At 44.3% G+C, this 115,343-nt stretch carries 97 protein-coding genes, 4 tRNA genes, 1 other RNA gene and 1 riboswitch (1 of these 103 running past the window's edge); of the genes, 71 read left to right on the top strand and 31 right to left on the bottom strand.

Annotated features, from left to right (window positions below; all coding sequences use genetic code 11):
- The 9 genes from alaS to RJ41_RS16230 all read left to right on the top strand — a co-directional run.
- Positions 1-2,508 carry the 3' portion of an alanine--tRNA ligase gene (alaS, locus tag RJ41_RS16270; protein WP_039223010.1) on the top strand. It extends 90 nt beyond the left edge of the window, so only the last 2,508 of its 2,598 coding nucleotides appear in the window; the start codon falls outside the window, past its left edge; it ends in the stop codon at positions 2,506-2,508.
- Positions 2,509-2,642: 134 nt separating this feature from the next.
- Positions 2,643-2,834: a carbon storage regulator CsrA gene (gene csrA / locus RJ41_RS16265; RefSeq protein WP_012517705.1), complete on the top strand. Its 192-nt coding sequence runs from the start codon at positions 2,643-2,645 to the stop codon at positions 2,832-2,834.
- A gap of 565 nt (positions 2,835-3,399) precedes the next feature.
- A tRNA-Ser gene (locus tag RJ41_RS16260) sits at positions 3,400-3,491 on the top strand.
- 37 nt (positions 3,492-3,528) lie between these two features.
- Positions 3,529-3,605, top strand: a tRNA-Arg gene (locus tag RJ41_RS16255).
- Positions 3,606-3,658: 53 nt separating this feature from the next.
- Positions 3,659-3,735: transfer RNA gene (locus tag RJ41_RS16250), tRNA-Arg, on the top strand.
- Between the two features lie 141 nt (positions 3,736-3,876).
- On the top strand, positions 3,877-4,353 hold the full coding sequence (locus RJ41_RS16245; RefSeq protein WP_039223004.1) for an acyl-CoA thioesterase: 477 nt from the start codon (positions 3,877-3,879) through the stop codon (positions 4,351-4,353).
- Positions 4,354-4,572: 219 nt separating this feature from the next.
- A complete protein-coding gene (locus RJ41_RS16240) occupies positions 4,573-4,860 on the top strand; it encodes an OadG family protein (RefSeq protein WP_039223002.1) in 288 nt (95 codons plus the stop codon).
- A gap of 19 nt (positions 4,861-4,879) precedes the next feature.
- Complete coding sequence (gene oadA, locus RJ41_RS16235; protein WP_039223000.1) at positions 4,880-6,700, top strand: sodium-extruding oxaloacetate decarboxylase subunit alpha; 1,821 nt, start codon at positions 4,880-4,882, stop codon at positions 6,698-6,700.
- A gap of 3 nt (positions 6,701-6,703) precedes the next feature.
- On the top strand, positions 6,704-7,834 hold the full coding sequence (locus RJ41_RS16230; RefSeq protein WP_014948675.1) for a sodium ion-translocating decarboxylase subunit beta: 1,131 nt from the start codon (positions 6,704-6,706) through the stop codon (positions 7,832-7,834).
- A 176-nt stretch (positions 7,835-8,010) separates the two neighbouring features.
- On the opposite strand, the gene RJ41_RS16225 is transcribed toward RJ41_RS16230, so the two are convergent.
- The 6 genes from RJ41_RS16225 to pspF are packed head-to-tail and all read right to left on the bottom strand — an operon-like array spanning position 8,011 to position 14,547.
- Entirely contained in the window at positions 8,011-8,814 is an 804-nt protein-coding gene (locus RJ41_RS16225; RefSeq protein WP_039222998.1) for an ATP-binding cassette domain-containing protein, read from the bottom strand.
- Positions 8,814-9,809 (bottom strand): peptide ABC transporter ATP-binding protein, encoded by a 996-nt coding sequence (locus RJ41_RS16220; protein WP_039222995.1) that lies wholly within the window; start codon positions 9,807-9,809, stop codon positions 8,814-8,816. Before RJ41_RS16220 ends, RJ41_RS16225 begins: the two co-directional genes overlap by 1 nt.
- Before the next feature lies 1 nt (position 9,810).
- Positions 9,811-10,704 (bottom strand): ABC transporter permease subunit, encoded by an 894-nt coding sequence (locus tag RJ41_RS16215; RefSeq protein WP_039222993.1) that lies wholly within the window; start codon positions 10,702-10,704, stop codon positions 9,811-9,813.
- The gene (locus tag RJ41_RS16210; protein ID WP_039222991.1) at positions 10,691-11,722 is read right to left on the bottom strand and encodes an ABC transporter permease; all 1,032 of its coding nucleotides are present in this window, start codon (positions 11,720-11,722) and stop codon (positions 10,691-10,693) included. Before RJ41_RS16210 ends, RJ41_RS16215 begins: the two co-directional genes overlap by 14 nt.
- Positions 11,719-13,422, bottom strand: a complete 1,704-nt coding sequence (locus RJ41_RS16205; protein ID WP_039222990.1) for an ABC transporter substrate-binding protein — start codon at positions 13,420-13,422, stop codon at positions 11,719-11,721. The genes RJ41_RS16210 and RJ41_RS16205 overlap by 4 nt, the downstream gene beginning before the upstream one ends.
- A gap of 3 nt (positions 13,423-13,425) precedes the next feature.
- Positions 13,426-14,547 (bottom strand): phage shock protein operon transcriptional activator, encoded by a 1,122-nt coding sequence (gene pspF / locus RJ41_RS16200; protein WP_039222987.1) that lies wholly within the window; start codon positions 14,545-14,547, stop codon positions 13,426-13,428.
- A gap of 220 nt (positions 14,548-14,767) precedes the next feature.
- On the opposite strand from pspF, the gene pspA reads away from it, so the two are divergent.
- From pspA to maiA, 7 genes are all read left to right on the top strand, one after another.
- A complete protein-coding gene (pspA, locus tag RJ41_RS16195; protein ID WP_039222986.1) occupies positions 14,768-15,451 on the top strand; it encodes a phage shock protein PspA in 684 nt (227 codons plus the stop codon).
- Positions 15,452-15,526: 75 nt separating this feature from the next.
- On the top strand, positions 15,527-15,766 hold the full coding sequence (pspB, locus tag RJ41_RS16190; RefSeq protein ID WP_039222985.1) for an envelope stress response membrane protein PspB: 240 nt from the start codon (positions 15,527-15,529) through the stop codon (positions 15,764-15,766).
- On the top strand, positions 15,763-16,209 hold the full coding sequence (gene pspC / locus RJ41_RS16185; RefSeq protein WP_039222982.1) for an envelope stress response membrane protein PspC: 447 nt from the start codon (positions 15,763-15,765) through the stop codon (positions 16,207-16,209). Before pspB ends, pspC begins: the two co-directional genes overlap by 4 nt.
- Positions 16,210-16,411: 202 nt before the next feature.
- Positions 16,412-17,212 (top strand): phenylalanine 4-monooxygenase, encoded by an 801-nt coding sequence (phhA, locus tag RJ41_RS16180; RefSeq protein ID WP_014948685.1) that lies wholly within the window; start codon positions 16,412-16,414, stop codon positions 17,210-17,212.
- Positions 17,213-17,427: 215 nt separating this feature from the next.
- On the top strand, positions 17,428-18,984 hold the full coding sequence (gene tyrR / locus RJ41_RS16175) for a transcriptional regulator TyrR (protein ID WP_039222980.1): 1,557 nt from the start codon (positions 17,428-17,430) through the stop codon (positions 18,982-18,984).
- A 364-nt stretch (positions 18,985-19,348) separates the two neighbouring features.
- Complete coding sequence (locus RJ41_RS16170) at positions 19,349-20,359, top strand: fumarylacetoacetate hydrolase family protein (protein WP_039222978.1); 1,011 nt, start codon at positions 19,349-19,351, stop codon at positions 20,357-20,359.
- 168 nt (positions 20,360-20,527) lie between these two features.
- On the top strand, positions 20,528-21,181 hold the full coding sequence (maiA, locus tag RJ41_RS16165) for a maleylacetoacetate isomerase (protein WP_039222976.1): 654 nt from the start codon (positions 20,528-20,530) through the stop codon (positions 21,179-21,181).
- A gap of 42 nt (positions 21,182-21,223) precedes the next feature.
- On the opposite strand, the gene RJ41_RS16160 is transcribed toward maiA, so the two are convergent.
- Positions 21,224-21,691 (bottom strand): Lrp/AsnC family transcriptional regulator, encoded by a 468-nt coding sequence (locus RJ41_RS16160; RefSeq protein WP_014948689.1) that lies wholly within the window; start codon positions 21,689-21,691, stop codon positions 21,224-21,226.
- 319 nt (positions 21,692-22,010) lie between these two features.
- Here RJ41_RS16160 and RJ41_RS16150 point away from each other — a divergent pair, with 319 nt between their 5' ends.
- A complete protein-coding gene (locus RJ41_RS16150) occupies positions 22,011-23,069 on the top strand; it encodes a Glu/Leu/Phe/Val dehydrogenase dimerization domain-containing protein (protein ID WP_039222970.1) in 1,059 nt (352 codons plus the stop codon).
- A gap of 86 nt (positions 23,070-23,155) precedes the next feature.
- An RNA gene (gene ffs / locus RJ41_RS18985) (signal recognition particle sRNA small type) lies at positions 23,156-23,252 on the top strand.
- A gap of 14 nt (positions 23,253-23,266) precedes the next feature.
- Here the strand turns inward: ffs and RJ41_RS16145 are convergent.
- The gene (locus RJ41_RS16145) at positions 23,267-23,560 is read right to left on the bottom strand and encodes a late competence development ComFB family protein (protein ID WP_039222968.1); all 294 of its coding nucleotides are present in this window, start codon (positions 23,558-23,560) and stop codon (positions 23,267-23,269) included.
- 270 nt (positions 23,561-23,830) lie between these two features.
- Between RJ41_RS16145 and RJ41_RS16140 the strand changes: the two genes are divergently transcribed.
- The 12 genes from RJ41_RS16140 (at position 23,831) to RJ41_RS16085 (ending at position 40,035) form a co-directional block, all read left to right on the top strand.
- Entirely contained in the window at positions 23,831-24,919 is a 1,089-nt protein-coding gene (locus tag RJ41_RS16140; RefSeq protein WP_039222966.1) for a tryptophan 2,3-dioxygenase family protein, read from the top strand.
- Between the two features lie 251 nt (positions 24,920-25,170).
- Entirely contained in the window at positions 25,171-28,116 is a 2,946-nt protein-coding gene (locus tag RJ41_RS16135; RefSeq protein ID WP_039222964.1) for a TonB-dependent receptor, read from the top strand.
- Positions 28,117-28,438: 322 nt separating this feature from the next.
- Entirely contained in the window at positions 28,439-31,339 is a 2,901-nt protein-coding gene (locus RJ41_RS16130; protein ID WP_039222962.1) for a TonB-dependent receptor domain-containing protein, read from the top strand.
- 65 nt (positions 31,340-31,404) lie between these two features.
- A complete protein-coding gene (locus RJ41_RS16125) occupies positions 31,405-32,316 on the top strand; it encodes a class I SAM-dependent methyltransferase (protein ID WP_039222960.1) in 912 nt (303 codons plus the stop codon).
- The gene (locus tag RJ41_RS16120; RefSeq protein WP_039222959.1) at positions 32,303-34,075 is read left to right on the top strand and encodes a 2OG-Fe(II) oxygenase family protein; all 1,773 of its coding nucleotides are present in this window, start codon (positions 32,303-32,305) and stop codon (positions 34,073-34,075) included. Before RJ41_RS16125 ends, RJ41_RS16120 begins: the two co-directional genes overlap by 14 nt.
- A gap of 19 nt (positions 34,076-34,094) precedes the next feature.
- Positions 34,095-34,793, top strand: coding sequence for a 2OG-Fe(II) oxygenase family protein (locus tag RJ41_RS16115; RefSeq protein WP_039222957.1), 699 nt, complete (start codon positions 34,095-34,097; stop codon positions 34,791-34,793).
- Between the two features lie 298 nt (positions 34,794-35,091).
- Positions 35,092-35,853 (top strand): DUF3450 domain-containing protein, encoded by a 762-nt coding sequence (locus RJ41_RS16110; RefSeq protein ID WP_014948702.1) that lies wholly within the window; start codon positions 35,092-35,094, stop codon positions 35,851-35,853.
- 6 nt (positions 35,854-35,859) lie between these two features.
- On the top strand, positions 35,860-37,218 hold the full coding sequence (locus tag RJ41_RS16105) for a MotA/TolQ/ExbB proton channel family protein (protein WP_039222954.1): 1,359 nt from the start codon (positions 35,860-35,862) through the stop codon (positions 37,216-37,218).
- A gap of 1 nt (position 37,219) precedes the next feature.
- Positions 37,220-37,744 carry a MotA/TolQ/ExbB proton channel family protein gene (locus RJ41_RS16100; RefSeq protein WP_012517736.1) on the top strand — a complete coding sequence of 175 codons (525 nt, stop codon included), beginning with the start codon at positions 37,220-37,222 and terminating at the stop codon, positions 37,742-37,744.
- Positions 37,745-37,755: 11 nt separating this feature from the next.
- Positions 37,756-38,154 (top strand): ExbD/TolR family protein, encoded by a 399-nt coding sequence (locus tag RJ41_RS16095; protein WP_039222950.1) that lies wholly within the window; start codon positions 37,756-37,758, stop codon positions 38,152-38,154.
- A gap of 1 nt (position 38,155) precedes the next feature.
- The gene (locus tag RJ41_RS16090; RefSeq protein ID WP_039222948.1) at positions 38,156-38,767 is read left to right on the top strand and encodes an energy transducer TonB; all 612 of its coding nucleotides are present in this window, start codon (positions 38,156-38,158) and stop codon (positions 38,765-38,767) included.
- 2 nt (positions 38,768-38,769) lie between these two features.
- Entirely contained in the window at positions 38,770-40,035 is a 1,266-nt protein-coding gene (locus RJ41_RS16085; protein ID WP_084081933.1) for a tetratricopeptide repeat protein, read from the top strand.
- 146 nt (positions 40,036-40,181) lie between these two features.
- Here the strand turns inward: RJ41_RS16085 and RJ41_RS16080 are convergent, their stop codons facing one another.
- Positions 40,182-42,509 carry a tRNA(Met) cytidine acetyltransferase TmcA domain-containing protein gene (locus RJ41_RS16080; RefSeq protein WP_039222946.1) on the bottom strand — a complete coding sequence of 776 codons (2,328 nt, stop codon included), beginning with the start codon at positions 42,507-42,509 and terminating at the stop codon, positions 40,182-40,184.
- A 59-nt stretch (positions 42,510-42,568) separates the two neighbouring features.
- On the opposite strand from RJ41_RS16080, the gene RJ41_RS16075 reads away from it, so the two are divergent.
- The 9 genes from RJ41_RS16075 to RJ41_RS16035 all read left to right on the top strand — a co-directional run bounded on the left by RJ41_RS16075 (position 42,569) and on the right by RJ41_RS16035 (position 50,072).
- A complete protein-coding gene (locus RJ41_RS16075; RefSeq protein ID WP_039222944.1) occupies positions 42,569-42,994 on the top strand; it encodes an acyl-CoA thioesterase in 426 nt (141 codons plus the stop codon).
- A gap of 130 nt (positions 42,995-43,124) precedes the next feature.
- Positions 43,125-43,228, top strand: a riboswitch (TPP riboswitch).
- A 55-nt stretch (positions 43,229-43,283) separates the two neighbouring features.
- Positions 43,284-45,374, top strand: coding sequence for a TonB-dependent receptor (locus RJ41_RS16070; RefSeq protein ID WP_039222943.1), 2,091 nt, complete (start codon positions 43,284-43,286; stop codon positions 45,372-45,374).
- Positions 45,375-45,391: 17 nt separating this feature from the next.
- The gene (locus RJ41_RS16065) at positions 45,392-45,655 is read left to right on the top strand and encodes a hypothetical protein (RefSeq protein ID WP_014975943.1); all 264 of its coding nucleotides are present in this window, start codon (positions 45,392-45,394) and stop codon (positions 45,653-45,655) included.
- On the top strand, positions 45,655-46,299 hold the full coding sequence (pnuC, locus tag RJ41_RS16060) for a nicotinamide riboside transporter PnuC (protein WP_014948709.1): 645 nt from the start codon (positions 45,655-45,657) through the stop codon (positions 46,297-46,299). The genes RJ41_RS16065 and pnuC overlap by 1 nt, the downstream gene beginning before the upstream one ends.
- On the top strand, positions 46,265-47,107 hold the full coding sequence (locus RJ41_RS16055; protein ID WP_039222941.1) for a phosphotransferase: 843 nt from the start codon (positions 46,265-46,267) through the stop codon (positions 47,105-47,107). Before pnuC ends, RJ41_RS16055 begins: the two co-directional genes overlap by 35 nt.
- Before the next feature lie 211 nt (positions 47,108-47,318).
- Positions 47,319-47,395, top strand: a tRNA-Trp gene (locus tag RJ41_RS16050).
- Positions 47,396-47,702: 307 nt separating this feature from the next.
- Positions 47,703-48,431 (top strand): hypothetical protein, encoded by a 729-nt coding sequence (locus RJ41_RS16045; RefSeq protein WP_039222938.1) that lies wholly within the window; start codon positions 47,703-47,705, stop codon positions 48,429-48,431.
- Positions 48,432-48,439: 8 nt separating this feature from the next.
- On the top strand, positions 48,440-48,937 hold the full coding sequence (gene rimI / locus RJ41_RS16040; RefSeq protein WP_039222936.1) for a ribosomal protein S18-alanine N-acetyltransferase: 498 nt from the start codon (positions 48,440-48,442) through the stop codon (positions 48,935-48,937).
- Between the two features lie 205 nt (positions 48,938-49,142).
- Positions 49,143-50,072, top strand: a complete 930-nt coding sequence (locus RJ41_RS16035) for a DMT family transporter (protein ID WP_039222934.1) — start codon at positions 49,143-49,145, stop codon at positions 50,070-50,072.
- A 7-nt stretch (positions 50,073-50,079) separates the two neighbouring features.
- Here the strand turns inward: RJ41_RS16035 and RJ41_RS16030 are convergent, their stop codons facing one another.
- The gene (locus tag RJ41_RS16030; RefSeq protein ID WP_039222933.1) at positions 50,080-50,976 is read right to left on the bottom strand and encodes a LysR family transcriptional regulator; all 897 of its coding nucleotides are present in this window, start codon (positions 50,974-50,976) and stop codon (positions 50,080-50,082) included.
- A 192-nt stretch (positions 50,977-51,168) separates the two neighbouring features.
- Between RJ41_RS16030 and RJ41_RS16025 the strand changes: the two genes are divergently transcribed.
- Genes RJ41_RS16025 through dkgB form a run of 3 tightly spaced genes read left to right on the top strand, consistent with a single transcriptional unit; the run spans position 51,169 to position 54,145 of the window.
- Entirely contained in the window at positions 51,169-52,368 is a 1,200-nt protein-coding gene (locus RJ41_RS16025) for an MFS transporter (protein WP_014948716.1), read from the top strand.
- Between the two features lie 10 nt (positions 52,369-52,378).
- Positions 52,379-53,287: a TIGR03571 family LLM class oxidoreductase gene (locus RJ41_RS16020; RefSeq protein WP_039222931.1), complete on the top strand. Its 909-nt coding sequence runs from the start codon at positions 52,379-52,381 to the stop codon at positions 53,285-53,287.
- 21 nt (positions 53,288-53,308) lie between these two features.
- Entirely contained in the window at positions 53,309-54,145 is an 837-nt protein-coding gene (gene dkgB, locus RJ41_RS16015) for a 2,5-didehydrogluconate reductase DkgB (protein ID WP_014948718.1), read from the top strand.
- Positions 54,146-54,194: 49 nt separating this feature from the next.
- Here dkgB and RJ41_RS16010 read toward each other — a convergent pair whose 3' ends face one another.
- The 4 genes from RJ41_RS16010 to RJ41_RS15995 form a co-directional block, all read right to left on the bottom strand.
- Entirely contained in the window at positions 54,195-55,226 is a 1,032-nt protein-coding gene (locus RJ41_RS16010) for a DUF2955 domain-containing protein (RefSeq protein WP_039222929.1), read from the bottom strand.
- Between the two features lie 9 nt (positions 55,227-55,235).
- The gene (locus tag RJ41_RS16005) at positions 55,236-56,309 is read right to left on the bottom strand and encodes an HlyD family secretion protein (RefSeq protein WP_014948721.1); all 1,074 of its coding nucleotides are present in this window, start codon (positions 56,307-56,309) and stop codon (positions 55,236-55,238) included.
- Positions 56,306-56,761 carry a MarR family winged helix-turn-helix transcriptional regulator gene (locus RJ41_RS16000; protein WP_014948722.1) on the bottom strand — a complete coding sequence of 152 codons (456 nt, stop codon included), beginning with the start codon at positions 56,759-56,761 and terminating at the stop codon, positions 56,306-56,308. The genes RJ41_RS16005 and RJ41_RS16000 overlap by 4 nt, the downstream gene beginning before the upstream one ends.
- 276 nt (positions 56,762-57,037) lie before the next feature.
- Positions 57,038-59,953 carry a TonB-dependent receptor plug domain-containing protein gene (locus RJ41_RS15995; RefSeq protein WP_240485816.1) on the bottom strand — a complete coding sequence of 972 codons (2,916 nt, stop codon included), beginning with the start codon at positions 59,951-59,953 and terminating at the stop codon, positions 57,038-57,040.
- A gap of 492 nt (positions 59,954-60,445) precedes the next feature.
- Between RJ41_RS15995 and prfC the strand changes: the two genes are divergently transcribed.
- The 8 genes from prfC to RJ41_RS15965 all read left to right on the top strand — a co-directional run bounded on the left by prfC (position 60,446) and on the right by RJ41_RS15965 (position 70,582).
- Positions 60,446-62,035, top strand: coding sequence for a peptide chain release factor 3 (prfC, locus tag RJ41_RS15990; RefSeq protein WP_039222927.1), 1,590 nt, complete (start codon positions 60,446-60,448; stop codon positions 62,033-62,035).
- A 33-nt stretch (positions 62,036-62,068) separates the two neighbouring features.
- A complete protein-coding gene (gene argS / locus RJ41_RS15985; RefSeq protein ID WP_039222925.1) occupies positions 62,069-63,799 on the top strand; it encodes an arginine--tRNA ligase in 1,731 nt (576 codons plus the stop codon).
- Between the two features lie 202 nt (positions 63,800-64,001).
- Entirely contained in the window at positions 64,002-64,568 is a 567-nt protein-coding gene (locus RJ41_RS15980; protein ID WP_039222923.1) for an NADPH-dependent FMN reductase, read from the top strand.
- Positions 64,569-64,863: 295 nt separating this feature from the next.
- Entirely contained in the window at positions 64,864-65,034 is a 171-nt protein-coding gene (locus RJ41_RS19120) for a hypothetical protein (protein WP_156964788.1), read from the top strand.
- 11 nt (positions 65,035-65,045) lie between these two features.
- Positions 65,046-65,201, top strand: coding sequence for a hypothetical protein (locus tag RJ41_RS19115; protein WP_156964787.1), 156 nt, complete (start codon positions 65,046-65,048; stop codon positions 65,199-65,201).
- Positions 65,202-65,266: 65 nt separating this feature from the next.
- Positions 65,267-65,461, top strand: coding sequence for a hypothetical protein (locus tag RJ41_RS15975; protein WP_039222921.1), 195 nt, complete (start codon positions 65,267-65,269; stop codon positions 65,459-65,461).
- A gap of 194 nt (positions 65,462-65,655) precedes the next feature.
- Entirely contained in the window at positions 65,656-65,808 is a 153-nt protein-coding gene (locus RJ41_RS15970) for a hypothetical protein (RefSeq protein ID WP_240485815.1), read from the top strand.
- Between the two features lie 283 nt (positions 65,809-66,091).
- The gene (locus tag RJ41_RS15965; RefSeq protein WP_240485814.1) at positions 66,092-70,582 is read left to right on the top strand and encodes an EAL domain-containing protein; all 4,491 of its coding nucleotides are present in this window, start codon (positions 66,092-66,094) and stop codon (positions 70,580-70,582) included.
- Between the two features lie 42 nt (positions 70,583-70,624).
- Here the strand turns inward: RJ41_RS15965 and RJ41_RS15960 are convergent, their stop codons facing one another.
- Positions 70,625-71,881, bottom strand: a complete 1,257-nt coding sequence (locus tag RJ41_RS15960; protein ID WP_039222917.1) for a DUF2891 domain-containing protein — start codon at positions 71,879-71,881, stop codon at positions 70,625-70,627.
- A gap of 36 nt (positions 71,882-71,917) precedes the next feature.
- Positions 71,918-72,967, bottom strand: coding sequence for a PLP-dependent cysteine synthase family protein (locus RJ41_RS15955; protein WP_039222915.1), 1,050 nt, complete (start codon positions 72,965-72,967; stop codon positions 71,918-71,920).
- A gap of 302 nt (positions 72,968-73,269) precedes the next feature.
- Between RJ41_RS15955 and RJ41_RS15950 the strand changes: the two genes are divergently transcribed.
- Positions 73,270-74,493 carry an endonuclease/exonuclease/phosphatase family protein gene (locus RJ41_RS15950; protein ID WP_039222913.1) on the top strand — a complete coding sequence of 408 codons (1,224 nt, stop codon included), beginning with the start codon at positions 73,270-73,272 and terminating at the stop codon, positions 74,491-74,493.
- An 84-nt stretch (positions 74,494-74,577) separates the two neighbouring features.
- Here RJ41_RS15950 and RJ41_RS15945 read toward each other — a convergent pair whose 3' ends face one another.
- On the bottom strand, positions 74,578-75,444 hold the full coding sequence (locus RJ41_RS15945; RefSeq protein WP_039222911.1) for a DUF417 family protein: 867 nt from the start codon (positions 75,442-75,444) through the stop codon (positions 74,578-74,580).
- 263 nt (positions 75,445-75,707) lie between these two features.
- Between RJ41_RS15945 and RJ41_RS15940 the strand changes: the two genes are divergently transcribed.
- The gene (locus tag RJ41_RS15940; protein WP_039222908.1) at positions 75,708-76,166 is read left to right on the top strand and encodes a hypothetical protein; all 459 of its coding nucleotides are present in this window, start codon (positions 75,708-75,710) and stop codon (positions 76,164-76,166) included.
- Positions 76,167-76,235: 69 nt separating this feature from the next.
- Here RJ41_RS15940 and RJ41_RS15935 read toward each other — a convergent pair whose 3' ends face one another.
- Positions 76,236-76,607: a hypothetical protein gene (locus RJ41_RS15935; protein ID WP_039223614.1), complete on the bottom strand. Its 372-nt coding sequence runs from the start codon at positions 76,605-76,607 to the stop codon at positions 76,236-76,238.
- A 230-nt stretch (positions 76,608-76,837) separates the two neighbouring features.
- Positions 76,838-77,749 (bottom strand): LysR family transcriptional regulator, encoded by a 912-nt coding sequence (locus tag RJ41_RS15930; RefSeq protein WP_039222906.1) that lies wholly within the window; start codon positions 77,747-77,749, stop codon positions 76,838-76,840.
- A gap of 107 nt (positions 77,750-77,856) precedes the next feature.
- Between RJ41_RS15930 and RJ41_RS15925 the strand changes: the two genes are divergently transcribed.
- Positions 77,857-78,714: an SDR family oxidoreductase gene (locus RJ41_RS15925; protein ID WP_039222904.1), complete on the top strand. Its 858-nt coding sequence runs from the start codon at positions 77,857-77,859 to the stop codon at positions 78,712-78,714.
- A 143-nt stretch (positions 78,715-78,857) separates the two neighbouring features.
- Positions 78,858-79,295, top strand: a complete 438-nt coding sequence (locus tag RJ41_RS15920; RefSeq protein ID WP_039222902.1) for a DUF2177 family protein — start codon at positions 78,858-78,860, stop codon at positions 79,293-79,295.
- Here RJ41_RS15920 and RJ41_RS15915 read toward each other — a convergent pair.
- Complete coding sequence (locus tag RJ41_RS15915) at positions 79,273-80,427, bottom strand: fatty acid desaturase family protein (RefSeq protein ID WP_084081931.1); 1,155 nt, start codon at positions 80,425-80,427, stop codon at positions 79,273-79,275. The two genes, RJ41_RS15920 and RJ41_RS15915, sit on opposite strands and share 23 nt — an antisense overlap.
- Complete coding sequence (locus RJ41_RS15910) at positions 80,424-81,482, bottom strand: flavin reductase family protein (RefSeq protein ID WP_240485813.1); 1,059 nt, start codon at positions 81,480-81,482, stop codon at positions 80,424-80,426. The genes RJ41_RS15915 and RJ41_RS15910 overlap by 4 nt, the downstream gene beginning before the upstream one ends.
- Positions 81,483-81,906: 424 nt before the next feature.
- Between RJ41_RS15910 and RJ41_RS15905 the strand changes: the two genes are divergently transcribed.
- On the top strand, positions 81,907-82,884 hold the full coding sequence (locus tag RJ41_RS15905; RefSeq protein ID WP_039222900.1) for a transposase: 978 nt from the start codon (positions 81,907-81,909) through the stop codon (positions 82,882-82,884).
- Between the two features lie 266 nt (positions 82,885-83,150).
- Here the strand turns inward: RJ41_RS15905 and RJ41_RS15900 are convergent, their stop codons facing one another.
- A complete protein-coding gene (locus RJ41_RS15900) occupies positions 83,151-83,369 on the bottom strand; it encodes a hypothetical protein (protein ID WP_039222898.1) in 219 nt (72 codons plus the stop codon).
- 311 nt (positions 83,370-83,680) lie between these two features.
- On the opposite strand from RJ41_RS15900, the gene prfB reads away from it, so the two are divergent.
- Both prfB and lysS read left to right on the top strand, forming a co-directional pair.
- A protein-coding gene (gene prfB / locus RJ41_RS15895) for a peptide chain release factor 2 (protein WP_101563798.1) occupies positions 83,681-84,779 on the top strand; the annotation gives its coding sequence in 2 pieces (ribosomal slippage) (positions 83,681-83,755 and positions 83,757-84,779; 1,098 coding nt in all).
- Between the two features lie 23 nt (positions 84,780-84,802).
- The gene (gene lysS / locus RJ41_RS15890; RefSeq protein ID WP_014948748.1) at positions 84,803-86,371 is read left to right on the top strand and encodes a lysine--tRNA ligase; all 1,569 of its coding nucleotides are present in this window, start codon (positions 84,803-84,805) and stop codon (positions 86,369-86,371) included.
- Between the two features lie 40 nt (positions 86,372-86,411).
- On the opposite strand, the gene RJ41_RS15885 is transcribed toward lysS, so the two are convergent.
- The 3 genes from RJ41_RS15885 to RJ41_RS15875 form a co-directional block, all read right to left on the bottom strand.
- Positions 86,412-87,350: a ketopantoate reductase family protein gene (locus RJ41_RS15885; RefSeq protein WP_039222896.1), complete on the bottom strand. Its 939-nt coding sequence runs from the start codon at positions 87,348-87,350 to the stop codon at positions 86,412-86,414.
- A 76-nt stretch (positions 87,351-87,426) separates the two neighbouring features.
- The gene (locus RJ41_RS15880) at positions 87,427-88,179 is read right to left on the bottom strand and encodes a pseudouridine synthase (protein WP_039222895.1); all 753 of its coding nucleotides are present in this window, start codon (positions 88,177-88,179) and stop codon (positions 87,427-87,429) included.
- The gene (locus tag RJ41_RS15875; RefSeq protein WP_039222893.1) at positions 88,179-88,739 is read right to left on the bottom strand and encodes an Hpt domain-containing protein; all 561 of its coding nucleotides are present in this window, start codon (positions 88,737-88,739) and stop codon (positions 88,179-88,181) included. The genes RJ41_RS15880 and RJ41_RS15875 overlap by 1 nt, the downstream gene beginning before the upstream one ends.
- Positions 88,740-89,076: 337 nt before the next feature.
- Here RJ41_RS15875 and RJ41_RS15870 point away from each other — a divergent pair, with 337 nt between their 5' ends.
- The 5 genes from RJ41_RS15870 to RJ41_RS19530 all read left to right on the top strand — a co-directional run bounded on the left by RJ41_RS15870 (position 89,077) and on the right by RJ41_RS19530 (position 95,458).
- A complete protein-coding gene (locus tag RJ41_RS15870; RefSeq protein WP_039222888.1) occupies positions 89,077-91,962 on the top strand; it encodes a M16 family metallopeptidase in 2,886 nt (961 codons plus the stop codon).
- A gap of 74 nt (positions 91,963-92,036) precedes the next feature.
- Complete coding sequence (gene gshA / locus RJ41_RS15865) at positions 92,037-93,635, top strand: glutamate--cysteine ligase (protein ID WP_084081929.1); 1,599 nt, start codon at positions 92,037-92,039, stop codon at positions 93,633-93,635.
- A 67-nt stretch (positions 93,636-93,702) separates the two neighbouring features.
- Positions 93,703-94,341 carry a transglycosylase SLT domain-containing protein gene (locus tag RJ41_RS15860; RefSeq protein ID WP_014948754.1) on the top strand — a complete coding sequence of 213 codons (639 nt, stop codon included), beginning with the start codon at positions 93,703-93,705 and terminating at the stop codon, positions 94,339-94,341.
- A gap of 277 nt (positions 94,342-94,618) precedes the next feature.
- Positions 94,619-95,077, top strand: a complete 459-nt coding sequence (locus RJ41_RS15855) for a hypothetical protein (protein ID WP_039222884.1) — start codon at positions 94,619-94,621, stop codon at positions 95,075-95,077.
- Between the two features lie 255 nt (positions 95,078-95,332).
- Positions 95,333-95,458, top strand: coding sequence for a hypothetical protein (locus RJ41_RS19530; RefSeq protein WP_012517787.1), 126 nt, complete (start codon positions 95,333-95,335; stop codon positions 95,456-95,458).
- A 29-nt stretch (positions 95,459-95,487) separates the two neighbouring features.
- Here the strand turns inward: RJ41_RS19530 and smrB are convergent, their stop codons facing one another.
- A complete protein-coding gene (gene smrB, locus RJ41_RS15850; protein ID WP_014948757.1) occupies positions 95,488-96,138 on the bottom strand; it encodes an endonuclease SmrB in 651 nt (216 codons plus the stop codon).
- Positions 96,139-96,290: 152 nt separating this feature from the next.
- On the opposite strand from smrB, the gene prmB reads away from it, so the two are divergent.
- From prmB to RJ41_RS15835, 3 genes are all read left to right on the top strand, one after another.
- Positions 96,291-97,226: a 50S ribosomal protein L3 N(5)-glutamine methyltransferase gene (prmB, locus tag RJ41_RS15845; protein ID WP_039223602.1), complete on the top strand. Its 936-nt coding sequence runs from the start codon at positions 96,291-96,293 to the stop codon at positions 97,224-97,226.
- 9 nt (positions 97,227-97,235) lie between these two features.
- Complete coding sequence (gene aroC, locus RJ41_RS15840) at positions 97,236-98,333, top strand: chorismate synthase (protein WP_039222880.1); 1,098 nt, start codon at positions 97,236-97,238, stop codon at positions 98,331-98,333.
- Positions 98,334-98,484: 151 nt separating this feature from the next.
- Complete coding sequence (locus RJ41_RS15835; protein ID WP_039222878.1) at positions 98,485-99,702, top strand: MFS transporter; 1,218 nt, start codon at positions 98,485-98,487, stop codon at positions 99,700-99,702.
- A gap of 28 nt (positions 99,703-99,730) precedes the next feature.
- Here the strand turns inward: RJ41_RS15835 and RJ41_RS15830 are convergent, their stop codons facing one another.
- The 4 genes from RJ41_RS15830 to sodB all read right to left on the bottom strand — a co-directional run bounded on the left by RJ41_RS15830 (position 99,731) and on the right by sodB (position 105,395).
- On the bottom strand, positions 99,731-101,278 hold the full coding sequence (locus RJ41_RS15830) for a SpoVR family protein (protein WP_039222876.1): 1,548 nt from the start codon (positions 101,276-101,278) through the stop codon (positions 99,731-99,733).
- A gap of 1 nt (position 101,279) precedes the next feature.
- Complete coding sequence (locus RJ41_RS15825; protein WP_014948762.1) at positions 101,280-102,566, bottom strand: YeaH/YhbH family protein; 1,287 nt, start codon at positions 102,564-102,566, stop codon at positions 101,280-101,282.
- An 84-nt stretch (positions 102,567-102,650) separates the two neighbouring features.
- Positions 102,651-104,573 carry a PrkA family serine protein kinase gene (locus tag RJ41_RS15820; protein WP_014975982.1) on the bottom strand — a complete coding sequence of 641 codons (1,923 nt, stop codon included), beginning with the start codon at positions 104,571-104,573 and terminating at the stop codon, positions 102,651-102,653.
- A gap of 240 nt (positions 104,574-104,813) precedes the next feature.
- On the bottom strand, positions 104,814-105,395 hold the full coding sequence (gene sodB / locus RJ41_RS15815) for a superoxide dismutase [Fe] (RefSeq protein ID WP_025254504.1): 582 nt from the start codon (positions 105,393-105,395) through the stop codon (positions 104,814-104,816).
- 349 nt (positions 105,396-105,744) lie between these two features.
- On the opposite strand from sodB, the gene RJ41_RS15810 reads away from it, so the two are divergent.
- From RJ41_RS15810 to RJ41_RS15790, 5 genes are all read left to right on the top strand, one after another.
- Positions 105,745-106,095 (top strand): Grx4 family monothiol glutaredoxin, encoded by a 351-nt coding sequence (locus tag RJ41_RS15810; RefSeq protein WP_014948765.1) that lies wholly within the window; start codon positions 105,745-105,747, stop codon positions 106,093-106,095.
- A 334-nt stretch (positions 106,096-106,429) separates the two neighbouring features.
- Positions 106,430-108,985, top strand: a complete 2,556-nt coding sequence (locus tag RJ41_RS15805; protein WP_039222872.1) for a TonB-dependent receptor plug domain-containing protein — start codon at positions 106,430-106,432, stop codon at positions 108,983-108,985.
- Between the two features lie 165 nt (positions 108,986-109,150).
- Positions 109,151-109,711 carry an RNA polymerase sigma factor gene (locus RJ41_RS15800; protein WP_039222870.1) on the top strand — a complete coding sequence of 187 codons (561 nt, stop codon included), beginning with the start codon at positions 109,151-109,153 and terminating at the stop codon, positions 109,709-109,711.
- 1 nt (position 109,712) lies between these two features.
- Complete coding sequence (locus RJ41_RS15795; protein WP_039222868.1) at positions 109,713-110,768, top strand: FecR family protein; 1,056 nt, start codon at positions 109,713-109,715, stop codon at positions 110,766-110,768.
- Between the two features lie 234 nt (positions 110,769-111,002).
- Positions 111,003-113,921: a TonB-dependent receptor gene (locus tag RJ41_RS15790; RefSeq protein WP_240485812.1), complete on the top strand. Its 2,919-nt coding sequence runs from the start codon at positions 111,003-111,005 to the stop codon at positions 113,919-113,921.
- A gap of 289 nt (positions 113,922-114,210) precedes the next feature.
- On the opposite strand, the gene RJ41_RS15785 is transcribed toward RJ41_RS15790, so the two are convergent.
- Positions 114,211-114,405: a bacterioferritin-associated ferredoxin gene (locus tag RJ41_RS15785; protein ID WP_014948769.1), complete on the bottom strand. Its 195-nt coding sequence runs from the start codon at positions 114,403-114,405 to the stop codon at positions 114,211-114,213.
- Between the two features lie 274 nt (positions 114,406-114,679).
- Here RJ41_RS15785 and RJ41_RS15780 point away from each other — a divergent pair, with 274 nt between their 5' ends.
- Positions 114,680-115,285 (top strand): peroxiredoxin, encoded by a 606-nt coding sequence (locus RJ41_RS15780; RefSeq protein ID WP_039222866.1) that lies wholly within the window; start codon positions 114,680-114,682, stop codon positions 115,283-115,285.
- Positions 115,286-115,343: the final 58 nt, after the last annotated feature.

Raw genomic sequence — 115,343 nt, 5'->3', positions numbered from 1 at the left:
CCGGCAGATGATCCCACACTTCTTTTTACCAACGCGGGCATGAACCAGTTTAAAGACTGCTTCTTAGGTGCGGAAAAGCGCAGTTATACCCGTGCGGTATCATCGCAGCGCTGCGTTCGCGCAGGTGGTAAGCATAATGACCTTGAGAACGTAGGTTACACTGCGCGTCACCACACCTTTTTTGAAATGCTGGGTAACTTCAGCTTTGGCGATTACTTCAAAAAAGAAGCGATAGAGTTTGCGTGGAATTTCCTTACCAAAGAAATTGGTTTGCCAAAAGAAAAGCTCTTAGTCACCGTTTATTCAGAAGATGACGAAGCGTTCGACATCTGGGAAAAACATATTGGTGTTCCAAAAGAAAAGATTATTCGCATTAGCACGTCAGATAACTTCTGGTCTATGGGCGATACCGGTCCATGTGGTCCTTGTTCTGAAATCTTCTACGATCACGGTGCTCACATTTGGGGTGGTCCTCCGGGAACACCAGAAGAAGATGGCGACCGTTTTATCGAAATTTGGAACCTGGTATTTATGCAGTTTAATAAACAAGCTGACGGTACCATGGAGCCACTCCCTAAGCCTTCAATCGATACGGGCATGGGTCTTGAGCGTATTTCCGCTATCTTGCAGAACGTGCACAGCAACTACGAAATCGACCTTTTCCAAAACTTGATCAAATCGGCAGCATCAATTGTTGGTAGCGAAGATTTAGAGAACAAGTCACTTCGGGTTATTGCCGATCACATTCGTTCGTGCAGCTTCTTAATTTGCGATGGCGTTATGCCATCGAATGAAGGGCGCGGATACGTATTACGCCGCATCATCCGTCGCGCTGTTCGCCACGGCTATCAGCTTGGCGCAAACGATATCTTCTTCTACAAGCTTGTGGCATCACTTGCAAAAGAAATGGGTGAAGCATACCCAGAACTTGTAGACCAGCTACCGGTAATTGAAAAAGTACTGCGTGTTGAAGAAGAGCAGTTTAGCAAAACACTAGCCCGTGGTATGGCTATTCTAAACGATACGTTAGAAACCTTAGAAGGCGATACTGTGCCGGGTGACGTAGTGTTTAAACTTTACGACACTTATGGCTTCCCTACTGATTTAACCAATGATGTAGCGCGTGAGCACGACCTTAAGATCGACGAAGAAGGTTTTGAAGCAGCTATGCAGGCGCAGCGGGCTCGTGCACAACAAGCTAGCAACTTTGGTGCAGACTACAACAGTAAACTCGCCATTGACCACACAACCTCATTTACTGGGTACACCGATGTAGAAGGCCAGGCGAATGTGGTTGAACTTATCGCCGACAATGCGTTTGTAGAGAAGCTTGAAGACGGTCAAGAAGGCGTTGTGGTATTAGATAGCACGCCGTTCTACGCTGAAAGCGGTGGTCAGGCAGGTGACAAAGGCGTGCTTCGCGTGGCTAACGGTGAATTCATTGTGACCGACACCCAAAAAATGGGTAATGCGTTTGCACACAAAGGTATTGCTAAAGGTTCGGTATCTAAAGGTGATACGGCAACCGCAGCGATTGATGCAGCAAATCGTGAAGCCATTAAAAAGAACCACAGCGCAACGCATTTACTTCATGCAGCACTGCGTGAAATTTTAGGTGAGCACGTAACTCAGAAAGGTTCATTGGTTGAAGCGCCGCGCATGCGTTTTGACTTCTCGCATTTTGAGGCAGTAACGGCTGAGCAACTTGCTGAGATTGAAAGGCGAGTTAACCAAGAAATTCGTGCAAATCACACGTTAGCAACTGAACTGATGGATTTAGATGAAGCTAAAGCATCAGGCGCAATGGCGCTATTTGGTGAAAAGTACGACGAAAAAGTTCGTGTGGTAACCATGGGGCCATTCTCTGTTGAGCTATGTGGTGGTACTCACGTTACACGTACTGGTGATATTGGCTTGTTTAAAATTACCAGTGAAGCGGGTATTGCATCGGGCGTTCGACGTATTGAAGCGGTTACTGGCGAACACGCACTTGAAGTTGTGCAAACACAGCAGGCAACACTGTCTTCATTGTCTGCATTATTAAAAACAGACAGCCAAAATGTGCTCGATCGCGTAGTTTCTCTACAAAATCAGACTAAAGAACTAGAAAAAGCGCTCAATTCTGCGAAACAAAAACTGGCGAGTCAGCAAGGTGCTGATATGCTTAGTAATGCAGTAGAGATAAATGGCGTTAAAGTTCTTATTGCTAATTTGGAAGGTGTTGAAGCGAAGTCATTGCGTTCAATGATGGACGACATTAAAAACCGAATTGGTGAAGGGATCGTAGTATTAGGTGTGGCTAATGACGCGAAAGTGAATCTTATTGCTGGCGTTACTAAAAACCTCACAAGTAAAGTTAAAGCGGGCGAGCTAGTTAACTTTGTCGCATCTCAAGTCGGTGGCAAAGGGGGCGGTCGTCCAGATATGGCGCAAGCAGGCGGTGATCAGCCTGAAAACTTGGGCCAGGCGCTAGATTCGGTTAACGCTTGGTTACAAGATAAGCTATAATTATTTCTGTGTATAACAGTGAGTTTTTGAAGTGACGCAGAAACATGGAATCACTGTCGCTTCCATCGGGTCGTGCCGATGGGTTGGCAAATCTTAATGGATGATGTTCAGTATTAAGGAACAGGAGCAAGCGAATGCTTATTTTGACTCGTCGAGTTGGTGAAACGCTTATGGTTGGTGACGATGTAACCGTTACCGTACTAGGTGTAAAAGGGAATCAGGTACGTATCGGTGTGAATGCACCAAAAGAAGTTTCTGTGCACCGTGAAGAGATATACATGCGCATTCAAGCAGAAAAAGGCGGTCAGCCAGGCTCTGCAGAATAATTGCATTATACGCTTCATTGGAAAAGGTCAGCTTACGCTGACCTTTTTTGTTTTAAGTGAGTAAATCTTATCGGGCTTTAGCGCAAGTCTATTGTTTCTGTTCTATTACGCCAGAAATGACGTTGTGATGTCTCGCACTAACGACCAAGTTAAGTCTCTGGGTCGTGCACAGCTTTTTTCTAGCACAATGCCTTCTGGGTGGACGATTTTTAAATCGAGACATTAACCGCTTTATCTGAGATTTTGGAGCGCTTTTAAATAACTTAAGTAAGTAATACGAATCAGCGTACTTGGTTTTGAACAAATAAATTCAAAACTTTTTGATATTATTTTTGAAAAATTGACTAAATTATTAAGGCGGGTCAGTTAAAACTGCAATGAAGCTGCACATATTCAAATGCAAATTAACGAGCATCGTTAAATAAAATTCGGTTTAATTGCTTGTATTGCGAACAAATTACTGGTTTTTTGCTCGAATCGTTTAAAATGGCAGCGGGTGAACAATTTCTTTATAAAAAAGGTTTGACTCAGGCCAATGAATCCGTAAAATGCACCCCGCAGTCAAGGAGAGGTGGGTGAGTGGCTGAAACCAGTTCCCTGCTAAGGAACCATACGCATATACGCGTATCGAGGGTTCGAATCCCTCCCTCTCCGCCATTATTCGTTGGCAGTGACGGCCAACAACAAGTTTTGCGCGTGTGTAGCTCAGCTGGATAGAGTACCTGGCTACGAACCAGGCGGTCGGAGGTTCGAATCCTTCCACACGCGCCACTTATTTTAAAGCGTCACCTTTTGATGTAAAATTCAAAAGTACACAAGTTTACGCGTGTGTAGCTCAGCTGGATAGAGTACCTGGCTACGAACCAGGCGGTCGGAGGTTCGAATCCTTCCACACGCGCCATATTGAAAAACCCACCTTTTTAGGTGGGTTTTTTCATTTCTACTCCTTTTATTTTTGTTCTCTCCACTTTCGTCTAAGCGCGCTGTTCAAAATTTAAGCTAAACTTAATGTGTCTAACAGCAGTAAAGCGCGAGGTACGCTATGGCACATCCATCTACTACTTTTCGATTTTTAGCAGAACCTACCGACGTCAACTTTGGCGGTAACGTTCACGGTGGCATTGTAATGAAATGGATTGACCAAGCAGCCTATGCCTGTGCCGCGCAGTGGTCCAAATGTTACTGCGTCACGGTATCTGCCAATGGCATACGTTTCATAAAACCTATAAAAGTAGGCCAGCTAGTTGAGATAACCGCATCGTTGGTACACACTGGTGCGTCAAGTATGCATATCTATGTTGTGGTTAAATCGGGCGACGCCACCGAAAACACTACGTCTGTCGCAAATCGCTGTTTTATAACTTTTATGGCGGTGGACTGTGAGGGAAGCCCAGTAAATGTGCCTGCTTACGTACCCGAGGATGAACGACATATGCAGCTAGAATTAGTGGCGATGCATGCGAAAGATTTCGCTAAACAGCTAGACAGTGACTTTACGGAGAATATAGGCTTTCATTAAGGCGTGAGTATAAATGAACGTAAACGTAGATTGCTGGCATCGGCAACGCTTATGCTAATTCCTAAAATATGCTTTTGTTGCAAATTTATTAAAGAATAATGCATTAAGTTTCATTTTGGCGGGTTTTATTCATTTTAAAGTGGTTTTTTATGCTACTTTGTTGTGTTTTGAAAAACCACGTGATACTTATTCAGGTACAAAATAACAACAGGATTGAATATGGATTCGGGATCCGTCGCTAGCCTGCTCTTTGAAGCAGGTTCTCTTATGCTTATAGGAATGGTATTTGTTTTCTCATTCTTAGGGCTTCTTATTGTGGGTATTCATCTCATTGCACGGTTTTGTGAAGCCTTTCCCGGTGAAACAGCAGAGCCTTCCGCTAATTTAAAAGGGCCTTCAGCTAATTTAGGCCGAAACAATCAAGCGGTACAACCAGGAATAGATGGAAGCGTTGTCGCCGCTATTTCTGCCGCCATTCATACCCATCGTCAAAATTCAAAAAAATAAAGCCTAATCAGGAGTTACCATGTCTAAGCCTCTGGCCCTTACCGAGCTGGTCCTGCGAGATGCACACCAGTCGCTTCTTGCTACGCGTATGCGTATTGAAGATATGCTTCCCATAGCAGAAAAACTAGATAAAGCTGGCTTTTGGTCAGTTGAATCTTGGGGTGGTGCTACATTTGATGCCTGTATTCGTTATTTAGGGGAAGACCCTTGGGAGCGCATCAGAAAGCTAAAAGCAGCCATGCCTAACACGAAACAGCAAATGCTGTTGCGTGGCCAAAACCTATTGGGTTACCGCCATTATGCTGACGATGTTGTCACTCGCTTTGTAGAGCGAGCTCACGAAAGTGGCGTAGATGTATTTAGAATTTTTGATGCCATGAATGACATTAGAAATTTGAAAACCGCAATAAAAGCGACCATAGACAGTGGCGCTCACGCGCAAGGGACAATTTCTTATACGGTAAGCCCTGTGCACAATCTTAAGCTTTGGCTCGAAATGGCGAAACAGCTAGAAGACCTAGGGGTTCATTCTATCTGCGTAAAAGATATGGCTGGGCTTTTAAAACCGTACGAGTGCGAGGCATTGATTACCGGATTAAAAGAAACGGTTGATGTACCTATTGCCATGCAGTGCCATGCCACAACAGGGTTGAGTACAGCGACGTATCAAAAAGCTATCGATGCCGGTATTGATATGCTGGACACGGCTATTTCTTCAATGAGCATGACTTATGGTCATAGCGCAACTGAGACCATGGTTTCTATCGTAGAAGGTACTGAGCGCGATACGGGCATTTCATTGCCTGAGCTTGAAGACATTGCCAGTTACTTCAGAGAGGTAAGAAAGAAATACAGCAAGTTCGAAGGCAGCCTCAAAGGGGTAGATGCACGTATTCTTTTGGCTCAAGTACCGGGCGGAATGCTAACCAACATGGAAAGCCAGCTTAAAGAGCAGGGCGCTGAAGATAAATTCGAAGAAGTGTTGAAAGAAATTCCACGGGTGAGGGAAGATCTTGGGTTTATTCCTCTGGTTACGCCAACCTCACAAATTGTAGGCACGCAGTCAGTGCTTAACGTACTTACCGGCGAGCGTTACAAAAGCATTACAAAAGAAACCGCAGGCGTTCTCAAAGGTGAATATGGCGCTACCGCAGCACCAGTAAACAAGGAATTGCAGGCGCGTGTACTTGATGGCGCAGAACCCGTGACATGCCGCCCTGCTGACAATATTGCCCCAGAGCTGGATACACTGAGTAAAGAGCTTGATGAACTGGCCGAGAAAAAGCAATTATCGCTGTCAGACGATAAAGTTGATGATGTTCTGACTTATGCCTTATTCCCGCAAATAGGCCTAAAGTTTATCGAAAACCGCGGCAACCCTGATGCGTTTGAACCTGCACCTAGCGCGCAAGAGTCGCAAAGCTCGAGTGCGCCTAAATCTGCTGAAGCCAAGTCAAACTCACAAGGGGCTACCGCGAGTGAAACTTACGACGTAAACGTAGATGGAAAAGTGTATCGCGTAGAAGTGGCACCTTCAGGTACGCTGACGAGCGTTACACCTGCAAGTGGCTCTCAGACGCAGGCACAGTCTCAAACCAATAGCGCTGCGCCATCAGCCTCTGCCGCTTCACAGTCTATTGATGCACCGCTTGCAGGTAACGTCTTCAAAGTCTTGGTGAGAAACGGCGACAGCGTGTCAGAAGGCGATGTGGTCATGATCTTAGAAGCCATGAAAATGGAGACAGAGATCCGCTCCGCATTTACAGGTACTGTTACCGACATTACCGTTGGTGAAGGCGATGCCGTAACCAGTGGTCAACCGTTAATCTTATTGGGGTAGTACATGGATAAGTTAATGGTACTTTGGGATAGTACCGCGCTTGCGCACTTTGAAGCCGGCCAGCTTATAATGATGGCAGTGGGTTTCGGCTTGTTGTACTTGGCCATTGTTAAAAAGTTTGAGCCATTGCTTTTACTGCCCATTGGTTTTGGTGCATTGCTTACTAACATCCCTATCGCTGGTTTTTCAGAAGCTGGGGGCTTGTTGCACTACATATACAAAATCGGCATAGATACAGGGGTATTCCCTCTGCTCATCTTTATGGGCGTAGGCGCAATGACTGATTTCAGTGCGCTTATTGCTAACCCTAAAATGTTGTTACTTGGCGCAGCTGCGCAGTTCGGTATTTTTGCTACCTTGTTTGGCGCGATAGCGTTAAACCTTATACCTGGCTTTGAGTTTACGTTAAAAGACGCGAGTGCCATTGCTATCATAGGTGGCGCGGATGGGCCTACTGCCATTTTCCTCGCCTCACGGCTTGCGCCTGATTTGCTTGGTGCGATTGCCGTCGCTGCATACTCTTATATGGCGTTGGTACCTATTATCCAGCCACCTATCATGAAAGCGCTGACCACAAAAGAAGAGCGCGAGATAAAAATGGGTCAACTACGACCTGTGTCAAAGCGAGAGAAGATTATTTTCCCGCTTGCTGTGCTATTTATGACTATCTTGTTTTTACCGGCCGCAACGCCGCTTGTCGGCATGTTCTGCTTCGGTAACTTAATGAAAGAGTGTGGCGTGGTAGACAGATTGAGCAAAACAGCCCAAAACGAGCTCATCAATACGGTCACCATTTTCCTTGGTTTAGCAGTAGGATCAAAGTTATCAGCTGAAGCATTCCTTACGGTCGAGACTTTAGGTATTTTGGGGCTTGGGGCTATCGCGTTTGGTATAGGCACTGCCGCAGGCGTACTTATGGCCAAGCTAATGAGCAAGCTGTCGGGTGGCAGTATAAACCCGCTAATAGGCGCGGCTGGCGTGTCTGCTGTGCCAATGGCTGCTAGAGTAGTGAACAAGGTTGGGTTAGAAGCAAACCCACATAACTTTCTACTAATGCATGCAATGGGGCCTAACGTGGCAGGCGTACTAGGTAGTGCGGTTGCCGCAGGTATTCTGTTGGCACTTGTTGGGTAGGTCCTACTTCCGCATTTAGAAAAAGGGGCATCTAACTGCCCCTTTTTTACGTTTTTAGCACTATTTCAGCAGAGAATGTCGACTAGAGTGAAGGTAATTAGCGCATTCAGTTTCATAGGCTAAATCAGCGTGAAAGAAAGAAGTGTGCGTGTCTAATGAGATTGGAAGTTAGCGTTTTATCTTATCGTATTTTGCGGCACTAGCGATTGGTATGCGGTTACTAGCTTCTTAGTACGAGTATGCTGTGGCCACCTAAAGATAGTCTCGGTCTTCCCTTCCTCTACAATTTCGCCGCCTTCCATTACGATAATTCTATCTGCAATGTGGCGCACAATCCCTAAATTGTGGCTAATAAAAATAAAGGCTAAGCCCAACTCTTGTTGCAGCTGCAAAATAAGGTTTACGGTTTGCGAACGGATGGTGGGGTCTAGTGCTGCAAAAGGTTCATCAGCCACTAACACTTTAGGTTTTAAAACAATGGCCCTGGCAAGCGCTACGCGCTGCTGTTGTCCATCAGAAAGCATATGACGGTAAAAGTAATAGTGTTCGCGTAAAAGCCCTACCTTAACCAACATATCTTCAATAATTGGTTTGCGTTCGGCTTCACTTAGCCCTGTATTTAAACGCAAAGGTTCGTCAAGAATTTTGCCAACGGGTACAGCCGGGTTCATCGACTCAGCACTGTGCTGCAGAATCATCCGAATGTCGTGAGTGCGTTTTCGCTGCCCATCTTTTGACTGGTACTTTGCTAAATATTTGTGGGTGTTTATTTCGATTTCACCAGCATCGGCAGGCAGTGCACCTACTAGTAATTTTGCAAGTAATGATTTACCTGAACGGTTTTCACCAATAATAGCGATAGTTTCCCCTCGCTTAACGCTCAAATTAACCGGGCCAAGCTGGAATACTTCAGGCCGCTTTGACCATCGTTTCTTTTCGTTGTGTATAAACGTGAGATCTTTTACCTGCAAAATATCCATTACAATTTCTCCATATGAAGCGGATAATGGCAGCTATAGTTATGGTCATGAATTTTACGTACTGCTGGAGTTTGAACACAGGCTCGTTGCGCGCGCGGGCAGCGCGGACCCAATCGGCATCCAATAGGTAAATGTTGAAGCGTTGGTATAGAGCCGCTTAAGGTTGGTAATGATGACTTCGGCGGCAAATCTTTTCTGAAACTCGGTGCACTATCTAGCAATGCTTTGGTATACGGATGAAGCGGGCGCTTCTTAATGTGCTTCATTTTTCCAGATTCGACGGTTTGTCCAGCGTATAGCACCGTCATAGAATGAGACATACTTGCGATTGCCAGCAAATCATGGCTGACAAACAAAATAGATAGGGAACGGGTTTGATTCAGGCGCGTAAATAGCTTCAATATCTGTGTTTTTGTCGTTGGCTCCATGCCTCGAGTTGGGTCATCTGCGATTAGCAATTTTGGTTGAGATACCAACGCCATCGCGATCATAAATTTTTGACCAATATCAGCAGGGATTTGATGAGGAAATGCGCTCAAGTAATGCTTGTGGTGCTTTATTCCCACCTTATGTACGGTACTTATGGCTATCTTCTTTCTGTGCTGAGCTCGTTGCCAAAACCATCTACCTTCAACGAATTCATCAGGAATACTTTCTTCGAGTTGCTCGCCTAACGTCGCTGATGGGTCCAAACTAGCCTGGGGGTTTTGAAAAACTACCGCGATTTCACGACGCATTACTTCGCGGCGTTGCTGCACCGACATGCCTAAAAGGTTTTCACCATTCCAGCTCATGCGGTCGGCAGTTAAATTCCACTGATTGGGCAGCGCTCCACATATTGCAGATACAATCAAGCTTTTACCAGAACCTGATTCACCAACCAGAGCGCGGATCTCTCCCGAGCTTACCGACAAATTTACCTTATCCAAGGCCTTTATTGTGCCTTCACCATTCTGCATTTCTAAGGTGAGATTTTTAATATCAAGCATTGGCATATCAGTAACTCACCCTTTTTCGAAGCGAAGAACGTAGGCCATCACCCACTATGTTAATGGACAGCACTATAAAAAATATCGTCATGCCAGGGACCGCTACGTTCCAAGGTGCCAAGTAAGTTACATCCAGCCCATCGGCTAGAATAACGCCTAGCTCAGGTAACGGTGATTGGGCACCTAAATTTAAAAAGCCCAGTGCTGAAATATCAATCACCGCGATAGAAAGCGCAAGGGTCCCCTGCACAACCAGCATCTCCGTCATGTTGGGTAAAATAGAGTGAATGAAAAGCTGCCATTTACTAGCCCCATCTAATGTCGATGCCACGATGTAGTCTTTCTTCATCTCAGCGCGCACAAAGCTTCGCGTGTGATGCACAAACTGAGGAATTAAAGCCAGCGTGATTGCCCACATACTGTTGACCAAGCCTGTACCCAATATAGCAACGATAATAATGGCTATGAGAAGGGTAGGTATAGCCATGAGTGCATCGAGTAAATGGTTCACCACACTGGATCGCACTCCTCTTAGCATGCCAGCGAGCGTACCTAGACTCACGCCCATTAACATAGCAAGCACAACAGTGATAAATGCTGAACCTAACGTAGTTCTGCAGCCATAGATAATACGAGTGAACAAGTCTCGTCCCAACGCGTCTGTTCCAAAAAGATGAGAAATGGAGCCATTAGCTAGCCAGCTTGGCGGTATTAATAACCCATCAATATTTTGCTCTATTGCACCATAGGGGGTGATGACAGGAGCGAACAATGCACATACAACAAACAGCGCCAGCATGATTAAGCCGAGCATAGAAATGTGGCTCGCTTTAAACGACGCCCAGGTTCTTTGCCACGGCGATGGATGAAACTCTTCTTCGTACAAACTAAACTGTGGCACGTTCGTATTTCTCTCTACTTGGATCAATCAAACGGTTAAATAAATCAACGAGAATTGTTAGGGTAACCACCACCGTAGATACCGCCATCATGCCGATACGAAGAGCAGGGTAATCTCGTTGATAAATGGCTTGAATCAACCAGTTGCCAATACCGGGCCATGAAAATAGGGTTTCAACAATCATAGCATTCGTTATAAGCGTAGTAATTTGAATGGCCATTAACGGTAAAATAGGAAGCAGCGCATTACGAAGAATATGACGGAAGAATATTTGCCAGCTAGAAAGCCCGCGCGACACAGCAGCAGCAATGTATGGACGATGCTTTACATCTATAACAGAGCGCCTGGTTATGCGAATCATTGAGGCCGTAGTAACGGCACCGATAGCAAACGTGGGCAGCGCTAGGTGAGACAACGCATCTTTTAAAGCCAAGGATTTGTTTTCGATATCTGACAGTAACACGTCAAACAAAATAAAGCCGGTAACCGGTTCTATGTCGTAGATTAAGCTTATTCGACCAGATAGTGGTGCCACATCTAACTGCAAACTAAATATAAGAATAAGCAGCAATGCAAACCAGAAAACGGGAAAAGAATAGGTGGTAATACTCGTGCTATTGATTAAATGATCAGACGTTGAATAACAGCGAATACCGGCATAATACCCTAAAGGTATTCCAACAAATAAAGCCATTAACATCGCATATGTTGCTAATTCTATGGTGGCGGGCATGGCAATGCCCACTTCTTCTCGAAGCGGCAGACCAGAGGTAAAGCTGTATCCCCAGTCTCCCGTCAGTAGATTACCCACGTAGTAGAAAAATTGAAAAGCATAGGACTGGTCTAGCTTAAATTGTTTTTCAAGTGCCGCGCGCTGAATTTCGTTTTGAGGCACAAGTCCGGTCAAGTTTTCGAGAGTGTCGCCTGGAAAGAGGTATGCGAGTGAAAACGAAATAATTGTTAACACTAAAAGCGTTAATATAAATAAAGTACAATATCTTACGAGAATCTGGATCACAGTGTTTTTTCTACCCCACCAAAACGTACACCACCGAAGGGATTTATTGTCATGCCTTGTAATTCATTTCTATATGCTTGATAGCGATAGGCATGGGCAATGGGCACCAAGGGAAGACGCTCGTATAATAGACGATTCACTTGCTTATAAATAGTGGTACGCTCTTCAATATCATCGGTTTGAAGGGCTTCATTGAGCAGCTTATCATAGTCATCGTTACACCACATCGCGCGGTTTGTGCCCGATGGTATGGCGCCGCAGCTCAAAAGGGGGCGATAAAAATTATCAGGGTCACCGTTATCCGCAGACCAGCCAATTAATACTGAGTCGTGCAGGCCTTCCTGAAGATGGCGCCTGAATGTAGTCCAATCGTAGCTTACAATGGTGGCCTCCACCCCAACGTCGCGAAGATAGCGCTGAATAAGCTCTGCCATTTTATTCGCGTTTGGGTTGTAAGCGCGTTCTACAGGCATAGCCCATATCGTCATTGAAAACCCAGGCGCTACACCTGCATCAGCCAGTAATTTGCGCGCCAATACCGGATTATAGGCCGTGTCATCAGCATCATTTTGAAACGCCCAACTTGCCGCAGGCAGCAATGTTTTCGCTCGCGTAGCGCTATCGAAATACACAGCTTCTAATAGGGTGTTTTTATCAATAGCGGCAGCGAGTGCCCGCCTTACATCAGGGTTATCAAATGGTGGGCGCTGGGTGTTAAAGGCCCAAAAGCCAATGTTAAGGCCCGGTTTTTCGGCTAGTGTCAGGTCACTTTCGGTGCGAATCACCTCAAGCTCAGTTTGTGCAGGAAACGCTGTTGCGTCACATTCCCCAGTCATTAGCTTTGCCAATCTAAGTGAGCTTCGTGGCGTTATATCAAAAATGAGTTGCTCGACCACGGGCGTTTCCGGCTTCTGTTCTTCGCTCAACCCATGAGGCTCTGATGTCACGCCACTGTCGCCGTTGGGGTGTTCTTCCATTGCTTGTATACGCCAATAGTTGTCATGGCGTTGATACTTAATAAAGTGATCTTTGCGATAGCTGTAAAATTTAAATGGCCCGGTGCCAATTGGAAGTTCGTCAATTTGGCTCGGTGTACCGGCCTTTGCAAGCGTGTCGGCATATTCTTCTGACAAAATAACAGCGAAGTCTGTAGCTAAATTTGATAAGAATGAGCTATCGCGGCGTTTAAGCGTGATTTCAACGCGATAGCCGTTGACACGCTCTACCGATTCAATATTTTGAGCAAGACCAATACTTTCAAAATACGGGTAACGCCCGCCTGACACATAATGATAAGGGTGCGAACGCAAACGCCACCGGTTTATACTAAAAATAACGTCGTCGGCGTTGAAATTCCGTGTAGGTTCGAAATAGCCTGTTTTGTGAAACCAAACGTCTTTGCGAAGCTGAAAAGCATAGGTAAGTCCATCATCGCTAACTAACCAACTACTCGCTAGGCTTGGCACAATACGACCCGAATTCGGATCGAAATCGAGTAGTCTGTCGTATAGTTGGTGCGAGGTTGCATCCGATGTTGTACTTGACGTATCGAGCTGGGGGTTAAAAGTAACTGGATTGCTTTCAGAGCAGTAAATGATGCCTGTATTGTAAAACGCTTGCTTATTCTGTTTAGCGCAAGATGCAACTAAAAGCGCCGTACATAAACACAATGACAAACGCGTTACCAAACCATGGGACATGCTTTACGCCTCAACGTTTTCAGCGGAAGAATCTAATAAGTTATATTTTTTGAGATAGCCTCGTAGCTGATGATAAGTTAGGCTCAATTTTTCTGCGGTTTTCTTTTGATTAAACTGACTATCAGCAAGTGCCTGTTTTATCATATCTATCTCATGTTGTTGAGAGCGTTCTTTCAAATCTATGGGATATTCAACAATTTCTTGCTTTGGAGCTGGGGCAAGCGGAGTAACGTCGACATTTTCTGTCCGCTCGCTAACAAATGGGATGTCTGTCTGTACTTTTTTGTTAACCGAGTCTGATGTGCTCACTCTATCGTTTGTTTTTACTCTGCTCTTTGGACGATAGACAGACTCGAATGGATCAAGCACTATTTCATGTACTGGAAGATGAGGGTTGTTAGTTCTATAAACTGCTCGTTCGACCACGTTTTTGAGCTCCCGTATGTTACCAGGCCAATCATAGTCAAGTAGCGTGCGTTTGGCTTTCTCGGTAAATCCGCTAAATAACTCCATCTCCATTTCGCGGGCCATGTTAATAGCAAAATTTTCGGCTAACATCATGATGTCCTCACGACGTTCGCGAAGAGGAGGGATAGTAATAACGTCAAACGCAAGTCGATCCAAAAGGTCAGCGCGAAACTCACCTGCGTCAGCAAGAGCCGGTAAATCTTCGTTTGTCGCTGCGATAAGGCGAACATCAGTTTTTACTGATTTGCTGCCACCAACGCGCTCAAACTCACCGTATTCAACGACACGAAGCAGCTTCTCCTGAATAAGGCCTGATGTGTTGGCAAGTTCGTCCAAAAACAAGGTACCGTTATGAGCAACTTCAAAACGGCCTTCACGACGTTTTGACGCGCCAGTAAACGCGCCTGCTTCATAGCCGAAAAGCTCACTCTCTAATAAACTTTCGCTTAACGCTGCGCAATTTAGTTTAATGTAGTTTTGATCCCAGCGCTTAGAGAGGAAGTGGAGTCGGGCCGCTATCAGCTCTTTACCTGTGCCTCGCTCGCCTATAACAAGCACTGGCTTGTCTAGCGGTGCAATCTGTGAAATTTGTTCTAAAACTTCTAGAAAACTATTCGCTTGACCAAGCAAATTATCTTGCTGTCGATACCTACTCATTAAATCCCTCAAAATTTAGTCATTTCGACCAATTAATAGTGTAGAACAAAATAAATTGATAAACGAGTATTATTTGGCTGCGTGAAAAATGTATAAAAAATAGTAAGTTAGCATCGACGGAAAGTTGGCAAGTATATTGAATACTATGTTTACCAAGAGTAACCTATTTATCAAGTGTGGTGTTTTTAACACTTACCATTTTTAGCAAGAGGTAATTATTATGGGTATCTTCTCGCGTTTTACAGATATTGTGAATTCGAACATTAATGCGCTTTTAGACAAGGCAGAAGATCCTGAGAAAATGGTTAGATTAATCATTCAGGAAATGGAAGACACATTGGTTGAGGTGCGCTCTGCATCTGCAAAAACCTTAGCCAATAAAAAAGAAATTGTTAATCAAATTGCCAAGTATGAAAGCGATGCAAGCGACTGGGAAGCGAAAGCAGAACTTGCGTTAAGTAAGGACAGGGAAGACTTAGCACGTGCTGCACTGCAAGAAAAGAAAAAGTCTGCAGAAGCTGCCGACGCACTAAGTAAAGAACTGGCCATTGTTGATGAACAAATCAGTAAACTTCAGGATGAAATTGGTCAGCTTCAAGAAAAGCTTGCGGATGCTAAGAGTCGTCAGAAGGCGATTATTATGCGCCAGAAAACGGCTAGCTCACGCCTTGAAGTGAAAAAGACGCTAGATAGCTCTAAAGTTGATAATGCGATGGGACGTTTTGAGCAATACGAGCGTAAGATTGATGACCTTGAATCCCAGGTAGAAGCCTATGATTTAGGTAAAAAGACACTGCAAGACGAGTTTGCCGAGCTAGAAGCTAGCGATAAAGTGGAAGACGAACTTGCGGCGTTGAAAGCGAAAGTTAAAGGTGCGAATCAAAGCGCTGAAAAGTCAGAATAATAAGAATAGGGTGTACCCTCCTGATGTTAATTCGGAGGGAGGGTAGTTACATCAGAGTTTGTAGGAGAGATTGAGATGGATGAAGGTACAATTGCAGTGTTGGTTATGCCCCTTGTGGTGTTCTCAATATTCGTAGCTCCCATTTGGCTAATTTTACACTACCGCAGCAAAAAGCAGGTCAACCAAGGACTGAGTGCAGAAGAGCATGCTTCCTTACAAGACCTAGCCGAGAAAGCTGAGAAGATGAGTGAGCGAATTGAGACATTAGAGGCCATTTTGGATAGCGAGGCGCCTGAGTGGAGGAATAGAGCATGAGAAATGGTAAACAGCTCTATCGAAATCCAGAAAATGCAAGGATCGCAGGCGTCTGTTCAGGGGTAGCCGAGTATTTTGGCCTTGAAACCTGGTTAGTTCGAATTTTAGTAGTAACAGGTTTCTTTTTGTTGGCTGGACCTTTCATCTTTGTTGCTTATATTGCAGCTTGGTTCATTCTTGATAAGAAGCCCATTGGGTTGAAAAATGCACCTGCACAACCTGTTTTTTCAAAAGGGAAGGGCTGGACAAATCCCAACGGTGGTCAGGTAAAAAGTTCAAAAGTCGAAGTGAAGACGAAAGTGTGGCAAGCGGGTGAGCCACCCAAGCAGGCATTTCATGATATTCGTAATCGCTTTGAAAAAGCCGAAGTCCGCCTTCGCAAAATGGAAACATATGTAACGTCTCGCGAATACCAACTCAATAAAGAAATTAGTCGTCTTTAATTGGCGATGGTGCGACAAGCAAACTTGAATGAAGCCGCTCGTGTTGAGCGGCTTTTTGTTATATAAAACAATGCGTTTGCTTGGTTTTGTAAAATTCCTGTTACAGCAAAATCGAGTCGCTCGTAAGGGCTTACACTTTTCGACGTCACGAATTTCATTAGACTGATAGGCAAGTTTTTAACTCTTATTGGTTACAGAAGTTATGCCAAAATCAACGCAATACCAGTCGAGACAATCTGATGAAAATGGCATTATCCATTGGTCAGATGAAGAGAATCAGATTTGGTCTGAACTCTACGCGAGACAAATTCCGCTGGTGAAAGAAAGAGCGTGCCAAGAATACTTGGACGGGCTTGATTTGTTGAAGTTAAATGAAAAGGAAATCCCTCAGCTACCCGACATCAACAAAGTACTGATGGAGAAAACGGGTTGGCAAACAGCCGAAGTGCCTGCGTTAATTAATTTTGGTGAATTTTTCAGATTACTGGCGAATAAGCAATTCCCTGTTGCCACCTTCATTCGTACTCGTGAAGAATTTGACTACCTGCAAGAGCCCGACATCTTTCATGAAGTGTTTGGTCATTGTCCGTTATTAACTAATCCAGCATTTGCCCATTTTACCCACACTTACGGCAAGTTAGGTTTAGCTGCTAGCAAAGAAGACCGAGTTTATCTTGCTCGTCTTTATTGGTTCACCGTAGAGTTTGGATTGGTGCGCGCGAAGGATGAACTTAAGATATATGGCGGCGGCATCTTATCTTCACCTGGCGAAACCATATACGCATTGGACAGCGACACCCCATTGCGTAACCCGCTTACTGCAATTGATGCGCTTCGAACACCTTATCGCATTGATATTATGCAGCCTCTTTATTATATCTTACCGGAATTCGACCATCTGTTTGAATTAGCGGAAATGGATATTATGGCACTCGTAGAAGAAGCGAAGTCTTTAGGGCTATTTTCCCCACTTTTCCCACCTAAAGAGAAAAAAGCCAGCTAACACTATTGTTAATTAAATGTGTTTTATATAGGATGCCGCTCACTGAAGCGGCATCTTTTTTATTTGGTATGCGCGGCCTTTTAATCATGCTCTCTGCGCGTTCTTGAATGTGTGATTCATCGCAAATTTAACCATCTGTAACATTTATCTTGTTATCTTTTTGTAAAAGTATGGTATTCTGTACATATATGTTTACAAAATAGCTATAACACCCTATGCGTCTAGAAATAAGCTGTCAGGACCGTCTTGGAATTACTCAAGATGTTTTAGATATTCTCGTTACTAAAGAAATAGACCTACGCGGTATTGAAATTGATCCCGCAGGTAAAATTTTCCTTAATTTTCCCAATATCGAATTTGCAGATTTTCAACATCTTATGCCTCAAATTCGCCGTATTGACGGGATCGATGATGTGAAGACGACCCTTTTCATGCCAGGAGAGCGTGAAAAAAATCAGCTGTCCGCGATCTTAAGAACGCTGCCCGACCCTGTGTTCTCAATAGACGCTAAAGGTAACATCTTATTGTGTAACGAAGCGGTGAGCGCTGGGCTTGAGATGCCGAGCAGTGAAATCGTAGGTACAGATATCAGCGAGGCTGTTAAGGGGTTCAACTTTACAAAGTGGATGGATGGAAAGTCACCAGGTCCACAATCTTCAAAAGTGAAGTTCATTCAACAGGATTATCTTGCCGATATGCTGCCTATAACTGTACCTGATGGTGAGAAAAATATGATCATGGCGGGTGCCGTAGTTATCTTGAAATCAGAAATGCGCCTTGGTCAACAATTTACAGCTTTTCACCAGTCGCCCACCGACAGTTTTGATCGCTTTATTACTCAATCTCCGTTTATGAAACGCGTCGTTCATGAAGCGAAGCGAATCGCTGATTTAGACGCTCCTATTTTAATATTCGGCGAAACGGGAACGGGTAAAGAAATGATTGCCAGAGCATGTCATCAGTCTAGCCGCCGCAGCGAGGGTGCGTTTCTGGCGCTTAATTGTGCTTCATTACCTGATAGTGTGGCAGAAACTGAGTTATTTGGTTATGCGGCGGGCGCATTTAATCAACCAAATGCAAAAGTAGGTCTGCTGGAGCAGGCGAAAGGCGGTACTTTATTACTTGACGAAATAGCGGATATGTCTTCACAGCTTCAGGCCAAATTACTACGCGTTCTTGAAGATGGTGAATTTAGAAGAGTAGGAGATTCTGAGCCCGTTAAGGTAGATGTTCGATTTATTTGCACTACCTGCCGTGATTTAGGACAACTTGTAGAAGAAGGGAGATTCAGAAAAGAACTCTACTACCGCTTAAATGTACTAAGTCTAGTTATGCCATCATTAAAAGACCGAAGACAAGATATCGTGCCTCTTGCCGAGTCGTTTATTGTCCAACACAGCACAAAGCTAGGCCGTCGTCCTGCGAAGCTGAGCAAATCATGCGTTGATTTTCTACAGCAGTATCCATGGCCCGGTAACGTAAGACAGTTGCAAAATGCATTATATCGCGCGTTGTCACTGCTTGATGGCAAGGAAATAACGAAGGAAGATATTCAACTTCCAAGCTGTGCCCCCAGTGTCACCTATATAGATGAGAACTTTGACGGAACATTAGATGAGGAAGTGAAGAAATTTGAGAAGGACCTGCTCAAGCGATTGTACCCTTCCTATCCGAGTACTCGCCAATTAGCCAAAAAGTTAGGTTTGAGCCACACAGCTATTGCTAACAAGCTGAGAGAGTACGGCATCAACAAAGCGACGGTTAAGCTTTAATTCATCCATGTGCTGACCTTTGTTATTTGGCTAGGGTCAGCGCGTTTCGTTATTGTCTCTTATTCATCCAATAGCACAACAACATTACCTGTTACGAAAAATTTACATTGCCTGAATAGCAAGCCTGCTGTGGCATATCTATATGACAGTCGATGTAGTGCGTACATCCTTTCTTACAGCGGAATAAAACTTCGTCGCTCTAACACTTCTCAAGTTATACCGACTAGTGGCATAACTATACCTAGAAACCTAACGCTTATGCATAGAGCTGTAGCGCTGAAGCATCAAATTCGTTGTTCACGCCAATTGATCTAACACTCAAGCTATAAGCGCAGCAAGTAAATTATTCGTCGAGGAAAGAACAATGAAATTAGCGACCTACAAAAATGAAACCCGCGATGGCTGCCTGATGGTAGTGTCGAAGGATCTTTCTCGCGCGTGCAGTGCACAAGACATTGCGAAAACGATGCAGCAAGCATTAGATAACTGGAAAGAGATTGCTCCTCAGCTTCAGATGAAATACCAAGCACTCAATGATAACACGTGCGACAGCGTACCCTTTGACGCGTCTCGCTGCGAGTCACCGTTGCCTAGGGCTTATCAATGGGCTGACGGAAGTGCTTATGTGAACCACGTAGAGCTTGTGAGAAAAGCAAGAAATGCAGAAATGCCGGAAAGCTTTTGGACTGATCCCCTGATGTATCAAGGTGGTTCTGACGATTTTATCGGACCTCTTGATGACATCATATTACCAAGCGATGACTGGGGAATAGATTTTGAAGGCGAAGTAGCGGTTGTCACCGATGACGTTCCGATGGCGTGTTCACCAGAGCAAGCTTCAGAGCGTATCCGTCTTGTTATGCTAGTTAACGATGTCTCGCTTAGAGGGTTGATACCTGGCGAACTAGCGAAAGGGTTCGGCTTCTTTCAATCAAAACCTGCTTCTAGCTTCTCTCCTGTGGCGGTAACACCTGATGAATTAGGCGATGCGTGGAAAGATAGTAAAGTGCATCTGCCTCTGCGTTCAACCTATAACGGTGAATTGTTTGGCAAGCCAGAAGCGGGTCAGGACATGACATTTGATTTTGGTCAATTAGTTGCACATGCAGCGAAGAGCAGAAATCTAGGCGCCGGCGCTATCATTGGCTCAGGCACGGTTTCAAATAAGCAAGGTACTGATCACGGTTCAGCTATTAGTGAAGGCGGAGTGGGTTATTCATGCATTGCTGAGGTTCGAATGATTGAAACGATTCGCGACGGTAAACCTTCCACGCCTTTCATGCAGTTTGGCGATCGCATTCGCATTGAAATGCTTGATAGAGAAGGCAACTCAGTATTTGGTGCAATCGAACAGCAGGTTAAACCATTGAGCTAACTACTTAGCAGGTTGCTTTAAACGGATATAAGCATTTGAGTGGGTAAATAGGTTTACCATTAAGATGCTTTGTTGTTTTCCGCACTATTGTTGATGAAGGAAGTTGACTGCAGATAAACAAGTACGAGCAGGCGCTTCCTTAACACTCGTTTGATAAGTGGTGAGTACATGAGCATAAAACTTTACGGCTATTGGCGTTCAACTGCTTCGTATCGAGCGCGCATTGCGCTTAACTTAAAAGGTGTTGAATACGAGTATGTGCCAGTACATCTTGTAAATAATGGTGGTGAACAGCATAGCAGTGAGTATTCACGGCTGAACCCCGCACATCTTGTTCCAACTTTCATTGACGAAGACGAAGATATCATTCTTAATCAGTCATTAGCCATTATTGAATATCTTGATGAGAGATATGAGAGTGAACACAGGCTAGTGCCCGAGCACTTAACAGATCGGGCGAGAGTGAGAGCGTTGGCGCAAGATATCGCTTGTGATATTCAGCCCATCGGCAATCTTCGCGTGTTAAATGCCCTAAAGGGGCACTTCGATGCTTCTCAAGACGATGTGGCTAAATGGGCCGCTCACTGGATCACGCTTGGTTTTGATGGCATTGAAAAACGTTTACAAACTCAAGCGGGTAAATATTGCTTTGATTTCGACGTGACATTGGCCGACATATGCCTAGTGCCTCAAGTGTATAATGCACAGCGTTTTAATGTGGATATGAATCGCTATCCGCTAATCAGTAAAATCGTAAAAAACTGTAACGAGTTGAGTGCATTTGAACACGCACGGCCTGAAAACCAAGCAGACGCAATTTGAGTGTTAGGGTCAGAGTCGTGACACTGACCCCATAATTCTTTACTACTGTCGCTTAATGGGAAGTTCGGTGGTGTTTTTCACTTGTTTGAGCGCAAAAGTTGAACTTAAGTGGTCAACAAGAGGGAGGTGCGTCAATTTCGTTTTAAGTAAAAACTCGTACTCTTCAATACTTTCCACTATCACTTTCAGCAAATAGTCTTTTTCGCCGCTAGTTGTGTGGCATTCAACAATTTCATCAATGTTTTGAACTGCGTTTTCAAAATCGGTCAGTGAGTCGCCGTCATGATTCTTAAGCGTGACATAGATGAATACTGACACGCCCAAATTCAGCTTTTTGCTGTTTAGCAGAGTGACCTTACCAAGAATAATACCGTCGGCTTCCATTCGCTTGACCCTTCGCCAACATGGCGTATGTGACAAACCAACACGCTGACTTAAATCTGCCATTGATACCGTGGCGTCCTGCTGAAGTACGCGTAAAATCTCACGGTCAAACTTATCCAATTTCATTAACACTGCTTCCGTCGTTTTTATGATGTTTATTATATATCAAAAAAAATTCTAGGATAGCTGTCCTAGAAAAATAGTATTCAAATCCGTTGTGTTTCAGTTTGTAAAATTCATTAACAAACTTCGCAAGGCCTGTCCTCAGAGCAATCAGATACACTTGGTAAAATGTTGCCGATGTTTGCAAGGCCGACTCTAAGGCTCCAAGTGTATCGCAAATAGTTATCATACACTCACATCGACCCAAACGAGCACTGTTTAGAATTCGTGACAGCTCGGGCTTGGGTAGGCTTTAACTCATTACAGTATTAATAGGGAAAATATGTCAGTTTTTGATCACCCAGAGTTCGATAATCACGAACATGTTGCGTTTTATCACGACGAGAAGGCGGGCCTGAGTGCCATTATTGCTGTACACAACACTAATCTTGGCCCAGCACTTGGTGGCTGTCGAATGTGGCCTTATGTCAATAGCGGTGAAGCGTTGACCGACGTACTGAGGTTATCTAAAGGTATGACTTACAAAGCCGCAATGGCTAACTTAGAGCTTGGCGGCGGCAAGTCGGTAATAATCGGCGATCCTCGTAAAGCCAAATCGCCGGAAATGATGAAAGCGATGGGTAAGTTTGTAGAGTCTTTGGGTGGCAAGTATTTCACCGCCGAGGACTCAGGAATTTCTGTAACAGATTTGCAAACTATGGCAACGGAGTCTGACTACATAGCGGGTGTTAAAGCGCAGTATCACTACGCCGGTGAAGTGCCAGATGGAAACCCTGCACCGTCGACTGCCTATGGCGTGTTTGTAGGTTTGAAAGCGACAGTAGAGTATGGTTTAAAGCGTAATTTAGACGGGGTGAGCGTGGCTATTCAGGGAATGGGACACGTTGGGTATCGACTTGCCAAGCATCTACACGAGCAGGGCGCTAAACTCTATGTCGCTGATATTTATCCGGAAGGCGTTCAAAAAGCGGTGGCTGAATTTGGCGCAACTGCAGTGGCACCAGAAGAAATTTTAAGTTTAAACGTTGATGTGTTGGCGCCATGCGCATTAGGTGCTGCAATAAACGATCAAACGCTACCGGCAATAAAAGCAAAAGTCATTGCTGGTGCCGCTAATAATCAGTTGGCACGGGAAGATATTGGTGAATTGCTTCAGCAACGCGGTATCTTGTACGCACCTGATTACGTAATCAATGCGGGTGGGGTGATTGACATCTTTCATCAGCGTATGGAATCAAGTTCTAACGAAGCACTTCGCACACATATTGAACAAATCGGTGAGACGCTAAAAGAAATTTATACCCGCGCAGAGCGAGAGGGCGCCGCGACTAACCGTGTTGCAAACCTTATTGCTGAAGAGAGATTTTTTATAAAGGGTTGAAAACTCAAAGCCAAATAGTCATAATGCGCCCCGCAATCAAGCAGGGGCGAATGACTTTGCTTTGAATGCGAGTTTCTATGGTGGGCTTTTGGTCCTCCCGCAATGATACTCTGTGAACCCGGTCAGGCCTGGAAGGGAGCAGCCGCAGCAGACGACTCATGTGCCGGGATGTGGCTGGAGGCCCGCCACCCAACTATCTACTCTATTTCTTCTATATTGTCTTTTCTGCTTTTTTCAGTTTCATCTAAGTATTTCAACCCCTTGCTTATTGCGTGCTCAACATTCATTTCCATTTGATTGCGTTCACTTTGCGGCAGATAGAATGCCATGTCGACCTCATATCGAATATAGCGCGGTGGAACCTGATTTAACGCAAGGCAACATAAGTCGGCCAAATAGTCGGGACTTTTAGTTTTATCAAGCCCAAGCTGACTTATCCTTTCTAATACAAGATGTTCATAATAGTTGTGAATGTCATCGTCTAGTTTCACCTTGGTTCCCCTTATAATTTTTGGAAGCATCTTGCTTTAGCGGTTTGAATAGTATGCGAGCAATAAATTACACAAGAAGCATCTAGCTTAAAAGCATCTTTAGCTTATACAAACCCTTCAAGCTTGAAATGGATACATTCGTTTACGCCCATCGCGTAACGACGTTACCCTAAGCTATGTAACCTTATAATGTATAGCTTGTATTCTGGGGATGTCGAGGTGACGGTGTTAGTATTACACGGTCCAAATCAGTAATAAGGCAATAATAAAATGAAGAAAAATATAGAGCCCTGCTACTACGGCGATTACTTGCATTTAGATAAGGTACTAGGCGCGCAAGAATTGCAAAGTGAGAAATACGGCGATGCGGCGCACGAAGAAATGTTGTTCATTATCGTACATCAGGTTTACGAACTCTGGTTCAAACAGGTCCTCCACGAACTTAATGCCGTTATTGATACGTTTAACCAAGAAAAGGTGAAAGACCAGCAGTTAACGTTAGTTGTACACAGACTGCAGCGAATCATACAAATTCAAAAACTTATGAACGACCAAATTGCCATTATGGAAACCATGACACCACAGCAGTTTCTGTCGTTTCGAGACTATCTTGTGCCCGCATCGGGCTTTCAGAGTATCCAGTTTAAGCGTTTAGAAATTTCTCTCGGCTTAAAACGTGACTTTAGGATCGATTTTGATAAGCAAAGCTTTTATAACCGACTGACCGATAAAGATAGGGCGCTACTAGAGAGCCTCGAAAGCAAACCGAGTTTGTTTGAACTGGTCGATAATTGGCTATTTAGAATGCCGCTATTAAAAACCGAAAGGTTCGATTTTTGGCAGTACTACAAAAATGCAGCTGACGAAATGTTGAAGGATGACCAGCACACCATTTCTACCAATGATATGTTGTCAGAGGCTGAAAAACGTCAGGAACTTAAAGACCTTCAAGCCACTACGGAAAACTTCGACGCCCTGTTTGATGAAGCTAAATTCGAAAAACTTAGAAACGAAAGTAAATTCCGGTTAAGTCATAAAGCTTTACTTTCGGCGCTGTTTATAAAGCAGTATTCAGAAGAGCCTATCTTTAATCTTCCGTTTCAACTGATTACAGCATTAACTGAAATAGACGAACAACTCACTATCTGGCGCTACCGTCATGCAATGATGGTTCAGCGTATGCTGGGTACTAAGATTGGGACCGGAGGGTCTTCTGGGCACCATTATCTGAAGAAAACTACTGAATCTAATCGTATCTATTTAGACTTTTTTAATATGGCAACATTTTTATTGCCTAAAAGTGCGTTGCCTGAGTTACCCGAATCTGTGAGAAAGCAGTTAGGTTTTTATCTACAGTAAATATTAATATGCGAAAAAGTTTATTTATATTAGTAGTTTATCGAAATTTTTGGAGGGTTCTACGGGTAATCGCTCAAAAGAATCGTTTCGTCGCAATTTGTCCTCAAATGAGTTGATCGCTCCGCTCTGTATAGTCAATTATCCTTTTGGATAATATTTATTATCTTTAATAAATACAAAGATTTAGGTTGGCTTAATTGATTTTTCATAAAAGCTTAATACTAAATCGAGACTAACCAGGGAATACGTACATGTATCAAATCAAGAGAAGTGCAGTTGCATTAGCGGTTGCACTGTCAATTGGTGCAACTGCACCAGCTTTAGCAAATAACACCAATGGTTCTATTCAAGGAACATCTGTTCAAATAAATGGCAGCAGCCTTGCAAATGTTACCGTTACCATCGAAAACTTAGATACGGGTCTAACACGTTCTGTACAAAGTGATGAGTCAGGAAACTTCCGCTTTCCATTACTTCCTGCTGGTAACTACAAAGTTACCGCCGAAAAGAATGGATTTCGCACTACCATTCAAGAATCTGTAAAAGTTGGCATTAGCGGCAAAACAAATCTAGATATGCGTCTTGCCAGCGATGACGTAGAGCGTATTGAAGTGACTGGTACTACGATTGCGATGGTTGATGTAACAAGTTCAAGCACGGGTATTATTGTAGATAGCGTTACACTCGATAGAGTACCGGTCCCACGTAACCTGACTTCTGTAGCGCTATTAGCACCAGGTACTACTCAGGGTGACTCAGCATTTGGAGATTTGCCTTCAATTGGCGGTGCGTCTGTGGGCGAAAATGGTTACTACATTAACGGATTAAACATCACTAACTTCCGTACTGGCGTGGGTTCAAGTGAGCCACCGTTTGATATGTACGAAACGTTTGAAGTAAAAACGGGTGGTTATTCAGCTGAGTTTGGACGTGTAACAGGCGGTGTTATCAACGCTAAAACCAAAAGTGGTACTAACGAATTCAAAGCGGGTGCCAACTTTTACTGGGAACCAGATGCACTACGTGAACAGCGTGATTCGTCTCGTAATAACAAAAACAATTTGTATCGCATCGACAATACGCGAGATGAAATAGACGAGTGGGATGTCAATGTCTGGGCGAGCGGTGCACTAATAGAAGACAAGTTGTTCTTCTATGCACTATTTAACCCTCGTTCAGCTGAAAATAATTACGTAAGTGACCAAACAAACACCAGTAGCGGCGTATCACAAAACGGCTTTTTTGAAAAAGATGATGATGCATTTTGGGTTGCCAAATTAGACTGGTACGTTACAGAAAATAATATTCTTGAAATTACTGCATTTTCTGATGAACGTTCAACAGAAATCACGACTTATGACTCTGTTGACGGCGGTGAATTCACTGACGGTCGTGTAGGTTACGAAGATGAAGGTGGGCTAAACTACACGGCCAAATGGACAAGCATCATTAATGATGATTTCTCAATCTCTGCTCAGTATGGCATTAACAAACAAGACAGAACCGTGCGAAGCGAGTTAGATGGCAACCCGGTTGTTTATTACCGCTATGACAGCACGGCAGCGTTCGTTCCAACAAATACATGGGCTAACTTTACGGCAGAGCAAGGCGATGATGAACGTGAAGTTATTCGATTGGATGCTGATTGGTACGCAGGCGATCACTCAGTACGATTTGGTGTTGATTATGAGAAGCTTACTTCAAACAGCAATACCATAAACTCAGGCGGTGCATACTATCTATACTATGTTGATGACAGCGATCTAGCTAACGAGGAAATTTACCAAGTTCGTTATCGCGATTATAACGTCGGTGGTCAGTTCGACTCTGAAAACTTTGCTTTTTATGTTCAAGACCAATGGCAGGTTACTGACACCTTGGTCATTAACGCCGGTATTCGTAACGATACATTCGAAAACTTCAATGCGGACGGTGAGTCTTTCGCTAAACTCGACAATCAGTGGGCACTTCGTCTTGGAGCAGTATGGGACGTGTTTGGTGATGGCGAGACAAAAGCATGGGCGAGCTACGGCAGATACTATTTACCTATTGCTGCAAACACGAATATTCGTCTAGCAGGCGCTGAAACTTACACACAAGAGTACTACGCGTTTGAAGGTTTTGCTGATGAAGCCTTGGGGATCCCTAATCTGACGGGCGCTAAAACTCAGCCTGATGATGTATTTGCTGACGGTACCGCGAAATCACCAGATGAAATTGTGGATCAAAACTTGGATTCAATGTACTCGGATGAATTTATCGCGGGTTACCAATTCCAATTGAACGATGAATGGAGCATGTCAATTCAAGGTACATATCGAGAACTTTCTACCACTATAGAGGATATGGCAATTGATGCGGCGGTTATTGAGTGGGCCGCAGCGAATGGCTACGGCGACGTATCTGATATCTGGGATGGGTTTCATCAGTATGTACTTACAAACCCTAATTCTGATATGCGTATTGGTACTACCGAGCTGCCAGGTGCTGAAGGTGAGTTAGTTTACATGGACCTATCAGCCGAAGATTTGGGCTACCCTGATTCAATTCGTAAATATGCAGCGGTAGACTTTATGTGGCAACGAGCTTGGGACGGAGTATGGATGCTGAACGCGGCGTACACGTGGTCACATAGCTGGGGTAACAACGAAGGCTATGTACGCTCAGACAACGGTCAGGATGATGCAGGTTTAACAACCTTATTTGACCAACCAGGTCTGCTTGATAATGCTTATGGTGACTTACCGAATGACAGACGTCATCAAGTTAAGCTTTACGGTGCTTATGCTGTAACTGACGACTTAACCCTTGGGGCAAACTTACAGTTTTGGACTGGCCGCCCTATAAATGCATTTGGCTATCACCCTACAGATCTCTTTGCTCAAGCCTATGACTCTGAGTCGTTTTTTGCCGGTGGTGAGCCAGCGCCTCGTGGCTCGCGTGGCCGTACGAGCAGCTATTACTCAATCGATGTTTCTGCCTCATACAATATAGATATTGGCGAAGATCAAACATTGGTAGTTCGAGCTGATATTTTCAATTTGCTTAACAACGACCGTGTAACAGAAGTTAATGAAATATATGACGATGAGAGCTCGGCTGACCCAACAAATCCTGATGTAAACCCAAATTATGGTCTACCGACCGCATGGCAAACACCTAGATATGTTCGTTTCAGCGTAAATTACTCGTTTTAAATAGTGTTATAACTTAAAATAAGAATAGGCGCGGGTACACTCTAGGTGTAAACCGCGCTTTTTTATTTGCAAAGTTTAAAAAGTGTACAGGTGGGTTGTTTTTTGTGCTTCAAATGTTAAGCGTAAGTTAATATTTACAAAAGGAGATAAAAAGTCGAAAAAAAATTGAACTTTTGTGGAACACCCGTCTGATCTGAGTTGACCGTCCGCTTATGATGTGGTTATTATCAAAGTGAGGCTTCGACCTTATTAATAATAATTCGTTATATAAACGATTTAAGAAACACACACTAAGAGTTTTAGTGGTCCAGGGAGACAATACATGTTTACAAACTCTAAGCTGGCTAAGTCAGTTAAGCTAGCGTGCGCATTCGGTGCGGTAGCGGCGACAGGAATTAGCGTACCAGCGTACGCTCAAGAAGATGCACAGGTAGAAGAAGCTGCAGTTGAAAAAGTGCAGGTTGTTGGTTCTCGTATCCGCAAGGTTGACTTCGTAAGCAACGCGCCAGTTGCTACTGTTGGTATCGAGCAATTTGAATTAACCAACTCGGTTAACACCGAAGCGCTTCTAAACACACTACCACAAACAATTCCAGGTCTAGACCGTTCGTCTAACAACCCAGGTGGTGGTATCGCTACAGTTGACCTTCGTGGTCTTGGCACAAACAGAACATTGGTTCTTATTGACGGTGTTCGCGCTGTTCCTACTACATCTGGTGGTACAGTTGACATCAACACAATCCCAGCGGCGCTTATCGAAAACGTAGAAGTACTAACAGGTGGTGCATCTGCGGTATATGGTTCTGACGCGGTAGCGGGTGTTGTTAACTTTGCGCTTAAAAAGAACTTTGAAGGCGTAGATTTCAATACAAGTTTTGAGACTACTGAAGAAGGTGACGCTGAAATTTGGAACGGCTCACTTACTTTAGGTGGTAACTTTGCAGATGATCGCGGTAACGTTGTTGTAAGTATGCAGTACACTGAGCGTTCAGCGCTTTTTGCTGACTCTCGTGATATCTCTAGCGTTGCACTAACAGACGCTGCAAATGCTGACGGCAGTTTGTTCCTAGAACCATTCGGTTCATCGGGCGTACCAGGTACGTCAATCTTCACTTCTGGTCTGCCAGAATCATTCAACAGTGGCGCCATTTTCAACCAAGATGGAAGCATTCGTCCATTCGTACAGGGTGGTGCTGAGAATGATTTCTATAACTTCGCTCCAGTAAACTATCTTCAGTTGCCACAGCAGCGTCATAACATTACAGCAATGGGTCATTTCGAAATCAATGACACTACTGAAGTGTATATGCGCGGTAGTTTTGCAAACAGTGACGTTCCTCAGCAGCTAGCAGCTACACCTATTTTCCAAACGTCGACGTTTACGCTTGACGGCAACCCATTTATTGACCCAGCAGCACAGCAGATTCTTTCTGATGCTGTAGGTGGTGACGTTGATACTGATGGTGATGGTATTGCAGACACAGGTACTGCGTTCCTTCGTCGTCGTTTGCTAGAAGTTGGTCCTCGTATTGTTGAAGACGACAACACGATGTTCTCAATGCTTGCTGGCCTTCGTGGTTCATTCGGTGATTCAGCATGGACATATGACACGTACTTCCAAACTGGACGCGTTAACCAAAACTCAATCCAGTTAGGTAACGTAAACCGTGCACGTTTTGACCAAGCACTTATCCTTGCTACGGATGAAGCTGGAAATGTTATCCTAGACGCAGACGGAAACCCAAGCTGTGCAAATACTGCAGCGAATGGTTCACTAGTTAGTTGTTCACCTATGAATCTGTTTGGTGAAGGCAACATTTCTGCTGATGCTGCAGACTTCCTTCGCACTCGCGTAAACTCTACGTCTGAGTACGAACAGAAACTTTACGGTTTCAATATCAGCGGCGACACAATGGACTTCTTTGAACTTCCAGGTGGCCCAATCGGAATCGCGTTTGGTTTTGAGCGTCGCGAAGAGAGCTTCTCTTTTGATCCATCGCAGGATCTTGCAGCTGGTACAATTGCTGGATTCAACGGTTCAGGTCCAGTTGCTGGTGCCTTTGACGTAAACGAATATTTTGTTGAAGCGTATCTACCTCTTGTAGAAGGTGTTGAGTTTGCTGAACTTGTTGATTTAGAGCTAGCATATCGCTACGCAGATTGGTCAACAGTAGGCGGCGTAAATGCTTATAAGATTGCGGGTTCATGGACTGTTAACGACACTCTTCGTTTCCGCTCAAGCTTCAACCGTGCGGTACGTGCTCCGAACATTGGCGAGCTTTTCTCACCACAGAACGAAGGCTTCCCACCAGCTGAAGATCCATGTTCATCAAAAGCGTCTAACCAATCTGATGCAGTTCGCGCAATTTGTACAGCGACAGGCGTTCCTGCTGATGCAGTGTTTACTCCAACACTTGACGCAGTATCTGGCCAGACTCGTCAGGTAAGTGGTGGTAACCCTAATCTTCAAGAAGAAACAGCTGACACAATGTCTGTTGGTTTCGTAATTACGCCAATGGACGAACTAAGCGTGTCTGTTGACTACTTCGATATTGATATTGAAGACGCGGTATTCGGTTTTGGTGGTGGTACCAACAACGTTCTTTCTACGTGTTATGACCCGTCAAATGAACTAGGTGGTGTAGGTTCTGCATTCTGTGATGTTGTTAACCGTCGCCCAGATGGCTCTATTGATTTCGTAGAAATTCTTAGCCAGAACGTAGGTTCAATCAAACTTACTGGTGTTGATATCGTAGCTGACTACGCTATGGAAGTAGCGGGCGGTGACATGCGTGTTAACTACCTTGCTACTTACACAACTGAGAGCTCGTTCCAGTCATTCGCTGGTTCAGAGGTTATCGATTGTGCGGGTACATTTGGTAATACTTGTGGCGAGCCAACTCCTGAGTACGTTCACCGTATGACAGTCGCTTGGGGTATGGACGACTTTGACGTTCAGCTTCTATGGCGCTTTATCGGTGCAACTGAAGATGATGATGAAGGTACTGTTTACTTCCAAGAAGACACTGGTTCATTCAGCTACTTCGATCTGTCAGGTACTTACCACATTGGCGAAAACTATCGTCTAAACGCAGGTATTCGTAACCTAGCAGACCGTGAAGCGCCTCGCTTCGGTGGTAATGCTGAGCAGTCAAATACATACCCTGCAACATACGATGTATTTGGTAGAACTTACTTCGTAGGTATCTCAGCTAGCTTCTAATAGCTTATTGCTTTATAAAAAAGTGGGCATTGCCCACTTTTTTTTTGCTCTTTATAAGGAGAATCATGGGTACAATAGACGACTGGAATCAGTACTGGAAAGAAAATCCTGATAGCAAAGTGTTGTTCACTGAAGACAATGGCAAAAGCATTTCAGATTTTGAGCAGTTTTGGTCTCAAAACATACCAAATGATACAGAAATGCAGAGCGTAATAGATATAGCTTGCGGTGCTGGTGCTCTTTTTCAAAGTTTCGGAGATAAACCTTTTAATCGCAAAGTAGGTTTAGATTGTAGTACAGATGCACTAAATTCCTTGAAAAAAAATGTTCCTGATGCCCAGGTTATTTTGAATAAGACGTCCAATCTTCCCAAAGAAAAACTGCTCGAGTTTGATTTTATTGTAAGTCAGTTCGGTATTGAGTATTTAGGTGTCGACGCAATTAAAAACATGCCAACGATGATGAAAGAAGGCTCGAAATTCATTGCACTTTGTCACTACAAAGACGGACACATATATTCTCGATATAAGCGTGAAAAAGAGGGGATGGAGAGCTTATTTGAAATTCATGCCTTTGAAAATGCATTACAGATAGCTAATCTGGTCGCGACTGACCCAAACGCTTATGAAAAACGAGCTAAACAATATCTATCTCATCTATCAACATTGGACAACAAGTGGTGTGCGGGAAGCCTTCATTTCGTCAATGGAATTAAGCAGTTATTTCTATCTTACAAACAATATGCCCATTCTGATATATTGGCATGGATAAAGGGCTTTGAGCAGCAGTTAGGAACGATCTATCGTCGCGTATCTGCTATTTGTGATGTTGCGTTATCAACTTCTGACATAAAACAGATAACCAGTGGAAAATATTCAGATAGCTGGGGTGTTCGCCCGTTTTTACTCAAAAATAAAGAATTACCAGTAGCATGGGATTTGAGATTTAATAAAAGAGTGAATAATGAGAAAGCTTGAAAGCATAATGAGCCTTCATCAGAAAGGCCATTTGACAGAGGCTGAGGCAGGTTATAAATCACTGTTTGATAAGAATGCTTCTGATATAAACTTAAATTATCTATACGGAAAATTACTTCTCGATACTAACAGAGCCGAAAATGCGTTGTCGCTTTTGACATATGCATATGAAAAGACGCAATCCAATATTACCGTACTATGTGAATATGCTAAATGTCTTCTAGTCCTAAACAGATATGAAGACGCCTATCGTTGTCTAGCACCTTTTAATAACAATTCATTCGAAACAACAAAGCTCTTTCTTCGAGCCGCTAGCGGTGTTTGTAATGACATCGAACTAGAGAGTTGGTATCAAAAATTAAAAACCTCTCAAAATAATATTGCTTTAACCAATCATGTCGCAGGGCTATTCGATAGTAGAGGAGTGCTTACAAAGGCCGCTGAACTTTATAAAACTGTTCTCAAAGAGGACCAGAATAACACTACAGCGCTGCATAATTTAGCGACAGTTTTTAGGCGTTTAGAAGATTCTGAAAAGGCGCTAAACCTTTTACAGCGAGCTAAATTAAATGGGCTTAACAATTTTCAGCTGTATCATAACCTAGGCAATGCGTATTCAGACCTGAATAAACTTGAAAGCGCAATAGAGTCATATGAAAGAGCCATCCAGTTAAACCCTTATTACGTCGACAGCTATAAAAATCTTGCATCTATATACGCAGAAGTTGGTTTAATCAATAAATCGTTAGCGATTTTTGAGTCTGCCATTCAAAGCGGGAATACTAGCAATGAAATGCTTATTGCATTGGCAGAACAATATTTGCGAATGGGGAACGTCGAGTTAGCTGAAACTTTATTGAATAGTCACCCTAATTTAGATCGTTCGTCGACAGCATATTTACAATGCAAGGCACGCCTATACCACGCAGGTGAAAATTACCAAGAAGCTTTTAAGCTGTTAAAGGATAAAACTGACTCAGCTTTGATGCTAGACGCCGCGCAGTACGCATTGCAGGTAGATAAGCCAGACTATGTACTTAATGCTATGCCACCATTAACAAAATCAAGCGATTCATCTGTAATGGCAAAGGCCTATTTGACTGTGGCAGAGAGACTTTCAAAGCGCAATCTGCATCGAGAAAGTTACTGTCGTTATTCAGAGTTAGTGCGAACTTTCCAGTTACCTGACGTGGTTGGAGGGAAACCAGCTAGCCACTTTATTGCCTTGTTAAAAGATCATGTATCTCAGTTGCATAATGCCAAATCGGCACCTCTTCAACAGACGGTCAATGGTGGTACTCAAACTCGTGGGAATATCTTGTCTTCGAAGAATGAGCACCTAGCAGAATTACGCCTTTTTTTTGAAAACTCTGTCAGGGAATACATATCAGAAGTTGAAGCAATAGAAGATCTGCATGAGTTCGTTGTGTTGCCCAACAAGGATTTTACAATCGTAGGAGCGTGGTCCGTCTTTCTATCTGATAAAGGCTACCATACCAATCATGTCCATCCAGAAGGGCGATTAAGTGCTGTTTTTTATATTGAAATACCATCTGAATTATCACATGAAGAACATGAGGGATATCTGTCTTTTGGTACGCCAAATTTTAAACTTAAAACTGATCTAACTCATGAGTTCACTGTTCGGCCTGAAGTTGGAAAGCTAGTCATTTTCCCCTCTTATTTTTGGCACGGTACCATCCCATTTAAATCTGATGAAAAGCGTTTAACTATAGCATTTGATATCTCATCTTCTTGAATTATAAAAAGAGACAACAATGAAAAATTTTTGGAACAAAGACTTAAACTTCGATGAAATTAAATCGAACTTCGCTAAAGACGGCAAAGTAAGAGTTAACAAAGTATTGGACTTCGAGTTTGCTGCACTTTCATTTCAAGCATTAAACGAGAGAGTTGAATTCGATACCGCCATGTTTGTGGATGGTAAAAATGCTGTGATGAGTAAAAAAGAATGGACTGAGTTAGAAGACACGCAGCGTCAGCAGATATATTTCAATTTAATGGAAAATGCAGCAATGGGTAATGGTTTCTCTTACGGGCGTAAGTACATAACAGCCGAAGAAAAAGACCCATTTCTGCTCAACTTTTATAAAATTGTAAATAGTAAAGAGCTGTTAGATGTAGTTAGTAACATTACAGGAATAAATGATATTAACTACGCTAGCATGCAAGCAACAAAGTATATTCCAGGCCAGTTCTTAACTCGGCATAGAGATGACGTTCAATCTGAAGGCAGAAAATTGGCGTATGTTTTCAATTTGTCGCCAGAATGGCATCCTGATTGGGGAGGATTGCTACAATTTTTCAAAGAAGATGGTGAGACCTTAGAAAGCTGGACTCCCTCATTCAATACATTAAGTTTGTTTGACGTGAAACATATACATAGCGTCACGTACTTAACACCTTTCGCTAAAAAACCGCGATACGCATTAACTGGCTGGTTTGGAACTCGCTAGGTATTTGACCAACTCTCGCAGCGGCAAGCTACAACTTGACTTAATTGATTTAGAAAAGGACGCTTAAGTATATGAATATAATTTAAGCGATCAATCTCGAAAGTTGTAGATGTAAAGAGGTCGTTACTTGACTCATTACACCGTTCCATGTGAGTATACTACGTTCGTAGTACTGACTATTGACGTCGGTGCTACATTCCTGAAACAAAATTGTGAAAGTTTTATACGCCCCTTGCCCGAATATTTTCCTTATCGGCGAGGATTCAAATAAGAAATTTGGTTGGGAACTATGTCCAAAATGAGCAAGAGAACTCTTATTGCTTCTACTGTTATGGGTGCATTCGCACTAACAGGTAGTGCAGTCTCTGCAGATACGCTTGAAGATCTTCATAAAGAAGAAGCGAAAATCCACGCGGCTGCAGCGAAATCTCAAGAAAAAATCAACACGTTGTTTGAACAGTCTCAAGAACTACTTGTTGAGTATCGTCAAACAGTAGATGAGACAGAAAACCTTAAAATCTACAATGATTACATCGCTAGCCTTGTTGCAGATCAGCAGCGTGGAATCGACTCTCTACAGCGTCAAATCGACAGCATCGAACAAACTAAACAGGGCATCGTTCCTCTTATGTTCCGCATGATTGACAGCCTAGAGCAGTTCATCAAGCTAGATCGTCCAATTCACTTAGACGAGCGTCTTCAGCGCGTTGAGCGTCTTCGCGATCTAATGGCTAACTCTAACGTTACTGTTTCTGAGCAGTTCCGTCAGGTACTAGAAGCTTACCTAGTAGAAGTTGAATACGGTACGAAAATCAACTCTTACCAAGGTACTATCGACGACGCAGGCACAGAAGTTACTGTTGACTTCTTTAACCTTGGTCGTACGGCGCTAGTTGCACTTTCTCTTGACCAAACTCACGCGTGGGTATGGAACAACGAAAGCCGCGCATGGGAAAAACTGGGTGACGAGTATCTGTCTTCAGTTGTTGACGCAGTTAAAATGGCTAACAACGTCATTCCTGCGGATCTGATTAAACTACCAATTAGCGCAGCGGAGTAATTGTTAATGAAACCAGTATTCAAATCTCTTTTAGCCGCTGCGACAGTTGCAGTTGCAGCAACCGGAGCGCAGGCTCAGGAAGCAAAGAGCCTGAAAGATCTTCTAGACCAGGTTCAACAGAACCGCGTTTCTGAAGCTCGCCTAGACAAGCAACGCGAAGCTGAATTCCAATCAGCACGTGCTGACAAACAAGCACTACTTCGCAAAGCACAATCAGACCTTAAAGCTGAACAAGCTCGTGGTGACCGTCTACAGAAGCAATTCTCTGACAACGAAGTTACCTTAAACGAAAAAGCAGCTGAGCTAGACCAAGCGACAGGTACACTTGGTGAAATGTTCGGTGTGGTACGTCAAGCATCTTCTGAAGCTTACGGCCGTATCTCTACATCAATCGTAAGTGCACAATTCCCAGGCCGTGGTCAGTTCCTTGCTGAAATGTCAGAAGACTCTAAAGGTCTTCCAAACATTAAAGAACTAGAAGACCTATGGTTTGCACTTCAAAAAGAAATGACTGAAGGCGGTGAAGTAGTTAAGTTTACCACTGAAGTAGTTAATCTTGACGGTGGTTCTTCACAACAAGAAGTTGTACGTGTTGGTACTTTCAACCTTGTTGGTGAAGCAGGCTACCTAGCGTATGACGCTGAAGCTGAAGTTGTTCAGCCTCTTGGTCGTCAACCAGATGGTCACTTCGTAGCTTCTGCTAACGATCTAATTGACGCTACTTCTGGTATTGTTCCTTTCTTTGCTGACCCTTCTCAAGGTGCAATCCTTGGTCTATTGAAGCAGAAAGCGACGATGTCTGAGCGTTATCACGCAGGTGGCCCTGTTGGTTACACAATCACGCTTATGCTAGCGATTGGTCTACTAATTGGTGTTTACAAAATGATCACGCTTACGATCACTGGTGGTAAAATGCGTTCACAGCTTAAGAACGTTAACAGTCCTTCTGAAGGCAACCCATTAGGTCGTATTCTTAAAGTGTACCAAGAGAACAAAACTGCTGATGCAGAAAACCTTGAGCTTAAACTTGATGAAGCGATTCTTCGCGAGCTTCCAAAAATTGAAAGCGGCATCAATGTAATCAAGATTTTCGCAGCGATTGCACCTCTACTAGGTCTACTAGGTACAGTACTTGGTATGATCGAGACGTTCCAAACCATCACACTATTCGGTACTGGTGACCCACGTATGATGGCAGGAAGTATCTCGATGGCTCTTGTAACTACTGCTCAAGGTATTATTGCGGCTCTGCCTCTAATCCTTACTCATAGCATCGTAGCTTCTCGTAGCAAGTCAATCATCCACATTCTTGATGAGCAAACTGCGGGTATCGTAGCTGCTCACACAGAGTCGGAGAAAGCGTAATATGAATTACCTGATTGGATTATTCGAATCGGTCAGGGACTTTATCGCTACCGGCGGTGACGTACTATATTTCGTTGCTGCCGCGCTCTTTCTCATGTGGGTTTTAATGATTGAGCGTTACTGGTATTTAACTTCGGTCTTCCCTAAGGTGAAGAAAAACATCATCGCGAATTGGGATGCCCGAGCAGATACCACATCATGGTATGCGCATAGAATCCGTGACGCGTGGATTTCTCAAGCGTCAGACGATCTAAACGCTAGAATGCTGATTATCAGAACCATTATTGCAATGTGTCCACTAATCGGTCTACTTGGAACAGTAACCGGTATGATCAGTGTTTTCGAGACAATGGCAACACAGGGCACCAGCAACGCACGTCTTATGGCAGCTGGTATCTCTATGGCAACTATTCCGACAATGGCGGGAATGGTAGCCGCGCTATCTGGGCTGTTTATCAGTTCACGTCTTGAAGCGAAAGTGAAGCTGGCAAGAGAAGGGCTAGTTGATAGCCTGCCACATCATTAGAGAGAGAGATTATGGCTCGAAAAGTCAGAACCGAGGAAGAAGATGCACAGATCGACATGACACCCATGTTGGATATCGTGTTTATCATGCTGATCTTCTTTATCGTTACCACTGTTTTCGTTAAAGAAGCAGGGATCGAAGTCAACAAGCCAGATGCGAGCCAGGCGATTCTTCACAAAAATGCAAACATTTTCATCGCCGTAACGGAAGACGGAAATGTATGGCTAGACAAGCGTGAAGTAGCGCCGGACAGCGTGAGAGCGAATATTGAAAGACTGCTTACCGAGCAGCCAACTGACTACGTAATCATTCAAGCTGATATAAAAGCGAAACATGGTTTAGTAGTTGAAATTATGGATCAGGTTAAAGCCGCTGGCGTTAACCGAGTTTCGGTAGCGGCAAGGGGATAAGATGTTACGTATACTTGTATCTATTGTATTAGGTGCTGCGGTTGCATTTGCCCTTTTCGTTCTAATGGCCAAGTTGATTGAAAATTCATCTAGACCAGCAGACGAAGTACCGCCTGCACCGGTGATCGATATTGTAATGCAGGAACCAGACGACCAGACGCAAACGCGTACTCGTGTTCCACCACCACCGCCGCCACCGCCTCCACAGCCTCCAAAAATGGAGCAAGTAGAGCCTGAAGCCGCGGAACCTGATGCAGATGGCTTTAGCTTAGCTATTCCAGCTATCGACACAGGTGGTGTTGGTGTAAACATCGGTGGTGTTGGTGCAATGCAGCGTGATGGTGAAGCAACACCTATCGTTCGTATCGACCCGAAATATCCACCTGATGCAGCCCGAGACGGCCGCGAAGGTTGGGTGAGACTGTCTTTCACTATCAACGAAGTTGGTGGTGTCGAAGATATCGAAGTTATCGAAGCTGAACCTAAGCGCGTATTCGACCGTGAAGCACGTCGTGCTCTACGTAAGTGGAAATACAAGCCTAAGATCGTTGATGGCAAGCCGGTTAAACAACCTGGCATGTTCGTACAGCTAGACTTTAAACTGGAGCAATGATCATGATGAAACGTACATTCAAAATGTCAGCCGTTGCTTTAGTGCTTGGCGCAGGTGCGGTGCTTTCAGCACCCGCTGCCCTAGCGCAGACATCACCTGTTGTTTGTCCTGGCTATGAGAAAGGAAAAACAACGCTTGTAGGTGAGCGTACCGGTAAGAAAGTTCAAAAAGCTTTCGAATTTTACAATGAAGACCAGGTAGATGAAGCATTAAACGTTCTTTATGAAATCGACCCTTCCGACGATTTTGATAAGGCGTACGTTAATCGCTTCATTGGTAACCTACTTGCAGCGCAGGAAGGCCAAGGTGGAAAGGCTTATAACTACCTTGTCGATTCTGTTAAAACCAAGGTACTAAACGACCTAGAGCACGCTCAAACACTTAAGCTTTTAGGTGACTTGAGCATGCAGGAAGAAAAGTATACCGACGCTGTAAAATGGTATAACAGCTGGATGGACTTCACATGTAAAGAAGATGCCGACGTTTATACTCGCTTGACTCAGGCTTATTATGAATCTAAGCAATTAGATAAAATGATTGAGCCAGCAGATAAAGCTATTGCTTTATACGAAGAGCCGAACAAGAACCCGTATGTTTTGAAACTTACCTCTTATTACGAGCGTAAGATGTATGACCAGACGGTTCTTGTTGCAGAAGAACTTGTTCGTAAATTCCCTGAAGAGCCACGGTGGTGGACTCAGTTAGGTATGTTCTACTTACAGGTCGAAGAGTATAAGAAGGCATTATCTTCTTTCGAACTTGCAGATATGCAAGGTTTCTTGAAGAAAGAAAGTGAAGCTAAAGCGCTAGCTCAGCTCTATCAAAGTAATGGTATGCCGTACCGCGGTGCGAAGACTTTGGAAAAGTTCATCAAAGCTGGTGTACTTGAAGAAGACGCTGAGTTAACGGCTAGTATAGCGAATGCTTATCACGCTGCTAAAGATTTCAAAACTGCAGCTAAGTTATATGCGAAAGCCGCAGCAGAGACTTCTGATCCAGAATATTATCGCAAGCAAGGTACCTTGTTGCTTATCGCTGAAGATTACAAAGGAGCGGTTAAAGCTCTCGAGAATGCTCTTGAGCGCGGTATCGAAAACCCGGAAAAAGTGCACTTTACGCTTATGGAAGCGAACTTTTATGCTGGTGATTATCGAGCTGCGTACAAGCACGTTCAAGAAGCTAAAAAAGATCGCTCACTACGTCGTAATGCGGCAGCGTGGGAACCTTACATAAAGGAAAAAGCGAAAAACCGCGGTATTAATATTTAATATCCGGAATTAGCTATAAAAGCCTCCCTTGGGAGGCTTTTTTTTTGTCCTTAGCTAAGGCTTGTTTGCCCCAAAGATGAAGTAAAAAAAAGTATCAATTCGTTTTTCAACGAACAGTAGAAGTATTCAGATCTTTTTGAATAGCGTTATATAAATCGATTTATTGAGTCGAAAGCGGGGTGGACAGTCGTTCTAATTAAGGAGGTGAGTTCTTTCAATCCATTTACTTTTATATTGTGATTTATTAATAACGCCTTGATACACCCTATTTCTGTATCAGAACTTGTAAAGAGTGCTTTCAAGTAACCCTCTGACTCTATAATGTTAACTAGCTTATTGAGTAGAGCAAGCAATTCTGCGCGCTCTAGAGCCAAGTTACTGTATTTCTGTCCTTTGCTATTTCGACGCGACTTATGGTCATTCGTAGAGCTCATCGGTTGTATTTCGCAAGCTAACTTATTTAATACGGGCCACACATCGTCTAGTGGGCGTGTTCCTTGAGTAAAGTGAACAAGCTTGTTTACATAGGTTGAAAGAACAGAGTGGGGAAGTTCATCTAGCATTGCTGCACTGGTAAGGCTAGTTTTCAACGCGATAAGCCTTGCAACCATAGCTTTTGCATTAGAAGTTTTGGGTAATATAGCTAAAGCACTAGTTTCTCCACTGGCTTTATTTGGTTTTCTACCATAATCAACAATTTGAAAACCATTGTTAGACCAAAACTTGTCGAGTTTAGCTGTTGTCCCGTACGACGTGCACATAGCATCAATGGCTTGACCGTGCGTTGTTTCAATCAATTTTTGAATAAGGTAGCTACCAACCCCTCTGGCTTGAAGCTTTGGCTGCACTGCTATACGGTTAATTCTCCAGTAATTAAACGTTGCGGCTTCAGGGTCTGCCGACAGCAATGTTAACCGCTGTGCACCTAGGTGACCTTGAGGACGGCGACGCCCCGACGCAATCTCACAAGATAAAGTGCTCAAGCTGTTACCTCCCTCAATATTAATTATCGCGGCAGCAAGCACTAACCTTTCTGTTTTAAGTGTGGCAACAAGCACGTCAGGGCTGTCTAATAAACGCATGAAATCGTCAGGCGTTGTTTGGTAATGCGCAAGCGCAAGAAGTGACATCACTTGTTGAAGCATGTGTTCAGGTATATTTTCAAATGTACAAATATTGAAACTACATACCTTCATTAACAACGCACTGTCTTCTTGTTCTAAATGAGCGATGTTATTAGTTCGGTTTTCAGGGGGGGAAAGACACGGGGTATCTTTCTCGGAATATTCTTCAAACAAACAGGTGTGATTTAAGAACCTCTCAACAGGATCTTTATCAAACCAACGCAGCGGCGTCGACAAACTTAGGTGTTCAACAGTGTTGGGTAAGTTAGGTATGAGCTTGTGAATGAAACCATTTCCCGAGCCTTCGTAACCTTGAAGCGTAGTACTTAATACCCACTGTGGGTTATGGGCCAATATACGTGCCACAACAGGTAATGGTAAGGACGCCGCCTCATCAACCACAACAAGATCGAAACGGGCGTTGTTATTGCAACCAGAAGAAGGACAGCTGCCATAGAGAAGCTCACTGTCAGGGGGCACCCATTTAACCGAACCTAAAGGTGTTATTTTGTGATTAACTGGCATCTGGTCTTTATCATCAGAGGAGCCATAAGATGATGAAAGCGAGGGGGGCATTGAACCCTTGTGCTTATTAATACGCGACATTAGGTTAGTAACGTTACTCACTTGCTCGCTAGTAAGCAGCACGTTTTTCCCTTCGCTGATCAAGCTATCAATGAATATACCTAATAGAGAAGATTTGCCTCGTCCCCTTGGAGCAGTGACGAGAGCATTTAATTGGTTTACTGAGAATGCTTGATACAAACGTTCATAGGCATCTTGTTGTTCTTGCGTTTTAAACAGCGCACTTTTAAAAGCGTGTTGCTTAGATATTTGGTCTACGCGATACCTTTCTATATCTGGCAGAATTGTTTTAGTTTCTGTATGAAAGGCTACATAAGCATTATTCCGAAGGCGTTCAATAAAGCGAGCGAGGTATCGGCTGCGAGAAAACGTAAAACCTTCTGAAATAAACGGCACAGAAACATTCTCGACCCATTCACTAAAATCTGGGCACACAATTACTAAGCAACCTTTGCGTTTAACAGTGCCTGCTACAGCCATCATATCTCCTGGCTTGAAAGTATCGCGGCAGTCCAAGATAGCCATGTCGTATTCGCTACCTAATACCTGTTTGCGCTTTTTTCCTTTCAGCGTGTTGCCAGTAAAACTTGCAATGCTGATAGATGAAACGTCATCCGCTAACGAGTGTATGCAGCAAAGTGCGGCATTACAGAATGCATTTCCGCCAGAGACAACGAGCATTTTTCGGTGGAGCGGGGGAGTGACGTTTGAGCCATCTTCACAATAAGGGGCTAATAGCCATTCGCGTAATTGAGTTAGCGCCATGAATCAGTTTTTTCGGTATAATCTAACGCTATAGTAGCGATTTATTATGAGGAATTCGAATGCGCTTTCTTTCTCGGCGTTTAGTTATGCCAAACGACCTTAATTACGCCAATTCTTTGTTCGGTGGCCGCGCGTTAGAATGGATAGACGAAGAAGCTGCCATTTGGGCTATTTGTCAGTTAGAAACAAATTGTTTGGTTACGAAGCATATTGGTGAAATTAGCTTTGAATCACCTGCAATGCAGGGTGATATTGTAGAGTTTGGCTTGGAAACTAAGGCTGTGGGTCGTTCTTCAATTACCGTAAGCTGCCTGGTACGCAACAAGGCCACCAAGAAAACCATTTGTTTTGCAGATGACATCGTTTTCGTCAAGGTTGACCCAGATACTCGCCAACCAACAGCACACGGCAAAACGCTAGAAGGGTTAAAGGCCCAGACAGATGACGAAGTACGTCGCCTAAATATGAATACTGAAGCTGAATAGTCTATAAACCTCAATGCTTTATATCATATAAAGTTTATGACCTTAGCTTAATGTGTTATCTGCTTGACGGCGTGTATCGAACTGGTAGACTCCGTCGCAGATGTTGGGTTTGCTAGTTATAGCTACGCAACACTATACCAAGGGGTGTCCGCTTTCGGTCTGAGATCCACTTTCGTGGGAACCCTTAAACCTGATCCGGATAATACCGGCGTAGGGATGGTTCACAATATAGCCTTATCACCTGCCGTTAGACCCGGATCTTTTTTCTTCAATAAGAACAAGAGATCCTATGTATAAAACACTTTTCACACTATCATTGCTTGCGTGTTCTGTTGCAGCCTATGCACAAGAATCTGCAGTGAACGACACGTCAAAAAACACGCCTCCTGACATTGAACGGGTCGTTGTATCTGGTGACTTTCGACAAACAACACTTGACCAGCTAAGTGCTAGCGCGACGATTTTAGACCAAGCACGTCTTCGCAGCAGACAGCCTGCTCATATCGACAGCGTGCTAAACAGCATTCCAAACGTGAACTTTGCCGCTGGTGCGTCCCGTGGCCGCTTCGTTCAAATTCGCGGTATTGGTGAGCGTAGCCAATTCGCCGAGCCAATCAACCCTTCGGTAAGCTTTATCGTCGATGAATTTGATTTTTCAGGTCTTGCTGCAGCAGGTCTCATTTTTGATACCAAGCAGCTAGAGGTCTATCGCGGACCTCAGGCTACCTTATATGGTACAGGTGCACTGGCCGGTGCGGTTAAGCTTTCCAGTAATAACGTAGGCGGCGAGGCGCCAGACTACGTCGAAGCCCGCATTGGTAACAAAGATAGTTACCGCATCGAGGGAGCAACGGGTGACGATATCAATTCCGACTGGGGATATCGCGTTGCACTTGTGCATAACCGTAGCGATGGCTTTGTAGAAAACACCTTTTTAGATAGAAGCGACACCAATAATATTGATGAGACCGCGTTGCGCTTTGCTGTAGAAGGCAGCGTAGATGAAAGAACCACACTTGCACTTACTTATCGCTGGTATGACATTGATAATGGCTACGATGCGTTCTCGCTGGACAACGACAACAAAACACTATCTGACGAGCCAGGATTTGACGAGCATCAAACCCACGCTGTAAGCGCACGCTCAACAACAAGTACTGCAGCGGGTGACCTTATTCTTATAGCCACCCATGCTTCTCATAATATTGCCTATGGATACGATGAAGATTGGACATTTACCGGTTTTCACCCATGGGGTTACACATCGTTTGATGCGTACTACCGCGATGTTGAAACGCAAACCGGTGAGTTGCGTTTTGTGTCGTCTGACAGTGCTGCACTTTTTGATGGTATGACCGACTGGACAATAGGCGTATTTTATAAAAACACGGAAGAAAAGCTGCTACGTCAGTACACTTATTTGGATAGTGACTTTGCCAGTGAATACACGCCTACGACGACCGCTATCTATGCTCAGACTGAAAGTCGATTGAACGAAAATTTAGTACTTGTAGCAGGGTTAAGAGTCGAAAACTATGACTTTGATTACGCCGATAATAATCAGCTTACACGGGCCTTTGATACCACCATGGTCGGCGGGAAAGTAGCGCTTCAGTATACACAGGGCGAGCACTTCTATTACGGCAGTATCTCGCGTGGCTATAAAGGTGCAGGCTTTAACCCCGACAGCCGCGTGAATGACGATCAGCGATTCTTCGACGAAGAGTATAACTGGAACTACGAAGTAGGCGTTAAGGGCCCATTACTTACGCCTGACCTAATTGCTCGCGCTGCAATTTTCTATATGGATAGAAAAGATACTCAGGTGAGCGATTTTGACGTTATCACTCGTGATGACGGTACGGCAGGGTTCGTAGATATTATTGATAATGCTGATTTAGGTACAAACAAAGGAGCCGAGCTGGAGCTTAGCTGGATTGCTAGTGATGCATGGCAGCTAGATGCAAGTGTTGGTTATCTAAGCGCTACCTTTGAAGGGTATACGCTTGCAGACGGTACTGAAGTGTCTGAGCAAAGACAGGCTCAATCACCTAAGTGGACCGCAAATCTATATAGTGAGTACGCACTTACAGATAACATGCTTTGGCGTGTAGATGTAGATTACAAAAGCGAATACCGTTTTTCTGACGGCCATGATGTAACCTCGCCAAGTACTACGCTGGTTAATTCGGAGATTGTGGTGTTACACGGTGATTGGCAGACATCACTTTGGGTACAAAATGCGTTTGATCGTGAGTACTACACCCGCGGGTTCGGTGGTTTCAGCAACGACCCTCGCGATGAGTATGCCTTCGATGAGCCATATTACCAAATAGGTAACGGGCGTCAGTTTGGCGTTACTGTTAAGTACGCGTTTTAAAATACAAGGAAACAGACATGCAAGTTATGGTTGAACTGTCGTTGTACCCATTGGTTAACGAATACATTCCACCTATTCAAGATTTCATTGATAGGTTAAATAGCTACAGTGATATCACAGTGTCAACAAGTTCAACCAGCACACAGGTTACAGGTGACTATGGTGTGGTTATGAAAGTACTTGGTGAAGAAATGCAAAGGACCCATGAAGAAGTGGGGCAGGCTATTTTCGTGGCCAAGTTCTTAAACTTCGATGCCATGCAATCTAGAAAATCATCTTAATGGCTAACTTTTTTTCTGAGTTCACTTCTCAAATTGCCGCTACTTCACTGTTAGAGTGGGTAGCGGTTGTCCTCGCTATTGCCTATGTGCTGTTAGCCGCAAAACAGAACAGCTGGTGTTGGCTGTGCGCCTTTGTAAGTACCGCAATTTACACCTGGCTATTTTGGCAGGTAACCTTGCCATTTCAGTCTGCGCTTAACTTCTTTTATATGATAATGGCAGGGTACGGTTACTATCAGTGGTCGAAAGGAGCGGAAGACGGCGATGTTAAGCCAGTGCTTCATTGGCCTCTCTGGGCTCATTTGCTCATTGTGCCGAGTATGTTATTGCTCGCTTGGGTTCTGTCTGAGGTGGCAGGCTCACAGTTCAATAGTGAGTACCTACTATTAGATGCGAGCATTAATTTATTGAGTGTAGTCACAACATTTATGGTGGCGCATAAAATCCTGCAAAACTGGGTTTATTGGTTTTTCATCAATTTAGCGTCCGCCTATTTATACCTGCAAGTGGGTTATGCATTATCTGCTTGCCTGTTCTTAGGCTATGTTGGTTTTGCGGTATTTGGGTATTACCAGTGGCTAGTACAATATAAAAAACAAGGTGAACAGGTTGGATATCATCGCCACGCTGCAAAAGGCGCTTAATCTTAGCGACAGTGCGAAAATTTCGTCACACCCTGCTGGAGCGGTAAATCACGTTTACCGCGTTCAAGAGCTCGCAGATAGTCAGTTACCCTCGATTGCAAATAACCTTCAAAGTAGTGGGCAACCAAAGTCGGATCATAACCCTGTCGACTTAGCGGTGAAATGGATGGGCGATGATGACTTTAGTGGGGTTAATCGTGCGCACCAATTTGCTTTGCAGCAACAGCTTTATAGGTTGGGAGTAGCGCCGCAACCTATATGGTTAAGCGATGATGAAACCATCTGGGTTGAGCAGTGGCTAGAGCACAGTGACAGTGCGACGCTTTCAATGCTTGAGCTGGCCAACACCCTCGCTCGTATTCATTCTTTGCCCATTACCGCTAGGCCATTAGATTTAGCATCAAGATGGCAGCATTATATTAATGTTGCACAGCTCGATATGAGCAGTGAGCTTTATCTAAAAGCCCAATCATTGCGGAAACAAGTAATAAAAAGTGAACAAGACGATGACGACTATGTGTTATGTCATAATGACTTGCTAACTAATCACTTATTACTGAGCGCAGATAACTCACTCAAAATTATTGATTGGGAATATGCCGCCATGGGAAACCGCTACTTCGATTTAGCAAGTTGCTGCCTTATCAATAAACTTGAAATCAATGAAAGTAGAGAGCTCGTTAAGCATTACGCCAAGCTAATGAATATCGATGAGCACGACGCGATAGCGAAATTTGATCTGCACACCGAGATTGTCGCTATCACTAATGACCTGTGGTTTGCTGCGCTTAACGCCAATAAGGTCTAATTGTCATAAACTGCTCCGCATTTAAAAGTGACGCTGCATAGAAGTCGGTTTAAAAGCGGGCAATAAGACAAAATACAGGTGATGGATAAAGCCTATTTGGTGTTATTCGATTGAAAAAACAGCGCATTGCGTGTTAATTAAGCATGCAGTGCATGGTAGTGATAAAAAGGCTTTACCTTTTTAATGTCATCCGTATAATGCACAGCGCGCTAGGGGTGTAGTTCGAATTGGTAGAACAGCGGTCTCCAAAACCGATGGTTGGGGGTTCGAGTCCCTCCACCCCTGCCACTTTCTCTTCTTGTGAACGTTTACGTTCAAATCCTAAATCGTTTCTTTGTTAAATTCTTCTTGAATTCTATTGGTTTCTGTTGCTAGTTCTTAATTTGCTGCAGCTGTTTTATTTCCTCTTATACCATGGGCTAGGCATTATAAATTCGCGAATAACCCTTATGAATTAACGCTTATGAATTAGCGCTTGAGTATTAAACAGCAGGTGCAACCCGAGCAAAAGAACGCGATAGTTATTCAACCAAGCCTGCAACTTTAGTAAACTAAACAAATATAATGAACTATCCACGTTAGGTGTTTTTACGCAATGTCTCTTACTTCTTATCAGCAGGCGGTTTTACAGGAAATGGGGATCCCGGTTTGGATCACCAAAGACGCCTACACTGAGCTAAAGCAGAAAGACCAAGCGAAACAAAACAATACTAATGCAGTACAACGCAACGTCGGCACTGCTAGTAGTTCATCGACACAATTACCCTACAGCCAAAACGCGCAAATCAATAAGCCGCCTTCAACGCCAATATCTCAAGAAGAAAAGCAATCACGTCTTGCTCAGTTGCGGGCAAATGTTGGCAGTAGCGCGAAAGATAAAGCTAAGCCTAAAGACAGTGGGGCAGCAAAACTTTCCACCTATGGCGCGTCGCACAATGACGGGAAAGTAGGGCAAACCGAAACAGGTGCTTCACAGTCGCACAACATTTCGCCGTCTTTCGACAATGCGGTTACCTCGCAAGCGTCTTCAACAAAGTCTACTGGAGCAAAAGGGCCGGTATCGCCTGAAGGTATTCCGTTAAGTGCCGAACAGAAGGCGAAATCACAGCAATGGCTAAAAGATTTACAGCTAGCCTGTGTTCAGTTGGGTATACCGTCACAGTGGGCTAGCACCATAATGATTGGTCGTACGCTATCGGTAAGCGAAACGGCCATTATATTGCCAGCCACACCGCTTAAACTCACAACTGTGCAAAAACGGGAGCTGTGGGCGCAGCTTATCAGCGCAGCACGCGAATTAAACCACTCCGCTAACGGACAGTAGTCGCGTCGATGAAGTTAACAATCGTACCGCCACAAGGCTTTAACGAGCACATTGAACTTGCTCATGCTATCCATCAAGAGGCACAAGTGTCGCCTTGGAAACTAAGTACCTTCGCAGACTGTTTCACGAAACCCTATTACGGGGTGTTTGCCTTTGAAAATGACAAGATTGTTGGCTATGCCATCATGCTTGAGGTCGTTGATGAAGCTACGCTGATGGATATTGCGGTAGACAGTGGCGCTAGAGGCAAGGGTATAGGTCGCGCTTTAGTTGATTTTGTCATTGAGACATCGGTGAAAAATGCAATGCGTGAAATGTGGCTAGAAGTGCGTGAAAGTAATCATACTGCTATTGCGCTTTATGAGAGCTCGGGGTTTGAGCATATAGAAACCCGCAAAAACTATTACACCGTAAAAAATAATGATGACGGGCATGATAAGAGTAATGGAAACAGCGCACAAAAAGAAAACGCTAAAATCATGAAGTGGACAAACCCTGCCTTCTAATATTCCCGTATATCAAAGTTTCCACAAGGTTTTAAAAAGTTGACCGTTTGGTCGATAAATTGGCGTGTTTACACGGTCAGGAAGGTTTCAATCCCTTGCTAATTCACTTATATTTGCGCCCGTAAAATTCTCCGCCTACATTCAGCTTATCGGGCGGTAGAAACTTCTCTTAACGCAGTTCGTGTAATTGGATTTTTTAAAACGCATGTCTTCATCATCGGTGGCGGAAAAAGAGCAATCAAAAGGCATTAAAATGCTTTTGGTTGCGGTGTTGTGTTTAGGGCTTAACTGGCCAGGCATGAAATTAGGGCTTGAGATTGTAGGGCCTGTATGGATGGTGTGCTTGCGCTTCTTGTTAAGCCTTCCCGTACTCGCGCTGTTTGTACTTATCACCAAAAAACGTTTACCGGTGCTCAATCGTAAAGATCGCTCGGTGGTGTTTGTCGTTGCCTTTTTCCAGTTTATCCTATCAATGGGGCTTATTACTTTCTCACTGCAGTTTATTCCTGCCGGCACGGCCAGTATTCTTATTTACACCACACCGCTTTGGATGCTGCTTATCGACACCCTATGGTATCGGCAACGCCCGCCTTCTAAGCGATTAATTCTAACCGGTATATCTACCATTGGCTGTGTAATGATTTTATTTGCTTCGGGACAACTGGGCGCATGGCTACCGCTCTTTGGTATGTTGCTGGCATCTGCATTGTGGGCGGTCGCTATTCGAAGAGTGTCTTTTCATAAGTGGAAGGGAAGCGTCATTGAAGCTGTGTTCTGGCAGTTTACCATCGCAGGTTTCGCCATGCTTGCTATTGCACTGATAGTTGAACCAACACCTAATTTTGGGGCTTACGGTATAAGCGATTGGTTACTATTGGCGTACATTGGGCCAGTGGCAACGGGTCTCGGTTTTGGCCTTATGGTAGCGGCGGGGCCTAAATTACCCCCAGATAAGATTGTTCTTATTAGTACACTCACACCGATAGTAGGATATGTAAGCTCGGTGGTATTGCTCAAAGAAACGCTACTGCCTATGGTTATGGCCGGCGCAATATTGATGATCGCAGCGCTTATCGTTAATGGTCTTCCCCAAAGCACACTTAAAAAGATATTAGGTAAAGGCCACGCGAAATAAAGGTAAGTTAAAGGGTTAGTCGAGGCTGTATAAAATCTAAAAACGCAGAGATACGAGACGATACTGCACTATTTTTATAGTATACCGCTTGTACCGACTCTCTGCGGTTTGGGCTGACGATGTCGTCACGAAATAGCGCTACCAGCGTGCCAGCACTGATATCCTTGTGGACCATAAAGTGAGAAAGTAACGCGATACCTTGACCCGCCAAACACAGCTGGCGAATAGTTTCGCCGCTTGACGCACGAAGACTATACTGCAAATTAATATCTTGCTTGAGCGGCCATTTATTTAGACTTGGTGAGTCGCTAAAGCCAATCAGTTTGTGTTCGTTTAGCGTGCTAATGCCATCCTTGTCTTCAGATATGGGATACTTTTCAAGATACTGTGGGCTTGCCACAATATGCAGCTTACTTTTTCCTAAACGTCTAGCGTGCAAGTTAGAGTCGCTTAAATCACCAATACGTATTGCAATATCGGTTTTGTGCTCTAACAGGTCGATAATGCTGTCATGACTGGTGATATCGAGTGTTATGTCAGGAAACGCTTCTCGAAATTCACCCACTAACGGGGCTAGCTGGTGGAATACAAATGGGCTCGCAGCATCAACCCGAAGTTTTCCAGAAGGGGCGCGCTTTAATAGCCGTAATGCTTCTTCACCTTTTTCTAATATATTTAGCCCGTCTCTGGCATATTGCAGGAAAAGCTCACCTTCTTCAGTTAGCTCTAATCGTCTGGTAGTACGATTCAATAAGGTTACATCTAAGCCATCTTCCAGGCGGGTTACCGCTCTACTAACTTTCGCAACCTGCTGGTTAAGTAGATTGGCAGCACTGGAAAAACTACCTGTATCCACAACGGTTAGGAACGCTTCTAAATCTTCAGTTTTTGATGAGACTGGCATCGCACACCTTATATTTTCAAATATCGCAAAAGTATTTTGTCATTAGTGCTGTTTTTTGCAAATAAATTTATCGTCAAACTGTGCGCACTTTATTAATGGCTTTCAAAAAACGGTGTAGTTGTTCGTTCTAGAAGCCAATGGTGGCGTTGTTAATCAAGCCATCTCGTTAATTACTTTTTGAGGATAATTGAAATGCCTATTGCATTATTTGCGTTAACGTTAAGTGCGTTTGCTATTGGCACAACAGAGTTCGTGATAGTGGGGCTTGTCCCCACCATTGCTACTGATCTTGGCGTTACGTTACCGAGTGCAGGCTTACTGGTAAGCTTGTACGCCGTTGGTGTTGCCGTTGGCGCACCGGTTCTTACCGCTCTTACGGGAAAGTGGAATAGAAAGCATGTTCTGCTTAGCTTAATGGCGCTATTTGTGGCTGGAAATATTCTTGCTTGGCAAGCGCCTAGCTACGAGAGCTTGATTCTAGCTCGCATTTTGACAGGCTTAGCGCACGGTGTGTTCTTTTCCATAGGATCAACTATTGCTACAGGGCTAGTGGCGAAAGAAAAAGAAGCCAGTGCTATTGCCATTATGTTTACGGGCTTAACCGTAGCCTTGGTTACTGGCGTACCTTTGGGTACCTGGATTGGTCAAAACTTCGGTTGGAGAGCAACCTTCCTTGTGGTTTCCGCGCTTGGCACACTTGCGCTAATAGGCAGTGCGTTGCTGGTACCGAACAATCTTAAGCAAAGTAAACCGGCCACCTTGAGTGAACAAATGAAAGTGTTGGTTCAGCCTCGTCTGGTATTAGTGTATCTAATGACGATATTGGGCTATGGCGGCACATTTACGGCATTCACCTATCTCGCTCCTATATTGCAGGAAGAGGCGGGGTTTGCGCCCTCAGCTATCAGCTTAATTATGCTGGTTTACGGTGTATCTGTCGCGGTAGGCAATATTTATGGCGGCAAGCTTGCTGACAAAAAAGGCCCAATCCGCGCGTTAACTATCATCTTTTCAGCCCTTGCGGTCATCTTGTTTGCCCTGACGTTTACCATGGGCAGTAAAGTTGCCGCAGTGATCACCGTTTTAGTGTGGGGCGCCTTTGCCTTTGGCAATGTTCCAGGACTTCAGGTGTACGTTGTTCAATTAGCAGAGAAGTTTACCCCTAATGCTGTTGATGTCGCTTCAGGTTTAAATATCGCGGCATTTAACATTGGCATAGCAGTGGGTTCAATTCTGGGCGGTGCAATTGTAGACGGCATGCAGTTATCTGATACCGCATGGATTGGCGCAATTATTTCTGTTGCAGCGTTACTTGTTACACGTTACAGCGGCTACTTAGACAAGCGCGCACTCAGTACTGCGAATACGGCGAATAACACAACGAGCGCGTAGGGAGGTCATAATGACGACAAATACCTTTGATAAGCTAGCACAACACACGTTCTCAGTAGGTGTAGAGCTTCCGCTAGATAACGACTGGGCGCATTTCGACGCCACAAGAGGTACGCCATTCGGCGTACCTGATATGACCGAGCATCACAGCCGTATTCAACTAGCCGACAAACTAGGGTTTAAAGCAGCGTGGGTACGAGATGTGCCAGTTTATGACCCTAGCTTTGGTGATGCGGCTCAGGTTTTCGAAACCTTCACTTACTTGGGCTATTTAGCAGGTATCACAGACAATATTCTATTAGGCACAGCCGCCGTTGTTTTACCTCTTAGGCAGCCATGGCTTGTCAAAAAGGCGGCAGCAACGGTGCAGCAGCTAAGTAACGACCGCCTTATACTCGGCGTAGCCAGTGGGGATAGACCGGTTGAGTATCCGTTGTTCGATGTCGATTTTGACAGTCGCGGCGAGCACTTCAGGCAGTCACTGGAAATTGTAAAGCACGGTGAGAATTCCCTTAAGCCTGGCATGTCGCTGTTACCGCGCTCAACCACGCCGCCTTTGTACGTTGCAGGGCTCGCTCAGCAAAGCCCTCAGTGGGTTGGAGAAAATATGGACGGTTGGCTGGCGTATCCAGGTACACCGAACGAGCATGTAAAGCGCGTAGAACTATGGCGAAATGTCGCGGGCAACAAGCCGTACGTTAGCTTTATTCATCTTAATTTGGTTGAAGACGATGAAGCGCCCATAAAACGCCACCGGTTCGGGGTTGAAACTGGTGTAAATGGGCTTATCAAAGAACTCAATGCAATGAAAGAAGCGGGGGTTGATCATATTGGCCTGCACTTCAGACGTAATACGCAACCAGTAGAAGTCGCGATGCAGCGCATTGCTGACAATGTATTACCTCACTTTCATAAATAACGGAACCAACAAGGAGGCATCATGCCGAATGTAAATCAGTCACAATCTAAAATTCCTTCGCTAGGTGTAGGCACGTTTCGCTTAAAAGACGATGAAGCCTATAACAGCGTGACAATGGCACTTGAAGTGGGTTTCCGTCACATTGATACGGCGCAAATTTACGGCAATGAAGAAGCGGTAGGTCGCGCTATTAAAGACGCTATTGCAAACAATCTTGTTGCACGTGAAGACCTTTATGTCACCACCAAGGTGTGGAATGACAAGCTGAATAAAGCAAGCTTTGTGGATAGCGTAAAAGAGAGTTTGGAAAAGCTTCAACTGTCGTACGTTGACCTGCTACTTATTCATTGGCCGTCACCGGAAAACGGCGAAAGCATGGAAGAGTACCTAGGTGAATTGCTGCGCGTTAAGGAACTGGGACTCACAAAAGAAGTTGGTATTTCTAACTTTACCGTGGCACAAATTGAAGAAGCGGTGAGTATCTTGGGCGAGGGCGTTATTTCCACGAATCAGGTAGAGGTACACCCTTATCTTACTAATGAAAAAGTGCGTGCAGCGTGTGAGAAACACGGTATCACAGTAACAGGATATATGCCGTTTGCTGTTGGTAAAGTGCTAAAAGACGAGACCATCATCGCAATTGCAGATAAGCATGGTGTGAGCACTGCTGAGGTAGTGGTAGCCTGGGAGCTGGCCCATGGTTTAGTCACTATTCCATCGTCGACTAAGCGCAAGAACCTGGAAACCAATTTCAAAGCGCTTGAACTTACATTAGGCGCTGACGATATCGCAAAGATTGACGCGCTAGATTGTGGCGACCGTCAAGCTAACCCAGATTTTTCGCCTGCGTGGGACTAATTTAATGTTGCCAAGCGCCAACTGGCGCTGGCTTCATTTTTACCCACAATCAAGTAAATGTGTGGTGTCGTGTAGGCTCGAATTTGTTAAGTAGACTGTGTACTACATAAATAACGCACAGGCTAAGTGCTAGAGCTACGACTACCGATGAAAAGCGATACAGCGCACTATAAATAATATCCTGTTGTGGAGAGAGTGACTGGCCGTACAAAATGCCAAATGTGGTAAGTACGCCAAAGCCAGTGCCAGCACCACCACCGCTAAGCACATGCTGGCGGCTGATGAAAAATACCAATATCCATAAGCTGAAACTTGCGAAAAACAACGTGTCACTGTAGTTGAGCAAAATGAGCTGGGCGAGCAGGGCAAGATTACATCCAATTAGCGTGCCCAGCGCTCGCTGCCAGCCACTCAATGTGGCTCCTTTCCAACACAGTGGAAAAAGAATCAATACACTTGCTGCTTGTGCTGATATCGAATCTACTAAGTCGAAGGTTTGAAATACAGCAAACGATAGCGTGGCGACAGTGGTGCATAATATGACTTCGTGGCGAATACTTGCTTTATCTTTTGCCGCTTTGGGCAAAGGCGTGCGCGGCTCCTCATCGGGAAAAACAATATGCAAAGCGAATGCAATTATCAATGCCAACAGAATTGCACCGATGTTTGAAATCACTAATGCGTAGATATCTATTCCATCGCTGCTGTAGCTGGCAAAATGTAGCTGCAGCGAAAGTCCTACAAGGGAAAACGCACCGAATAAATACAGCGTACCTTTACTCATTTGCCAAAACAGAAAAGCGAAAGTGATGGCGATTAGCGGCGTGATCAGCAATGGGTGGCTTCCGAACAAGCCGTATACCACTAAAACAGCCGCCGCCGGAAAGATAGTTGCGGCAAGAAATTGTCGAATAATGTGACCATTTAAAACGGCTACCAGTCCAAGCAACAAAATAGGGTACAAGGTAAAAAATATCGGATTAGGCCAATCCAGCGCTTTCGATATAGCAAAGCCCAACGTGGCGCCGGAGGCGATCCTAAGCATCTGCTGGACATCATTTTTACTTAGCTGTGAATCCATAATTTAAGTCTAATAAATGAAGTGCAGCAGGCTTATAAAGTGAATTTGAATGTTCGCTGCCACACTTTCAATAGGGTTGTCTGGAACTATCTGCACGGTAGCGCGAGCGCCACTGGTGAGGTGGCTTAACGATATTTCTTGTTCTTCAAGCTTAATGTGGACACGTTGGCGCTGTGCATCTCGTACCCATCGATTCGACTTTTCAACGCTTGCAAGGGTGCCGTTGGCGGCAAGTTGGCCGTCGCTTACACCAGCTTCAAATTCTTCCACTTTAGCTTCAAATACTTTACCCGGTAGTGCATCAAAAACGACGTTAGCGCGAATGCCTTCTTTTACATTGGCGAGTGATTTCTCTCGAAAATCTGCAACCACATCTAGCGTGTTATCGACAACTGAGGCAAGGGGCGTACTTTGTTTAGCATAAGTGCCTTGAGTTACCTGCATGTTTGCCATTATGCCGTCATGCGGTGCTTTAATTTTGGTATAGGCTAAGTTCAACTCTGCCCGTTTAACCGCATTTACCGCTTCTAGATATTTTAGGTTTTTGTCACCTTGCTCACCTCTTGCAACAACTTGCTCGTTTAGATCGGCTTCAAGCGCACTAATTTCAGCTTCAGCGCTTTTAAGTTGCGCGTACGCTTTGTCCACGTTTTGTTGAGATACCGCTTTAGTTTGAACTAAGGAATTGAGTCGTTGAAATTCACTGTTGCGTTCGTCGTAAACCGCCGATGCAGCCTCTATTTTGGCTCTAATCGCTTCCGCTTTCGCATCTATCTGAGCATTCTCTAACTCCACATTTGCCAAATCAATTTGCGCCTTTTCAAGCGCAATTAGGTAAGGTGTCTCATCTATAACAAATAAAACCTGCCCTTCCTTGACGGTTTGGTTATTTTTGACAAGCACCTCGTTTATCGGCCCATTTATCTGTGGAGAGATTTGCGTGACCTGATGATAGACTCTCGCCTGTGGTGTCATTGGCATGCGTATATCTGCAATAATAAAGTAGATAAAACAGATGGCAAAAGCGACTAAAGCCAGCTTTATATACCTAGCAAATTCCTGATCTGGTGTTCGTTGACTCACTTAAGTGACTCCAATAATTTTGCGGCATTAACTTCAATTTTTTGAACACATTTAGCCATAATGCGTAACTCTTCTTCAGATACTCCTGCGTACACTTCATCTCGCAGCGCCATCAATGTACTTTCGATATCATTCATTCGACCTTTGCCCATATCTGTGAAGTAAAGTAAGCGACTTCGTTTGTCGTTAGTATCGGTAACGCGTTTGATTAACCCGGTAGTTTCGAGCTGTTTAATTGTGCGAGTTAAGCTAGGCATTTCTATTTCCAAGCTTTCAGCCACCATCTGTTGCGTACAGCCCTCACCAAGTAATGACATGTGAATCATTACGCGCCATCTAGACTCTGTAAGGTCGAGATGAGCGACCGATTCAGTGACAGTTCTTCTGCACTTTTGCGCAGTGCGGGCAAAAAGCGCAATAAGTTGAAGTGGCATAGGTTCTGAAAATGACATGTAAAAACCGTTGATTTACTTAGCATGCTAACTATTTTATTTGTTTAGCATGCTAAGTAAATGGCATTGAGATGAGAAAGAGATTTTGCAAGTTGAGCGCTTACAGTGAGAAGAGTGTCAGATACAAATATAGGTTAGTGTATGGCTAAATATTCAGACTTCGGATAAGTGGGCATTGAGCGCTAAGTGAATGAGTTATTTACAAAACGAGGCCAAAAAAAAGCCGTTTATCAAAAATAAACGGCTTTTTGCTTAGGTCCAAAGGGAGATTTGGATTTAGAATTTACCTCGGAATGAAGCAAACCAGTTTGTACTAGTGTCGTAAACAGTTGGATACGTGTTACCGTTACCAAGAGCTGGACCTGCACCAGAGTATATTGGAGGTTGCTCGCCAAGAAGGTTAAGAACACCCATAGTTAGTTCTATGTTATCGCTAACGTAGTAAGTACCAGAAAGGTCTAGGTAGCTGATAGCTCTAAAGCCAGTTTCTAGAGTATCACCCTCATCATCGTTCTGTGCTGAGCCGAAGTATCTCCAAGTAGCAGTAAGATCAATATCTAGGTTGGTATTCCAGGTTGCCATAAATCTATGACGATACTCTGGGCTAGGGGCGTCACATGCGTTACCGAAGAATCCAGCACATTCAACAGGATCTCCACCTGGAAATGGTACAGTACTGTTTTCGTCCAGCATCGTTGATGCATAGTCGAAACGTACGTCACCCATCTCTGTTTTTAGGCTGTAGTTTATTTGTAAATCAACACCAGAGGTTGCAAGTGATGCAATATTAAGGTTCGTTTGTTGGAAGCCAACACCAAACGTACCAGCAGCTAGTGAGCCCGCTGAAGAACGTGTAATAAGGCTACAGAATGTCGGGTCACCACTATCTAGACAGTTGTCGAAGATAGTTTGTGCTGGGATACCTGAAGCAATGGCGTCGTCTACTTCGATATCGAAGTAATCCACGCTAATTGAAAGGCCTTCTATACTTGCTGGAGTAAATACAACACCAAAGGTTACGGTATCTGCAGTTTCTGGATCTAGGTTCGGGTTACCACCTGTTAGAGACTGTGTTTGACCCGAGATTACGTCAAGGATGTTGCCGTACTGATCTGCTGTTACACCAGTGCGAGCACAAGTTTCAAGTGAAGCAATTGGGTTGGCACCCGCACACGGGTCATACAACTGCTCGCCGCTAGCATCGGTACCCGCTGGGCTTAGGTTAGGTAGCCCTGTATTTTGACCAGTGTATAGATCAATTACGTTTGGAGCACGAACCGCACGCTGATATTGCGCACGAAGTTTCACGTCTTCAACTGGCGTCCATGATAACTGGTAGCCGTAGGCATTAGTGTCAAAACTGTTAGACGTGCCGTTACCCGCTGTGTCGTAGTCAGAGAAGCGATACTGCGCGCTAAACACTAACTCTTCAGCGAACTCTGCGCCAGAAATAAGGGGTATTTGAACCTCGGTAAAGAATTCACGAACTTCAATCTTACCTTCTACTGCAAGCGTTGCACCGCCTACACCAGTGAAGCCACCACCTTGAATTTGGCTAATTTCATCTGGTGATGACGCTAGTTCGTCTTTGCGATATTCAACACCGAATAAAATGCCGATACCGTCATCTGCTGTAGGAAGCTTGATGCCGTAGTCGCCTAAGTTTGCTTGGATATCCGCGCCGAATACTTTTTGCGAAGTTTCACCGTTTACAATACCAATACCTTGAATGAAGTCTAACTGAGCTTGCGTCACAGAGCTTTCACCACCAGGACGTTGGAAGATGTTGTAAGGTACACAGCCACCAGATTGGTCAATACATACAACGTTACCATCTTCGTCAGTGGTTGCTAATAGCGCTTGCTGTAGGTTAGCGACGACGAAGTCGTTAGTTGCTGAGCTTTGATCTCGGGTTTCTGAAATTTGACCAAATACGTTCCACGCCCAAGTGTCATCAATGAAACCGTTCAGGCCACCAACTACTCTCCATGCGCTATTCTCTAGACGAGAGTTACGCGATCCACCTTCAACGTTACGGTGAGATGCAGTGATGCCGCTAACGATTACATCGTTGGCAATATCATCAGCCGAGCAACCAAAAATATCAGTGAACGCTAAACCGCTGTTTCCTTGTATCAGTGGGTTTCCACAGTTGATGTCGTATGCGCCAATACCAAACGAGGCACTTGGAGCAATCTGAGCGTCACTGGTGTTGTTAATATAACCGAAGTCAAGATATGCTTCCAAATTCTCGCTTATCTCATAGTCGCCTTTAGCGTACAGGTGATAACGCTCAGAAGGGCGCTGGAAGAAGTTAGTAGCACCAAAGTTATAGGTTTGACTTGGGCCACCAGCGTAAGAAATGAGATTTCCGTTTTCCTCTTGGAATGCAAAACCGCCAGGACCACCAAACAGACGGAAGTTAGCTGAACCTACACAACCAAACCCTTCGAAGCTTGATGAGCCATTGCTCTGTCCTAATGTACATGCTGAGAAAACTCTATCAGATTGAATGATTTCTTGGCGGTCTTCATATGAAGCATAAACAGTGACATTGCCTTTACCATCAGCAGATGATGATCCAAACATAGCGTAAATTAGGGTTTCATCGCAGTCCATGGTTGAACCTGGAACAGGCTGATTGGCTGCGTTTAGCACGCCTTCATACAGACCATTATCGTTGTCAGCATAGTTTGTGCTGAACTGACCACCAAACTCGACACCTTCAAAGTCGTCGCGAAGAATAAAGTTTGCAACACCACCAACCGCGTCAGAACCGTATACCGCTGATGCACCACCAGTAAGGATGTCAACGCGCTCCAACATTTGCGTAGGGACTAGGTCAACGTTGGCTGCGCTGGTACTCGAAGAGCCATATGGAAGACGTTTGCCGTCAATAAGTACTAGTGTTCTATTCGCACCTAAACCACGAAGGTTAAGTGTTGCAGTACCCGTTGAACCATTTGAAACTTCTGATGCTTGACCTGCGAAAACCTGCGGAAGCACGTTAACGAAATCTTCTACACGTAAGTTACCGCGAGCCGCTGCTTCGGCACCTGACACACTTAAAACAGGTGTGGCCGCTGCAACATTGGGATTTGAAAGTAGACGCGAACCTGTAACTTCGATTTTCTCAACGGTTTCTTTTTCTGATTCGTCTTCTTGGGCGTAGATATTGGCAGAAAATGCCATGGATGCAGCAGCGCCAAACGCGCAGGCCAGTCGTACCGACTTGGCCAGTTAGTGGTTTGAAAACATTCTAGTCTCCCTTGACTTTGATTTTTTTATTTAATTATTTTTAGTGTGTTTTTTGAACACATAATATTCTTCGCATAAATTTTGAATATTTTCAATAGAATGTAGCCCCAAAGTTTAAGAAACTGTTTTTTTGAAAGTTTTGTTGATATTGAAGGTAGCATTAGAAGTGATGTGGCGGAGTTTTCCACTGCGAAAAACAGAGCGCTTAACGAAATTCTCCATTTCAACACGAGCAAAGTACGTACTGTAATTTCGCTCTACTGTTACGCCCAGTAAAATGCTAAAATCCGCCCAATTAACTACCAAGCCGTATCAAGCGTTTTATCGCAATACTAAATTTGCGCGGAAAAGCATTGCTTATCCGTTACAAAACGCGCCTGTAAGTAATTGGTTTACAGGGATAATAGATAACGAAGATAAGTATTGATGTCAGATAAGAAGCTTCTAGAAGAGATTAAAAAGCGACGTACGTTCGCGATCATATCGCACCCGGATGCGGGTAAAACCACCATTACTGAAAAAGTATTGTTGTTCGGACGCGCCCTACAAACTGCAGGTACCGTAAAAGGTAAAAAGTCAGGTCAGCATGCTAAATCTGACTGGATGGAAATGGAAAAAGAGCGTGGGATCTCGGTAACCACCTCGGTCATGCAGTTTCCATATAACGAGCACTTAGTTAACCTGCTGGATACTCCCGGACACGAAGACTTCTCTGAAGATACCTATCGTACGCTAACAGCCGTTGATTCATGCCTTATGGTTATCGACGCCGCAAAAGGTGTAGAAGACCGGACTCGAAAGCTAATGGAAGTTACCCGTCTGCGCGATACGCCGATTGTAACTTTCATGAACAAGCTTGACCGCGATATCCGCGACCCTATGGAACTGCTCGATGAAGTAGAAACCGAGCTTGATATCCTGTGTGCACCAATCACTTGGCCAATTGGCTGTGGTAAGAGCTTTAAAGGTGTATATCACCTTCACCGCGACGAAACTATTTTGTATCAAAGCGGCCAGGGTCATACTATTCAAGACGTGCGCATTATCAAAGGGTTAGATAATCCTGAGTTAGATACTGCAGTAGGAAGTGACCTAGCTGAAACCTTGCGTGACGAGCTTGAGCTTGTACGCGGTGCATCTAACGAATTCGAACAAGATCTTTTCTTGGAAGGCCAGCTAACGCCAGTATTTTTCGGTACAGCATTAGGCAACTTTGGTGTTGATCATATGCTTGACGGTTTGGTTGAGTGGGCACCTGCGCCACTTGGCCGCGAAACCGAAGAAGGGACTATCGAAAGTACCGATGGTAAGTTCAGCGGCTTCGTATTTAAAATTCAGGCCAACATGGACCCGAAACACCGTGACCGCATCGCGTTTTGTCGTATTGTTTCGGGCAAGTACGAAAAAGGCATGAAAATGCGCAACAGCCGTTTAGGTAAAGATGTGCGTATTTCTGATGCATTGACCTTCTTGGCTGGTGACCGTTCACTGCTAGAAGAAGCCTATGCCGGCGATATCATCGGCTTGCACAACCACGGTACCATTCGCATAGGGGACACCTTCACGTCAGGCGATAACTACCGCTTTACGGGTATTCCAAACTTTGCGCCTGAGCTATTTAAACGCATCCGCTTGAAAGATCCGCTTAAGCAAAAGCAGCTGCTTAAAGGGCTGATCCAGCTTTCTGAGGAAGGGGCGGTACAGGTGTTTAGACCGCTTGCCAACAACGATTTGATTGTGGGCGCAGTAGGTGTGCTTCAGTTTGACGTAGTTGTCGCTCGCTTGAAAGCCGAATACAACGTAGACGCGCTTTATGAGCATATTAACGTGAGCACTGCCCGCTGGGTTTACTCTGACAATGAGAAGAAGCTTGATGAATTCCGCCGTAAAGGTGAGCAAAACCTTGCACTAGATGGCGGCGATAACTTGACGTACATCGCACCTACTATGGTGAACTTACAGCTAGCGCAAGAGCGCTACCCTGATATTCAGTTCAAGAATACGCGCGAAAATTAAGCTAATAAAGATTAAACAAAGACACAATATATTATGAATATACATGCACTATTAGTTAACCGTTTCACTGAAGCTCTACAAGAAATGGGCGTAGAAAATGCGCCGGTGCCAGTTTCGCGCAGCGCTCGACCTGAATTTGGTGAGTATCAGTTTAACGGCGCGATGGCGCTAGCCAAGCAGCTTAAGCAAAAGCCGCGCGATATTGCAGAAAAAATTGTTGAAACTGTAAAGCTCGACGATATTGCCAGCAAGCTAGAAGTGGCTGGCCCTGGTTTTATCAACGTGCATTTAAATGACGAATGGCTGTCTAATCAATGTGAGTTGTCGCTAACCGACCCACGTTTAGGTATTGCTAAGTCAAAAGAACAAAACATTGTTGTTGATTACTCATCGCCTAACCTGGCCAAAGAAATGCACGTGGGCCACCTGCGTACTACTATCATCGGCGATGCTGTGGTTAAAGTACTTGAGTTCTTGGGCCACAATGTTATTCGTCAAAATCACATGGGCGACTGGGGCACACAGTTCGGCATGTTGCTTGCGCACCTTTCAGACAAGCTACAAGATGAAGTGGCTGAAACTGCGCTCTCTGATCTTGAAGACTTTTACCGCGAAGCCAAAGTTCGCTTTGACGAAGAAGAAGGTTTTGCCGACCGCGCCCGTGAATACGTAGTTAAGCTGCAGGGTGGTGACGCTCAGTGTCTGGCGCTTTGGGAAAAGTTCATTGACGTGTCTATTGCTCACTCAGAAGAAGTGTACGACAAGCTAAACGTAAGCCTGACCCGTAAAGATATTATGGGTGAGTCGGCTTATAACGACGATTTAGCCAACGTAATCAGCGATCTTAAAGCGAAAGGCCTTGCAGTAGAAGACCAAGGTGCGCAGGTAGTATTTATACCTGAGCTTGCTGATAAAGAAGGTAATCCTGCGGTTTACATCGTTCAAAAGTCGGGTGGCGGCTATTTATACGCAACGACAGACCTTGCGGCAATGCGCTATCGCAGCGGCAAGTTAAACGCTGACCGTACGCTGATTCTTACTGACGCTCGCCAGGCGCTGCATTTCAAACAAACTGAAATTGTGGGCCGTAAAGCGGGCTTTATGAAAGAAGAGCAAACTTACGAGCATTGTCCATTTGGAATGATGCTAGGCAGTGACGGTAAGCCATTTAAAACCCGTACTGGCGGTACGGTTAAACTGGTCGAATTGCTTGATGAAGCCGTTGAGCGTGCGGGTAAACTTATCGCAGAGCGTGACAACGATTTAAGCGAAGACGAGCTTAAAGAAGTCGCTCACAAGGTGGGTATTGGCGCTGTGAAATACGCTGACCTGTCTAAAAACCGCACAACTGATTACATGTTTAACTGGGACTCCATGCTAAGCTTTGAAGGTAACACCGCGCCTTACCTTCAGTACGCCTATACCCGTGTGAAAAGCTTGTTCAGAAAAGCGGGTGTGGATATGGCCACCATGCCAGTAGATATCAATATTGCTGAGAAACAAGAGCACGCGCTAGCTGTATTACTTATGCAGTTTGAAGAGGTGATTGGTACAGTATCTCGTGAAGCCACGCCTCATGTACTGTGTACTTACCTCTATGACGTAGCTTCAGCATTTATGTCATTCTACGAAGCCTGCCCAATGCTAAAAGATGGTATTGAGCCAGCGGTGCGTGATAGTCGTTTAGCCTTGTCAGCTTTGGTTGCCAAGACGCTAGAGAAAGGATTAACCCTACTTGGTATTGAAACACTAGAAAAAATGTAGTGTTCGCGGTACAACATAGTTATTGATATTGAAAAGGCTGACAATGATTGTCAGCCTTTTTTTATGCAAAATAAAGAACGTCAAAAATACATTGTCCGTTTGCGCTAATCATAATCCTTACTTCTCGATTAGAACCGATGGCGTAATAAATTCTTATAAAGTAAACGATAAAGACGACTCAAATTAACGACAGGAAACTCAAATGACTAAGATCCTTGCATTTGCAGGTAGTACCCGTAAAGGTTCATTCAACCAAGCTATTATGAAAGTTGCAGCCGAAGGCGCACGTGAAGCTGGAGCAGATGTTACCGTTATAGACCTAGCCGACTTTCAAATGCCGCTGTTTAATGAAGATGAGGAAGCCGAGTTTGGCATGCCTGAAAAAGCACAGGCGTTCAAAGAGTTGCTAATGAGCCATGATGGTTTTCTTATTGCCTCGCCAGAATACAACTCAAGCTATCCAGCATTGCTAAAGAATGCCATTGACTGGGCATCGCGCATGGGGGAAGGCGAAAAGCCATTACAAGCCTATCGCGGTAAAGTAGCCGGTATTATGGCTGCGTCTGCTGGCGGGCTAGGCGGCATGCGCGTGCTGGTGGTACTAAGAATGTTGCTTGAAAATCTAGGTACTATGGTATTGCCGAACCAAAAAGCTATCGCGAAGGTAAATACGCTTATGGAAGGCGGCGTAATAACGGACGAGAAAACCATTAAGCAGCTTAAAAATTTGGGTAAAGAAACCGCTGAGTTGGCTGATAAGCTAGCTTAAGATATAGGAGCAGGGTAGCTAGAGAAAGCCGTCGGCACTCTAGCTTTGCATGCCGCAGTTTTTGTATCCATGCTAAATAAATATATTTTTGAAATTGCCTCGATTAAATGGGCGATATCTAACACGACACACAAATAGCACCATCAAGCCCCTTCATTGCCAACCTTAGAAAAACAAGTTTAGTTCACAATACGGCATAAAAACCGACCCCATGGCCAGTCGTCAATAGTGTCTTGATGTCATAGCCTAGCTAAGTGCATTTGCACATTACTTTACTTGAAAAAGGAGCTTTATTGTGGAAGAAATTAACATTAACGAACTCAATGACGTCGCAGGAGCAGGGATTATTGGCGATATCATGTATGGTATCGGTTACGGTGCTGGCTATGCAGGTGGCTATTTCTACAGCCATGTAATGACGTCAAACCGTTGGTTAGACGATGTCGCTGAATTCGTACTACCTTAAGGAACTATGCTATGGAAGAGTTAAGTCAAGAAGAACTAATCCAATGTAGTGGCGGTTACTTAGGACGTGTATTGACCTATATGACTTTGGTTGATCTGGCCTATGATTTCGGCAGAGGGCTCGGCAACGGATTCTACGATGGTGCAAACGAGCCAGAAATTCCTTAGTGTTGATTGAGCAGGCCTTGGTCTGCTCCTTTAACTTTATGTAAATATGGACAAGGCAAACAATTATGGACAAAAAAAAATATAGCCACGTAGCATTTTGGTTTCTTGCGGCAATCAATATTATCTCTCTCTTTGAGAGTATTATCACGAAAGAAGGGGGGGCGCTTTTAACAGAGCCCGAGTTTCAAAACTTACTTTTACTCGCAATTCTTCAAAAGCTTACAAGTGTAAAAACATCGAGTGCAGACGATATTATTTAACGTGTTATGTTTCGAACCCTTTACATTAACTTGGTGCCCCGTGCTGAAGAAAGCCGCTAAATCGAGAGCGGCTTTTTTGTCATATTTCCTAGCCAATTTTTATCTATTTTACGCCGCGCTAAGTTTCCAGGTGGCTAGCCAAACTACCAACTCAGTGACTGGAATTATGGCTGCGTCTGAAGGCGGTACTGCGCATGTTACTTAAAAATCTCGGTACTATGGTGCTGTCAAACCAAAAAGCTATTGCTAAGATTAATACGCTCATGGAAGATGGCGTAATTACAGATGAAAAACTACTAAGCAGCTTAAAAAACTTAGGGAAAGAAACCACTGAGTTGGCAGGATAACTGTCTTAGTTTTCTTAATCTAATATCAAATGGTAGTTTTTTTTATATTCGACACTCCCTCAGTCTCCTGCCTAAAGTACAATTGTAATCCGCATTTTTTGATTTAATATCAAACATACTTTGAACAAGTAAACGATAAAACATACTTTTAGGTTCTCATTTATTGATGTTAGCGCAGACCCGAGTCATTTTCTTTTTCTCTTTAGCGATATATCTATCGTTGGGAACGTTGATCATTTCCTCTTTGTTCATTTCCTCCTCAATTGCAAAACCAGTCGTTACAATGCCTTCCTTCAGGATACTTTCTACTGAAAATGGCTTAAGTCAAAACACCGTGAACGATATGCTTATTGATAAAGAAGGGCTGTTGTGGATAGCAACCGACGCTGGGCTAAATCGGTTCGACGGCAATCAAAATAAGCAATATGTGGGGCAAGATAACGAGTTTGCTGACGATGGTATCTATACATTATTTGAAGACCAAAGAGGTGATTTATGGATAAGTACTTACAGTAGTGGTATTTATCGCATCAATCGGCAAACCGGCAAGTCGGAAAGATTAATTAATGTTCCTTACAAAGAGCAACCTTCGTGGTACCAATATGCTTCCCATTTTATCTCCGCGCCTGGAAACATCATATATGTCGCCCTTGACCATCTAATAATCAAATTTGATTTAGTCACAGAGAAAAAAGAAACCGTTTTTGACCTTTTTTCCTCTAATAGTGAGCTTTCAAATGACGATGTTATCCGATATACCTATTTAACCCGCGACGTTTTATTCGTAGCCACTTCTGTCGGGCTTTATGCTAAAAATCTACAAACAGGCGATATCAAGAAAATTGACCATGTTAGTTCAGAGAGCGCCAATCTAAACAATATTAATACCAAGCTTATCTTGGTTGATGAACATCAGAGGTTTTGGCTGGGTACGGTTGAAGGCCTCTATCAATTTGACTTTACTGGTTTAATAAATTTCGTGAAACACGACGGCGATATGCCAGCAGCAAAGCTAGTCGTAAAACATTTGAATGTCTGGGATCTCGAACTGATTGAAAACTCCCTCTATTACATGTCCACAGACCAAGGGTTGTATACTATTGACTTGTCATCTAATGAGCTAACACATTTATTTAGACCATCAGACTCGCGTTTACAAATAACAGACGATGACTTGTACGAAGTGGCAATAACATCTGACGAGCAGGTGTGGCTTTCTACCGGCACATCGGGAGTATTGCTATGGTCACCTCAGTCTACGCTATTTAAAAACGTTATGGGCGATGGAAAAAGTAGTGACAAGTTGAGTAATAATATTGTCTATAGCTTATATGAGACCGATGACGAAAATTTATGGTTAGGGACTAACAATGGTCTAAACCTGTATCACGCAGATACGGGGAAAGTAGAACAGTTTTTAGTGACTGACGATGATAAAGCCGTTATTTCTTCGGGCTCTATATTTACGATAAGGCCTGCCGAAAAAGACAGGGTTTGGTTGCTCACTTACGGTGGTATCGTAAAGTTTGATACAGAAAATAAACGCCCTGTACCTTACCCTTTAGGTAGTGAGCAAGACAAACTATTAAACTCAGACAAGGCATACGATTTAATTCGCACATCAAAAGAGAATTATATCGTCGCCTCACATGGCAAGTTTTGGAATTTTGATGACAAGAAAGGGCAAGTATCCCTCTCCGAAACACTTTCTTCAAACCTTGAATACGACCAGTTTTATACGTTTCTACCTGATCATGGGGCGCAGGATGGTTCAATACTACTGTCTATGATTGGGGAGCTATGGCGATTTAACACGTCAAGCGGAAGCCTAGAGAAACTGCACCAAGCAAGAAAGTCTCAAGCGGAATATGCTATCCATCCTATCGACACTGTTTTGGATGATAACGGTATTTTGTGGATTGCTTATCCCGGTCATGGGTTATATGGAATCGATGCAAAAACCAATGAGCAGAAATACTTTTTTGACACGAGTAACTTATTGCCGACTAACCTCGTTGTTAGTTTAGAGAAAGACCAAAATGGTGATATCTGGATTGGGAGCCACCAAGGCATCCTCAAGCTCGATCCGAAGGCCATTAAATTATCTCAATATAGCGCCACAGAAGGTTTGTCCACTAGTGAGTTCAGCTGGGGGGCAAAAGTAGGTTTGAGCGATGGAAAAATAGCTTTCGGTTCACAAAAAGGTTTCACTATTTTGCAACCAGAGCGCTTTAATGACCAAGACAATGTGGCAACGTCAACATTTATTACTGATGCAAGCTTGCTCAGTCAGCCGTTAGAGCTTGGTATTGGCAGTATTAATAACAGCTCTTTATTATTAGAGTATGACGATGTTGGGCTGACTATTCACTACTCCGATATGCGTTTTAAGAAGACATCGGCTTCCTACTATCAGTATGAATTAAAGGGAGATGTTTCTGTTGTATACCCCCCTACAAATTCTACTGAAGTCACATTTCCTCAGTTAGAGCCTGGTGAATACGAATTTAGTGTGGGTCGAGTTGACCCCGTTAATAACGTTTATGGGCCGCGCGCAAATTTGAAAATCAAGGTGGCATATCCAATTTATGCATCGCCTTTGGCGTATTCTATTTATCTTTTTGTTTTCCTTGTGTCGACCTTAGTTATCTATGCTCGACGCAAGAAAAACAGCGAGGTACTTCGCGCTGCGCACTCTGAGGCACTAAAACATAAAAACAGATTGTCTATGGCGCTAACTGCGAGCAATACCAAAGTTTGGGCATGGTATGAGGACTCAGATAAAATTACCCAAGAGCGTATCGTGGATGACTTGGGTTACTCAGACACGGAGACAAGGCTGTCGTTCAGAGAGCATATATCTCTCGTTCATAATCATGATATTACTTCGTTCCTAGAGCAGTGGGAGAAAGCGGTTAGCGGACAGTCCAAGGGTATAGATATTAGCTATCGCATGAAAGCGAAAGACGGTCATTATGAATGGTTCAGAGATGTAGGCTCCTTGGTTGAAAATAATGAAACGGAAAATAGCAAAAGATTAGTCGGTACTTACTCCAATATAACTGAGTCGGTGAATGCCGAATTTAAAGCTCGGTTATTTGGCGAAGCATTTCGATACACGCGGGACTGGGTAGTCATTTTCGATAGTAATTTCCAGCCTATCGTTGTTAATCAATCGTTCAAAGAAGCGCTTGGTATTAACAAAGACGCAAATCTAATAGAAGAACTCGAACTGCTATATCTTGGCCAGAAACAGCAGCTCGAAGAAACGTATACGGAAATGCGTAAGCTTGGTCCTAACGAACACTGGAGTGGCGAGGCTTATATTAACAGTTTCACAAACCAGCGCTACGCGGTAAGTATAAGGGTGACCGCAGTTTCGAGTGAGCGAAATGGCCAAGAAATCGATCGCTACCTGGTGATATTGTCGGATATAACGCAGCAAAAAGACGCACAAAACGCGCTTGTTCAGTTGGCAAACTATGACAATTTAACAGGCCTACCTAATCGCACTCTTCTGCTTGACCGCCTTCAGCACGCTTTCCATCAAGCTGCATCACAACAAAGCAAAATAGGGTTATTCTTCATCGATTTAGACCGCTTCAAACAAGTTAACGATAGTCTTGGACACGAGGCCGGTGATGAACTCCTAGTAACGGTTAGCAAACGTCTCGAAAAGTTAATCAGGAAGTCTGACACGGTAGCGAGACTTGGCGGTGATGAATTTGTAGTTCTTCTCGAAGGTGTTGGTAGTGTGCAGGACCTTGGTCATATTGCCAATGATATTATACAAGCCTTAGGGCAACCTATTACGCTCTCCAACCAAGAGGTGAGTGTATCGGCGAGTATTGGTATTTCACTTTATCCAGATGATGCGCAACTTCCAGCAGAATTATTAAAGAATGCTGATATTGCCATGTACCATGCTAAAGAAGCCGGCAGCAATAATTTTCAGTTTTTTACCGAGCACATGAATGAGCAAGCGCGTTCAAAACTTCAATTAGAAAATAAACTGAAACATGCCTGCATCAATAAATCTTTTTCAAACTACTATCAGCCCATTGTGTGTTGTGCGACAGGTTCTATTGAAGGCTTCGAAGTGTTAATGAGATGGAAAGACGGTGATGAAATGATCTCACCCGATATTTTCATTCCAGTTGCGGAAAACATAGGAATGATAGCCGAAATGACGACGCAACTTATTGAGCGAGCTTTACCTGTTCATCAGCAACTATACGCAGGTAATAGCCGCGCTTACTTATCAATAAATTTAAGCGCAAAACACCTCATAAATGAGTATTCGTTAAAGGATATAGTGGCGCTATTGCAATCGAATGGTGTTCCACCAGAAAACATTCGATTTGAAATTACAGAGAGTGCTTTGATGGAAGATTATGACAGTGCCATGCATGTCATAGGAGCGCTAAAATCTAAAGGGTTTATCATAGCATTGGACGACTTTGGTACTGGGTACTCATCGTTAAAATATTTAAAAGATTTCCCGATTGACGTACTAAAAATAGATAAGAGCTTTGTTCAGGGTATTGGTCTTAATAGTGGCAATGAAGCAATTATTCTAGCGACATTACGTATGGCTGAGAGTCTGAATATTGAATGCGTGGCGGAAGGAATTGAGACCTTGGAGCAGGTCGAATTCTTTCAACGAAACGGCTGTAGGTATTTGCAGGGTTTTTATTTCTCTAAACCTGTCGCCGGTGACAAGCTATCAGGCTTAATAAACGCAGTGAAAACGACTGGCAAGTCGCTAAATTAATAGCGACTTGTTAGCGCCGCACTACATATATACTCAGGTGTTTTATTTCAATCCGCGCTGAGTTTCCAAGTAGCTAGCAAAACTGCCAAGCCAGTGACTTCCCATATAGTGCATATCACCAAACACCGCGTTTAAGCCTGCTTCACGGTGTGCTTCTAGCGCTTTCTTCAGTACTAGTAAGCGTGCGTCATCGTCTGGTAAAGCGCTTATGATGCCTTCAATCATCCACGCACGGCTGATATTCAGCCCGTCTAGGTGAGCGAGTTTTCCGTCTGTTTTGTCTGTAACCGTTGCAGGTGTGAGCCAATTCGATGTACTTGCATTTAAGTTGGGAAAGAATGCTGAGAGCCATTGGCTGTAGTCTTTTTTAGCCATTACTCGGCGCATTAGGTCGGCTTCTGCTAAGCAAGGCGACAAAAAATCCTGCCCAGAGGGCTCGTAGGCTAGTGGGCACGCCTTGTCAGCCTGATAGTAGTCTTTCGCCCTAGCCGTTAGCTGTGCTTCAAACTCCTTATTGCCTGACGTTTTCGCCCAATCTAACATCAGGCCAAAAGCAAAGGCGGTTTGGCTGTGTTCACCGGTTCGGATTGGGTAAGCTAATTTGGGTAACCATGCGCTTACTCTGGCTACAATTTCGTCCTCGAGAGGGCGTAAAGTATTTAGCCATTTTGTTGCTTCAGGAAGGGAAGATTGACGTAGTTCAGCGGTTAGCTGCAGGAACCATGCAAGACCGTAGGGGCGTTCAAATGAGGCATTATTTTCGCGCTTAAGGCTTACCAATTCACCTTGGATATTTTTAGGCGTAAAGCTGATATTGAGCTTTTCAATGATCTCATCCTTATCAACCGCGTCTTGCGCAGTGTTTAGCATTCTTACTAAAAGCCAATGGCCATGAACTGATGAATGCCAGTCTAAACAACCATAAAATGCTGGGTAGAGTTGATTGGGTGCCTTAACGTCATCGCCGTTATTCATCATGTGTTTCACTACATTTGGAAACTCTTGATGAATACAATGAAGCGCGAGGTTAGCGAAAACGCTTTCGTAATTGTTGTTAGGAACGCCAGCGTTGGCGGTCGCGTCTGCGGCTTGGTTAATACTAGTGTTGCTTGTGTTCGCAGTTTCAACAGTCGACGTACTGGTAGCATAGGCAGTGTGTGCAGCAAACGCTGTGGCAAATGCAACTGTAGAGCTAACAACGTTTTTTATTTTGATCATAATTTTGCGCGCTTTATCAATGAGAAGTATATCGCCAATGTATACAGATAAACGCTTTGAATAAAGTGCTGCGCGATACACAACGCCCCAGCACTTTAAACAGCAGAAACAGGCTATTTAAGCAGGGGCTCCGATGGCCTCTAGTTTGGTGGTGTATTCATCGAATGAGCCAATGGTCTTTTCTACCCAACCAGCATTATAGTAAGTTTCACCATACCGCTCTCCGCTGTCGCACATAAGCGTTACGATCGATCCCACTTCTCCTCGCTGCTTCATTTGTTCAGCAATACTTAATGCGCCCCATAGGTTTGTGCCGGTAGACGGGCCAGCTTTAATTCCAATGGTGTTGTTTAACCAATGCATGGTTGCAATACTGGCGGCATCGGGAACGGCAATCATGTCATCTATAACGTCGTGCTGAAAAGAGGCTTCCACTTTAGGGCGTCCAATCCCTTCTATGCGGCTTCCACGGGTAGCAGTAAGTGAATGATCGTTATTTTTGAAGCTGTCAAAAAACACACTGAATTCTGGATCCACGACCACAAGTTGAGAAGCAAGACCTTTGTAACGTATATAGCGGCCAATGGTAGCTGATGTACCACCTGTACCTGCGCTCATAACCACGGTGTGTGGAACAGGGTGGGGCTCGGCTTTCATTTGTTCAAAGATACTCTCAGCAATATTGTTATTGCCACGCCAATCTGTAGCGCGCTCTGCGAAAAGGAACTGATCCATAAAGTAGCCATTAAGCTCGTGAGCTACTTTGGTTGCTTCGCTGTGCATTTGCGTAGGGCAATCTACAAAGTGACACTGCCCGCCATATCGCTCAATAAGCGCGATTTTACTTTGGGCGGTAGACTTAGGCATAACCGCAACGAACGGAACGCCAATCATTTTAGCAAAATAAGCTTCAGACACCGCTGTACTTCCTGACGAGGCTTCAACCACAGTAGTTCCTTCTACAATTTTTCCATTACAAAGAGCGTACAGAAAAAGGGACCGGGCTAGACGGTGCTTTAAGCTGCCTGTCGGATGAGTGCTTTCATCTTTCAGATAGATATCAATATCTCTAAAGGCGATCTGCTCTAATTTGATTAAGTGCGTATCAGCCGAACGTTGATAATCTGCATTGATAATATTGATCGCTTTTGAAACCCAGCTTTTCATAACTTTCTCTCATTCACCCAAAATGTGAAACGTTAAGCGTAGTTCGCTTGACGCTAGCTGTATAAAACAAAATTAGAATATCAGTTAAGAGCGAGTATTTGATTCTATTATTTTAGTATTAGTGCTTTATAGTAAAAAATATTTCTTTAATGGATCTCATTTATGAAAATAAATTCCGTTTTTATGTAAGATCGAGAGCATGACCATCTTGTTGATACAACGGTCTTTAATAAAACAAAAAAGTTCAGATAAGTCGCTAAAGTTGCTATCTTTGCATTTCGCTTTTACTTACAGGTAACAACATGAAAAATAGGGCACTTTTCTGTGCAATAGCTCTTTTACCCGCATTATTCGTATCTACGCTGGCTCGCTCGCAAGAAGAGCAAATGCTTAAAGTCGCAACGTTTAATGTAAGTATGGAAGCCACTAACTATAAAGCGTTGGGTATGAAGCCAAGCGATCAGGTACTTCAACACGTTCTTTCAACGGGTGAGCATAGCCAAGTTAAAAACATTGCTGAAATTATTCAACGCGTTAACCCCGATATCTTGATGTTGAATGAATTTGACTACATTGCAGATAAGCGTAAAGGGGTAGAAGCATTTGTTAAGAACTACCTAAATGTTTCACAAGGCGGCCTTGAGCCTGTGGATTACCCATATACGTATGTGGCCACAGTCAACACAGGGGAGCCCACGAAATTCGACTTAGATAACAATGGCAAAGCAGAAGGTTTTGGTGGCGATGCATATGGTTTTGGGCTTTATCCCGGGCAATATGGCATGGCGCTTTTGTCAAAATACCCTATTGATGTTGATAGTATTCGCACCTTTCAAACGTTTAAATGGCATCACATGCCTCATCCACAGGTTCCTATTATTCCCGATGAGAGCGGAAGTACTGATAAGGGCAAGCCATGGTACGACGTAGAAGAGTGGGCCGCGCTAAGGTTGAGTTCTAAGTCTCACTGGGATGTGCCGGTGAAAGTAGGAGGTAAAACCGTACACATACTTGCTATGCATCCAACACCACCTAATTTCGATGGAAGCGAGGATCGCAACGGCAAACGCAACTTTGACGAAATTAGGCTTATGGCAGATTATCTTTCTCCGGATAAAGGGGCCTACATTTACGATGATAATGGCGAGAAAGTCAGTCTGTCAGAGAACGCGCGCTTTGTACTCGTTGGTGATTTTAATGCGGCGGATATTGGAGATAAACATCGCGAGGGTGTTATTGAACAGTTGACCGAGCACCCGTTAGTTAATAATGACATCATTCCAACAAGCGCAGGCGGCGCAGGCGCGTCAGATGCAGAGTTTAGTAACCGCTTTACTGCCTATTGGGGAGCCAGAGCTGACTATGTTTTGCCATCTCGATTTGGCTTCGATGTGAACGATGCTGGCGTTTTCTGGCCTGCAAAAACCAGTGACCTATATCGATTAGTTAAAGACCGTGAAGCCAGCTCAGATCATAGGTTGGTTTGGATTAGCTTGTCGCTTAAACAAGATGATAAAAATTATTAATCGATTAGGCTTTATTCTTTCACTGTTCTGTATTTTTTGAAATGGCCGCGGTAGGCGGCCTTTTTTAGCCCAATTCACCCCAAATTAGCTCCGTTGTGCTTTCTGGCTTTGAGCATTACCTGGTTTAGATATCGTGAAGTAGGCGACTACCGCTAAATTAGCGACAAACCAAAGGTCTTTAATAACGAACTGACCTAGGCGGTTGACAATAGTCGTGTTGTTAAAGGTATCCGGCACAGTAAACAAAAACGTTTGTGTCATCAGAAATACCGATAAACAAGCCAGTCCGCTCGCAATGATCACCGGCTTGTTCTTAGTAAAGATGCCCGCACCCAATAGCAGTGCAAAGAGGACATCAAACCCACCAATTACATTCGATGCTCCTTGAACGCTAAACACAGCATAAAGCCACGACATAAACGGTGATGTTTCAACTAGCCCCACAATCGCATTGGCTTCAAACTCGAAAAACTTCATGCCTCCTATCCATAATAAGACCATGGCTACAGGAGCAAAATTAAGGTATGTCAGTTGCTGGTGCGAAAACTTTTCGCGATAAAACAAGAATAGGAAAAGCGGTAATACTGCGAAGTACTTAATGATGCCTTGACCGCTGCCAATAATCGGGAAGCCCCCTAAATCGGCCATCCATCTTGTTGGTGACAATAACGTCAGCAATGGAATGGCAGTGACAAAAGCGGCATATAGTGCTACTGCTTTTGCTGAAACAAGGTTAAAACGTGCTGCAATGGTCATTAACGGTAGTAACAGCAATGCGATACCAGTAAAAGCACCAAGGGCACTCTCGCTCAACACAGTGCCTAACGAGTAGAAACTAAATGTAGCGATAAGTGCATTGGGGTTTGCACCCAATAAAAATGTTAGGCCAAGAACTGCGAAGCTAAAAGTGAGCAATGCGGTGACCATGTTTTCGGTTTGGTTTAGTGTCATAAAGCGTCCGGAAATACTGCTAGTTTTGCGAAGTGTATGTAGAGACCCGTCGAGGTAGCACTAAAATTTCATAGGTTTGATAATTTATTAGACACAGCGCGATACGCGAATAAGGATTTATCGACAAAATAAGAACTTATCTAATAGCGGTTGTCATAAGTAGCAGCGGTCTTAAATAAATTAGGTCTTAAGTAATGTGGGACTTAAATAGTTTGGCTTTTAAATAGTAGTGATTTAAAAAGTAAAATAAATCGAGAGAAAAAATGAAACAAGCAAGCAGTAGAGCACAGAAGCGTTTTAGGATCTGGTTAATAGCAAGCGCGTGTGCAGCCTTGTCTGCTTGTGGCACTCTGCCCCCAGAACCTATTGATGAGCCAATCGCGAGTGTTGAAGACGTTGAAAAGTTAGAGCAAGTTGTTGATACCTCATTGCCTTTGGTACAGCAGGCCTATTCCATTGAGTCTGAAAAAGTGTGCGATAAACACGGTGGTAACTGGAAGAAAGTAGGCCGACAGCAGGCGCATGCTTGTGTGCTACCAGCAAACGATGCTGGTAATGCGTGTAAAGACAGCAGCGAGTGCGAAGTGGCTTGTGTTACGGAAAACAATAACATGGAAGCGGGAGAAAAGGCGCGCGGCGTGTGTTTAGAAAGTACGGACTTATTCGGCTGTAGAGCCTATGTGTCTAACGGGGTTGTGGAGCATACCTTGTGTGTTGACTAAGAGTTTGTTTAGCAAACGAACGTTGAATGAAGCGCACGCCATCGGCAATGCACTTCACAACAACGCGGGTTAATTAACGTTGGGGAACTCGATTTTGTCCAGTTCGCTCGCCGTTTCATTGCACTCACCTAATAGGTGAAGCCTATCTTCGGTTTGGTGTGTATCTATTTCTAGAAAGCCCGTTTGGCAGTAACCGGTCTCATTCAGTTTCTCATCTAGAGATGTATAAAGTTGCTCAGTCATTCTTTCGCTGCTATGTGACGAGCCTTCCCGACTTTCCTGTCCTTGGCGACCGCCACGACCACTTCGTTCGCCTCCCTGACCACGGCCGCCTTTACCGCCACCTTTGGCACCGTCACGATGCTGCATTAACGGAATGCTAAACGCGAAGAGCTTGGTACCGTCTTGCTTGATCTTCGTTTCAAAAAATATTTCATCCATGTCTAAAGGTGGTGGCCTATGAGCGCACGCACTGACAATCAAAGAGGTCGTTATTACTAATAGTGTTTTATTCATTTAATTTAACGCTTATTTGAACCACGTCACTTTGAAATTCAAACGCCTCTTTAGTTGCAGCACCCAGTGTAAGTTTTAAGTAAAGCATTTCGGTATGCAAACTTCATAACGAGCGTATCGTTACAAGCAACACTCATTACGTCATGCATTTTACATCAAAAAGAAGCGGCATTGCCGAAGCGACAAGTCTCAACCAGATAGTCAATAAGTGCTCGGGTACGGCTTGGCACATGCTTACGAGAAGGATAAACCAAGGTAAACAACAAGGTTTCACTTCCAAGTGACGGGAAAATTCGTATAAGTTCGTTAGATGCGACTTCTTTTTGCACAGTTGAAGGTAGCAGCGTAGATATTCCCAACCCTGCTTTGACCATTTCTTGAACAAGGTGAGGAGAGTTACACAGCTCGTAATGTTTGGGTGTAACGTCTATTGGTGTGTTGTCCAGCATTAGGTAATGCATGATTCGCGAATTTAACTGAGATAGCAAAATCCAGGTATGATTATTAAGTTCTGCAATAGTCTTAGGTTCACCATATTTCTTGAGATAATCAGGGCTAGCATATAAGGCGAATTGTTCTTGATATAAGACCCTACCGACGAGCGAGTCGTCTCGTGGTAAACCAATTCGAATTCCTACATCAATATTCTGAGCGATAAGGTCGAGCTTATCGTCACTGCTCACTATGTGTAAATCTATTTCAGGATACCGGCGCTTGAACTCAGGCAGCAACGGTAATAAAAATTTGTGTGCAATGTCGTTGGTGACTGTTATTGATACTCTTCCTTTTGGCGCCGGTTGACGCAGATCTTCATCAATACCATGCAAAATCTCGTGGCACTTTTTCGCATGGGAAAATACGACATTTCCCTCGTCAGTAAGCATGAGCTGTCGAGTGGTTCTTTGCAGTAATCGCACGTCAAGAGATGCTTCTAAACCTGCTACTTGCTCGCTCACTCTAGATCGACTGGTGCCTAAACGGCGGGCAGCTTCCGCAAAGCTTCCACATTCTACTACGCTGGCAAATATAGCGAGTGCCTTAAGATGTGAATAGTTAATTGTACTCATATTCGTAACAATTCATTCTGTATATGTCTACTTATCATAACAGTGTTTCACGCACATAATCACCTCTGTGTTCAACCAGTACTCATTTAATTGATAGAGGATAGATTATGATTGCAGTAACCGGCGCTAACGGACAATTAGGTCAAAAAGTTATTCAAACACTGCTTAATACAGAGAAGGCAAACACAATTGTTGCACTAGTGCGCAACCCTGATAACGCACACGCATTAAAGCAGTTGGGAGTAGCAGTACGACAGGCCGACTATAACAACCCGGAAACGCTTAAGTCAGCTTTTGAGGGTGTTGAGAAGTTGTTGCTAATATCAGGTACAGAGTTTGGGAAACGCTTTGAGCAGCACAAAGCGGTAATAGATGCAGCTATGGCACAAAACGTTAGCCTCATTGCTTATACCAGTTTGTTGAAAGCTGATACGTCTCCTTTGCTGTTAGCGCAAGAACATAAACAAACCGAGGCTTACTTTAAAAATGTGTCAGCGCCTTTCGTGTTTCTTCGAAATGGGTGGTACACGGAAAATTACACCGATAATGTAGACAGCGTACTGCAGATGGGAGCGGTGGCAGGCGCTGCAAAGCAGGGAGTTTTGTCTACCGCTAGCCGACAAGATTATGCAGACGCCGCAGTGGCCGTTCTTCTATCATCGCAAAATCAAACAGGCAAAATTTATGAGCTTGCTGGCGACACGGGCTTTACGCTAATGGAGTATGCTTCCACCCTATCTGAAATTACCGGCGAAGATATTGGTTTTTTAGACATGGATGAGAGCGCTTATAGAGAAGCACTCATTAAAGCTGGGCTGCCTGAAGGTATGGCAGCAGCATTAGCAGATTCAGAGCATTACGCCGCCTCGGGGTGGCTCCAAGATAATAGCGGCACCTTATCATCGCTACTTGGTCGTCCAACTGCAACTCTGCGTGCAACACTTGCTGCGAAAAAGAAAAGCTGAGTATTTAAAAGCTAAGTGAATTACCATCCCATGCGCATTACCTTGAATTATCATTCAAGTGATGCGCTTATTGTGCAACACTTGCGTATTCATATTTTAAATCACTTGCATCCGCAATTTGCTTATTTACAGGGATAGGTTCCATGCTTTCCAACATCATTCGCTTTGCGAAAAATATCGTCGTGTCGTTAATTGCAATCTTTGTGTGTTTTGGTGTGCTCGACTTCTTGTGGCTTGGCGTTATTGCGGATGGCTGGTATCAAAGTGAAATGGCTCCTCTGCTTAGAAGTCAATTTATCACGTGGCCTTGGGTGGTTTTTTACCTCATGTATGGATGTGTGGTGTTTGTACTTGCTGTGGTGGCGAACAGAGATAAGTCGTTACTTTATGCAGGGATCGATGGCGCGCTTCTAGGGTTGGCCAGTTATGGCGCCTACAATTTAACGTCGTACAGCATAATTGAAGGTTTTACTTTGTTTATCATGTTGATTGATTGGGCGTGGGGCACGTGCCTAACCAGCGCAAGCGCCATGGCCGGCTGGTTAGGGTTTCAACTGGTTAAGGGAAAGAGTAGCGAATAATGCGCTTTAACACGCTGGCGTATTGTTTTAAAAAGCCGCCAGTGTTGTAGTGCATGCCGTGTTCTTCGAATACGGCTTTTACCTTGGGCGCCATCTCTCGGTAGCGTCTGGCTGGGATATCTGGAAACAGGTGGTGCTCAATTTGAAAGCTTAAATGCCCAGTAAGCACGTGAAACAGGTTTCCGCCCTTTATGTTCGACGAGCCCAGCGCTTGTCGGTAGTACCATTGCCCTCGGGTTTCATTAACACAATCTTCTTGTTTAAACGTTTCCACGTCGCCAGTGAAATGGCCGCAAAAGATAATAGTAGATGTCCATAAATTGCGTAGCAAATTGGCGATAAGGTTGCCGGTAAATACCCATAAAAATAACGGCCCAGCTAACAAAGGAAATAGTACATAATCTTTTACTAACTGACGTGCGCCTTTACTAAAAAAGCGTTTCTTAAGTTCATTATGGGTAACTTGGTTCTTACGGTTGTCCTTCTTTTTTCCAAAAAAGACCCGCTCAGCGGCCATTTCGTGATACGACACACCCCACTGAAATAAAACACTAAGTACGATGTAAGTCGCAACCTGCCATAAGTTTTTTACACGCCATTTAAAATCGTTAGACAGGCGAAGCAAGCCGTAGCCAAAGTCTCTGTCTTTCCCAATAATATTGGTATACGTGTGATGCTCATAATTGTGAACCCGATTCCAACTCGCACCATCACAGGCAATATCCCACTCATAGCCTTTCGAATTAATGTGTTTGTCGTTCATCCAATCGTACTGGCCGTGCATCACGTTGTGGCCTATTTCCATATTATCGAGAATTTTTGCTGTAGCTAAACTCAATACGCCGGCAACCCAGAGCAGCGGTTGAATGAATCCCAACATCAGGAGTATCCGGCCGCTCCATTCACAAATACGCTGAACAAGAATAATACGTCGGATATACGCCGCATCTTCAGCACCCACTTTTCGTTTAATGTCAGCTTTAATTTCATCAAGCTGGGCGGCAAGTAACTCGTAGTTCGGTTTCTCTTTAGTGCTCGTTGACCGAATTGCTTTGGTTCCACTTATCGGAAAATGCGCTTGTTCGATGGCTTCTTCACGGTGTTGGTTGTCTATTGCAACGCTGGTGTTCATAGTTGAATCTCCAAATCAGTAACGGCTTGTGATACACACAGTTGAATAAGTTGCTCTGCGCTATCTGAAAGCTCACCCGTGCGGGTATCTCTCACTACGCCCCGTTTTTTAACACATTGACATTGATGACAGATTCCCATTCCACAGCCATAGGTCACAGGTTGCTCTGCTTGTTGAAGCTGTGAAAGCAGGGTTTGCTGATTGTCGATAGCCAAAGATTGGCCATTGTGAACTAAAGAGAAGGTTTCGTTTTCGGTAAGGCTGGTGTTGCTCACCACAGGAAGCGCAGCGAAGTGCTCGCTCGAAACAGGCACGTTGATCGTTTTTGCATAACTTTCAACTTGCTCGAACATGGCATGTGGACCACACACTAACCAGTGTGCATTGGCAAAGTTACACAAATGCGCTTCTACGTCTCCGTCTTTTTGCTTAGTTAAAACATCATAGGTGAAGTGCTCACAGCGTTTGCTGAACGCTGATAATTCATTGAGCAATACATGCTCGTCTGGCTTAGCAAAATAAAGTAAGTGTACCTGTGTATGGTGTAGCTGCGCGTTGTTGACGGCATCGTCAAGCATGGCAATGAAAGGGGTTATACCCGAGCCGCCCGCTATCATAAGAAGAGGCTTTTTAACCTTCGGCCAGATAAATTTCCCCATAGGGGCTGAGATATTTACCCATTGATTAGGCACACAAGAGTGAAGATAAGGTGTTAATGCGCCCTGAGCTTTAACCTTGGTTACAAGGCGAATCTGCTTTTCTTTTTGTCGGGTGTTAGCACCACTCGCTATGGTAAACACGCGAGTGGTGAGCCTGCCATTAATTTCTATGGTTAATGCGATATGCTGCCCTGCAACATGCGTTGGCCAAGACCTCTCTGGCATAAGTAACACCTCGAGCATATCCGTGCTCAGTTTTTTTACGGTCACAACCCTAGCTCTGAAATGCCCATCGCGCCACGCGGGTCTAACTTGCTGCATCAGCACTTCCCAGTAGCCCTTCCAAGAGGCATGGTGAAAAATGCGATCAGTGAATTTATCGAGTAATAGTTTCAATGTATAAATCACACCTGTATTTCGTCGGAATATCTTAAATACAAAAAGGATAGAAATATTTTAGCTTACACTTGTACGCCAATTCAGCGAACAAGTGTAAGCTTAATTTTTTCTGCGTCAAGAGGAGATGCATGAAATTTGGGATAACGTCGTCGAAATGTGCCGGTACTTTTGTGAAAAATGCAAAAGTGCTTTGTTAAAAGAAAACCAAACGAGACAGGCACTAAAAATGCTGTAATAGAGCGAAAACCCAGAGGTAATTAATGAGACAGGCATCACAAAAGCTACAAAAGAGGGGGGAAGGAATAATGTGACAGGCAATGATCTGCTGCTCTGAAACTCTCAAATCTGTACCTCTGTACACTTTTTTTCCAGTGAATGGCGATTCACTATCTTGAAGAGTCAATCAAGTTAGAAAAACGCTATGCCTAAAGCCAGAAATTCGCAGATTAGTTTAAATGATACGCCTTATTATCACTGTGTTTCACGCTGTGTTCGCCGTGCTTATTTATGTGGTGAAGAAAATGGCAAAAGCTTTGAACATCGACGTAAGTGGGTAGAAGACAGAATTCACTTTCTGAGTACCGTATTCACTATTGATGTTTGTGCTTACGCAGTAATGAGCAATCACACTCACCTAGTGCTGCATGTATCTAAAAATCAAGCAGAATCACTCAGTACGGAAGACATCATCCAGCGCTGGCACTGCCTATTCAAGGGAACCTCACTTACACGGCTATATTTGTCCCCTATGTCGAGGAAAGATTTAAGCGAAATGCAAATCGAAACTGTACGATTGACTGCAGAAGTGTGGCGCAAACGACTATTTGATATCAGTTGGTTTATGCGCGCACTGAATGAGTATATCGCTCGAGCTGCTAACAAAGAGGACGACTGTACAGGACATTTCTGGGAGGGGCGGTTTAAGTCACAAGCGTTATTAGATGAATCTGCTCTTGCTGCATGCATGGCATATGTCGATTTAAACCCAGTGAGAGCAAAATTGGCAAAAACTCCTGAAGAGTCTGGCTACACTAGTATTAAATATAGAGTTCAGGCGGCCAAAGCGGGAAAAAAACCAAAAAGACTGATGCCATTCATGGCGAAGCCTAACCAAGAGATGGCGAGTAGTTTACCTTTTACCTTTGTAGATTACCTTCAGCTTATAGATGCATCAAGTCGAACTCTTCAGCCAAATAAACGGGGTAGTGTTGAGCAGGATTTGCCTCTAGTTCTTACACGCTTAAATATCGAATTAGAGCAATGGTTAAATTTAACCACTCAGTTTGAAAGACGCTTTAAGCACGCTGCTGGAAGGCTTATAAACCTCGAGCGATATGCTCTTAATCAAAACTTAAAAAGGATTCATGGTCGCCAAAACGCTTTAAGATTGCTAGGCTGAACTCGTTACAAACTACTCATCGCCAATTTTCATGTACCTAAAACTGTCCAACAGTTTAGTTAGTTTGCTATTTACTGATATTTCGTAAGCTTACAAGTTGCTCGGACAGGCATCAGCTATCATCGACTATAATTTCATGGACTTTAAGAGTCCAACCTCATTTCGTCTTCTAGTTGCACAATGCCTGTCTTGCTAAAGAATTGTTTATGCCTGTCACTTTAGTGGAGTGTCTGTCTCATTTTACGAGTCATTTCTGCACTTTACGGTTAATATTTACGATTGCGATATAGCCAAGTGAAAATTCCGCTTCCCGCTATTAGCATTGACGTGGCAAGCCACATTTTAGAAATGGGCGTGCCGTTGGGGCACTGCAACGCCATCGTTGCCCCCGCAAGGTTCTGGCAATCGACGAGTTGGCCCAAGGCCAATACAAAAAGACCGAGAAGTACGCCGATAACGGCATAAGACAAATTATTGAACGACATACTTTTCCTAAAAGATTTACCAAACAATTCGCACACTAAACGCACGTGACAATAAGCAATAATGCTCTAAACTAGTGCAGCTGAAGGCTGCCTTTTCAAATATTTACTCTATTCGTATGGGCTAAGACAGCCTTCCCAATAGTCGGTGCGCGCCATTGAACGGCAAAAATGTTCGCTTCAACGAGGGCGCTTAAAATACATACGAAAATTTGCACAAATACAGTGTCGCAATATTTGCGCCAACCCCTATCAAAATTCCTTCAAATTCGGTACTATCCGCGGTCTTAAATTTTTAACGAAATAAGCGGACTATGTTTGAAATAAACCCCGTTATGAATGCGATAAAAGATATCCGCGAGCGCACTGAAGCGCTTAGGGGGTATCTTTGACTTTGATGCAAAGTCAGAGCGTTTAGAAGAAGTTAGCCGAGAGTTAGAAAGTCCTGACGTTTGGAATGAGCCAGACAGAGCGCAGGCCCTTGGCAAAGAAAAAGTGGCCTTGGAGCAAATCGTAGAGACGATCCACAAGCTCGATCAGGGAACTGAAGACGTTGAAGGTCTCGTTGAATTGGCCGTTGAAGCCGAAGATGAAGATACCTTCGTTGAGGCCCAAAGTGAGCTTGAAGGCTTAATTGAGCAGCTAGAAGTGCTTGAGTTTCGCCGCATGTTTTCTGGCCCTAACGACGAAAACGACTGCTATATTGATATTCAGTCGGGCTCTGGTGGTACAGAAGCACAAGATTGGGCCAATATGCTGCTGCGCATGTATTTGCGTTGGGGCGAAGCGCACGGTTTCAAAACGGAACTTATTGAAGTGTCAGAAGGCGAAGTCGCGGGCATTAAAAGTGCTACGCTGCGCGTTCAGGGCGAATATGCGTTTGGCTGGCTACGCACAGAAACAGGCGTGCACCGCTTGGTACGGAAATCGCCGTTTGACTCGGGTAATCGCCGTCATACGTCGTTTTCATCTGCGTTCGTATATCCTGAAATTGATGACGACATCGATATTGAAATTAACCCGTCTGATTTACGTATAGACACCTATCGCGCATCGGGCGCGGGTGGTCAGCACGTAAACAGAACGGATTCAGCGGTACGTATTACCCATGAACCTACGGGCATTGTGGTGCAGTGTCAGAACGACCGCTCGCAGCACAAAAACAAAGATCAGGCGATGAAGCAGTTAAAAGCCAAACTTTATGAGTTTGAACTGCAAAAACAAAACGCCGAAAAACAAGCGATGGAAGACAGCAAGTCTGATATCGGCTGGGGAAGCCAAATACGCTCTTACGTTTTGGACGACTCTCGCATTAAAGATTTGCGCACTGGCGTAGAAACACGCAACACTCAAGCCGTGCTGGATGGCGACTTGGACAAATTTATTGAAGCCAGCCTGAAATCTGGGCTGTAAACCGAACAACGAAGTGAAAGGTTATGACTGACCAACAAACAGACGATAACAAATTGATTGCAGAGCGCCGTGCAAAGCTAAGCGCTATTCGCGAGCAGTGCCGTGCAAACGGTTTCCCAAACAGCTTCCGTCGCGAAAACTATGCGGATGAGCTTCAAGCTAAGTTCGGTGAATTCGACAAAGAAACGCTACAAGAGCAGGGTAACAAAGTAAGCATCGCTGGCCGTATTATGGCAAAGCGTGGCCCTTTTATGCTGCTTCAAGATATGACTGGTCGTATTCAGGCATACGCAGATAAAGACACGCAAAAAGCGCTTAAAGCAAAATATGGTGCACTGGATATTGGTGACATTATTGGCGTGGCGGGTGACCTACATAAGTCAGGTAAAGGCGACCTTTACGTGAACATGGAGCAATACGAGTTGCTAACCAAAGCACTTCGTCCATTGCCAGAAAAATTCCACGGATTGAGCGACCAAGAAACAAAATATCGCCAGCGCTACGTTGATTTGATCACAAGTGAACAAACGCGCAAAACGTTCATGATCCGTAGCAAGATTGTAAACGGTATTCGCAATTATCTTACCGAACGTGACTACCTTGAAGTAGAAACCCCAATGCTTCAGGTCATTCCTGGTGGCGCGACAGCGAAGCCGTTTGTGACTCACCACAATGCGTTAGATATCGATATGTACCTGCGTATTGCACCAGAGCTTTACCTTAAGCGCCTAGTGGTTGGTGGTTTTGAGCGTGTATTCGAAATTAACCGTAACTTCCGTAACGAAGGCTTATCAACCCGTCACAACCCAGAGTTTACTATGCTTGAATTCTACCAAGCGTATGCAGACTATAATGACCTGATGAACCTTACCGAAGATATGCTGCGCACGCTGGCAGAAGATATTCTTGGTACAAGCATTATCAAAAACACAACCAAAGACGCTGAAGGCAACGTAACGTCTGAAGTTGAATACGATTTTGGTAAGCCGTTTGACCGCTTAAGCATGGGCGAAGCTATTCTTAAGTACTGGCCAGAAGCTAACGAAGAAGCTATCCGCGACCCAGAGGCGAACCTTGACGCGCTTAAAGCAATGGCGAAACAACTTCACATTAAAGAGCCTGAAGTTGACGGCATTTGGGGGGCGGGTAAGTATCTTTGCGAAATCTTCGAAGCGACAGCGGAAGAGAAGCTTATTCAACCTACGTTTATTACAGAGTATCCGTGGGAAGTATCGCCGCTTGCGCGCCGTAACGACAACAACCCATTCATTACAGACCGCTTCGAGTTCTTTGTAGGTGGACGTGAATTAGCGAATGGCTTTAGCGAGCTTAACGACCCAGAAGATCAGGCGGAACGTTTTGCGAAGCAGGTTGAAGAGAAAGACGCTGGCGACGATGAAGCCATGCACTTTGACGATGACTACATCCGCGCCCTTGAATATGGCTTGCCGCCAACGGCGGGTGAAGGTATCGGTATTGACCGTCTAGCTATGCTATTTACTGATAGCTCTACCATTAAAGATGTTATCTTGTTCCCACACATGAAGCCTCAGGCGCCAAAAGACGCGCAGGAAGCGGGTGAACAAGAATAATTTTAATCCTTAAATAGCGTGATTTAGGTGTTCGGCGCAGTTAAAGCTTCAGCGCCTTAACACGCTCTACTAAAAGGGTATTCTCGGGAACGGGAATACCCTTTTTTGTTGCCATATCTACAATGTAACCGTTGATGGCGTCTATTTCTGTTTGTCTACCGTGGGCAACATCCTGATGCATACTTGAGTAGTTTTCTCCGGTCGCCTTGGCGACAGACAGCACATTTTCATGAACTGACAGTGCATCAAAATCTAGCCCGTAAGCATTCGCTACCTGTGTGAACTCATCGCAAATTGCGATGCGGCTTTGTTCAAATTCAGGCTTAGCAATGTGCTTATTTTGGATATTGTGAAGCGCCGTTAGTGGGTTAATCACGGCATTAACGGAAAGCTTCGTCCATAGTGCTTTTAGAATATTACTTTGGTATTGCACCGGCGGAAGTGCGTTGTCTAGCGTGGCAATTGCGCTTGCTAGCTGTGGCACTATTTGTGAAAGGTCGGTCAAAGTTTGAGGTGATGGTTTATTTACATTTGGCGCGCCAATTTGCGTTGCGCCAACGCCAGTATACTTAACATGAAAACCGTTTGATGTACTTACTTTTAACGCGCCATGACTGGTTGTAGCAAGAAGCAAAGGATAATCGCCGCCGAGTAAATCTCTTGCGACCTCAAGCCCACCCATACCGTTGTGCAGTAGCACTACGGTAGGTTGTTGCGTGAGATAGGGAAGCCATTGCATTAAGGCTGCTTTAAGTTGATATACTTTTAAGGGGAATATCAGCACATCACTTTTAGGTAACACAATAGGTGAAGGTTTGGCTGGTTTTAGCGCAGTGGTTTGGCCGTTTTGCCAATGTGCGCAAGACGGCATGGTTTTCATATCTCTGGGGTAGCAGTCATACGGCACGCCGTTCTTCTGGGCGCTCGCAGCAATTAGGCTTCCTATGGCACCGCCGCCGACTATATTTAGTTTACCCATTAGCATCTATTAAACACTCAATGTCGTTCTATTTTATTATGGTCATCGACACTTATCAGGCCTATCGCACTTTTCCTTATTGCGCCGGCACATAGCGTGCGGGTAGGGAAGGCCATGGATAAGTCTCTGGTGCGTTAAGTCCGTTGTACCAAGCCTGCACGTCGTCTTCGTTTATGACTTCACCTTTATCGAAAGGTGCAGTAACCGCTAATTCACCAGAAGATAAAGGAAGCTGTAAATGCCATGCATGAAGATACAGCCTGTCTGATGCCTCACCACCATAAAGTGTATCACCCAAAATAGGTGCGCCAATGCTTTTAAGCGCAACACGAATTTGATGGGTTTTCCCCGAGTGAGGCTTAACGATAAACCCTCGGGTACCGGGCTTAGCCGCGTTACTGAAAAACTGAGTGATAGCCGGATTTTCTAAAGTTTTAAGCAAAATCCGCTGACCGCCTCGACGATTTTTCATATCGCCCATTATCATGCCTTGCTTTTTTTTGGGTTTTTGGCTGCTTAAAGCCAAGTAGTATTTGCTGACGCGTCTTGATGAGAAAAGCTCGCCAATTTCACTGGCTACAGCTGCATTTTTAGCAAGGCACAAACAACCCGAAGTGCCCGTATCTAGACGGTGGCAAAGATGCAGTTCTGTCAAACTCAACTGCTTTTTTAACCGGGTAACAATGCCTTCTACTTTCTCTGCTTTACCGTTTTCGGCAGTACTGTCACCAAAGTCAGCCTCTTTGGTGGCATCGTGCATAGCAATGCCAATAGGCTTGTTGACAATAATAAGGTCTGTATTTTCAAAGAGAACGGGGATCGGCTGCACTAGCTATTTTCTAACTCTGAAATGGCTTCTTCATAGTCAAGCTCGTCGACTGCATCAATAATTGCGGCCCGTTTGTCTTGAGGTAAAGCAAGAGCATCTAACCATTCATCTAGCTTGTCCTGTGCAATAAACTCGCTCGCTTTCAGCGCCGACAATAACTGTTTGCGAGCCTGCTCAGCTGCCGCGCCGTTTTCTGGTGCAGGTGAGGTAGCTTCTGGCTGGTTAATCAGTGTGTCTACCGTCGCAATGGTTTCATTAAGTACTGCGATAAACGCAGGGTATTCTTCAGCCACGCGTTTGTCATTTCTAAAACCGCTTTCAATCGGTTTACTCGCATTATGCAATGCAAAAAGCCCAAGGTTTCCTGTCACCCCTTTCAGAGTGTGAACAAGAGAATAGGCTTCATTAAAGTCACCTTTAGCAACATGCGCTTGTAAGTCAGCATCAAGAGAACGGTATTCATCCGTAAATTTACCAAGAAGGGTGAACAACAGTTTTTTATTACCACTTAACTGTGACATTCCGAAGTCGATATCGAGCACTGTTGTTGACTGTTCCATACATCTATCCTTTTATTTCGCAACTTCTAATGGGAAATTTCTTATCCAGGCAGAAACTATTTGTCAGTTCATTCGTACCACTTAACGAATTCAACTGGCTAACAGCTTCTTTACCAAAGACTATGAAGTGTAAGTGTATTTCAGAAATACACAAATTAATACAATCATAGCAAAGTCGAAGCAAGTAAAGCGCTAAAAAGTCTGGTAATCTTCGGTGTTCGCTCGCGCTTTTTAGTCGCAATTTTAAACTTAATCGTCAGCTGTGGTGATGAATTACGGCAAAGTATAGTCAGAGTGAAGTCGAGTGAAAGAATGTAGTAATTTAAAAGGAATCATCATGTCAGGAAAACTGACCCTACGTACCCTCTTTATGACCATAAGCGTCATCGCAGTAACAGCGTGTCAGCACGTACAGGAAGAGAAGACGAATAACCAATTAAACACAGTCGCTGATTCGTCGAACACCGTGTCGATCCCTTACGAAAAGTACACATTAGAAAACGGACTTACCGTCATTCTCCACGAAGACCATTCTGATCCGCTGGTTCACGTCGATGTTACCTATCACGTTGGCTCTGCGCGAGAAGACGTAGGCAAATCGGGTTTTGCTCACTTTTTTGAACACATGATGTTTCAAGGCTCAAAGCATGTTGCCGATGAGCAGCACTTTAAGGTTATTACGGAATCGGGCGGTAATTTAAACGGTACAACCAATACAGACCGCACTAACTATTTTGAAACCGTGCCTGCCAACCAATTAGAAAAAGTCCTTTGGTTAGAATCTGACAGAATGGGCTACCTGTTAGAAGCCGTAGACCAAACTAAGTTTGAAAACCAAAGAGAAACGGTTAAAAACGAGCGCGCCCAACGTGTGGACAATCAGCCCTATGGATTGCGTTTCGAGTTGAACGGTGAAGCGCTATATCCTGAAGGGCATCCGTACTCGTGGATGACTATCGGCTATGTAGAAGATTTAGACCGGGTTAACGTTAATGACCTAAAAGCCTTTTTTAAGCGCTGGTATGGCCCGAACAATGCAGTCCTTACTATTGGCGGTGATATCGACGTAGCCAAAACCAAAGCGTGGGTGAATAAATACTTTGGGGAAATCCCAACAGGACCGAAAGTAGATGAGCCTGAGCCTCAGCCAGTAACGTTAGACGAAACCCGTTATGTAACGTTAGAAGATAAAGTTCATCTTCCGCTTCTGCAAATAACTTATCCTACAGTGTATGGTCGCCATGAAGACGAAGCGCCACTGGACGTGTTGGCCGATATCTTAGGCGGTGGAAAAACCTCATTGTTTTACAAAAACCTAGTGAAAGAAGGTATGGCGGTGCAAGCCGTGGTGTCTCACCCTTGCCGCGAACTTGCCTGTGAATTCCAACTACTCGCTTTGGCCAACCCTGCAAAAATCACCTCACTTTCTACTCTCCAGAACGTACTGAATGAAACCCTAAAAGAGTTTGAAACACGTGGGGTAACGGCAGATGATTTAGCGCGTACAAAAGGACAAATTGAAGCGCGTACGGTATTTGGCTTACAAAGTGTATCTGGCAAAGTGTCAGCCCTCGCCGCTAACGAAACCTTTTACCAAACGCCAGATTTGATTGCCGAAGATATTGCGCGCTATAACGCCGTAACTGCTGAAGACGTTATGCGTGTTTACAATAAATATATTAAAGACGCCAATAGCGTTGTATTAAGCGTGGTGCCCAAAGGTCAGGTTCAGCTGGCCGCGGCCGAGCAGACCTTTGAACGTCCGGTGAGAAATATTGAAATCGATACGGTAGAGGTGTCTGATGATGAAGCCTTTTCCAGTGCCCTATCTACCAATACCGCCCCTAGCTTTGATAGAAGCGTAATGCCGAAAGCCGGTGAAGCACCGGTTGTTGAAGTTCCAGATTATTGGGAAGCTGAACTTGCCAACGGTATTGAAGTGCTTGGCGTAACCAGCACCGAAACACCAACGGTAACGCTTACATTAGGTATGGATGGAGGCATGTTGCTAGACCCTGAAGGTAAAGCGGGTACGGCCTACCTAACCGCGTTACTTATGAATGAAACTACAAAGCATTACAGCAACGAAGAATTAGCCAGCGAACTTGCAAAACTGGGTAGCACTATCCGATTTAGTACTGCAGGTAGATACTCACAGGTTTACGTGTCTACTTTAACCAAGCATTTAGATGAAACCCTAGCGCTGTTAAAAGAAAAGCTGTTCAACCCTGCGTTCACTCAAGAAGATTTCGACCGCATGAAAGAGCGTGTTGTACAAGGCTTACAGCAGCAAGCGAAAACGCCGTCTAGCTTAGCCCGCCGCGCGCGTGACCTCGTTTTGTTTGGTGAAGATAATCGCGTGAGCCTGCCGGACGAAGGCACGCTGCAAACTGTGCAGAATATCACGTTGGAAGATGTTAAAACGTTTTATGCCAATTACTATTCGCCAGATAAAGCGAGTATCGTCGTTGTTGGTAACTTACCGAAAAAAGACATGGTGAATACACTAGACTTTATTGGTCAGTGGAAGGGGAATACCTATGAATTTGCTGATTACAGCGACTTTCCCAAGTACGAAGAAAACCAAATCTTCCTAGTGGATAGCCCAGAAGCGGTTCAGTCAGTAGTATTTATTGTTGATAGAAGCTTGCCATTTGACGCGACAGGCGATCACTTTAAGTCTCGTCTTATGAACTTCCCTTTAGGGGGAGCATTTAATAGCCGCATAAATCTGAACCTTCGAGAAGATAAAGGCTTCACCTATGGAGCAAATAGTGGTTTCGTTGGTGGCAAAACCCTTGGCTGGTTTGAAGCAAGTACCGACCTCACTGCTGCTAACACAGGTGAAGGTATCGCTGAAATTTTAAAAGAGATTAATCGCTACCGCACTGAAGGTGTAACCGAGGAAGAAATTGCGTTCATGCGCAATGCCTTTACGTTAAGCGACGCACTTGAATTTGAAACACCTACCAGTAAAGCGCGCTTCCTAAGGCAGTTGCTAAGCTATGGGTTAGATAAAGGTTATCGTGAAGAGCAGCTTGCTATTATCAACAATATTGATAAGGAAACGATGGATGCCTTGGCAAAGCAATATTTGAATCTTGATAAGATGCAAATTATTGTAGTAGGCGATAAAGCTAAAATTTTGCCTCAGTTAAACGCGCTATCGATGCCAATTATCGAGTTATCAGTAGAGAGCAACTCCCGAGAAACGTTAAACTGATAGATTGATTTTTGTTGAATTTACATTATTGCCCCCCATAACAGGGGGCTATATTGACATAACGGACCACCATTTTGACTGTAGACTCATCCCGTTTTGAAGCGCGCATTGCTGCGCTTAAGTCACCCGAATTTCTCGCTGCGCTAAAAGATATTAAGCGCGGCGTTGAGCGCGAAGCCCTTCGTATAAACCCGAACGGTACGTTGGCACAAACACCCCATCCTAAACCGCTGGGATCTGCGCTAACCCATGATTCAATCACCACAGACTTTTCTGAATCCTTGCTTGAATTCATTACGCCGCCAGAAAACAGTGCTGCCAAAACGATTTCTCAGTTAAAAGATATCCATAAATTCGTTATTGATAACATTGGTGAAGAGCAAATATGGCCGCTAAGTATGCCATGCTTTATAGATGATGAAGCGCACATTCCCATCGCCTATTTTGGTGAGTCAAATGTGGGCAAGATGAAGCGTGTATATCGCATTGGTTTGAAAAACCGCTACGGCAGTATGATGCAGGCAATTGCCGGCGTGCATTTCAACTTTTCTCTTCCCGAAACGTTTTGGAAGCTATGGGCTGAACTGAATGGAAAAGAACATTCTCAAGAGCAGACTTCAGCCGATTATTTTGGACTTATCCGCAACTACCGCAGGTTGTGTTGGCTTATTCCTTATTTGTACGGTGCATCCCCTGCATTATGTGGATCGTTTTTAAAAGGAAAGCAGCATGCGTTACCTTTTAAAAAGGTAGGTAAGGGCACGGTATACATGCCATACGCGACATCACTTCGCATGAGTGATTTAGGCTATACAAGTGCAGAGCAATCGTCGCTTAAGATTTGTTACAACAAGCTAGACAACTATGTCACCTTGCTGCGCGATGCGATGAATACACCGTCATCCCGGTTCAGCCAGTTTGCTGCAGGCGAAGAGGGCAATTATCAACAGTTAAGTCGCAACATCATTCAAATTGAAAATGAACTGTACTCGCCGATACGCCCTAAGCAGCCCACTAAGTCAATGGAAAAGCCAACAGACGCTTTGGTTAGACGCGGTATCAGCTACATTGAAGTGCGCGCTCTAGATGTAAATCCATTTTCGGCAATTGGTATTTCACAGACGCAATTCGATTTCTTAGATGTTTTCTTAGTGGCGTGCTTACTGATGCCAAGTGCAGAACTTGACGAAGCGCAGCTTAAAGAAGCTAAAGAGAATATGAATAAAGTGGTGTTAGAAGGGCGAAACCCTGATTTGCTCCTGCAAAATGGCGGAGAAAATATTTCACTACCTAACTGGTGTGCCTCGCTGTTTAAGTCCTTCGAGCAAGCGGCCGAATTACTCGATTTGGCCAATGATACGTCGCGTTATACACAAGCGGTGAACGTCGAGGCTGAAAAAGTGGCGGATCCGGCGCTAACGCCGTCAGGTAAACTACTTGCTACTTTGCTAGAAAGCGACAAAGATAATGGCGTGTTGGGCTTAGAACTGGCACAAGCTTACCAAGCTGAGATGAAGTCTTTTGAATACACGGATACGGATGCTGCTGGATTTGCTGCCCAAGCTGACGTGTCGTTTGCTGCTCAAAAAGAAATAGAAGCTGCTGATGTTAAAGACTTTGATACATTTATTCGTGATTATTTCGCTGAGGCCCCAGCAAAAAAAAATGCCTGACATAGGTCAGGCATCGAAGGGTTCCAGGGAAACACACATTTTACTAGAACATTAGTTAAGACAAGCTATGAACCAAAAGTTCAAAAAATTGGTTGTTTTTTTATCAACTCTCATCGTTCTTTTTCCGCTGTTTATCGCTGGGTGTGCAACTACGCCCCCTAAAGACATCAGTAATTTGTGCGAAATATTCTACGAAAAGGACGATTGGTATGATGCAGCTGCTGATGCCCGCGATAAATGGGGTGTGCCTATACATGTTCCAATGGCCATGATGTATCAAGAAAGTTCCTTCCGCCACGATGCGCTTCCACCGCGAGATTACGTTTTCTTCGGGCTTATCCCTTGGGGGCGTGTTAGTTCGGCTTATGGCTATTCACAAGCGAAAACACCTACCTGGTCTGACTATATGAGAGAAACAGATAACAGTGGTGCGGATCGTGATGATTTCGAGGACGCTATCGACTTTATGGGATGGTTTATTTACAAGTCGCAAAAAGTGAACGGTATTTCTAAATGGGACGCCTACGCGCAATACCTTAACTATCACGAAGGATGGGGCGGGTACAAACGCAGAAGCTATGATAGAAAGCCGTGGCTTAAGAAAGTGGCGTCAAAAGTTAAAGCGCGCTCGTTGCGCTATGCTACGCAACTTAAAACCTGCGAGGAAGATCTTCAAAAAGGTTGGTTTATGAAGCTGTTTAGCTAAACTACAGAAACGAGAAGAAGCGACGTTATAGTCGCTTTTTTTATGCGTCTATGAACGTTGATTAAATTAAGTAGAAAAAAATGAGGGATAGACGGGCGTCTATCCCTCAGCGACGCTAAGCCAAGACCGTTTTTTTACCCAACGTCGAACAGGCATTTACAAGATATTGCAAATGAGAATGATTTGCAATATCTTTTTGTAATTAATTTTATGTCTCAATATTCAACGAATTTATCTGGCCCTAATCTTGTTCTATACTTTTTAAGTGGAGGAGCGTATGGAAATAGACAAATTTAGTGCGCATGGAGAAGTTCACGCTCATTTTCAAGCAGAGCAAAATATTTTACATATAGACTTAGTAGGTCCGTTTAATCTAGAGTTCATGCAAAAGTATGAGCGTGTGGTTGGCGCACAAAGAAAGAATATTGATACACCGTGTTGGGGAAGCTTAGTAAATGTGCATGGTCTGGCACTTGCGCCCATGGAGGCTACTAACGCTGGGCAAGAAATTGTTAGTAAAGCCGTAGCATTGGGGCTAATTGCTACGGCAGTGGTGCTTCATGAAACAGAAGGTGTGGCAATGCAAAAGAAGTTTTGGTCTCGTGTTTATGAATCTTCAACACTAGCATTCGAATATTTTGACGACACTGCTCAGGCAACACTGTGGTTGAGTGAAAAAGTACTTGCTTGTCTGCAGGCCCACAATGTTAATCAGTTCAATAATGCCAGACGATAGCCATAACAGTCCTAACTAGGCGAACTCGCCCTATCAAAATTGATCTTTGCTCAGAGCTCCACTCTACCAATTGAATGAAGGCATAACAGGAGGTAGCCATGGTAGTATGCGTATTTCTGATTGGTATAAAGTGTATATTGACCTGGATCAAATAATTAGGCCGACAGCTAACGACTAGAAATCGAATTTGATCTGGATCACATCCTCTATCTAACGCCTCTTCTACTATTTACTTAGTTGAAGAGGAGATAACTTATGTTGTGGACTATGATGAAAGACCCCGTAGTATGGGGCTCACTACTCGGTATAGGCATTATTGTAGCGATGATGATGTATTACACTTATTTGTTTATGCACAACAGTGCAGATGAAGACAAATAAGTCACCATGTATGGCTGTCCAGGTGCAAATTAACGCTTGTTGTTTTGAAGCGGTATGTCGATGAGTACCAATAGTGCTGCTTGTCCACCGTATTCGAGGGGCGCTTGATGAAATGCACGTACGTGTGGGTGCTGAACTAAGTAATGGGGCAGGGCGGCTTTTAGCACGCCCTGACCAAAACCATGCATTACACACACGCAATCTATCAGTTCTTTTCTTGCCGTGTGAATAAGTGCGGCAAGCTCGGCTTTTGCCATCTCTCGGGTAAGGCCATGTAAATCTAAAGTCATTTCTGGCGAGTAGTCGCCACGGCGTAACTGTTTCAAAATATGCGTAGACTCACCTTCTTGGCAAAAGCGCATGGGTCCTTCTTGCGGCAACGCTGCCTGGTACATATCAGAAAAGTCGAAGCTTGCCGCTAATTGCTTACTGTGTTTTAGATGTTTACCTTTTACCTGCTGTGACTTCTTAAATAACTCAACTTGCTTATCAGGCTCAACTTTATCTTGTGATAAAGGCGTCACTCCCTGCATTGCATCGGCAAATGAAAAGGTCTCTTCCTCGGTATTCGTAGACATATTTCCATTACGGGCGCCTTCCTGTCTCGCCTGACTTTTATGGCGATGAGGTTCAGAAAGTTGCTTCTTCAATGCTTTGAGTTCTTTTTTAAAGGTTTTCATCAACGATAGCTTGGGTAAATACACTCGAGTTTAACGATTCAAAACGCCTAAATTATAACGAATAGAAAGATTCGGTACGTAGTTAATTATGTGAATCGGTATGAAGTTTGGGTATGATACCAGCTTTGAAATTTTTGATGTACCCAAACGCCATGACCGATAAGTTTTACCTCGAAGAAGCCATTGAAGATCTGCATACCCTGTTAGATATGACACGATGGGCAACCAGCCGTTTTAACGATGCGGCTTTGTATTTTGGTCATGGTACTGACAATGCATGGGATGAAGCGACAAGCCTAGTTATGCAAGCCTTACATTTGCCTCATCCTATATTAGAGCAAGTTGGGGACAGCGTAATGACGTCTCGCTTAACGAAAAGCGAGCGAGAGAAGATTGCAGAGCTTGTTTTAAAGCGCGTGCAAACTCGCATGCCATTGCCTTATATCACAAACGAAGCCTGGTTCTGCGGTATGCCGTTCTATGTAGACGAGCGAGTGCTCATTCCTCGGTCTCCATTTGCTGAACTCATTCAAAAAGAGTTTGCGCCATTTGTAGAGTCGACGCCTAACAGTATTCTTGATATGTGCACGGGCGGTGCGTGTATTGCTATTGCGCTTGCTCATGCATACCCAGAGGCGCAGGTAGATGCCGTTGATATCAGCACAGATGCATTGGAAGTGGCCGATATTAATATTCAGGAGCATGGTCTTAGTCACCGTGTTTATCCCATTCAGTCTGACCTGTTTTCAAGTTTAGAAGGGCAGAAATACGACCTTATCGTGTCTAATCCTCCTTATGTTGACGCAGAGGACATGGCTGACCTGCCAGAAGAGTATCACCACGAGCCTGAGCTTGCCCTTGCCGCAGGTGAAGACGGTCTGGAACTGGTTGATATCATGCTTAAAGAGGCGCCAACTTACCTTAATGACGGTGGCTGGTTATTCGTTGAAGTTGGAAATAGCGAAGTGCACATGAGCGAAAGGTTCCCTGGCTTAGAAGTCATTTGGCTTGAGTTCGAAAATGGCGGTTCAGGTATTTTCGCCGTTCGCAAAAACACATTAGTACAGTATTTTAGTAGTAAGGATTAATAGTTAATTATGTCAGGTAACAGCTTCGGAAAACTTTTCACTGTAACCACGTTTGGTGAAAGCCACGGCATTGCAATTGGCGGTGTAGTAGACGGTTGCCCTCCAGGACTTGAGATCACAGAAGAAGATCTTCAGGTTGATTTAGACAGACGTAAGCCCGGCACCTCTCGCTATACTACGGCGCGAAGAGAAGACGATGAAGTACAAATTTTATCTGGCGTATTTGAAGGCAAAACAACCGGCACTAGCATTGGTCTGTTGATTAAAAATAAAGACCAGCGAAGCCAAGATTACGGCAATATCAAAGACCGCTTCCGTCCTGGTCATGCCGACTACACTTACGATCAAAAATACGGTAGCCGCGACTATCGCGGTGGCGGACGTTCATCAGCCCGCGAAACAGCTATTCGCGTAGCTGCAGGTGGTATTGCGAAAAAGTACCTCAAAGAAGTGCACGGCATTGAAGTATTAGGCTATTTGTCTCAGCTTGGGCCGGTAACAGTAGATAAGGTTGATCACAGCGTAACCAACACTAATCCGTTTTTCTGTCCAGATGAGTCTAAGTTAGATGCGCTGGACGAGTACATGCGAGATCTTAAAAAGTCAGGCGACAGCATTGGCGCGAAAGTATCGGTTGTTGCGAAGAACGTGCCTGTAGGCCTTGGCGAGCCAGTTTTTGATAGGCTAGATGCTGAAATTGCCCACGCCATGATGGGAATTAATGCTGTAAAGGGCGTGGAAATTGGTGATGGTTTTGATGTTATTAATCAAAAAGGCAGTGAACACCGCGATACGCTTACTCCTGACGGCTTCACATCTAATCATGCAGGTGGCGTGCTAGGCGGCATCTCTACCGGTCAGGACATTGAAGTACACATGGCGCTTAAGCCGACCTCAAGTATTTCGGTTCCCGGTAAAACTATCAATAAAGACAATGAGGAAATCGATATCGTCACCAAAGGGCGTCACGACCCGTGTGTGGGTATCCGTGCTGTACCTATTGCTGAAGCCATGCTGGCGCTGGTATTGATGGATCATCTGCTGCGTCATCGCGCGCAAAATGCCGGTGTGCTATCGACCACCAAGCCTATTGCTGGTCAGGCATAGCGTTTATAATCCCAGCGCCGCATTCTAACGACCGCCATATTCACGCGGTTTACAAATACGCGCAGCACTAAAAACATGTTGCGCCAATGAATTTTACTATTCGCCACTACCAGTTTTGCGCTAGTGGCGTTTTTGCATATGGAGATGTGAATTGTCACCAAATGGCCTAAACGATGCCAAAAGCACTTCGGCGAGCCCAGCAAGCAGCAAAACCGGCCTCTTTATTCTTGCTATCACCTACTGGCTTTACTTCGGTCAGCTTGGCGTGCTTGTGCCTTATTTAGGTATCTTCCTTGATGGGCGGGGATTTTCCTCTGCCGAAATCGGTGAACTCTTTGCGGTTATAACTTTAGCGCGTATTTTAGGGCCAGGCCTGTGGGCCGGCGTGGCCGATAAAACGGGCAATGCCATTGGCGTAATGCGTTTAGGCTGCTTGCTCACCGTACTGACTTTCAGTTCGGTGTTTTACTTCACCAGTTTTTGGGGGCTTACGCTGGCGTTCGGATTAATGATGATGTTCTGGACAGCGGTGTTGCCTCAACTTGAAGTTATCACCATGAACACGGTGGCGAAAACCAATGCCACGTATGGGCAGGTAAGGCTATGGGGGAGCGTTGGCTTTATTTGTTTGACGGTCGGTGTAGGAAAGGCCCTAGACATTTTTTCTACCGATACGCCAGTGCACGCCAGTATTGGCGTACTCGCGTTACTGTTCATCAGTACCTTGTTCATACATGCGCCCAAAGAAGCTGCACCTGAAACGTCTACGGCGGGAAGTATTTGGAAATACGCCAAACAAAAACCTTTCGCCATCTTTATATTCGCTTCAGCGTGCTTGCAAATTAGCTTTGGTGCGTATTACGGATTTTTCGCACTTTACATGCGCGACCTTGATTACAGCGGTCAACAAACTGGCATCTTTATCGCGCTTGGGGTACTTGCCGAGGTGGGGATATTTCTTATTGCCCGCCGTCTGATTAGCCAGTTTGGCGTGTGGAATTTATTGTTTGTGAGCATCGCACTGACAGGGCTTCGCTGGTATGTCATGGCGGCATTCGCTGATACCTTTATGGTGATTGTGTTGAGTCAGCTTATTCATGCATTAAGCTTTGGTTTAACGCATGCAGTATCGGTGCATTTTATCCATCAGTTCCTGCCGAAGGCGTATCAAAGCCGAGGGCAAGCGGTATATATCAGTATAGCGTTTGGATTAGGTGGTGCATTTGGAAACTACATGGCAGGGCAGCAATGGCAGCAAGGCACTAACGCCTATGAGACGTTCGTTACCGCAGCCGTTTTTGCAGCAATAGGCGCATTGTCATTGTTACTGTGTTCCAGAAAAGAAATGGAAGGTGCGAAGGCGGCTTAAAATCTTGTTTTAAGGGCTGACCGCAGGCTTACGCCTGCGGTGCACGTTTACACTCTGATATCACGTCAATACCATCATCACCATTGTCTTGCTCTAAACGTACATCGAATTTCCACAGCCTGTGCAGGTGGCGCATAACTTCATCTTTTGAATCGCCTAGCGGAATTCCTCGCTGAGGAATATAGCGAAGAGTAAGCGAACGGTCGCCTCTCACATCAACATTATGCACCTGAATGTTGGGTTCTAAATTACTCAAATTGTACTGAGCAGACAGCTTCTCTTTAATAATCTGATAACCCATTTCGTCATGAATAGCGCTCACCGCAATAAAGGGCTTGGTGGTGTCATCTTCAAGGGCGAATAACTTAAAGTCGCGAATAACTTTAGGCGATAAAAACTGACTGATAAAACTTTCGTCTTTAAAGTTTTCCATGGCGAAATGCACGGTCTCCAGCCAGTCTTTTCCCGCAATACTTGGAAGATATTTATAGTCTTCTTCAGTGGGGGACTGACACACCCGTTTAATATCCATGAACATGGAAAAGCCTAACGCATACGGATTGATGCCAGAGTAATAAGGGCTGTTGTACTCTGGCTGCATAACCACACTTGAATGACTGTGCAAAAACTCCATCATGAAGCGGTCGCTGACCAAACCCTCGTCATACATCTCATTTAAAATGTGATAGTGCCAAAAACAGGCCCATCCTTCATTCATTACTTGAGTCTGTTTCTGCGGATAAAAATACTGCGAAACTTTCCGTACAATACGCACAATTTCACGTTGCCAAGGTTCAAGTAAAGGTGCGTTTTTCTCAATAAAATAAAGCAGGTTTTCTTGCGGTTCTTGTGGAAAACGAATTTTTTCTTTGTGTTTGCTATGCGGGCTATCGGGCAAGGTACGCCAAAGCTCATTCACTTGCGATTGCAGGTAGGCCTCGCGCTCTTCTTGTCTGTTTTTCTCTTCTTGTAGGGAAATCTTCTGCGGGCGTTTATATCGGTCAACGCCGTAATTCATAAGCGCGTGACACGAGTCGAGCATGTTTTCGACTTCGTCATAACCGTACTTTTGTTCGCACTTCGCGATATAGTTTTTAGCAAACACCAGATAATCGATAATAGAACTGGCATCGGTCCAGGTTTTAAATAAGTAGTTGCCTTTGAAGAATGAGTTGTGACCGTAGCACGCATGTGCCATAACGAGCGCTTGCATGGTAATGGTGTTCTCTTCCATTAAATACGCAATGCAGGGGTCAGAGTTAATGACGATTTCGTAAGCCAGCCCCATTTGTCCACGACGGTATTGTTGCTCAGTTTGAATAAACTTTTTGCCAAAGCTCCAGTGCGTGTAGTTAAGCGGCATGCCGATGCTGGCGTAAGCATCCATCATCTGCTCTGCGGTGATCACCTCAATTTGATTGGGATAGGTGTCTAGCTTAAACTTTTTGGCGATGCGGTCGATGTGTTGCTCGTACTCTTCGATAAGTGGAAACGTCCAGTCGGGCCCATCGCTTAATAAGTGGCGTTTTGATGTTTCAGGCTTGCTGTTTTCTTTTGCCATAGCGTCGGTTGTCATATTAGGCTCCTTGCTGCGCATCTTGTTCAGAGCGTTTGAATAGCTCTCTGAACACAGGATAGATGTCGGCCTGTGTTTGTATGTGCTTACATACAAAGTTGTCGTGAGTGGCGGCCACTTTCTCGTATTCTCGCCACAAACTTTGGTGCTGCCTCTCGGTTATCTCGATATAGGCATAGTAACGGGTTGCGGGCAGCAGTTTAGCGGTAAGCAAGTCACGACACTGCGGCGAGTCATCAGCCCAGTTATCGCCATCTGACGCTTGTGCAGCATATATATTCCAATTTCCATCGCTGTAACGCTCGCGGACAACTTCATCCATTAACTTCAATGCACTTGAAACAATAGTGCCGCCGGTTTCTTGAGAGTAGAAAAACTCATGCTCGTCTACTTCTTTCGCTTGCGTGTGATGACGAATGTACACCACGTCTACGTTTTCGTAGGTTCGCGTCAAAAAGAGATACAGCAAGATATAAAACCGTTTAGCCATGTCTTTGGTGGCTTGGTCCATAGAGCCAGATACATCCATTAAGCAAAACATTACGGCTTTGCTTGAGGGAAGCGGACGCTTGTCATAGTTCTTAAAGCGCAAATCGAAAGTATCAATAAAAGGCACTCGGGCTATTTTGGCTTTAAGTGCTTCAATTTCTTCTTTTAATGCATTTATGGCTAACGTATTGTCGTGCTTGTCTTCTATAAGCAGTGCAAGTTTTTCTTCAAGCTCTCTCAGTTTCTTTCTATCACTTCCGCTTAAGGCAATACGCCTTGCCACAGAGCCTTTGAGTGAGCGAACAATATCTAAATTACTTGGCACGCCATCGGTCTGATAACCTGCGCGATAGGTTTCGTATTGGGTGACTTTATCGAATTGATTTTTCTTTAAGTTGGGAAGCGCTAAATCTTCAAAAAGTAGGTCTAAATATTCGTCTTTGGATATAGAAAATACGAACTCATCTTGGCCTTCGCCTTCATTGCTGGCGTCGCCTTCGCCTGCGCCCTTGCCACCGCCACCTGGCGGTCTATCAATTTTATCACCCGCTGTGAATTGGTCGTTGCCGGGGTGGACAATATCTCTACTGCCGCCGCGGCCGGTATGAAAAATAGGTTCAGAGATATCTCTGGCTGGAATGCTAATTTGCTCGCCAGAATCTAAATCGGTAACAGAACGTTTACCCACTGCATCAGAAACAGCGCGCTTTATCTGCTGTTTGTAACGCTTAATAAAGCGCTGGCGGTTTACCGTACTCTTACCTTTGCTGTTTAACCTTCGGTCAATAAAATGCGCCATACACACCTGCTTGTCTTGTTGTGAACTACAAATACCCGTGCTGAAGCACGCTTACACGCGCTTCAGCACTACATGCGTTTAGCGCTAAGACGCTTTACGTACGCGCAGGTACCATTCACACAGCAACCGAACTTGTTTTTGCGTATATCCCTTCTCGGTCATACGATTTACAAAGTCGTCGTGTTTTTTCTGCTCCTCTGCAGAGCCTTTGGTGTTGAAAGAAATAACCGGCAGTAAGTCTTCCGTGTTAGAGAACATTTTCTTCTCAATCACGGTGCGAAGTTTCTCGTAACTGGTCCATGCTGGGTTTTTGCCGCCGTTATTTGCACGGGCTCTCAAAACAAAGTTAACGATTTCGTTACGGAAGTCTTTCGGATTACTTATTCCCGCAGGCTTCTCTGTTTTTTCTAACTCAGCATTCAGTGACGCTCTGTCGAACAGCTGTCCGGTTTCTGGGTCACGATACTCTTGGTCTTGGATCCAGAAATCAGCATAGGTGACATAGCGGTCAAACAGGTTCTGCCCATATTCAGAATACGATTCTAAGTAAGCCGTTTGAATCTCTTTACCAATGAATTCCACGTAGCGAGGAATGAGGTAGCCTTTCAAAAACTCCAAATACTTATCAGCGGTTTCTTGAGGGAACTGCTCCCGTTCAATTTGACGCTCTAATACATAAAACAAATGGACTGGGTTTGCTGCCACTTCTTGGTGATCGAAGTTAAAAACCCGAGAGAGGATCTTAAATGCAAAGCGGGTGGATAATCCTTCCATGCCTTCATCGACACCGGCGTAGTCGCGGTACTCTTGGTACGACTTGGCTTTCGGATCTGTGTCTTTCAGGCTCTCGCCATCATATACTCGCATTTTAGAAAACAGACTTGAGTTCTCTGGCTCTTTCAAGCGCGATAACACAGTAAACTGCGCTAAACACTCTAGCGTGTCTGGAGCACACGGCGCGCCGTTAAGCTCGCTACTGTCCAGCAGTTTTTTATAGATCTTAATTTCTTCACGTACTCGCAAACAGTACGGTACTTTTACAATATAGACACGGTCTAGGAAGGCTTCGTTATTCTTATTGTTTCTAAACGATTGCCACTCAGATTCATTTGAGTGCGCAAGTATAAGCCCATCGAAGGGAAGGGCAGAGAAGCCCTCTGTTGGGTTGTAGTTACCCTCTTGTGTAGCGGTTAATAGTGGATGAAGCACCTTAATCGGTGCTTTGAACATCTCCACAAATTCCATTAAGCCCTGATTGGCTTTACATAGTGAACCCGAGTAACTGTAAGCATCAGGGTCGTTTTGTGCATATTGTTCTAAGCGGCGAATATCAACTTTACCCACAAGCGATGAAATATCTTGGTTGTTTTCATCACCGGGTTCGGTTTTAGCGATACCCACTTGGTCGAGTACTGAAGGGTAAACGCGAACCACCTTAAACTGGGTAATATCGCCATTGAATTCATGCAAGCGTTTGCGTGCCCACGGCGACATAATGGTTTTTAAGTAGCGCTTAGGAATGCCGTACTCTTTTTGTAAAATGTCGCCATCTTCTTTGACATCAAACAGACAGAATGGATGGTCGTTAACAGGCGAGCCTTTCAGCATATAAATAGGTACGTGCTGCATCAGTTCTTTAAGTCTCTCTGCCAGAGACGATTTACCGCCACCCACTGGGCCGAGCAAATAGAGAATTTGTTTCTTCTCTTCAAGGCCTTGTGCGGCGTGTTTAAGGTAAGAAACGATTTGTTCTATGGCCTCTTCCATGCCATAGAATTCTGAAAAAGCTGGATAACGAGAAATAACGCGGTTTGAGAAAATGCGGCTAAGTGCCGGGTCGTTGGCAGTGTCGATTAATTCAGGCTCACCGATAGCTTGTAGCAAACGTTCTGCCGCATTTGCATAAGCGGTTTGATCCTCTTTACAAATTTCAAGGAACTCCCCAATGGTGAACTCTTCCTGTTTTCGCTCTTCATAGCGACTTTGATAGTGTTCAAAAATACCCATGAATACCCCTTAAATACGGAACCCCGTAATTTCAGCTTAGTAGGTATTTGGGAAAACGATAGTAATTATTGTGTATAGTTTTTAATCTTTCGTCTAACGAAAAATGCAACTTTAATAAGAATTTAGTGTCTCTTAATGAAGCTTTTACATAAACAAAAGCCCCGCTAAATAGCGGGGCTTTTTATTTGTATTCCTTAACGCTGTGTAGGACACAGTGTGTACTACAAAAAGACGTAAGGCTTACGCAAAGTTTTTGCTTGCGAATTCCCAGTTAACTAGAGCCCAGAAGTTTTCTAAGTACTTAGGACGCGCGTTACGGTAATCGATATAGTAAGCGTGTTCCCAAAGGTCAACAGTAAGTACTGGTGTTAGATCATCGCCAGAAATAGGTGTTTCTGCATTGCTAGTGTTAACGATATCTAGGCTACCGTCTGCAGTTTTAACTAGCCATGTCCAGCTAGAGCCGAAGTTGTTCACTGCTTTGTCGTTAAACGCTGCTTGGAAGTCTGCAAATGACCCCCATTTTGCGTTAATAGCGTCAGCTAGTGCGCCCGTTGGCTCACCGCCGCCGTTTGGACTTAGGCAATGCCAGTAGAATGTGTGGTTCCACACTTGCGCTGCGTTATTGAAAACACCGCCTTCAGAAGATTTGATGATTTCTTCTAGGCTTTTGTTTTCCATGTCAGTACCTTCAACTAGGCCGTTAAGCTTAGTTACATAAGTAGCGTGGTGCTTGCCATAGTGGTATTCAAGCGTTTCAGCAGAAATATGCGGTTCTAGTGCATTTTGTTCGTATGGTAATGCTGGTAGTTCAAAAGCCATGACGGTCTCCATGTTGGTTTAGTATTGTAGTCTAAAGCACACTTATCTTCGCCTGTTCAATAAGTGCCAGTCAACGCTTTGCTGACTATATCACTTTAGACGCTAAAGCATATCCCAGATGTGGGGATAAAGTCTTATAACTCAATGACAAAATTGTGAATTTTTTTTCAAAATATATTTTGTGGAAATATAGCGTTGGTAGATATACAGGTAGATAGGGATAGAGTGTACTAAAAGATCAATTCAGTAATGGGTAATTTAAAGGGATTTTATGATACCCTTCGCCTTGATAAATCATTCATGCATTCCCATCTAAGTGGGAATACACTTTTGTGCTCAGAGGAATCAAATGGATAATACTGAAAATCAATCAACGCTAGATAGAATCAAGCAGCAAATCGAAGAAAACCCAATTTTGTTGTACATGAAAGGTTCTCCTAAACTACCTAGCTGTGGCTTTTCTTCACAAGCATCACAAGCGTTGATGTCATGTGGCGAACCATTTGCTTATGTAGATATTCTACAAAACCCTGATATTCGTGCTGAACTGCCTAAATACGCAAACTGGCCGACATTCCCACAGCTATGGGTAGAAGGTGAGCTTGTTGGTGGTTGCGACATTATTATTGAAATGTTCCAACAAAACGAACTTCAGCCGCTTATTAAAGAAACGGCTGCAAAGTACAAAGAAGCAGAGTAAATCTTGTTTCCATGTACAAATCTTTAGGTTTGTAAAAAACGATCTAAAAGCCGGCTTATAGTCGGCTTTTTTTATTAAAAACCGCCAAAAACGCCCCACTTTTACTCCCATAAAAACTATATAGACAGGTCAGAAATAAAGATCCTCTATGGTCTGAAAAAATATTTTTATTTTGTCTAAAAAGGTTTGTTTTTTAATATCTTGCGGACTATAAAATCAACCATCTGGCCATAAATGAGTCAGTGTTGAAGGTATAAAATAACAACCTCTCGAAATGCTTTTTTATTGTGTGAATAACGCTAAAAGTGTTTTAGAGAAAATCCGGGAAATCACCATGAATACAACCTTGTCTTTATTGACTAAAAACGTGCGTGGCGTATTAGCTGCATCAGCCGCGTTTTCAGTAATGGCTGCGGCACCTGTCTATGCACAGGAAGCTGAAGAAAGTGCAAAAGCTGAAGATTTTGAACAAATAGCGGTAGTTGGTTCGCGCGCAGCACCTCGCTCGGTCGCAGACTCAGCGGTACCAATTGATATTATTTCTGACGAAGAGTTTAAGCAGCAGGGTGCCACTGATATGGTATCTATGATGCAGACTGTTGTTCCATCTTTTAACGTAAACGACCAGCCGATCAACGATGCTTCAACACTCGTTCGTCCTGCTAACCTTCGCGGTATGGCATCAGACCACACGCTTGTGCTTGTAAATGGTAAACGTCGTCACCGTTCTGCGGTTATCACATTCCTAGGTGGTGGTCTTTCAGATGGTGCACAAGGTCCGGACATCTCTGTAATTCCAGCAGCGGCGCTTAAGCAGGTGGAAGTATTGCGTGACGGTGCAGCAGCACAATACGGTTCTGATGCGATTGCTGGTGTAATTAACTTCGTACTTAACGACGCGTCAGAAGGCGGTACATTTGAAGCCCGCTATGGCTCATACTACGAAGGCGACGGGGACATGATCCAGCTGTCTGGTAACGTGGGTTTACCACTATCTGACAAAGGCTTTATTAACCTTTCAGCCGAATACCGTACTGCTGATGACACATCTCGCAGCGTCCAGCGTGACGACGCCGCAGCGCTTGTTGCTGCAGGTAACACCTTTGTCGCAGACCCTGCACAAATTTGGGGTTCGCCTGAAATTAAACATGACATCAAGCTTTTCGCTAACGCAGGTCTTGAGCTTTCTGCAACGTCAGAAGCTTATATATTTGGTAACTTTGCCGAGCGTGAAGTTGAAGGTGGCTTCTACTTCCGAAACCCACATACTCGTAGTCAAGTATACGCTGATCCAGATGGCAACCTATTAGTGGCAGACCTAACGGACGATATGTCAGGTAATTGCCCTAATGATATTGCTCCTGGTGCAAATGTACTTACGAATCAACGCTACATCGACGAAGTTGCGAACAACCCAGATTGTTTCGCGTTTAACGAAATGCTTCCTGGTGGCTTCACACCTCGCTTTGGCGGTACGGTAACAGACATGTCTCTTGTCTTTGGTACCAAAGGCGAATTAGCCAATGATATTACCTATGACGTAAGTTTAAACCTTGGTCAAAACGAAGTTGATTTTGCTATTAGTAACACTATCAACCCGTCGCTTGGCCCAGAAACGCCAACGTCATTTAGCCCAGGCCGTTACACGCAGTCTGAGCAAACACTTGATATCGATTTTACAAAACCTTTTGATGTTGGTTTGTATGAGCCGCTATTTGTAGCGACTGGTTTCCAATACCGCAACGAAAGTTATGAGAGCGTTGCAGGTGATACTGCCTCTTATGAAATAGGTCCGCTGGCGACACAAGGCTTTGGCATTGGCTCAAATGGTTTCCCTGGCTTGGCGGCCGATAGCCAAGGTCGTGTGTCCCGCAACAACATCGCGCTTTACATTGATGCAGAAGCCTATATCACTGAAAACTTCATGCTAGCCGGTGCGCTACGTTACGAAGACTTCTCTGATTTTGGCGATACCACGAAAGGTAAAATTGCTTTCCGTTGGCAAGCGTTAGAGAACATTGCGTTCCGTGGTGCGTTCTCAACGGGCTTTAAAGCACCTACGCTGGGTCAAAGTAATGTACGTAACGTAACAACTGCGTTTGGTACGGGCGGTGAGCTAATTGACCGTGCAACGCTACCTCCAACAGATCCTGTATCTCAACTTAAAGGCGGTGAGCAATTAACGCCAGAAGAGTCAGAGAGCATCACATTTGGTGTGGTAGCAGACTTTGAAAATGGTCTATTCATTACTGCCGACTACTACAACATTGAATTGACAGACCGTATCAGTACAGCGTCTGGTATTGCGTTAACAGAAGAAGATATTGCGACCCTACTAGCGCAAGGCATTAATGATGCATCTAGTTTCTCTGAAATTAGTTTCTTCACGAATGACTTTGATACGACTACTGAAGGTCTAGATGTAGTTGCTAACTACTCGATGGAGATGATGGGTGGTGAAACTAAATTCTCACTAGCCTACAACTGGACATCTACAGAAGTAGATCGTGCATCAGAGAATATTTCTCCTGAGCGTATTCGCATGCTAGAAGATAACCTTCCAGCAGTGCGCTACAGTGCAACGGCAAATCACACTAACGGTGATTGGCGCTTCCTTGCACGCTTGAACTATTACGGTAGTATCTTTGAAGATCACTTAGATTCTGCATTGCCTATCGATAAAGTAGGTTCAGAAATTACTGTGGACTTAGAAGTAGCCTATAACTTCACTGAAGAGTTTACTGTAACGGTAGGCGCGAAAAACGCCTTTGATGAATACCCAGATGAGAATACACAGTATGCTGGTATCGCAGGTTCGTTGTATCCAACTACCTCACCAATCGGTATTAACGGTGGCTTCTATTATCTAAGAGGTGTTTACACGTTCTAATCGCTAATACTAGCGAAAACAACTTTCACAATTGTTTCGACGTGGAGGGGAGCGTTAGCTCCCCTTTTATTTTCAATATCGAGCATCATTTACGTGAAAAGTTATGAATAAACAGGCATTATTATTGCCAATGTAAGCAAATCGAAACACACAACATTTATTATTATGACGAGAAAGTCGACAGTAGCTGAAACCTTTTTAAAATACCGCTCAAAGCTAATGCGTGCGGTAGGTTCTATTGTTGGCGCCGACGACATTGAAGACATCGTGCAAGAAGCTTTTATTAAAAGCTACGAGGCAGAGTTAAAACAAGAAATACAGTATGAGCGTACCTATATGCTCAAAACAGCGCGTAATCTAGCGCTGAACCATGTTGCAAAAGCTGAAAACAAAAATAAGCAGCAGCTCGATGACATGGATATTTTGCCTTATGAGCTTGTAGGGCACAGTTTAGAAAAAAATGTAGAAAGCAAAGAGCGTTTTATTCATTTTTGCCGAGCGACAGATACATTGTCTGCTGATGTAAAACGCGTATTTTTGCTGAAAAAAGTATATGGCATGAGACAAAAAGAGATTGCAGAGCTTGTGGGGCTAAGCGAAAGCACCGTTGAGAAGCATGTCGCCAAAGGTTTAATGATGTGCTCTAGGTACCTAGCCGAGCTGTCAAAAGACAGTGCATCCCCCCGTGCCACTGCTACCGCGACTCAGGACATAAGCAGTAGTTAACATGAACAATATTCGCCAGTTTTCAAGCAAAGAAGATATTCAAGAGCAAGCATGCTTATGGATAAGCCGTCTCGATCGCGGCTTAAAAAGTGACGAAAAAACAGAGTTAGACGCCTGGTTGTCGGAAAGTAATGCGCATCGTCAAGCTTTGCTAGACTCCGCTAGCTTGTGGGACGACATGTCGGTATTGAATGAATTGAGCGGTTTATTTCCGCAGCCAACCTCTCGTCAGTCGTCGAAAAAGGGCATCATGTCTAAAACTGCCGTTTGGGGCATTGCGGCCACATTCTTAGTGATGGCAATTGCTGTTGGTGTTGTTGTTCAGCGCACGTGGCTAAACAGCACCCCTGAATTCGCGGCCGTAATGCAGAAAGTGCAAACGGGCGTAGGTGAACAGAAAAACGTGACGCTAGCTGATGGCTCAAAACTTCACCTAAACACTAACTCTGTGGTGACGGTAGATTTCTCCTCAACGACACGCAATATCGTATTATTGAAAGGGGAGGCACATTTTGAAGTGGCTCACGATAAGTCTCGCCCGTTCTCTGTTACCGCAGGAAACAATACTGTTACCGCTGTCGGAACTGCCTTTAATATGCAATATGTGGATGATAACGCGTTTGAGTTAGTGGTTACCGACGGGAAGGTTTTGGTGAAAGACCGCTTTAAGGCTTCGTCTTCCAACGAGTCGCTCTTCACTAAACGCCCTGTTGCTGAGGAAGGCCTTCTTATGTTCGCAGGTGAAAAGGCTACAGTACAAGGCAAAGTGGAAGCCCGTGAAAGCATGTCTCAAAACGACATAGATGACGATTTAGCGTGGCAACAAGGCATGATTGTATTTAAAGGTGAGCCGCTAGAGGCCGTATTAGCTGAGATTGGCCGCTATACACCCGTTCGCTTTAATATTTCGGATGAAAGCCTGCGCAAGCGTCGTGTAGCGGGTTACTTTAAAGTAGGCGACATAGATGGATTGTTGTCTGCACTTAAGAGCAGCTTTAACATCAATTACGAGAAAGTCACAGAAACAAGTATTGAGCTTAAGCTAGCGAAAAGTTAAATATTTCTGAAAGATAGGTGCTTCCTACTATTCGTAGTTGGCATCAATTTCTTTAATGTGACAATATAATCAAAATAATAAGCACATCGATTTTATATCTTGCAATACGGCAATTTTGCGATAAGCAGGCAAACAAAAAAGGCAATAGAAAAGCTGCATGCCCTTGCGTGTTCGGCTCACTGTCTTTCGCAAAAAAAAACGCGTAAACCTCTCCATTTTTCAGCGATTTCACCTTTGCATATAGTATCTGGCGTCTTATTTTTTCTAACGCCAACGCAAGGTTTGTATGCACAAAGCGAGAGTCTTGCTCCCACCAAGGCACAATCGGCGCAAAAGTCCGATGCATATAGTTTTTCAATACCAGCGCAAAACGCTAACGAAGCCCTCACCGAGCTAGCTAAGCAAGCCAATACCACGTTACTGTTTCCTTTCGATTTAGCAAAGAAAGTAAAAACAAACGCATTGAGCGGTACGTTCACATTAAATGAAGCGCTGGCACAACTCCTCGAAGGAACAGAGCTAGCAGTAGTGACAGACGAAAGTGGCGCGTTGAGTATTCGCTCTCGTGCCTCTTTAGTCGCGAAGGGAAAGCAGCAAGAAAATGCTGTAAAGAAAGCGGACGCGGGGAGCAATGGACTTGAGAAAATTGCGGTTGTCGGTACCCGAAACTCGCCTCGCAGTGCTGTTGATTCGCCAGTTCCTTTAGATGTGATTGGTTCTGAAACCCTTAATTCACAGGGGAATTCAGACGTACTTTCCATGTTAAGTGTGATGGTTCCTTCGTTAAACGTAAACGATCAGCCTATCAATGACGCCAGTAGCCTGGTAAGGCCTGCAAACCTAAGGGGCATGTCTTCAGATCACACGCTTTTGCTGCTTAACGGAAAGCGGCGTCATCGCTCCGCTGTAATTACATTTTTGGGGGGCGGTTTATCTGATGGTGCTCAAGGGCCAGATATATCGGTTATACCAGCCTATGCATTAAAGCAAGTTGAAGTACTGCGAGATGGCGCGTCTGCCCAGTATGGCTCAGATGCTATTGCAGGGGTAATAAATTTTGTGCTCAAAGATGCCCGGGTAGGTGGGCACGTGGCGCTAAAAGTAGGTGGGTATAGTGAAGGCGATGGTGAACTGTTTCAGGTACAGTTAAATAAAGGCTTCGCTATTGGAGAAAATGGCTTTTTAAATGCGACGGCAGAATATCGTCAGCAAAATGGTACATCGCGCTCTGTGCAGCGCTTAGACGCTCAAAGCCTAATCGACCAAGGTAATATATTTATTTCCTCACCGTCCCAAGTTTGGGGGGCACTCGATGTTAACGAAGATATTAAACTTGCGCTAAATGCAGGCGCTGACATATCTCCTACATCGCAATTTTATAGCTTTGCCACAGCAGCTAGAAGAGAAATCAACGGTGGCTTTTACTATCGCAATCCGCAAACACGAGAGGGTGTGTTTAGTCGCACTGACCCTAACACAGGGGAAAGCCGCCTGATTGTGGCAGACTTAGATGGACTGGAGAGCGGTATTGCTTGCCCTTCCATTTCATTGTCCAACAATAACGTGTTGCTCGACCCCGCGTATCAGTTAATTGCAGATAACACAACAGCGCTTGGTGCAAACTGCTTTGCTTTTAATGAGTGGTTTCCTGGCGGTTTTACGCCAAGATTTGGGGGAACAATAACCGATGCCTCTATTGCGATGGGCGTGAAGCATGAGTTGCCTAAAGGTTGGGCAATGGATGCCAGTGCAACATTAGGTTACAGCGACATCGAATATACCATTTCTAATACTGTTAACCCATCGTTGGGACCGCAAACCCCGACTTCGTTTTCGCCCGGTGGTGTGTCGCAAGTAGAGCGAACGCTTAACTTAGATTTTAACAAACTGATTCAGACTATTTTTGACGATCCGGTTAGCATTGCCGTGGGTTTTGAATGGCGTAAGGAAACCTATTTTCAGAAAGCCGGTGATGAAGCGTCATATATTGCAGGTCCTTTCGCCCTAGAGCCGCCACTTGGGTTAAACCAAGGCTTTTCTATCGGTTCCAATGGTTTTCCGGGATATCAGCCTCAAAGTGCTGGACACTGGAGCAGAAGTAATTGGGCCGTATACGCCGATTTGGAGTTCTATGTAATCGAAGCATGGCAGTTTGGTGTTGCCACGCGTGTAGAGCATTTCAGTGATTTCGGTTCGACATTCGATGGAAAATTAAGTACTCGCTATAAATTGAATGACGTTTTCGCATTACGGGGCTCTGTGAATACGGGGTTTAAGGCGCCAACAATAGGGCAGAGTAATGTTATTAACGTAACTACTGCTTATGGTATTAATGGACTGGAAGACCAAGCAACGCTGCCTCCAACGGATCTTATCTCGCTGCAGCTGGGCGCAACGCCACTTACGCCTGAAGAATCGGTGAACTTTAGCCTTGGGCTAGTTATGCAGGCAAGCGAGAGCTTTTTTGCGACACTCGACTATTTCAATATTCGTCTTTCAGATCGCATTAGCACAACATCAGCAATCCCGTTAACCGATGAAGACATTAGTGCGCTTATTGCTCAAGGACGTCCGGACGCAGCGAAATATAACGCAGCAAAGTATTTTACTAACGACTTTGACACAAAAACTCAGGGTGTTGATTTAGTTGTTAACTACAATTTTGCGTTAAATGATTGGTCAAATTCTTTATTATTAGCCTACAACTGGACAGACACGCAGGTAGAGCGAGTTACACTTTATCCTTCGCAGGTGGAAGGCGAAATACAGCTACTACCTAACCTTACACAGGCAAGAATTCGGATGCTGGAAGATAATTTGCCTGCTCATCGAGGCAGTATCACGCTGGAGCAATCAAAAGATAAATGGGCGTTTACTTGGCGGCTTAATTATTACGGTAAATTTTATGAAGACCATCTTGATGCGTCCGCGGGTATGGACATATACGGCAATGCATTAACTACATTCGATGCCCAAGTTGCGTGGAAAGTATTTCCTCAAACCCAGGTAACCTTTGGCGCCCAAAATCTTTTTGATTCGCTCCCCGATGATAATCCTTACAAAGGTGAGGTAGGCGCACTTTACCCACCCACATCGCCTAGTGGAATAAATGGTGCTTTCTACTATGCAGGCATCGAGTACACCTTTAACTAGGGCTTTTTGTCAGAAAAGCTACGTAGTTAAATGGACGTTGTACTCAGTGATAGTAAAAAACACGCCTAGCTTTGAGTTTGAAACGCCGGCAGCCTATCGTTTTAATTGGACTAGGTAGCGATGTGAATGTTACTAAAGTAACTAAACTCGGATTTTATTAAGAGAAATAAGATAAGACTTAGGCCACTTAAATAAGTGATCGTGATAATAAATACGGTGTTTTAAGTCTAGGAAAGGATACTTAGAGCGGTGATGTTGCGTGTTAAGAATACGCGGGTTGGCTAGTTATCTAGCCAACGTCTTTAAATAACGACTCATCGACGATAGTTTGGTCAATGATTTGTTGAGCCATGTTGATGCACTTACCGCATTGTGAGCCAAGCTCTAAATGTTGACGTAACTCTCGCATATTTCCCACACCGTTTTCTTCAACCGCTGCGCGAATGCTTTTATCAGTTACCCCATAGCACATGCAAACAAACATTAAACGTACTCCAAATGAATCTGTAAATGATAATAATTGTTATTCTTTACTTTAGCAAGTGGATAATGACAAATTTAATACAAGGTAATTGAAGAAAGACTGAACAGTGAGTCGTGAAATTAAGTATGTATTGGTAGGATCAGTAAAAAACTCATTGTTTAATATTGTTATTTCCATATTCGTACCTATTTTGTGAGTAGGAAATTTCTTATCAAAGTGGTTACGCAACGTAATCGCTTCTATTATTACAATCCAAATATAAATGGAGAGACTCATGAGTGTATTAGTTGGCCGTCCAGCACCTGATTTTACTGCAGCAGCGGTTCTAGGTAGCGGTGAAATTGTTGATACTTTCACACTAAGTGAAGCAATCAAAGGTAAAAAAGCCGTTGTTTTCTTCTACCCACTAGACTTTACTTTCGTTTGCCCGTCAGAGCTTATTGCTTTTGACAAGCGTTATGACGAGTTCAAAAAGCGCGGTGTTGAGGTTATCGGTGTTTCAATCGACTCTCAGTTCTCACACAATGCGTGGAGAAACACCCCAGTAAATCAAGGTGGTATTGGTCCAGTTAAATACACCCTTGTTGCTGACGTTAAGCACGATATCTGCCAGGCTTATGATGTTGAGCACCCAGAAGATGGTGTAGCGTTCCGTGGTTCATTCCTAATCGATGAAGAAGGCATGGTTCGTCACCAAGTAATTAACGACCTTCCACTTGGCCGTAACGTTGACGAAATGCTTCGCATGGTAGACGCGCTAGCATTCCACCAAGAGCATGGTGAAGTTTGCCCAGCGGGTTGGACTGAAGGTAAAGCGGGTATGGATGCGTCGCCTGAAGGTGTTGCTAAGTACCTATCTGAAGAAGCAGACAAGCTATAAGCTAACCTGTTCGAAGATTAAAAAAAACAGCGCCTTTTGGCTAATGCCGATCAGTTAA

This window comes from Alteromonas marina, from assembly GCF_000808575.1.
Taxonomy (GTDB): Bacteria; Pseudomonadota; Gammaproteobacteria; order Enterobacterales; family Alteromonadaceae; genus Alteromonas; species Alteromonas marina_A.
This window is presented reverse-complemented; position numbering and strand designations above follow the sequence as displayed.

Coding starts and splice junctions, on each gene's coding strand:
- RJ41_RS16120 (WP_039222959.1), top strand. CDS start 32,303: ATGAGAAAGCTTGAAAGCATAATGAGCCTTCATCAGAAAGGCCATTTG.
- RJ41_RS16000 (WP_014948722.1), bottom strand. CDS start 56,761: ATGTCATTTTCAGAACCTATGCCACTTCAACTTATTGCGCTTTTTGCC.
- RJ41_RS15805 (WP_039222872.1), top strand. CDS start 106,430: ATGAATACAACCTTGTCTTTATTGACTAAAAACGTGCGTGGCGTATTA.
- RJ41_RS15800 (WP_039222870.1), top strand. CDS start 109,151: ATGACGAGAAAGTCGACAGTAGCTGAAACCTTTTTAAAATACCGCTCA.
- RJ41_RS15920 (WP_039222902.1), top strand. CDS start 78,858: ATGCTTTCCAACATCATTCGCTTTGCGAAAAATATCGTCGTGTCGTTA.
- RJ41_RS15785 (WP_014948769.1), bottom strand. CDS start 114,405: ATGTTTGTTTGCATGTGCTATGGGGTAACTGATAAAAGCATTCGCGCA.
- RJ41_RS16065 (WP_014975943.1), top strand. CDS start 45,392: ATGCAAGTTATGGTTGAACTGTCGTTGTACCCATTGGTTAACGAATAC.
- pnuC (WP_014948709.1), top strand. CDS start 45,655: ATGGCTAACTTTTTTTCTGAGTTCACTTCTCAAATTGCCGCTACTTCA.
- dkgB (WP_014948718.1), top strand. CDS start 53,309: ATGCCGAATGTAAATCAGTCACAATCTAAAATTCCTTCGCTAGGTGTA.
- RJ41_RS16105 (WP_039222954.1), top strand. CDS start 35,860: ATGAAACCAGTATTCAAATCTCTTTTAGCCGCTGCGACAGTTGCAGTT.
- RJ41_RS16245 (WP_039223004.1), top strand. CDS start 3,877: ATGGCACATCCATCTACTACTTTTCGATTTTTAGCAGAACCTACCGAC.
- RJ41_RS15970 (WP_240485815.1), top strand. CDS start 65,656: ATGTTACTTAAAAATCTCGGTACTATGGTGCTGTCAAACCAAAAAGCT.
- RJ41_RS15945 (WP_039222911.1), bottom strand. CDS start 75,444: ATGACACTAAACCAAACCGAAAACATGGTCACCGCATTGCTCACTTTT.
- RJ41_RS15855 (WP_039222884.1), top strand. CDS start 94,619: ATGGAAATAGACAAATTTAGTGCGCATGGAGAAGTTCACGCTCATTTT.
- rimI (WP_039222936.1), top strand. CDS start 48,440: ATGAAGTTAACAATCGTACCGCCACAAGGCTTTAACGAGCACATTGAA.
- RJ41_RS15900 (WP_039222898.1), bottom strand. CDS start 83,369: ATGTCGTTCAATAATTTGTCTTATGCCGTTATCGGCGTACTTCTCGGT.
- prfC (WP_039222927.1), top strand. CDS start 60,446: ATGTCAGATAAGAAGCTTCTAGAAGAGATTAAAAAGCGACGTACGTTC.
- RJ41_RS16090 (WP_039222948.1), top strand. CDS start 38,156: ATGTTACGTATACTTGTATCTATTGTATTAGGTGCTGCGGTTGCATTT.
- argS (WP_039222925.1), top strand. CDS start 62,069: ATGAATATACATGCACTATTAGTTAACCGTTTCACTGAAGCTCTACAA.
- RJ41_RS16205 (WP_039222990.1), bottom strand. CDS start 13,422: ATGTCCCATGGTTTGGTAACGCGTTTGTCATTGTGTTTATGTACGGCG.
- RJ41_RS16025 (WP_014948716.1), top strand. CDS start 51,169: ATGCCTATTGCATTATTTGCGTTAACGTTAAGTGCGTTTGCTATTGGC.
- aroC (WP_039222880.1), top strand. CDS start 97,236: ATGTCAGGTAACAGCTTCGGAAAACTTTTCACTGTAACCACGTTTGGT.
- prmB (WP_039223602.1), top strand. CDS start 96,291: ATGACCGATAAGTTTTACCTCGAAGAAGCCATTGAAGATCTGCATACC.
- RJ41_RS15925 (WP_039222904.1), top strand. CDS start 77,857: ATGATTGCAGTAACCGGCGCTAACGGACAATTAGGTCAAAAAGTTATT.
- RJ41_RS16085 (WP_084081933.1), top strand. CDS start 38,770: ATGATGAAACGTACATTCAAAATGTCAGCCGTTGCTTTAGTGCTTGGC.
- RJ41_RS15930 (WP_039222906.1), bottom strand. CDS start 77,749: ATGAGTACAATTAACTATTCACATCTTAAGGCACTCGCTATATTTGCC.
- RJ41_RS15940 (WP_039222908.1), top strand. CDS start 75,708: ATGAAACAAGCAAGCAGTAGAGCACAGAAGCGTTTTAGGATCTGGTTA.
- RJ41_RS15820 (WP_014975982.1), bottom strand. CDS start 104,573: ATGGGTATTTTTGAACACTATCAAAGTCGCTATGAAGAGCGAAAACAG.
- RJ41_RS16170 (WP_039222978.1), top strand. CDS start 19,349: ATGAAATTAGCGACCTACAAAAATGAAACCCGCGATGGCTGCCTGATG.
- RJ41_RS15965 (WP_240485814.1), top strand. CDS start 66,092: ATGCCTTCCTTCAGGATACTTTCTACTGAAAATGGCTTAAGTCAAAAC.
- RJ41_RS16095 (WP_039222950.1), top strand. CDS start 37,756: ATGGCTCGAAAAGTCAGAACCGAGGAAGAAGATGCACAGATCGACATG.
- RJ41_RS16110 (WP_014948702.1), top strand. CDS start 35,092: ATGAGCAAGAGAACTCTTATTGCTTCTACTGTTATGGGTGCATTCGCA.
- oadA (WP_039223000.1), top strand. CDS start 4,880: ATGTCTAAGCCTCTGGCCCTTACCGAGCTGGTCCTGCGAGATGCACAC.
- RJ41_RS16125 (WP_039222960.1), top strand. CDS start 31,405: ATGGGTACAATAGACGACTGGAATCAGTACTGGAAAGAAAATCCTGAT.
- RJ41_RS16100 (WP_012517736.1), top strand. CDS start 37,220: ATGAATTACCTGATTGGATTATTCGAATCGGTCAGGGACTTTATCGCT.
- pspF (WP_039222987.1), bottom strand. CDS start 14,547: ATGAGTAGGTATCGACAGCAAGATAATTTGCTTGGTCAAGCGAATAGT.
- pspB (WP_039222985.1), top strand. CDS start 15,527: ATGGATGAAGGTACAATTGCAGTGTTGGTTATGCCCCTTGTGGTGTTC.
- RJ41_RS15885 (WP_039222896.1), bottom strand. CDS start 87,350: ATGGGTAAACTAAATATAGTCGGCGGCGGTGCCATAGGAAGCCTAATT.
- RJ41_RS16115 (WP_039222957.1), top strand. CDS start 34,095: ATGAAAAATTTTTGGAACAAAGACTTAAACTTCGATGAAATTAAATCG.
- csrA (WP_012517705.1), top strand. CDS start 2,643: ATGCTTATTTTGACTCGTCGAGTTGGTGAAACGCTTATGGTTGGTGAC.
- RJ41_RS15975 (WP_039222921.1), top strand. CDS start 65,267: ATGGACAAAAAAAAATATAGCCACGTAGCATTTTGGTTTCTTGCGGCA.
- RJ41_RS16140 (WP_039222966.1), top strand. CDS start 23,831: ATGAAGAAAAATATAGAGCCCTGCTACTACGGCGATTACTTGCATTTA.
- RJ41_RS16225 (WP_039222998.1), bottom strand. CDS start 8,814: ATGGATATTTTGCAGGTAAAAGATCTCACGTTTATACACAACGAAAAG.
- pspC (WP_039222982.1), top strand. CDS start 15,763: ATGAGAAATGGTAAACAGCTCTATCGAAATCCAGAAAATGCAAGGATC.
- RJ41_RS16230 (WP_014948675.1), top strand. CDS start 6,704: ATGGATAAGTTAATGGTACTTTGGGATAGTACCGCGCTTGCGCACTTT.
- RJ41_RS15980 (WP_039222923.1), top strand. CDS start 64,002: ATGACTAAGATCCTTGCATTTGCAGGTAGTACCCGTAAAGGTTCATTC.
- RJ41_RS15915 (WP_084081931.1), bottom strand. CDS start 80,427: ATGAACACCAGCGTTGCAATAGACAACCAACACCGTGAAGAAGCCATC.
- RJ41_RS15810 (WP_014948765.1), top strand. CDS start 105,745: ATGGATAATACTGAAAATCAATCAACGCTAGATAGAATCAAGCAGCAA.
- RJ41_RS16075 (WP_039222944.1), top strand. CDS start 42,569: ATGCGCTTTCTTTCTCGGCGTTTAGTTATGCCAAACGACCTTAATTAC.
- RJ41_RS16160 (WP_014948689.1), bottom strand. CDS start 21,691: ATGAAATTGGATAAGTTTGACCGTGAGATTTTACGCGTACTTCAGCAG.
- RJ41_RS15780 (WP_039222866.1), top strand. CDS start 114,680: ATGAGTGTATTAGTTGGCCGTCCAGCACCTGATTTTACTGCAGCAGCG.
- RJ41_RS16150 (WP_039222970.1), top strand. CDS start 22,011: ATGTCAGTTTTTGATCACCCAGAGTTCGATAATCACGAACATGTTGCG.
- RJ41_RS16030 (WP_039222933.1), bottom strand. CDS start 50,976: ATGCCAGTCTCATCAAAAACTGAAGATTTAGAAGCGTTCCTAACCGTT.
- RJ41_RS15950 (WP_039222913.1), top strand. CDS start 73,270: ATGAAAAATAGGGCACTTTTCTGTGCAATAGCTCTTTTACCCGCATTA.
- RJ41_RS15995 (WP_240485816.1), bottom strand. CDS start 59,953: ATGGCATTTTCTGCCAATATCTACGCCCAAGAAGACGAATCAGAAAAA.
- tyrR (WP_039222980.1), top strand. CDS start 17,428: ATGCGTCTAGAAATAAGCTGTCAGGACCGTCTTGGAATTACTCAAGAT.
- RJ41_RS15870 (WP_039222888.1), top strand. CDS start 89,077: ATGTCAGGAAAACTGACCCTACGTACCCTCTTTATGACCATAAGCGTC.
- RJ41_RS16070 (WP_039222943.1), top strand. CDS start 43,284: ATGTATAAAACACTTTTCACACTATCATTGCTTGCGTGTTCTGTTGCA.
- RJ41_RS15830 (WP_039222876.1), bottom strand. CDS start 101,278: ATGACAACCGACGCTATGGCAAAAGAAAACAGCAAGCCTGAAACATCA.
- RJ41_RS16240 (WP_039223002.1), top strand. CDS start 4,573: ATGGATTCGGGATCCGTCGCTAGCCTGCTCTTTGAAGCAGGTTCTCTT.
- RJ41_RS15825 (WP_014948762.1), bottom strand. CDS start 102,566: ATGGCGCATTTTATTGACCGAAGGTTAAACAGCAAAGGTAAGAGTACG.
- RJ41_RS16130 (WP_039222962.1), top strand. CDS start 28,439: ATGTTTACAAACTCTAAGCTGGCTAAGTCAGTTAAGCTAGCGTGCGCA.
- RJ41_RS19115 (WP_156964787.1), top strand. CDS start 65,046: ATGGAAGAGTTAAGTCAAGAAGAACTAATCCAATGTAGTGGCGGTTAC.
- RJ41_RS16045 (WP_039222938.1), top strand. CDS start 47,703: ATGTCTCTTACTTCTTATCAGCAGGCGGTTTTACAGGAAATGGGGATC.
- RJ41_RS16135 (WP_039222964.1), top strand. CDS start 25,171: ATGTATCAAATCAAGAGAAGTGCAGTTGCATTAGCGGTTGCACTGTCA.
- phhA (WP_014948685.1), top strand. CDS start 16,412: ATGCCAAAATCAACGCAATACCAGTCGAGACAATCTGATGAAAATGGC.
- lysS (WP_014948748.1), top strand. CDS start 84,803: ATGACTGACCAACAAACAGACGATAACAAATTGATTGCAGAGCGCCGT.
- RJ41_RS15955 (WP_039222915.1), bottom strand. CDS start 72,967: ATGAAAAGCTGGGTTTCAAAAGCGATCAATATTATCAATGCAGATTAT.
- RJ41_RS16080 (WP_039222946.1), bottom strand. CDS start 42,509: ATGGCGCTAACTCAATTACGCGAATGGCTATTAGCCCCTTATTGTGAA.
- RJ41_RS15860 (WP_014948754.1), top strand. CDS start 93,703: ATGAACCAAAAGTTCAAAAAATTGGTTGTTTTTTTATCAACTCTCATC.
- RJ41_RS15795 (WP_039222868.1), top strand. CDS start 109,713: ATGAACAATATTCGCCAGTTTTCAAGCAAAGAAGATATTCAAGAGCAA.
- smrB (WP_014948757.1), bottom strand. CDS start 96,138: ATGAAAACCTTTAAAAAAGAACTCAAAGCATTGAAGAAGCAACTTTCT.
- pspA (WP_039222986.1), top strand. CDS start 14,768: ATGGGTATCTTCTCGCGTTTTACAGATATTGTGAATTCGAACATTAAT.
- RJ41_RS16020 (WP_039222931.1), top strand. CDS start 52,379: ATGACGACAAATACCTTTGATAAGCTAGCACAACACACGTTCTCAGTA.
- RJ41_RS15875 (WP_039222893.1), bottom strand. CDS start 88,739: ATGGAACAGTCAACAACAGTGCTCGATATCGACTTCGGAATGTCACAG.
- sodB (WP_025254504.1), bottom strand. CDS start 105,395: ATGGCTTTTGAACTACCAGCATTACCATACGAACAAAATGCACTAGAA.
- RJ41_RS19530 (WP_012517787.1), top strand. CDS start 95,333: ATGTTGTGGACTATGATGAAAGACCCCGTAGTATGGGGCTCACTACTC.
- RJ41_RS15935 (WP_039223614.1), bottom strand. CDS start 76,607: ATGGATGAAATATTTTTTGAAACGAAGATCAAGCAAGACGGTACCAAG.
- RJ41_RS16010 (WP_039222929.1), bottom strand. CDS start 55,226: ATGGATTCACAGCTAAGTAAAAATGATGTCCAGCAGATGCTTAGGATC.
- RJ41_RS16220 (WP_039222995.1), bottom strand. CDS start 9,809: ATGCCAATGCTTGATATTAAAAATCTCACCTTAGAAATGCAGAATGGT.
- RJ41_RS16035 (WP_039222934.1), top strand. CDS start 49,143: ATGTCTTCATCATCGGTGGCGGAAAAAGAGCAATCAAAAGGCATTAAA.
- maiA (WP_039222976.1), top strand. CDS start 20,528: ATGAGCATAAAACTTTACGGCTATTGGCGTTCAACTGCTTCGTATCGA.
- RJ41_RS15905 (WP_039222900.1), top strand. CDS start 81,907: ATGCCTAAAGCCAGAAATTCGCAGATTAGTTTAAATGATACGCCTTAT.